Consider the following 114,815-nt stretch of genomic DNA (forward strand, 5'->3'; position numbering starts at 1 on the left):
AAATCTCCGCAAGTTTATCAAATGGGCTCATATTATTTATATATAAGGCTAAGGCCAATCCTGCAAATACGGCAATCAAGTTCGATTTAATGATGCCTGTCTTAATGGTTTCTGCCAAAATCTTGGTTAGATTCTGTTTCGGCATTGCTAGAGAGGCTTTTTGCACACTACTATCCATTTTTACATCACTCCGCATTTTTTCCCCTCTTTTCTATCTGAAAATATCTATCCTTTGTTAGTTTACCATAATTCATACGTCAAAAGTACAGTGAGCTTTGACAACTTTAGAACAAACTGTCCAGAAAGATTTTTATCGAAAGATAGCTGATAAATTAAAAAAATAGATAGGACTATCGCTTTTAAAGAGCTAATAGAAGAGTTCAATGAAAGGGAATATAATGTAGAAAAAACAAGATTCTATCTTATAAAATAACCTGAGAAGTATTACCTATGAAAATATAAATCTGTTGTCTCGAAAACTGCATATCTTATTGAGATAAATGTCATTCTTTAGTAATATCTAGTATAAAAGGGCATATATATTTCTATAGAAAATAGTCAAAAGTTTTATCATCATCACGCTGGTTAAGCGATTTTGCATATAAAAAGGCGGAGGAATAATAGTGATTCAAAATAAGGAAGAAGCAGAATGTATAAATGAATCAATAAAGTGGCTTAATGATCGGATAAAAGAAATGTTGCTAATAGTAGATAAAGAAGGGAAAATCAAGTATCTAAATTTTCCGTTTGAGCAGGCTGTACAAACTTCATTAGCTGAGCTTCTTGATCAATCATTTTTGGAGCTAGTACATCCGGAAGATCGACAAAGGGTAGAGGATCAGTTATTTTTTCAGCAAAACAATGTAAATATGCATCCGTTCATCCATCGTTGTAACTGTAAAAATGACGCTTTTTCCGTTATTCAATGGGAGACGATAGAAAGAGATGAACAAGGCTGGATTAGAATGATCGGTCATCCTATAAAGGATAAAAAATGGAAGGAAGAAACGGACAGAGGGGAAGGAGAACAGCTTCTTTTAGACGGCATTCAAAATATTAATGAAGTAATTTGTATCTATGATATAGAGAAGAAGCAGTATCTATATGCTACACCTTCTTTTAAAGAGTTTTGGGGGTTTGATATAGAACAATCTTACATGGATCCAGCGGTTGTAAGTAAGAGAATACGCAATGCTACACCAGAAGAAATCCGTGCTTGTTTCTCTACTCCAACCGATACCCCAAGAGAAATGGAATTTGAATTAAGAGGAGAAGGGGAAGAGCATTCCCGGTGGATTAAAACAAAAATTATTCCGATTGCTAATGGGGAAAAAACAGCCAGCCGGTACATTTGTGTCTCTTGTGATATCACGAAATGGAAGGAGCAGGACAGGCTTGCTGAAAAGTGGGATAAGCTAGGAATGATTGGTCAGCTAGCAGCAGGGATTGCTCATGAGATTAGAAATCCACTAACGGCCGTTAAAGGATTTGTCCAGCTCTTAGGAAAGGAAACAAATAGTCAATATAACGAGATCATCGTATCAGAGCTTGAACGGATTGAGTTTATTATGAATGAATTTTTATTCCTTGCTAAGCCGCAGCAAGACATGAAATTAGAAACAAGGAACATGAATAAATTAATAAAAGAGGTCGTGAATTTTATGAAGCCAGAAGCTTTATTAAATGACGTTACCATTCATGTTCGGTGTGATAGCTCCCTCCCGCTTGTCTGTTGCGAACCTCAGCAAATAAAGCAAGTGATGATCAACCTAATTAAAAACGCCGTAGAGGCGATGCCGAGCGGAGGAAATATATTAATCCAAACAGCGGCAAAATCAAGAGGTTATGCTTCTATCGAAGTATGTGATGAAGGAATAGGCATCCCTGAGGATAAATTGCAGAAGTTATTTGAACCTTTTTATACGAGTAAGGAAACAGGGACGGGATTAGGGTTAATGGTTAGCAAAAAAATTATCGAGGATCATAAAGGCAGCCTTACATTTTCGAGTGAGGTAGGAAAAGGAACAGCAGCGTTGATTTTGTTGCCTGGAGCGGATGATGAATGAATAAAAAGGACAGTCGATATAATGACTGTCCTTTTTAGATGGTTAAAAAATTTATCAGCTTCTATAAGATGTATCGCGAATTACGGTGTAATTTGTGAAGCGGGCAGCGTAATGATTTTTCCGCCAATTTGTATGTGAATAGTATCGTTAAAAATTGCTTTGACGATTCCTTTTAAAGAAACAGTTGAATCAACAGCGATCTTCTTTGTCTCAGAATTTGCAGCCATCTATCCCAGCCTCCAATCAGGTAATTGAAATCAAGCAGATGTAAAACATAAATTGTAAGTTAATTATCGCACGTACATAGGAAGGGTGTCAATTTAAGATCTTCCTGATAATTTCCTATAAATTTTCGAAAATGTTTTATACCTTTCGCCAACCGCTCCGACTAGTTCAGCAATCATATGAAGAACGGCTAGAAGAAGGACCATAATAGCGAGCGAAGCCCATAGAGTGGCAGATGACAAGAGAATAGCGGCTACGCTAAATAGAATGCCAAAGCCGTAAATAACGAGTACCGTATTTCTATGAGATAGCCCTAAAGCTAAAATCCTGTGGTGAAGATGGGATTTATCCGGCGCTGAAATAGGTTTCTTATTGATAATTCGGCGGATGATCGCGAAAAGAGTATCAAATACAGGAACCCCCAAAATAATAACCGGGATGATGATGCTGAATAGGGTAACACTTTTATACAGGCCGAGAAGAGATAATACGGCAATAACGTAGCCAAGAAATAAGGCTCCGGTATCTCCCATGAAAATCTTAGCTGGGTGGAAGTTGTAGCGTAAAAAGCCAAGCGTACTTCCTAGAACAATTAACGCTAACGTTAAAATTAATACTTTTCCAGAGAGAGCCGCTAAAATAGCGATAGAAGCAATCCCGATGGATGAAATACCTGCTGCTAAGCCATCTAATCCGTCAATTAAGTTGACTGCATTGGTAATCCCTACAATCCAAAAGACCGTAAATGGATAAGCTAACAATCCAAGCTGAATCTTTTCATTAATAAATGGAATGGTAATAAAATCAATTGTTAGGCCAGAACTCACAATAAGCACGGCAATAAGAATTTGGCCAATAAATTTAGTTTTAGCGGAAAGCTCATATAAATCGTCGAAAATCCCTAACACTACAATCAACAGCGCTCCGATGCTAATCGTAGCAACGCGCTCTTCGTACAAGCCTGCAGCAAAGAAACCAGCCGCCACTCCAATAAAAATGGCGAGCCCTCCTAATCTAGGCATGAGGGTTTGGTGCACTTTTCTCTCATTCGGTTTATCAACTGCTCCTATTTTTATCGCTAATTTAATGACGAAAGGCGTAATAACCAAAGCCGTAATGAACGATACTGCAAAAGCTAAAAAAAGTTGTAGGTTCAATTTAATAAAGCTCCTTTATGACTAAGTCCTATTAATATAAGACGGTCTTAAAATTCTAATCTCTCAATTTGATAATAAAAGAAAGTAGCAAATAGCACAATAACTATTACTCGTATTCGCGATAATTCAATCTTTTTGTCGAGAAAAGATGGGAAAATAGCGGTCATTTGCTTTAAAACTAGAAAATTAACACTCTTCTCCATCAATCGACTGTTTAGCTGAAACTTCTCTATTTGTATGATAACAGAAATGGGCGAGAATATTAACATATTATGTAACGAGAGTGGTATTACAAATGAAAAAAATTGATGTAATTATTGTCGGTGGTGGATTGGCATGGCTGTCTTGCGGCTTAGAGCTGTCGAGTAAGGGGAAAAGTCTTCTTTTACTTGAGCGAGAGGGTGCAGTGGGCGGAAGAACTTCTTCTTATAATTTAGACGGCATAGATGTAGAATCTGGCTTTCACCGATACATTGGATATTACACACACTTGCCTACAGTGCTCCGAAAAGCGGGGGGAGAACTGTCCGAAATCTTCATGTGGGAAGAGAAAGTACACGTTAGAGTAAATGCTGAGAAGCCGCTAGTGCTCGGCATGGCTCCTTTATTCGGAATGATTAAAACAGTTAATGGCTTGGTAGGGAACAGACGGTATTTATCATTAAAAGTCAAGCTGTCATAGCTTCCTCTTGTATGAACGGGTTGAAGGATTACGTTATGTCCTCTCGTAAGCTCGATCAACATAGTATTAAAGAGTATGCTGCAAAATACAATGTAACAAATAGAGCTTTTCATCGTCTCATTGTTCCTTTAAGTTCAAGAGTGTTCTTTTTACCTCCTGAACGCTACTCTGCTTATGTATTTTTTTCCTTATTGGCTCCGGCTATTCCTAAATTTTATAAAATGAGAGTAAGTACTTATTTAGGTGGCATGACAGAGGTGATGTGTCCTAATTGCTGATCAAATTATAAAGAACGACGGCAGCGGCCGAACACATTCTAAAATTGAGACACTGGTGATCGAAGAGGGAAAAGTAAAAGGAATCCGATTAGAGGACGGACAAGTATACAGAGCTCAACATACTGTGCAAGCTGTTACTCTACATGCCGCTAAGAAGCTGCTGAAACCGGTGGTTGAAAATCATCCGATGTTTCAGCTTCCGTTAATGCCAGCAGTCAGTTTCCAAATTGAGATGACTAAACCGGCTATTCCAATTGATGTAACAACATTTGCTCCTTTTACATGCTTATCAAGCTTTGCAGAGTATGCTCGAACGACATTTCCAGCTTCTAAGGGGAGACTATCCATTATACTCAGCCCTCCTGAAAATTTCCCCGATTTAGAGCCGGAATAGACACTAAAGTTTATAATAGGGGATGTCCGGAAGACCGGCTTAGACTTGGAAGGTAATATACTGGACTATCGCCAGGTTAACCATAAATATGATTCCCATAGTCTCGAACCAGGCTTTCAAGGTCTTCGCCAAACTCAACAAACATCCGTAGAAGGGTTGATTCTAGCCGGTGATTACACAGGACAGCCTTATTTTGCCACAATGGAAGGAGCTGTTTTGTCAGGATTGAAAGCGGTAAATTTAATAAAATGGTTCATGAGTTTATAGAGGGAGAGGTCTAACTTTTAGGACGCCTCCTAGTTTTTAATAAAAAGCATTTTGCCCGAACAACAGAAACATAAAGGGTATCCTAATAAGCAGCAAATGCAATGAAAGAAGAAAGATAAAAATGTTTATAGACAGTCGGAGGGTGAAAGAGGATGGGGAAAATTTCCACTTGGATTAGTTTACTGCTGTTTGTAATATTATCTTTAACGTATAAACAGCCTTTAGTTGAAAAATATGATACGGCGGTCATTTTATTTTTCGAGAGGGTCCGGACAGGATTTTTTAATGATTTATTTTATTTGTTTACCCAAATTGGCTCGATTAAGGTTCTTCTTCCTGTAGCCGTTGTTGTGTCTCTATTAATGGTAATACAGAAGCAATATCGCCAATCTTTCTTTGTTATGCTGGCATTTTGGGGAGCGAGATGGACGAATCAATTTTTAAAAGAGATATTTGAAAGAGAGCGCCCTTCTTTTCAGCCTCTCATTGAGGCAGGAAGCTATAGCTTTCCAAGCGGGCATACGATGAACTCTACTATTTTTCTGGGCTTTTTATTTTATTTATTCATTTATATTTTACAAATAGGCAAGAGATATTCGTTCATATGGCTGCTGGCTGTCATTGCAACGGTTACACTGATTGCCATCAGCCGAGTTTATTTGGGCGTGCATTATCTGTCAGATATTATAGCAGGCGCCTGTGCCGGTTTAGTGGTCTTATCTTTCATCATCTATCTATATAATCGTTCAGCAAGGTTGTGACCGGTAAAAATGAATAAAGACGGAGCTTAAAGACATACTAAAACCGATTACCTGAAAGGAAGGGATGCAGTATGTCATTAGAATGGTTTGACCGGGTTAGTGAAGAGCTTCAAGATCACCTTGAATCGATTTGTGAAAAGTATGATGAAGTGGGCCATATGACGATTGACAGAGCAGCGAAGCATCCCCGGATCGAGTTTTTTGTAGAAACGAGTGAGGATGAGGGCGAATACTTCTGCTCGTTATATTTCGATCCTTACAATGAGGAGTTCTATGTAAAAACGTTAGAATTAGACTTAGAACAAATGTCTAAAACCGTTCTCCCGGACATTGAAGATATCATTGACGAGGTTCATGAAAGCTTCCATGAGTTTATGGAAGGCGGAAGCGGCTGGGATGACGATGACGAATTTGAATTCGAATTCGAAGCAAATGAAGAAGTAGACGAAGTGTTTGATCAAATAGATGTGGAATGGTCTACACCGGAAGTGACGGCTTACGCTCATGAAGATGAAGTGGAAGTGACATATCAATTCGGTGTCATTGAGGAAACAGGCGATGGAGTTCTTCGGCGGGTGAATCGAATAAAAACGGTGGATGACGAATTAATAGAAGATGAAACAAATTTCATTTTCAGTAAAGAGGAAGCGAATACGATTATCGCTATGATTGCTAGTCATGCGGACTCTCTTAGCGAATTTAACTTTGACAGGTATTAACACTGCTGTCCAACCATTACTTATTTTAAAAGAACTGTTCTTAAAGTTAGTTTTTTCTAACTTAGTGAACAGTTCTTTTTTTATTGCCCTCCTTTTTGTGAAAAAAATATAAGAACACAGTCCTATTCAAAGAAAAAATAGGAACCTTAGTCTAGTTTTATTTCATGAAGACTCCTATTTCCTAGTCTATTGGTTTTGTGAAAATAGGAATAGGCGGTAATGCAAAAAGGGAGACAAAAGCTTGAAAATAGAGACAGGAAATAAGTTTAAATAAGGGGGCATTTTACTTGACGAATGACCAGCCTATTAACACAGTTCAGTTTGTTGTTTTTTCAGTAAATGGGCAATTGTGCTCGTTATCTATAGAGGAGGTAGTAGAGATCCTTCTAGTGCCAGTGATCACAAGTATTCCAGGAATCCATGAAACGATAGAAGGAGTGATCAATCTTAGAGGAAATATTATTCCTGTTATTAGCCTGCATAAGCGTTTTCAGCTTCCTCCAGCGATCAAACATAAAAAGAATCGAATTGTAATTGTACAGGGAGACAATGAGAATATTGGCCTCATTGTAGAGGAAGTAAAAATGGTCACAAAATTTGAAGAAGATAATGTGGAACCTCCTCCAGGAGTACAGCTGGAAAAAGATATTTTTAAAGGCTTTGCAAAATTTGATGGTCAAGTGATTGGGGTTTTAGATTTGAAAAAAGTTCTGTATAGCTTGGGAGCATAAAGAATTTTATGGAAAAGGGGGAGTCGGAATGGCCGATTTTGATTTGTCCGCTTATCTCGGGGTCTTCCTTGATGAAGTAGATGAACAACTGCAAATACTGGATTCGGAAATTTTAATTTTGGAAGAAAAACCGTCTGATACGCAAACGATCCAAAACATCTTTCGGGCCGCTCACACGTTGAAGGGATCATCTGCTTCGATGGGGTTTGAGAAAATGAAAGAGTTCACTCATCATTTAGAAAATGTGTTTGATCTGATTCGCAATCAGCTTCTGACTGTTACACCTGCTTTAGTGGATATTATTTTTGAAAGCATCGACTTTATAAAGAGGTTAAAAGAAGCAATTGTTAACGGCAGTCTCGATAAGATGGACATTATTCCGCATGTAGATAAGCTGCATCAACTAAAGAGAGATGGTGAGCAGCCGCCGAAAAAAGAAGAAGTAACCCCTAAGTCAACAGGCAAGGTGCCAGTTAAATTGGATGACTATCAAAAGAATGTGATTCGAAATGCTTATACATTTGGTCATAATGCCGTAGCTGTATCGGTTAGTTTAATGAAAGATACATTGATGAAAAATGTAAGAGCTTTGCTCGTTCATAACAATTTAAGGGAAGCAGGAGAGATTATTGCTGCTTTTCCTCCTGTTGAAGAAATGGAAAAAGAAACAGATTTCACAGGAGACATGACCTACATTCTTCTAACCATGCAAACAAAGCAGGAAATCATCGATATTGTAAGCCAAGTATCAGATATTGAATCGGTGGATGTTGTAGAACTGGCAGAAGCAGATACTGGCGCCCCTATAACCGAAGCAGCAAATGAGGACATAAAGGAAACGAAGGAGCCAGAAATTATCGAAACGGAGAAACGCAGTTCTATCAAACAGAAAGTCCATCCGACTGTTCGGGTTGATGTAGATAGATTAGAACATCTGATGAACTTAGTGGGAGAACTAGTGATTGATCAAACGAGGTTAGTCGATGTTAGAAGCCGGCTGACAGAAAATGAAACGAGTCGGGAGGATGATATCGATACATTAGATGAAGTGACTAACCATTTGAGCAGAGTCATTACTGAGCTTCAAGAAGGAATGATGAAGACGAGAATGCTGCCGATTGAACAGTTGTTTAATCGTTTTCCACGAATGGTCCGGGATACTGCACAAAAATCAGAAAAAGAAATTGAGTTTATTATGGAAGGAAAAGAAACCGAATTAGATCGAAGTCTAATAGAAGAAATCAGTGATCCGATTATTCATTTGTTGCGGAATTCTATTGACCACGGGATCGAGGCACCAGAGGAAAGAGAAAAAATAGGCAAACCCCGTAAAGGAAAAATTGTTTTACGAGCAGCCCATGAAGAAAATCATATTGTCATTTCCATAAAGGATGACGGTAAAGGAATTGATCCGCAAAAGGTTAAAGAATCAGCTATTAAGCGAGGGAGCATTTCAGAGGAAGAAGCTAACAAGCTGACAGATAAGGAGTTAATTTTTCTTATTTTTAAATCTGGTGTGTCCACCGCTGAGAAAATTACTGACATATCAGGCCGGGGCGTCGGGATGGATATTGTTCGTGCCCATATAGAAAATTTGAATGGCCTTATCGATATTGAATCTACTGTGGGAGAAGGCACAATTTTCACAGTTAAGCTGCCGCTCACTTTAGCGATTATTAGTTCCCTTCTCGTAAAATTTGGAGCTAAGACATTTGCTATCCCATTAGTTAATGTATTGGAGATTATTAGATTAAATACAGACGATATCCAAATCGTCAACAATAAAGAGGTAGGGCTTGTTAGGGGAAGAGTTCTTCCACTCGTAAGGATGAAGGAGAGACTTCAAATTGAGGATGATGAATCTATCCCTAAGCACAAGCATAGAGAGTTTGTCATAGTTGTGGGAATAGCAGACAAAAGAATTGGCTTAATTGCTGATAAAACATTGGGAAATCAAGAAATTGTCATTAAATCACTTGGCAAGTACGTCGGTTCTCCTCCATATATAGCGGGAGCTACAATCATGGGCGATGGGAGTGTAGCGTTAATATTGGACGTATCTTCTGTTGTTCGAGAAGAAGGAGCACAGCTTTTAGAAAATATTGAGATCAATAGAAAGAAAGAATTAAAAGAAGAACAGCAATTTGTCACATTTAAGCTGGATACGGAGGAATACGGGCTTGAAATTCAAAGAGCTAAGGATATTGTGTCAGTACCTAATATTACAAAGGTAGTGAATACATCTGACGATTTACTAGGAATTATTAATTTGCGTGGAACGATGCTTCCAGTTGTAGATTTACGAAAAAGGTTTCATTTAGAAGTAAAAGAAATCACGCAAAAATCGAGAATCATTGTAGTTGAAAATGAAGGAGAAGATGTTGGGTTCCTTGTAGATGAAGTGACTCAAGTATTAAAGACAAACCATCATCAGATTGAACACCCTCCAGCAGGCAGTCAATATAATCATTCTGATTTAATTAAGGGAATTAGCAAGGATGGAAATCGAGTAGTCATTCTGCTGGACTTTGATAAGATTATTCATTCAACGGATATACAGCCTATTCAACAGCCATTTAACAACGAAGAACCTATTTTAAAAGCCAATTAACAAATATACTAGGAGGGTTTCAACATGAGTTTTTTTAGAAAAACAAACTACCAAATGGAACAAATTTTAATGAATTCTTCAAATTTTGATCACGACTTATTGAACCTTGCTACTGCGCTTAGCCAGCTAACGGCCGGCAACCAGCAGCAGTCGGCATCTTTAGAAAAGGCCGAGGCTGTGATGGCTAACCTGTTAAAATCCATCAATGGGGTGATCATTAATGCTGACAGCCTGCGAGAATCGACGAGCAAGTCATTTGTTACCTTAGAAGGTATTTTAACGGCTATTACAGGGCTTGATCAAAATATACAAAGCAGTTCACTATCTGTAGAAGAAGTGACGGCAGCGATGGAAGAGATGGCTAGCCAAATAAGAGGAGTAGCTCAAAACTCCGATCAATTAACTGTATCTGCAAAAGGAGCAACTGATGCAATTCAGGAAATGGCGGCATCGATCCAACAAGTTTCCGGCAACGCTCACAGTACGACTAAATCAGTAGAGAGCATTTCGGCAGCGATGGAACAAATGAGCAAGTCGATTGCTGGAGTAGCAGAAAATGCTAGCAGCTTAACGATTTCTGCAAAAGAAACAAGTGATTCTATTCAAGAGTTAGCAGCATCAATTCAACAGGTTGCTGGCAATACGGAAAGGACAGCAGCATCGGTCGAACAAATTTCTGCTTCGATCGAGCAAATGGCCGTATCCATTAAGGGAGTATCCGCGAACGCTGAAAGTTTAACAGCCTCTGCTCAAGAAACGAACAGTGCGATTCAAGAAATGGCTGCTTCGATTGAGCAAGTGGCTGGCAATACGCAAAGTGCCTCAAGATCAGTGGAGGAAGTATCCGCGGCCATTGAGGAAATGGCCGCTTCGATTGAGCAAGTGGCTGGCAACGCCGAAAGCCTAACATTATCAGCAAAAGAGACAAACGATGGGGTCCAAGAAATGGCCGCTTCGATTGAGCAAGTTGCTAAGAATGCTCAAAGCACTTCGGGGGCAGTGGAGGAAGTATCTGCTGCTATCGAAGAGATGGGAAGCCAAATTAAAGGTGTTGCCCAAAACGGAGAAGTATTGGCTGTATCGGTAGAATCAACAGGATCAGCTATTCAAGAAATGGCCGCATCGATTCAGCAAGTAGCCGGCAATGCCGAGAGCACAGCTGGATCGGTTGAACAAGTGTCCTCTGCGGTTGAAGAGATCGGTAACTCTATTAAAAATGTAGCGCAAAACGCTGAAAACCTCACACATTCCGCTGTGGAAGTGAACGGTGCCGTCCAGGAGATATCCGTTTCTATTGAACAAGTAGCCGGCAATGCCCGCAGCACTTCGATGTCTGTAGAAGAAGTATCCGCTGCCATTGAAGAAATGGGCAGTCAAGTTAAGGGTGTGGCTGACAACGCGGAAAGTTTGAACCATTCGACTGGTGAAGTAGCGGCCGCGATTCAGGAAATGGCGGCATCCATTCAGCAGGTAGCAGGAAACGCCCAAAGTACAGCAAGCTCGGTAGAACAAGTATCTGCATCGATTGAGCAAATAGGTAAATCTGTTAAAGGTGTTTCCACAAATGCAACGGGCTTAACCGCTTCTGCGGAAGAGACAAGTAAAGCCATTCAGGAAATGGCGGCATCGATTGAGCAAGTGGCAGGCAATGCAGCAAATGTAAATCAATTGACGATGACAGTTGCTAAAGACGCGGAGGATGGAAAAGAGGCTGTACTTCAATCTGTCGATGGGATGAAAGAAATTGGAGAAGTCGTGCAGCAGGCTTCCACTGTTATGCAAAGCCTTGGCAAAAGTTCAAATGAGATTGGCAGTATTATTGAGGTCATTGATGATATCGCAGAACAAACGAATTTGCTGGCCTTAAATGCAGCGATCGAGGCAGCGCGGGCTGGTGAACATGGAAAAGGATTTAGTGTCGTGGCCGATGAAGTCCGGAAGCTGGCAGAAAGAACTGCTTCAGCTACAAAAGAAATTGCTGGTCTCATTAAAGGTATCCAAGCAGAAACCACTGATGCAATTAAAGCGATTGAAGTTGGTGAGCAAAAAGTAGATCAAGGATACAAGCTTTCTGATAAGGCAAATGAGGCTATCAATAAAATAGTAACAGGCGTAGAAAGCATCACCTCTGAAATTTCTCAAGTAACGACTGCCACAACGCAACAGACTGTACAAGCTAAAGATGTAGTAAAAGCAGTTGAGAATGTTACTCTCCAGGCCGAGCAGGTTGCACAGGCAACAGTTGAGCAGACGGCTGGTATTGAGGAAATTATTAAAGGAGTTATCAGCGCGAGAGAACAGGTACGACAAATTACAGAAGCTACTGCTGAACAATCAGAGCAGTCTCAACTCATCGTAAGCTCCGTAGAAAATATGACAACACAGACTGAGCTAGTAGCGCAGGCTGTGAAGGAACAGGCTGCAGGAGTAGAGGAAATTATAAAAGGTGTGACTAATGCCCGTGAACAAGCGAGACAAATTACAACAGCTACAGGAGAACAAGCAAAACAAGCTGCCGATATTGTCCAATCTGTATTGAATGTCACTAATCAAGCAGAAATGGTAACGAATGCAACGAAAGAGCAAACAGTAGCGGTAGAAGAAGTGATCTTAGGCATTCGAAATGCTCGAGAGCAAGTGAAGCAAATTACAACGGCTACAGGAGAGCAAGCGAAACAAGCACAAGGCATAATTAATGAAGTAGTCAGCATGGTGGAACAAACAAGACAAGTGACTGAATCCATGAAAGAGCAAGCGGCTGGTGTGGAAGATATTATAAAGAGTGTAATGAATGCCCGTGAACAGGTAGTCCAAATTACAAGTGGCACTCAGGAACAAACAAAGCAAATGAGCTATATCGTTAAAGCAATGGAAAATGTGACGAACCAAGCTGAACAAGTAGATGAGGCTACGGAAGAGCAAAAGGCAAGTGCCCGCGAGATTATTAAAGGTGTTGTCAATGCCCGCGAACAAGTCCGCCAGATTACAGTAGCGGCAGAAGAACAAGCGAAACAAGCCCAAGAAGTTGTCCGGGCGGTCGCCAACGTAGCGAATCAATCAAGCCAAGTAACAGAAGCTGTACGTGAGCAAGCTGTTGGTGCAGAGGAAATTATTAGTGGAGTAGCCGATGCCCGCGAACAAGTCCAGCAGGTTGCAACCGCCGTGGCAGAACAAGCGAAGCAGGCAAAAGTAATCGTGGAAGCTGTTCAAAATGTGACAAGCCAAGCGGAGTTAGTGACAAATGCGACGATCAAGCAAACAGATGGAGCAAAAAATATAGCAGATGAAGTAAGAAACGCAGGAGAACAGTTAACACAAGTAACACAAGCAATAGAAGAACAAGCAAATCAATCCAGCAGCATCATTCAGGCTGCTAGCGAGGTAACGGAGCAGGCTGCTATGGTTACTCAAGCAGCGAAAGAGCAATTAGAGGCCGTGGAAGAAGTGGTTATGAGCATTACAAATATAAGAAATCAGATGGCCAATGTAACGAGCGCAACAAAAGGCTTAACTTCTGAAACTGGGGAAGTCGTGAATCTTATCAAATCTGTAAAAACACAGACGGAGGAAGTAAAAACAGCTACATCCATCCAAGCAGATGAGTTGGAAATTATTCAAAATTCGATTAAAGAAACGGCTGGGGTTTTTGGAAGGAATGGCCTGGACCTTGAACGCATTAAAAGCGTTACAGAAAGTCTGAAAGGCCAAAAAGATCAGTTTCAGCGTCTTCTTCAACCAAGCAGATGATAGCATGGAAAGCCGTTGAACAAAGAGATCAACGGCTTCTTTTTCGCGTTGAACGTATACACAACAGTGAGAAAAATATAGGCAACAAGGGGACTGAGAATGTGGAAAACTTTGCACTTAAGCAACTGACGCAAATGGTTTATGAGTATTGCGGTCTTAATTATCAAACGAATAGTGCCTCATTAGAAACAAAAATAGCAGGAAGACTTCAACAGTTACACGTCTCTGTCTGGGAATATATCCGTCTGCTTGAACAATCGACAGCAGAGTGGGACGTTTTAGTGGAGCTGCTCACTATAAATGAAACGTATTTTTATCGGGAGGACAAGCAGCTGGCTGTCTATCAAAACGAAGTGCTTCCAGAATTGATTGCCCAAAACCCCGATCGTGCTTTAGAGGTTTGGAGTGCGGCCTGTTCATCAGGAGAGGAACCTTATTCCTTGGCGATCACTACTATAGATTCAGGGCTTTGCCCGCCACAAAAGGTTGCTATTAAGGGGACGGATATTAATAAAAAGGTATTACAGGCAGCTGCAAGCGGTATTTATAATAAACAATCATTGTCTTTTAGACGAATACCTGATCGCTGGCTGAAACATTATTTTATCGAACAATCAGATACCTTCCGCGTAATAGAGCCAGTGAAAAGCATGGTAGCTTTTGAGCAGTTAAATTTACTTGACCCATTTAAAATGGGCAATCTTCGGCAGCAATACGATGTTATTTTTTGCCGTAATGTACTAATTTATTTTGATTTAGAAACGATTAAGAAAGTCGCCAGCTATTTTTACCAGGCATTGAAGGGGGGAGGGTACCTGTTTTTAGGACATGCGGAGAATATCTCAACTATGGGGATAGGGTTCCAGACGATGAGCAAAAATGGAACTTTTTATTACAGAAAGGAGTCAGCCGATGGACAAGCGAATTGGTGTAATGATCGTTGATGATTCAGCGTTTATGAGAAAAACGATCAGTGACATGGTTGAAGCAAGCTCAGAATTATATGTAGCTGGCAAAGCAAGAAATGGCTTGGACGCGCTTGAAAAAATAAAACGGCTGAAACCAGATGTTGTCACGCTTGATATCGAGATGCCGAAATTAGACGGGCTAGATACGTTGAGAAGAATGATGGAAGAGTGCCCGACGCCTGTTATGATGATAAGCAACGGAGCAGAATCGACACTGGAAGCTTTTGATATAGGGGCCGTAGACTTCGTTGTGAAGGAAGACTTAGTGAAAGAGGTAGAAGGGGAGAAGTTAATCAATTTTCATCAAAGAATCACAGCAGCTGCCAATGCAAAGCTCCCTGTTTCTTCTGTTACGGGTGAAAGTAAAAAAGAGGAGAGGCAAGTGGAGTTGGCAAAGAAGAAGGAAGCATCCTGGCAAAAGCAAAAAATGAGCATGATTGTCATTGGAAGCTCAACAGGAGGTCCTGCTGCTCTTCAAAAAATACTTACCCGTTTCCCTGAAGATTTTCCTCTGCCTATACTCATTATTCAGCACATGCCACCAGGGTTTACAAAACCGTTAGCCGAGCGGTTCAATAGTTTATGCCATATTCGTGTGAAGGAAGCGGAGCATAATGAAATAATGGAACCTGGCACTGCTTATGTGGCGCCAGCTGGTTTGCAGACGGCCGTACAGGAAATCGAAGGACACTACCAAATTAAATTGAAAATATCCGCTCCAGTTGAAACGTTGTATAAACCGTCAGTAGATGTAGCATTGCTCTCTATTGCACCTATTGTAAAAGACAAATTGCTCGCTGTGATCTTAACTGGTATGGGGGAGGATGGGTTAAGAGGGTGCAAGAGAGTCAAGCAAGCAGGAGGCACTGTGTTATCTGAGTCAGAAGAAACGTGTATCGTGTATGGAATGCCAAAGGTAGTGTATGAAGCTGGTTTAGCAGACAAGCAAATTCCTCTGTATGACGTATACGACCGAATGATAGATTATTTATAGTCTCCTTAGAAAAGGTGGATGATATTGAAATTCATTAGTAAACGGATTAAAACGAAAGAAGATATTTATAGCGCAATGACTGTAACAGAAGAACTAGCAAACGAGCAAGAGTTTTCTATCCATGATGTGATCAAGATGAGGCTGGCAACAGAGGAAGCCTGCACTAATTCGTATGAATATTGCCGAGCGAAAGGAATGTCTTATTTTCTGATTAAATGGAGTGCCACGCCTTCTTTGATCGAAATTACCGTGAGACAAAAAGGCAAAGCATCATTTCCTCTGATTGAACAAGCAGATGTAAATACTGGTTTACGAGGCCGCGGAATTGCCTTAATGGTCCATCTCATGGATAAAGTTGAAATTAGAAGAAGAAAAAATTGTGTTGAATTATATATGAATAAATGGAAAGGTGAATAGTTATGCAGATCTATCAGAGGAGCCGAGTTACTATTTTAGACATAAAGTCTGAAGTAACCATTAAAAACAGTGACCTATTTAGAACAACTATGCAGCGTTTGCTTAATCACCCAAGCCTCCATTTAATTTTAAATTTAGAACATGTGACATACTTAAATAGCTCTGCGCTCGGTATTATTGCTGATATAGCAATAAAAGCAAAGGAAGCAGAGAAAGAATTAGTTATTACGGGTATTCAGTCTCCGATGAATGAAATTTTTGAAGTAGTGAAATTTGATACCTTCATGAAAATTTTTTCTACAGCGGAAGAGGCCATAGACTACTTTGAACAACACTAAAAGGCTATATTTTATTGAAAATGAGTAAAGTGTTTTAATAATGCTGGCTAATCAAAAAATGACGGAATGGGGAGATGGACGTTACTTTTAAGAAGTTAACGGTAAATATGAAGAGGGATTTGGAACTTGCGGCAGGCGTTGGCAGAGATACTTTTAATTCTGAGGAGATGAGCATAACGGCACAGCGCTATAAACTACTTTTTGATTGTTCTCCACATATAGCTTGTATGCTTGATAAGCATGGATTTATTGTTGATTTGAATATAAAAATGGAAGAATTGGCAAGTTCTAAAATAAAAGGACAGCATTTTAATACTATTTTATATGATGAACAATCTAGTTTGACGGCGGATCTTTTTCGCGAAGCATTAGCAGGAAATACGCTAGAAGGGTATGAGACAATCAAGGACAAACAAGGTGCCCCTGTTTATATAGAATATAGAAGTATTCCTGTTGTAGTAGACAAAGAGCTGGTTGGATTATGTGTGGCAGCTAAAGACATAACAGAAAAGAAAGAGCTTGAATGGCAAAGAGAAAAGGAGCTCCATGTAGCGGCACTTGTTCAGCAAAGTGTTCTTTGTCAAACGTTAATGACAGAATCTTTGGCAATCTCTGGTCACTATGTACCTGCTCATAATATAGGGGGAGACATGTATGCCTGGTATCAGTTAGATGAGAGTCGTTTTGGTGTATTGATTCTGGATGTGATGGGCCACGGTGTGTCTGCGGCTTTAATATCCATGTCCATTCGTTCAGTTGTAGAACAATTGATTAAGAGGCTTCAAGCCCCAGATTTAATTATGAAAGAACTTAATGAACATGTATATGCGTTATTTAATGAACGCAGTGCCTCCCTCCATTTTTTCTCCGCGCTTTACACGGTGGTGGATGTGGAGAATAAAGAAATATACTATATCAATGCTGGACATCCTCCTGGTATTTTAATACAGAAACACCAATGTATACGGCTTGTCTCTTCGAGCCCCCCTTTAGGATTTTTGCGTAATACAGAGTTTAAGACGTCAATGCTTAGCTATGAGCATCCTGCAAGGATCATCTTGTTTACGGATGGGCTTTCTGCCTGCTCAAATAATAACTCCTCAATGAATCAATCTATAACAGAAATAGAGGAGAGTTTTTTAGCGAATAAACAGCTTGGATGTGAAGAATATGTCCAACAGGTTCTTTTACAAAGAAAGAATCCGGTAGAGCCTGATGATATTTCCCTCGTAAAGGTAGAAATTTTTTAATCTGGACATAGAGAAACTCGGCAAGGAGGCAAAAGCAATGAAAGAAAAAGAGGAGCTTGGAATACCCAAAATAAAAGCTAATCAATACAAGGGACTGGTCCAGGACAATTCTATAAAAGCGAATGACAGGAGAAGAGAAAAGGTGCTTGTGTCTCCATCTTTAACATTGTCACTTGATCGATACGGGTTTGTAAAAGAGGTAAAGGCTTATGATGAAAGATTGACACTCAACGCAGCCTCTAACTTACAGAATAAGCATGCAAATGAGCTGATAGCAGATAAAAGCGGAGCTTTTTTTAGTCGGTTGAAGAACGATATGAAGGAGCCAGCTTTCTTTTTGCCTGAGTTCAGATTGTATTTAAAGGAAGACACCTATCGCTGGTTTAGAGGAATAGTCATAAAAAATGGCCAAAACGGCTATGAGCTCATTTGTCATGATATTTCAAAGGAAAAGAATGATATAGAATTTCTGGAGGATCAACAGAAAGTTTGGAATGCAATGGCTGATCAGGCTCCTTTATCGGTTATTCTTTCTCAACTAGCAAAAGCCATTGAAAGGCAAATCGATGGAGGAGTTTGTTCCGTTTTTTTGTATGATGAAGTGAAACAGCAGTTTCAGCTTGGAGCCAGCCCCCATTTGTCGTATAACTTTAACCGAGTCACTGGTTTCTTGTTGTCTGCACACCATTCTCAAGCAATGACGGCTATTCAAAAAAATGAACCGCTAATCATTACACGAATTTTAGACTATATACCTGACGACTATCGGGCGTTTCTTCAAGAATTTCAGATCAACGGCTGTCTTCTTTTTCCGCTTGTATCTGTAAGGTTCAGGGAGATACAGGGGATTATCCTAGTTTTTTGTGAAAACGTAAAAGGATTAATGGCAGGCGAGCAGCAAAACAGCATGAAACTCGTTAAGATCGCTTCCTTAGTTATTGATTACTACAACAAAGAAAAAGAGCTAAAACATACAGGCATGTACGATACTTTAACTGGTCTTCCCAACCGTTCTTCCTTGACTACAGCCATTGAAGGGGAGATTGAGCGAGATACAAACCAGCCCCTTGTTTTATTATGTATTGATTGTGATCGCTTTCAACTGATAAATGATTCTTTCGGATATGAGACGGGAGATAGAATTTTACAGCAGCTTGCGGAAAAATTAAATGAAAATCCACATAAAGAGAATATGGTTGCTCGTCTGAATGGAGATAAATTCGTTGTATTAAGTAAAAATTGTGAAGATCCAACACTATTTATTAAAAACATTCAAGCTATCTTTGATCAGCCATGGATTATTAATGGAAAAGAAATCTATCTTACTGCAGGGATTGGCATTGCGAAGTATCCAGCGGACGGACGCGATGCTGAAACATTATTAAAGAGAGTAGAAAAAGCGCTCTACACGGCTAAGACAGAGGGGAGAAGCCATGTCTGCTTTTTTCGTAAAGAATCGGAATCTTCCTTTTCAAGTAGACTAAGCTTAGAGCAGGATCTTTATCATGCGCTCGAAAAAGAGCAGTTTAGTCTTTATTATCAGCCGCAAGTAAATATGGTGACAGGAGAAATAGTTGGAGCGGAAGCACTCATGAGGTGGAAGCATCCAGTGCATGGGTACATCCCGCCTGTGAAGTTTATTCCATTGTTAGAAGACATAGGCCTGATCAAGCCCGTAGGGGAATGGGTGTTAAACACAGCTTGTCATCAGCAAACAACATGGGCCTCTAAATATTCAGCACCATTTCATATGTCTGTAAATCTGTCTCCAAAACAATTTGAAGAAGATACGCTCGTAAGTTCGGTAAAAAAAGCTTTAAATCTATCCGGTATGAATGCGGCTCATTTAAAGCTAGAGATTACGGAAAGTATGCTTTTAAACGAGGAAGGTCGTGCTTTAGGAATGTTAAACCGGCTAAATGAAATTGGGGTGGGGGTATCCATTGATGACTTCGGCACAGGATATTCATCTCTTTCCTATCTAAAGCGGTTTCCTATTCAAACAATCAAGATTGATCGTGCTTTTGTAAAAGACATTGAACAGGATAAGCGAGATCAACTGATCATCAAAGCGATTATTGATCTTAGCCGTGCTTTAAACGTTGGCATTATCGCCGAGGGTGCCGAAACTATTAATCAAATTAATTGTTTGAGAGAAGCTGAGTGTCACACCGTCCAAGGCTACTTCTTTAGCCAGCCTGTTCCACCTGAAGTATTTGAACAGAAACTACCAGAATGGATGAAACTTGCCAAAATAATTAGTAAATCACGCAAATAAAAGCTAGTAGCGAACGCATTATTAATATTTTTAGGATTATTTTACTAAAGAAATTAACAGAACATAGCCGATACTACTAGTAGAAAAATATTTGCGGGTGGAGGCTCTATGAATTACTTTAAGATATTGTTTGAAAATATTGTCAACCTAAATTCTTATATGATTAACGTACCGATTGCTGTGTTTGAGTTAGAAGGAGAAAAGTTATTTAGTACCGAACTGGATGAGGAGAGACTTCCAGAAGAAGAGGCCACCGCTTTTTTTGAAGACCTTAAACGAGTTGCCGAAAAAATTGAGAAAACAACCATTTTTACTCCTAACAGCGATCCATACTCTTCCTTTTGTTATTTTCTATCTCCGGTTTTTGAAATCGGAGATTATTCATTATTTCTTCTTGCCGGCCCTTTCCAAAACCAAGAAGTTGTGGAGGAAGCAGAAAGAGATGCCTGGCATTTGCCATTTATTCATGCGAAAGCTCAGGAAAAGAGCTTGTTATACATGGATCGTCTGGTAGAAATGATTGCAGTTTTAGAAAGACAAACACATCTAAAAACCATTAGCCAAAAAATTAATGAAATATTTTATACCGTACATGATACAGGTGAAAAACATGTGGATCAATATATAGAAATAATATCCAGGTTATTAATGCAAACAAATGAACTGGACTTTTTCGGCTACGCTAGGAAAAATGAAAATGATGTATATGAAATTCACTTAATCGAAGGAAAGAACACGGAAAGCCTTAAAGGCAAGTTTTTTCATATTGGAGAAGGGGCTTTAGGACATGCGGTCGCTTCTGAACGGGATGTCCATTGGAATCACATAAGAGACACGAACAGGGCAAAGTTTCTTAACGCCCATGGAATTTTCCCGAACCATCTACACTGTTACCCGATTAAGAAAAATGACACGATAGAGGCGCTCTTATTTATTGGCACAGTGAAGGAGAAAATGGTCGATCAAGAATTGCTGCAGCTTATTTCGTTTCTCGTAAACTATCTGCAAGAAAGAAAGCAGACGAAGGAAGGGCTTGTTCAAGCATCAAGAACCTGTTCTCTCTACAGTTCCTTAGTTGATTTTCTAGAAATATGCTTTTATACGAAAGATTTTAAAAATGTTATTTATAAAATTCTAGACTTTTTTCAATCTATTTCCGAAGATCATCCAATTTGTTTTACATTAGAGAGCAAGGAGTACTTTTCAAGGGGATTGCCGAGTGAAAAAGTATATGAACAGCATAAAGAAATAGCCGATGCTGCCCTTAATACAAGCATAAAGGAAGAATTAATAGAATCAGAAGAGCATATCAGCAAGCCTTTTATATTGCATGGAAAGGTATACGGGCTATTGACGATTGACACTGATGGTATGAACATCCCTGATTTCATGAGAGATATGCTCAATATTACAGCGGAAGCCGCCAGCCTAATTTACAAAAAGTTTTTAGATGAACAAAGTATCGCAACTCCAGCCTATATTAGCCGTCTTGAGCTTTTGCATGAAAGCATGAGGGAGCTTAATACTCAAAAATACGAGTTAACAGTGGCTGCGGTTGACATGACGAAGAAATTAGCACACAGCTTGAAAATAAAGGAAGAAAATATTGGGGTTTTACTAAGAGCGTGCAAAATGATTCCTTACAGCCATGCTTTTCTCATAGATAACTTTCAAGGAACCGACGAACTAGTGATTGTGGAGGAATATCTTAATTATACAACTGCAGAACAAAAGCCAGCTTTGAGACGAGCTGAGCCACAAATTCTTCTGCTTGTCTTCGCGGCGTTACGAAACGATGATGTAGAAAAAGAATCTGATCATATGAATCCAACGATTGCTAGTCTTTTTTTTCAACTGTATCCAGAATATAAGGGGAAAAAGGGCGAAGGTACAAACAACATCATACGTTCGAAGAAAGAGTTCGAATCAAAAGCAATCGAAAAAATAACGGATATCAAGGGAGTCATTATGAGCCTAAATTTAACAGCTCGCGAAAAGGAAATTCTTCATTTAGTGTTAGAGGGTCTTAACAACCACGAAGTGTCCGATTATTTAACTATTAGCGTACACACAGTTAAAAACCATATTACTAATATCTATAGGAAACTAAATGTAACGGACCGGGTGCAGGCAATGGCGAAAATATATAGAATCAAATATGAGGAAGAGGAATGATCGATTTACAGGCTGCCGATCATTTGCTTAGGGGATTAGCTAAGAGAAGAGGTAGGCGGTGCATTTCAGATTTGACCATTATAATTATAGGGAGTGAGCTGAAGCCCTCTTCTTCCTATCATTTTGTTTGCATAACGATATGAATAGAAATCAGAAAGAGTTCCAGCTCTTATTGATATGTAATTAGACTCTTATTTCTTCGTTTGCGAATAGGTCTTTTATAGAAAAGAAAGTTAATTATCTTTATTAATAGACTTGGGCTACAAACAGCCTCCGCTTAGCTCCCTCTTTTTAAAATTCTCTACTCCCTCATTTAACCGTAAAAACCAATAAAACAATCAAGCATCTCTAAAGAGAAGCGCATGCTGCTCCTCTTCTTTGTTAATGTTCTCTATATGAAAGAAGTGAAGCCTTGCCTTATAAAAAGCAAGGCTTTTTATTTAAATGGAAAAGATTATAATGAACGTATGATGTATATGTAAAAATATGGAGCTTAGATGGATGGTGATGTTTCATCTGTCTTAACCGATCAGCGAAACCATAGAAAAAGGAATAGATCCTATTCAATGACATAGGGTTGAAATCTTCTAGGAATCTGATTGCAAACGTTGAAATCGACAGCAGGACAGCTAAGCAGAAATAAAAAAAGAAGGAGACCATATGCAAAAACTTCTCTCGGCTATCATACTGTTTATGTTAACGATGACCGCAGGCTGTAGTAGTGACATGATTGGTTTTTCTGGGGAAAGCAACAGTTGGAAAGGAGAGTATTCAGCTGTTAAGAGCGACACAAATGAACACGGAGAATATCGATTTACTTACAAACACGCCGCAAGAGATACCTCTTTTAAGAACTTAACGATTACAATTCATAACGGTGAAATGGTAAGACAAGAAGATTTCTTTAAAGGAGCTGCCGTCATCATTTCTAAAGACGGTTCAAGCAGCAGTTTAGCGCAGGAAAGCGGCCCTATTCCAGTAACGATTAAATGGGACGAGGATCAAGAAGAAGCTTTTACGATGAAACCGAGATAACCGTTGAATTGGCTTCACGAGCAGGGAGGGAGTGAGGGCGTGAATGAAATTTGGCTAGTGATCACTAATTGTTTGATGATCTCTTTTTTTATTGGATTAGCCTTTTGGCTGCTGAATTTCCTATTTCCTAAAAAACATTATGATATTGGGCTTGGTGTAATCCTGATTGTGTTAAGTGTTGGAACTATATTTTATAGCCTGCATTATATAAAAGGATGGGAAGGAATGGGTGTAGGGATAGTGGCGGCTCTCGTTTTAGGAGGAACGATTATTGCGTTAGGAATTAGTATTCTCTTTAAAGTGCTGCTGTGGAATAAAGGAAAGCCAAAAAATAATTAGGATTTATACAGACGGTTACATGAAGAGCTTCATAAGCCTTGATCGGCATTTTTAACAGCGTATGTTATGGCATTATAGCTGCAGCAGGATAACGATCTAATGCAATAAAACTCAAAAAGCTAGTTACAGGGAGTGGGGGAACATTGGAAACATTGCTTACATATAACCAGGGATCATCCAATAAATTTTGGAAAATTCATGTGGCGGGACATTCATTTACGGTGACATATGGGAAAGTGGGCACGGTCGGCTCAGTGAAAGTAAAAGAGTTTGACTCAGAAGAGGTATGCCGGAAAGAAGCACAAAAGCTCATTCAATCAAAATTAAAGAAAGGTTATGTATGGGCCCAGTCATCCTATCATGTCATAAAAGAAAGCTCGATGACAGAAGAACTGTTTTGGGAGCTATTGGAGAAGTGCAAGGAAAAGGGAGAAGATGCAGACGGGCAAATGGAGTGGCTGGTCGCACAGTTATCGAAAAGATCGGTAAAAGATATTGTCATGTTTGATTCTATTTTCAATCAGTATTACCACAAGTCCTATACGTCCGATTTGTGGGCGGCTGCTTACATTGTGATGGGAGGATGTTCGGACGATTGCTTTGATTATTTCAGAGCTTGGCTGCTTTATCTTGGAAAAGAACGATATGAAGCGGCCATTGATAATCCTGAAACCCTTCTTCCTTATTTTAAGATCCTAGAAGAGCAAGAAGAAATCCCTCAATTAGAAGAGCTGCTGTATGTGGCAAGCCAGGCGTATGAGGAAAAAACAGGGCTCGATGATGAGGCCTATTTCAAGGTATACGATCAATTAGCAGAAGACGATAGCGACGAGCCAGAAATGGAGTTTGACTGGGAGGAAGATGATGAAGAAGGGCTGTGCAGGAAGTTCCCGCTATTATGGAGGGAGTATGGGGAGAATCCGTTAGAGTAAATCTGGTATTTTCTTTTTATAATAGGCTTACATTCTAGAGAAGAATAAAATCCAAGATAGTAAGAAAAACCGCGCTTTAAGATTCAATTTGATCTTAAAGCGCGGTTTCTGCTGTTATGGAGTTATTGAATGGATAACCTAAATAGCTGCTGTTGATCACGTATGTCAACACCATTCCAATAGGTCATGTAAAAGGCTCCATTTTGATATTCAAAATCACCATTCATTCTTCCAGGAAGCGTAGTCATTTTTTTATGATTTTTTCCGTCAAAGGTCATTTGATAAATACTTTGTTTAGAAGCAAAGCTATTCTCATTATAATAAATATATAGGGAGCCAATATAGAAATTGGACAAGTTCACGGAAGAAACTTTCTTGATTTCCTTCCCGCTTAAGTTCATTTGATATAAGTTTCTTCCATTAATTTTATCATCCCAATGAATAACACAGTAAATCGTATTATATTTTATCGTAATAGTATCGATGTTATTGATTCCTGTTAATAATAGTCTTTCTGATTTTCCTCCACTCGTTTCTATTTTAGAAAAGAATTCACTTACTTCAAAATCTGCATCCTCTTCATCGCTGTTTCCTTCATACACAACATACACAAAATAAATCCAGCCATTATGGACAATAAACTCTTGAACCCATCCTGCTGGTTTGTATAAAAATTTTGTTTCCTTTCCGTTTACATTAACACGGAAAAAACCTTTTTCAGTGAAGTAGTAAATAGTGTTGCCGCTGATCGTATACTGTGATGTGTTCACCGCTGAATAAGTATATAGCAAGCTTCCTTTTAATGAATATTTTTGAAGCTTAGAAAGATTTTCGTTAAACACATAGATTGCATCATTTTGTATACGGATATTTGAATAGTTTCCTGCCCGCATGATAGAGGTCTTTTTCAATTTGCTGTCCGTTTTATAAATTCCGGGTGTTTTTGTTGAAGAAGAGTCGATTACTACAAAGACAGCTCCTTGTTTTTCAGCAAAATGGCGCTGCGACGAATTATCGGAATCTGGCTCGTTATTGACTTTCAAGAGGGCAGCAGGGACGTAAGCAGACTTTTTATTAAAGGAGATCTCTGCCCAGCCGCCTGGTTTTATACTGAAAATAGAGACAGCTTGCCCTCTTTTTAGTGTGCCGATTGCTTTTGCTTTTGGACTTGGCTTCTCGCGGACGCTCAATGAAGCTGTGTTAACTACAGCCTTTTGGGAAGAACTTGCCGCAGTTGAAGCGGCAGGATGATAAAAACTAAGCATCATTACTGCCAGTGCTAAAATAACTATTAACTTTTTCATGTGTATCCTCCATATTATGTATATAATTCCATTATAACATTATTTTAGCGATAAATAATTTATGAGAGTAGAAAGATTTTTTTAATCAATTATTAAAATAGTTGATCCAGTGGTGAGAGAGGAAGATAAAACAAATTAAAAAACAAATAGAACCGCCCTCATATTGAACGGATTGTTTTTGTTATTGAAAGATGAAGAGATTTTTTATAAAATTTAGAAAAGCGAAAAGAATTTTATTTTGCTAGCATAATAGGTTGTAATAAGAAAGGGAAGCATATATAATGTCTACTATATAAGAACAAATGTACACTAGAAAAGAACACGGGAGTGAGGAATTGTGAGAGACAACATTAAAGTAGGTTTATTAGGGTTAGGCACAGTCGGAACAGGAGTTGTGAAGATGATTCAAAATCATCAGGAACAGCTCGTTCACCAAGTAGGGTGCCCGGTATCAATTAAAAAAGTACTAGTGAAGAATCCGGACAAAGTCCGTGATGTCGAACTCGATAGCAGCATCCTCACTACAGATCCGTATGATGTTATCAATGATTCAGAAATCGATGTAATTGTTGAAGTAATAGGCGGGATCGAGGAAACACGCCAGTACATAATCGATGCCTTGAATCTGAAAAAACAAGTAGTAACGGCTAACAAAGATTTAATCGCTCTTCATGGTTCGGAATTGCAAAAAATCGCTGTAGAAAACGGCTGCGATTTATTCTATGAAGCAAGTGTAGCTGGCGGTATCCCAATCATTAAAGGATTGGCGGATGGCCTGGCTTCTGATAAAATTCAAAAGATGATGGGGATTGTGAACGGCACAACAAACTATATTTTAACGAAGATGACGAAAGACGGCCTTTCTTATGAAACAGCGTTGAAAGATGCCCAAGACTTAGGCTTTGCAGAAGCCGATCCGACGTCTGACGTAGAAGGTTTGGATGCGGCACGTAAAATGGCCATTCTTGCTCGTCTTGCATTCTCGATGGATATTGAGCTTGATGATGTGTCCGTAAGCGGCATTTCAAGCGTAACAAAAGACGATTTAAAATATGGCAATATGCTCGGTTACACAATGAAGCTAATTGGCTATGCTGACCAGGAAAATGATCGTGCGGAAGTAAGTGTGCAGCCGACATTTTTAGAAAACAATCATCCGCTCGCTTCTGTAAATGATGAATATAACGCTGTTTATGTTTACGGGGAAGCCGTTGGCGAAACGATGTTCTATGGTCCGGGAGCAGGCAGCTTGCCGACAGCCACTTCTATTGTGAGTGATGTGCTCGCTGTTGTAAAAAACATGCGCCTCGGCGTAAATGGCCGCAGCGTATTGGCGCCGCAATTTGACCGTCAATTGAAAGAAGCAAATGAGCGCTTTGCTAAATACTTTATCCGTTTGCACGTTCGTGATGAAGTCGGTGCTTTTTCTGAACTGACAAAATTATTTTCTAACCATTCGATCAGCTTTGAAAAAATTCTTCAGCTGCCGCTTGAAGAAGAGGGGCTAGCAGAGATTGTGATCGTTACTCATAAAGCATCAATGGAAAACTATCAAAATGTATTATCACAAGTAAAAGACCTGGATGTCGTAAAAGGAGTAGAAAGCTTCTACCGGGTTGAAGGAGAGGGAGCAACAAGATGAAATGGGAAGGCTTAATCAAACAATATAGAGAATTTTTACCGGTAACAGAGAATACTCCGGAGTTATCTTTAATGGAAGGTAACACTCCGCTGATTCCACTTCATAATTTATCTAAAAAGCTTGATATTGATCTTCATGTCAAGACAGAAGGCACAAACCCGACTGGTTCTTTTAAAGACCGCGGTATGGTCATGGCGGTAGCGAAAGCGAAAGAAGAAGGCAGCAACACGGTAATCTGTGCTTCTACCGGCAACACATCGGCTGCAGCGGCTGCTTATGCCGCTCGTGCGGGAATGCGTGCCATCATCGTTATTCCTGAAGGCAAAATCGCAATGGGAAAACTAGCTCAGGCGATGATGTACGGTGCTGAAATCGTTTCAATCGAAGGAAACTTCGATGATGCGCTCAAAATGGTCCGCAATATTAGCGAGCATTCACCGATTACACTCGTTAACTCAGTTAACCCATACCGGATTGAAGGCCAAAAGACAGCTGCTTTTGAAATTTGTGATCAGCTCGGCAAAGCACCGGACGTTTTAGCGATTCCTGTAGGAAATGCCGGTAACATTACGGCTTACTGGAAAGGGTTTAAAGAATACAACGAAAAATTCGGCACAGGCCTTCCAAAAATGCACGGTTTTGAAGCGGAAGGAGCCGCAGCGATCGTGAAAAACATGGTGATTGAGCAGCCGGAAACAGTAGCTACGGCGATCCGTATCGGTAATCCGGCAAGCTGGGATAAAGCAGTTGCCGCAAGAGAAGAGTCTGGCGGTAAAATCGACCTCGTAACAGACGAGGAAATCCTTGCAGCCTTTGAATTGATTACAAAAGAAGAGGGTATTTTTGCAGAGCCGGCTTCCTGTGCATCGATTGCTGGTATTATTAAACATCGTAAATCTGGTGAAATTCCAGCCGGTGTTACTGTTGCGGCCGTCTTAACAGGAAATGGCTTGAAAGATCCGCAAACAGCTATTGACCAAATTGCGAAAAAGCCAGTTGTTCTGCCAAATGAAGAAAAAGCTGTGTTTGATTTTATCCAAGGAGTGGTTCGTGCATGAGTAAGCCGGTAACAATGAAAGTACCGGCCAGCACGGCCAACCTCGGGCCGGGGTTTGATTCCCTCGGCCTTGCTTTAAATTTATATTTAACATTGGAAATCACACCAGCTTCCGAATGGCACTTTGAACACCGGTCCCCAATGCTTGCTGGTTTGCCAAATGATAAAACGCATCTCGTGTATCAGGCGGCTGAGAAAACGGCGAATGCCTACGGTGGCACTTTACCGCCTTTACACATCGTAATGGATAGCGAAATTCCGCTTGCCCGCGGACTTGGCAGCAGTGCAGCAGCCATTGCGGCTGGCATTGAACTGGCAGATCGGTATGCGAATTTGCAGCTGTCTGATCAGGAAAAGCTAAAGATCGGCAATCAAATGGAAGGGCACCCTGATAATATTGGAGCGTCTCTGTTTGGCGGCATGGTCGCAGGTGTTTCGTTCGGTGAAGAAGCCGATATTGTGCAGCTTCCTGTTCCTGATGTAGATGTGGTCGTTCTCATCCCGTCCTATGAGGTCAAGACGAGTGATGCACGAAGCGTTCTGCCGGAAAGCTTCACGAGACAAAAAGCAGTAGAAGCGAGCGCGGTTGCCAATGTCCTGCTGGCAGCGCTATCTGCTGGCCATTATGAGCTTGCTGGAAAGCTAATGGAAAAAGATCAATTCCACGAGCCCTACCGCCTGCAACTGATTAGAGAATTGCCGGAAGCGAGAAAGCTCGCTCATGAAGCAGGCGCGTATGCCACGGTTATTAGCGGGGCAGGCCCAACAATTTTAACGTTTGCACCGAAAGGAACAGCATCTGATATCATATCGGTGTTCCGCGATCAGTTTACGGATTGCGATGTTAAGCAGCTTGATGTTCATACAGGACGAATCCAGTATACATAAAGCAAGCTCAAGGGATATACTGCTGTCTAATTAAACAATGAATCAACATGCAATAAGCCGAGCGGAAACGCTCGGCTTATTCATTTATTTGGAAAGCTAAGGGGAAGGTTCTGCATCTATCTAACAGGTGGAAGTGCTTTTCTCAGGGCTGAATAATGCTTAATGTTAGTTTTATGAGAATAATGGTTACCCTAGTGGCTGAAAACACTTCCTGCATCCTAAAAACATTTTATTACTTGGGGAAGTAACCGAATAGGAAGAAAGCTGCGCTCAATAGCCGCTTTGCCACTCTATTCAAATAATGAATAAAAAGAGGTTGACAATAAATGTGAATTGGTTATAATTGAAATTGACATTCATTCTCATTACCCCCCTCTTTTGTGAGATTGAAGCATTGCAGACTTAGAATAGAAGGATGGCGCATACAGGGCGCCATCCTTTTCTTTTTTTATAAAACGGGATTGCATCTCATGCTCTCCTATCGTAATGTTAAAAGAGGCTGCAAAGCTCCTGTAAAAGAAAGGAAGGGACATATGAATAAAAAGGTACAGGAGGACCCTCGCTTCAAAATAGCAAAGAAAGAGGCATGGATAGGGATCCTATTGGTTGTGTTTAATTTTATCTGGTGGTATGGCTTTGCCTACGGGCTTGGCAGTGGTCCGCCTGAAAACTATACGTTTATTTTTGGGCTTCCAGCCTGGTTTTTTTATAGTTGTGTAGTCGGCCTGATTGTGATGATTCTTCTCGTATTTCTAACGGTCAAATTCTTTTTTAAAGAAGTGCCGTTCGATGAGGAAGGGGAAGAAAGATGAATATGTCCGTGATTTGGCCGCTTATTGTATTTCTTGTTCTTATTTTTTTCGTGGGGATCTATGCTTCAAAACACGTGCAAAGTTCGTCCTCATTCGTCCAAGAGTATTTTTTAGGAAGCCGGGAGCTGGGCGGCTTTATTTTGGCGATGACGATGGCCGCTACATACGGAAGTGCTTCCAGCTTTTTAAGCGGTCCCGGTGCTGCTTATCATTATGGGCTTGCCTGGGTATTGTTGGCCATGAGCCAGGTAGCCACCGGATATTTTGTTCTCATGATTCTCGGTAAGAAGTTTGCCATTATGGCAAGGCACTATAAGGCAGTCACCCTTGTCGACTTTTTATTTGCCCGTTATAAAAATCAGCTCGTCGTCATCCTGGCCGCTCTTAGCATTATCATTTTTTTATTTTCGGCCATGGTAGCCCAGTGGATCGGCGGAGCAAGATTAGTTGAATCCCTCACTGGCCTTTCGTACACGACGGCGTTGATTATCTTTGCGTCCTCTGTCCTAATTTATGTCGTCATCGGCGGCTTCCGTGCTGTAGCTATTACCGATATGGTACAAGGTCTCATTATGGTAGCGGGTACAGTGATTTTGTTCGTTGCGGCTTTAAAGGCTGGCGGGGGCATGGAGAATATTATGATGAAGCTTGGGGAGGAAAATCCTAACCTGTTAAGCCCGTATGGAAATGATCGCAGCCTGACATCGCTTTACGTTTCTTCTTTCTGGATTTTAGTCGGCGTCGGTGTCGTTGGTTTGCCGCAAGTAGCAGTACGGGCGATGAGCTATAAGAATGCTAAGGCGATGCACCGTGCGTTAGTGATCGGCACGATCGTTGTTGGCGTGGTTATGCTAGGGATGCACTTGATTGGGGTCATGGCACGGGCTATTATTCCAGGTATTACGATCGGTGACAAGGTGATGCCTGAATTGGCGATGACCATTATGCCGGACTGGCTGGCCGGTATCGTGCTGGCGGCTCCGATGGCGGCGATTATGTCTACGGTAGATTCTTTGCTGCTCCTCGTTTCTAGTGCTGTAGTAAAGGACTTATATTTACACTTTATCAATAAAAAAGCAGAAGAACAGAAAGTAAAAAAACTGAGCTTTATCGTGACAACCATTATCGGTATCGTTGTTTTTATCGTAGCTCTTCAGCCGCCTGATTTAATTATTTGGCTGAACTTATTTTCATTTGGGGGGCTGGAGGCTGTATTTATTTGGCCTGTTGTATTAGGTCTTTACTGGCAGCAGGCAAATGGTGCCGGGGCGGCCTCTTCTATGGTGATTGGCATGGTCTCCTATATTCTATTAAACTCTTTTTATCCGAATGCTTTTGGTATGCACACTGTTGTTCTGCCCATTTTATTATCGCTCATTACATTCGTTGCCGTTTCCTTGTTAAGCGGACGGCAAGATTGGAAACAGGCCTAGATTTACTCTAGGCCTGTTTCTGTTTTTATCATCTTATCTGCCCATTCTAGTGCCTCCTGGTAACAGCCCCAGAGGACATGACGTTCGAGCTGCTTTCCGCCGTTCACTCGATCAGCTGCTTTCCAATTTCCTTTTTCTATTTCCTGTGTTAAAGAAAGCAGTTCAAAAAGGGTGCCTTCTTTAAACAGGAGAGCTTGCTTTATTCTTTCGTCTACCGGCAGCTCCTGGAGAAGAAGATCCATTGGTTTGTTAATCAAAACGTCAATCATCGAAAGCATCCCCAATAAGAAAAATAATGACGGCGGCTCTTCTTTAAAATAAGCTAAAGCTAGCAGCTCTAGTGCTCTGGCTCGTGTTAATGAAATGCGGACTACTTCTTCAGGGCATGTCGAACTAGGGAAGCCTATCATGATAAAGAACAGCCATTTTTTTAACTCTTCAAGTCCGATTAGTATAACGGCCTGCTGAATGGTTTTTACTTTTTTTCTTTGAATGAATGCTGTCCGGTTTAATAGCTTCAGCAATTTGTAAGAAAGAGATAAATCTGCTTCGATGTATTTGGCTATTTTAAGGATGTCAGGTTCTGGATTCAATGTCTCACGCAAAATAATAAAGTGCTGATTAGAAAATTGAGGGATTGATTCGCCACTAACGAGTGTAGGTTTAGCGAAAAAGAATCCTTGAAATAAATCAAACCCTTCATTCAATGCTTCTTCAAAATGCCCTCTCGTTTCTACCTTTTCTGCAAGCCAGACGAGAGGGAATTTCTTCAACTCTCGTTTCATGTTAATTCTTTCAGCTTTTGATGTGCAGAGAAAGTCGACTTTGATAATATCAGCATACTTGATCAGGTCTTTATTGCTGTCTTTTAGAAGAAAATCATCGAGGGCAATTGTGTAGCCTTTTGCTTTCAGCCTTTGACAAGCAGACTCTATCTCTGCACTCGCTGCGATATCCTCTAGCAGCTCGACAATTATGTTTTCAGCAGGCAGAAACTCTGGGAAGTTTTGAAGGAGGAGATTTTCTGTGAAGTTAATGAATACTTGCTTTCCTCGGGAAAGTTTGTCGAGGCCAATATGCAGCAAACTGTTTGCCAGTAATTCGATCGTTGCTTTATCGCCATTCATGTATGTTCCAGGATGTTCGCCTGCTTCATTGCGGTATAGCAGTTCATAGGCAACGGTTTGCTCTTTGCGATTTAATATTGGCTGTCTCGCCACGTGTACAAACATGATTTCACCCCCTTTAATCTTTTTTTTGATTCGCTTATAGGTAAAAAGATATAATTTTTATTTGGATTTGTCTACAAATAAATATAAAAAATGGTAAAAAGGGTCGTTCTATATCAAATATAATGAAAGATGATTTAGAGTTGATTGATAGAGGCCTGAAGAGAGCAAAGGCTTGATCTAGACCCACTTTTTCTTGTACAGTTAGATCAGCTCGCGTTAAATGGGCTGTAGAATACTGCTAATTTTCGATTTAATAAAAAAATGCTTGTTATTTTCATAGGATTGCACTACTTTAAAAACAGAATAAAGGAGGAATGTTTGGTGAAAATGCGAGTGTCCGCTGTTCAATACCATTTGCATAGTATTGCATCGTTTGAAGAATTTGCTGCTCAATGCGAACATTATATAAGGGCAGCGATGGAGTTTGATGCCGAATTTGTTTTATTTCCGGAATTTTTCACGACACAGTTAATGTCGATCGGAGATGAAGAAGGGAAGGCCCTCAAAATCACCGATCTGCCGCAGTTTACGGATCGGTACAGAGAGTTATTTAAAAAGCTCGCCCAAGAGTACAATATTCATATAATTGCCGGTACGCACGTGATCAGCAAAGGCGAACAAATTCAAAATGTGGCTCATTTGTTTTATCCAGACGGCCGCGTTGGCCAACAGGCGAAGATGCATGTAACCCCTGTGGAAGTGGAAGGCTGGAACATGGCACAAGGGGATGAATTCCAAATTTTCGACACGGAAAAAGGAAAGATTGCTATTTTAACATGCTATGATATCGAATTTCCTGAGATTGTGAGAATGGCAAAAGCTAAAGGCGCAGATGTGATCTTCTGTCCGTCTTGTACGGATGACCGCCATGGCTTCTATCGCGTTCGCTACACGAGTCATGCCCGTGCTATCGAAAATCAAGTCTATGTAGTGTTAACGGGTACAGTCGGTTCACTGCCAACGGTGGATTTGATGCGGGCAAACTTTGGGCAGGCGGCCATTATTACACCGAATGACGTGCCGTTTCCGCCTGCGGGGATTTTAGCAGAAGGCGTCATAAATGATGATATGATTATTACGGCTGATCTTGATTTAGAGTTGCTTGAAAAGGTCCGTCAGAAGGGTTCTGTGACCACATGGCGTGATCGCCGTATAGATCTTTATCCTGATTGGAAATGAGGGAGGCTTATGTACTATAGCGAGTTTCAACTTTATGATGATCGCGGTCCTGTTCAAACGGTTATTAGAAATTATACCGAAGCTGATTTTGATGGCTTGATTGAAATTCAAAAAGCGTGTTTTCCACCTCCTTTTCCTGAAGAACTATGGTGGTCAAAAGAACAATTGAAAAGCCATATTAAGCACTTTCCTGAAGGGGCAATTTGTGTAGAGTTGGATGGGGAACTCGTTGGGTCTATGACTTGTCTGATCGTTCATTTTCAAATAGATGATCCTCCTCATACGTGGGAAGAAATCACCGATAACGGGTTTATAAGAAATCATAAGTCTGATGGAAACACGCTTTACGTCGTAGACATTAGTGTGAAGCCGGAGTGTCGTAAGCTTGGGCTCGGCAAATTGATGATGCAGGCGATGTATCAGACTGTTATTCAATTGAAGCTTGATCGCCTGCTTGGCGCTGGCCGCCTGCCTGGTTTTTGCCGTTATGCTGACCACATGAGCGTGGAGGAGTATGTCGATAAGGTTGCTGCCGGAGAGTTGAGGGATCCGGTCGCCACATTTTTACTCAATTGCGGCCGGGTGCCCGTTCGTTTAGAAAAAGACTATTTGGAGGACGAGGAATCTCTTAACTGGGCAGTGTTAATGGAATGGAAAAATCCTTTTAAAAATATTCAAACAAAGGGTTGACTTTTTACGTAATAGTGGATTATGATTGATTACAACAAAATAAAGAACGACTTATAACAAGCGTTGACGAAGAAGAGTAGCTTTAATGAATGCTTCAGAGAGCTGATGGTTGGTGAGAATCAGTGCAGACATTTTAGTGAATGGCCTTCCGAGCTTCCGTACCGAACTCCTTTGGACAGTAGGCTGCGGCGAACGTCTTATCGTTACAAAAGACAGGCATTCAAGCAGTAAGCTTCGATGCTATTAGAGTGGATTGCACGAACTGCAATCAATAAAGGTGGTACCACGGCTCCCCGTCCTTTGCGATAGGGGGCTTTTTGTGTTTTTCAAATATATATGTAAACTCTATGACGAAGAAGAGTAAGCTTGTGATGCGCGCAACAGAGAGCCGGGAGGGTGAGAGCCGGTGCCGCAAATCAGACTGAATGGACTTCAGAGAGGCAGCAGGAAATGGCTGCCCGGCTTCCGCCGTTACCAGGACCCAGACGGGATAAAATTTCCATCTGGACGAAGAGGAAGCTTTAGAGCTTCAATGCGAGGTGGCACCGCGGTCAATCCGTCCTCCGCAGCAGTGATACATTCACTTGCTGCGGAGGACTTTTTTATTTTTATTAAACGCTCAAGAGGTGAAAGAGAGATGAAAACAACAGAAAAAATGAATTATAAATTGAAGGAAATGGAAGGCGATATGCTAACGCCAATCATGCTTTATCACCAAATGCAGGGAGAAAAGAAATTCCTGCTTGAAAGCTCTTATAAGCATGAACAAAGCGGGCGGTATTCTTTTCTCGGAATGAATCCAACAGCCGAATATAAAGCGATTGGTCAGGAGACAGAACGACTCAATCACCGCACTGGAACGAGTGAGTCGTCTTTCGGCCATAGTCTCCGCCAATTAAAAGAAATGCTATATAACAGAGGGACAACTGAACAGCCGTTTCCTTTCTTTGGGGGCGGGATTGGATATATCGGATACGACGTTATGTTTTTAGATGAGCAGATCGGCGAATCATTAGAGGATGAACTGGAAATGCCAGATGTTCATTTCATGTTTTACGATACGTTTATCATTTATGACCACTTGCTGCAAAAAGTAACGCTTGCCGCTGTTGACCTATTTGGCGACCGGTCAGAAGCAGAACTGGAAGCAGCGCTTATAAATTTGGAAAATTGCGTAAACGGGATCCATCAACCGTTGCAAGCTGATTCGCTGGAAACTCTTTTATTTACTGGCAACGTCGATAAGGCACAATTTAGCGAGATGGTGGAAACGGCGAAGCGGCATATTATTCGGGGAGATATTTTCCAAGTTGTTCTTTCTCAGCGATTAAAAGCAGCATTCGATGGCAATCCATTTTCACTGTACCGGCGCTTGCGAACATCCAACCCTTCGCCTTATATGTTCTACATCGATTTTAAAGAATACACCGTTTTAGGTGCTTCACCTGAAAGTTTAATTAAAATCAATGGCCGGGAAGTCACGACGAACCCGATTGCCGGCACAAGGCCACGGGGGACGGATGAAAAGGAAGACGCAGCATTAGAGCGGGAACTGTTGAATGATGAGAAGGAAATAGCCGAACATCGAATGCTTGTCGATTTGAGCCGCAATGATCTTGGCCGTGTATGTAACATTGGGACCGTTCATTTATCTAAATATCAGAAGATTGAAAAATATAAGTATGTCATGCATATCGTCTCAGAAGTAACAGGAGAGCTTAAGGAAGAAGTTCATCCGCTTGAAGCACTGTCTGCTTGTTTGCCGGCCGGGACGGTATCCGGCGCCCCAAAAATTCGGGCGATGCAAATTATTAATGACTTAGAGTCAACGAAGCGCGGCTTATACGCCGGAGCAGTCGGCTATATCTCATCGAATGGCGATCTCGATTTTGCCCTTGCCATCCGGACGATGATCGTGAAAGGCAATCAAGCCTATGTTCAGGCAGGAGCCGGTATCGTGTATGATTCCATTCCAGAAAAAGAATACGAAGAAACAATGCATAAAGCAAAAGCATTGCTGGAGGTAAAATAATGATCTTACTCATTGATAACTATGATTCCTTTACGTATAACTTGTATCAGCAAATTGGGTCTTTAGGAAAAAACGTGCGGGTCATCCGCAACGATGAAATGACACTAGCAGAGATTGAAGCTCTTGAACCAGAAGCTATCGTATTATCACCCGGACCTGGAACACCAGAGGAGGCTGGCATTTGTATCGACGTGGTTCGCAGCTTTTTCTATCGGATTCCAATCCTCGGTATTTGTCTGGGACACCAAGCGATTGCGGCTGCGTTTGGGGCAAAAATCAAGCCCGCAAAAACAATTAAGCACGGAAAAATCTCGCTCATTAAGCATGACGGCAAAGGGATGTTTCAGGCACTGGCTGGTCCAGTTCCTGTCATGCGATATCATTCGCTTTCTGTTGATCAAGAGTCGCTTCCAGAAAAGCTAGAAGTGCTCGCCACATCTGCGGATGATGAGGAAATTATGGCGATACGCCACCGGGAGTATCCCGTGTACGGTCTGCAATTTCATCCTGAATCCATCGGAACAAAAGCAGGAACGGATATTATTCAGCAATTTTTCCGTCAGTACCGAAAGGAGAAAAACATGAAACAATACTTACTGAAACTGTCCGACCACCAGTCGCTGCAGGAAAGAGAAATGGAAGCGGCCATTGGAGAAATATTGCAGGAAGATGCAACAGACAGTGAAATTGCGGCTTTTCTCGTTGCTTTAAAAGCAAAGGGAGAAACAGTCGAAGAAATTGCTGCACTTGTGAATGTACTGCGGCAAAACGCACTCGGCACAGGGAAGCAGCTGTCAGGCGTCATGGACAATTGCGGAACCGGCGGAGATGGCTCGCAAAGCTTTAATATTAGCACGACAGCAGCTTTTGTATTGGCGGGTGCGGGAGTGAAAGTAGCAAAGCACGGCAACCGCAGCGTATCAAGCAAAACAGGCAGCGCCGATGTATTAGAGCATCTCGGCATTTCCCTTGATTACTTAGAAGGGGAAACAGATGAGCTTTTAGAAGAGAACGGCATCGCCTTTTTATTCGCACCGCACGTTCATCCGAGATTAAAAAAGATTATGAAGGTCCGTCGTGATTTGAAAATTCCGACTGTGTTTAACTTAATTGGCCCATTAACCAACCCAGTTCATCTTGATACTCAGCTGCTTGGTATTTATCGCCGGGATATGCTGGAGATGATGGCCAATGTGCTGAATCGCCTTGGAAGAAAGCGGGCGGTCGTATTGAATGGTGCTGGCTTTATGGATGAAGCTTCTTTAGCGGGAGAGAATCATTTGATTTTGCTTGAATCTGGTGAGACGAAAAAAATGATCGTGACGCCAGAAGAAGTCGGACTTCCTGTGTATGACCTAGAGGCGATTCGCGGCGGCGAAGCAAAAGAAAATGCTGAAATTTTAAAAAGCATTCTAGAAGGTGAAAAAGGAGCTAGACGCGATACCGTTCTCTTAAATGCCGGTATCGGCCTCTTCGCTAACGGCAAAGCCACCACTATTCAAGAAGGCATCGAGCTAGCGAAAGAAAGCATTGATTCAGGCGCTGCCTTATCAAAATTACAGTATTTAATTGACTATTCAAAACAGCGGCAGAAAGTGAGGATCCCAGTATGAGTGCAACCATTTTAGATAAAATTCTCGCCAAGAAGCAGGAAGAAGTCGAGCATTTGAAGCAGACTTTCCAAGCGGGTACACCGAGAGAGAAGCAGGCAAAAAGATCTTTATATACTCGTTTTTACGAATCGGAAAAGATGAACATCATTTCTGAAATTAAGCGGGCATCCCCTTCTAAAGGGGATATTCATCCCGGCGTTGACCCTGTTCAGCAGGCAAAAGAATATGAACAAAGCGGCGCTGATGCTATTTCTGTTTTAACAGACGAACCCTTTTTTAAAGGCACGATGAGCGATTTGGAAGCAGTGCGCCAGAACGTGACAGTCCCAGTCTTGTGTAAAGATTTTATGATTGATGCGATCCAGATTGACCGGGCAAAAGCGGCAGGTGCGGATATTATTTTACTGATCGCGGCCGCTCTCCAGCAAGACCAGCTGGCTGGCCTCTACTCATATGCTAAGGAGCAGGATCTCGATGTATTGCTTGAAGTTCATGATGAAGAAGAGATGGAGCGAGCTCTCCGGATCGATGCGGATGTTATCGGTATTAACAACCGTGATTTGAAAAGCTTCGTGGTCGATTTAGGTGTGACGGAACAGTTACTGCAAGCTTATTGGCACCCTGAGAAGGTGTTTATTGCCGAAAGCGGTATTCGCACAGCTGCTGATGTGGAAAGGGTCAAAGCGGCGGGAGCTAAAGGCATTTTAGTCGGCGAAACCTTCATGAAGAGCGGAAATATCGGCGAAACTTTCCGTGAATTAAAAATCAGCCTGTGAGGTGACGAGCATGAAAGTGAAAATATGCGGCATTCAGGATTTAGAGACCGCCCTGTATGCCAAACAAATCGGAACCGATGCCATTGGCTTTGTGTTTGCCAAAAGCAAGCGGCAGCTGTCAGCTGAACAGGCAGAAGAAATGGCTGCCGGCCTAGGGAAAGATCTGTTAAAAGTTGGGGTCTTTGTGAATGAGGAATTAGAGAAAATAGAATCCATTGCCAGTCAGGCTTCACTCGATGTGATTCAGCTCCATGGAGATGAACCGCCTGAATTTGCAAAGAAGCTGCGATTGCCAGTGATTAAAGCGTTTAGCTTTGAAAAAGGGGCGAAGCTTTCAGACATATTGAGCTATCCGGCAGATTTTATTTTGCTTGATAGTCCGGCTGGTCCTTACCGGGGCGGCAACGGGACGTCTTTTGACTGGAAACTTTTAGAGAAAGAATCATTCGATCGTTCCCGTCTTATTTTAGCAGGAGGATTAAACAAAGAAAATGTGAAAGAAGCGATTCGAACAGTCCGGCCGTTTGCCGTAGATGTCTCAAGCGGAGTGGAAACGGACGGAAAAAAGGATCAGGAAAAAATGAACCAGTTTATTCAAACAGTGAAGGGAGTAACAAAAAATGACTACATATGTACAACCAGATGAGCGGGGACACTTCGGACCGTTTGGCGGCCGTTATGTACCGGAAACCTTAATGCAGGCGGTTCTTGAATTAGAGGAAGCCTATAAGGAAGCGATGCAGGACCCTGCGTTTTTACGAGAGCTAAATGACTATTTAACAGATTATATCGGCCGAGAAAACCCGCTTTATTTTGCCCGGAATTTAACCGAAAAGCTGGGTGGCGCGAAAATCTATTTAAAACGTGAGGATTTAAATCATACGGGCGCCCACAAAATTAATAATACGATCGGGCAGGCACTGTTAGCGGTACGCATGGGGAAAAAGAAAGTGGTCGCAGAAACGGGAGCCGGTCAGCATGGCGTGGCGACAGCAACAGTAAGTGCGCTCTTGAATCTAGACTGTGTCATCTTTATGGGAGAAGAAGATATTCGCCGTCAAAAGCTGAATGTATTCCGGATGGAGCTGTTAGGGGCGAAAGTGGTCAGTGTGAGCCAGGGAAGCGGCACGTTGAAAGATGCGGTCAATGAAGCGTTACGCTACTGGGTAGCCAATGTGGAGGATACCCACTATGTTATGGGATCAGTGCTTGGACCGCATCCATTTCCGCAGATTGTCCGCGATTTTCAAAGTGTCATTGGCAAGGAAACGAAAGAACAAATGCTGAAAAAAGAAGGAAAACTCCCGGATGCAGTCGTGGCTTGTGTTGGTGGTGGCAGCAATGCAATGGGCATGTTCTATCCATTTATTAATGATGAAAGCGTGAAGATGTATGGAGTAGAGGCTGCGGGAAGCGGTGTTGATACAGAAGAGCATGCTGCTTCGCTGACAAAAGGGAAAATCGGTGTCCTGCATGGCAGTAAAATGTATTTGCTCCAGGATGAAGCCGGACAAATCCAGGAAGCTCACTCTATTTCAGCGGGACTGGATTATCCGGGGGTCGGACCGGAACACAGCTTGCTGAAGGAAATCGGCCGGGTCGAATACACTTCGATAACCGATGAGGAAGCGTTGGAAGGGTTTAAGCTGTTGACACAAACAGAAGGCATTATTCCGGCACTGGAAAGCTCACATGCGATCGCTTACGCTGCTAAGCTCGCAAAAGAGATGGCGAAAGACGAATGTATCGCGGTTTGTCTATCTGGCAGAGGCGACAAAGATGTGGAAGCCATTCAAGCAAGACTAGGAGGCAAAGAACATGAGTAAATTCAAGCTAGAAAAAGCTTTTCAAACGGCACAAGAGAAAGAGCATAAAGCATTTGTTTCTTATATTATGGCAGGGGACGGCGGACTCGATGCGTTGAAGGACCAGCTGCTTTATTTACAGGAAGCAGGCGTCACCGCAGCGGAAATTGGCATTCCTTTTTCTGATCCGGTCGCCGATGGCCCTGTGATTCAAGAAGCGGGGAAGCGGGCGTTAGCACACGGAGTCACGCTGAAGAATGTTTTAGACTATTTAACTGTTCATCAAGACGCTTTTACAATCCCTATCATCTTGATGACATATTTGAATCCAGTCTTTCAGTATGGTATTGAAGCGTTTGCTGAAGACAGCCGCAAAGCAGGGGTATCCGGTGTGATCATTCCTGATATGCCAATTGAAGAAGAAGGAGAAGTAAGTGAAGCGTTGAAGCAGCAGGACCTTGCTTTAATTCGTTTAGTTACCTTGACGAGTCCAGAAGACAGAATCGCTAAAATCGCAGATGGAGCCGAGGGATTTATTTATGCCGTAACAGTAAAAGGAACGACAGGTGTCCGCACAAGCTACCAGGATGATGTCGCAGCTTACTTGCAGCGCATTAAATCAAAAAGTGCTGTTCCGGTACTGGCCGGATTCGGCGTATCGTCAAAAGAACAAGCGGAAGCGCTTGGCCAGCATTGCGATGGCGTCATTGTCGGCAGTAAAATCGTTGAATTATTTCATGAGGGGAAAAAAGAAGAAATCAACCAATTGATCCCTCATGCAGCAGTGAAAGCAAATTAATGAAGAAGTAAGCATAGTAAATCGAGTATAAAATGTTCATCATTTTATACTCGATTTTTTATATACGCCGGGCTTTGTCCAGTCATTGTAGAAAATAATAGAGTTGTGGCCAAATAAGTGGAACAAGATGATTAAAGTATAGGTAACAACGGCAGGGATCTATGATCAACAATTGTTGTTCTTTTTAGCCGTTCGTGGACACGCAGCAGATTAATATAAAGAAACTAAAGAAAAGCTAGTAAGATTAAACTAATCCCTAATCCACATTGCCAATAGACTTTTTGTTTATTGGCTGAACCATTGATTGTACTTAATCCTTTCACTATAAATAATAAGCCTGCAGCTGACATTAACAATGGACTAATTGATAAGTCTCTTGTAAAAGTCCAATAACAAGCTATACCTATAAAACTAATAAAAATAATTGTCTTAAGTAACTTCATACAAGTATTCCCCCTAATGATCTTCTATCATGAACGAAACAGCCAGACAATAAGTGATAATTGCCATGAAAGTCCTGAAATCTTCTGCTAGCAGGGTCCTATAAATTGATCTTTTTTTAGGTACGCATATTTACACCTGTTCATCATTTTTCCAATAATTGTTTACATTTTATCATAAGTAGCTGGATAGTTATTTGAAAATTGAATCTATTAAAGGTAAATAAATAACCGAGTATGATAGAACCGCCAGATGATAAAGCCCTATGCAAGAGACGTGACAGAGGAAATATAGTTATTGAATCGATGCATGAAGTATAAATCAGGTCATATGACCATAAAGAATACAGTCGATTCGCAGCGATACAGTGTGGAAAAATTTACAGTTATGCATGTTTTTTCTTTCATATTCATAGTAAAATGGAGTTGTAAATATTAAAGGCAAACTAATCGAAAGGTTAGGACGCAAAGCCAAGGGTCTAAGGCTTCCAATGCTAAGATAGCCAGGCTGCAGAATTGAGAAGGTACATACAGTATGAGTGACAATAAAGAGCGATCTATCTTTATGAGAGAGCTTACTCGTTTGTATGGCGAGTGGGAACGCTGCAAAGACGTACGGGTTAAAGAAGAAATCACTAAAGACATTGTTCTGTTAAAAAAAGCGATTCAGTTACTATCTCAATAGTAGGGCAGCATAAGAGTATAATGTAAATTAAAAGAAAAATAGCGGCCTTTATCTAACTTAAAAAGAACCGTGGAGGGTCTATCTACACATACGGCTCGTTTCCATCTTTAGGATCATTCACTTTATTGCGGCCGATCTTTGTTACTCTAATCGTGGCAGCATTGTTCATGTTTTTCATTGTTCTGATCCCATTATTAAGAAGAAGGGCTGCTCGTTTAGTTGTGCTGAGAGGATCGATCATTTTAGTCATCCTATCCGCTCAATTGCTGTATTATAATGGGATGATTGTGGATAAGCTCGGTTTAAGGGGAGATGAAATGTCTGCATATATATTTTTAGCGGTTTTAGTCTTCAGTGTGATGGGTTCAATTATCTTTTATGCTGGGCGTAAACATTCCGAGCGATCACAAATGAATCCTCTGCAATGATTACTTTAATAAAATAAGTATCAAAAAGCTTAGGGGCAGCTCTGAGCTTTTTTACATGGGATGCAATCAAGTATATGGTTGTATACAAAAACAGGCTAAATAAATATAAAGAGGGGAAGAAAAAATCCGATATTTGAAAACGGGGATTATGATAAATGAAGGTAAAATGTTTTTATTCTCATATTGAGCTAAAGGAACAGGTTAGTTGGAGAAATAAATTCAAAATAAAAAAGCAATGTTTCGTCACATTGCCTCCTAAATTCTTTGTTTTACTTGTTTTCCATTTGAACGGATGAATCCTTATTATATTCTATACCTAATAAATCAAGTGCAGCTTTTACAGTTGAAACAGTGGATGTGGAATTGAAATTTATACCTAGTTGTACGGCAACTAGAGCTAATTCGGGTCTTAAACCGGTGATGATAGAACGTACACCAAGTAACGATAACACGGTGCTAATTTTAAAAATATATTCCGCTACAAGAGAGTCTAAGTTATAAATAGCAGAGAAATCTATAATTAGGCACTTTATACGTTGTTTCTGTACGTTTGCTGGGACTCTTTCTAAAAGTTGTCTTGCTCGTTCTTCATCAAAAACACCCAACAAAGGAAGTACCGCAAACTCATCCAATAGTGGAACTAGCGTTGATGATAACTCGTTTATTTGACTTATCATTTCTTTTTGTTTTTTCTCAGCTGCTTTTCTTTCTGTTATATCTCTTACATATGTCTGAATAGCTTTTGTATTCCCCATTAACACAGGATGACAAAATAGTTCTACATCAACCGTTGTACCATCCATGCGATATATGGTTTCTTCAATTACATTAGCTGGCCGTTCATAAGCATTTTGTATTCTTTTGTCTATTGCTGATTTGGATGACTCTTTAAAAATATCTAAAGGGCTTGCTCCGACAATTTCTTCTTTCGAAGCCCTAAAGAATATTTCGGCTGCACGATTAACATAGATAATTTTTAGCTGTGAATGAATAATTAAAGGTTCTAAAGCATACTCAATTACTTGTTTGTAATCAATATCCGAAATGTTTTCACTCATAAAAGTCACTCCTGTTGTATGACGTCGAAAGGTATAAAATCTATTATACATTAACTTTGTGGCAGCCTGTAAAGAATTGTACTCATACTAACATGTTCTTTAGTTTGAATGCATGTGTAAAAAAAGACCATTTTTAATATTTTTTAATTAAACATCAACAGAGCTTTTTATTAAATGCACTTAATTACGCTATGCCATAAACCCATATTTGATTGTACCGCTCACTTACAGCCGGACGTCTACAAAGGAATTCTTTTTCTAATATACCTAAAGGGGTATTTGACAATAGAATCATTTTATACTAAAATGCAATTACATGATAAAGAGATCTTTTTTTATCTAAAAATATACCCCTGTATGTATCCAAAGGAGGAATAAAAGTGAGTAAAACAGTAGACGTAAAAGAAATTGATCAGCTAGTAAAGGAAGGAGCTTTGCTTATTGATGTGCGTGAGGAAGCGGAAACATTAATGGGCTATATAGAAGGAAGTAAAAATATCCCGCTTGGGGAGTTAGCAAAATACTTGGATGAACTGCCTAAAGATGAGCCTATCTATATCTCTTGCCAATCCGGTAAGCGCGGAGAAACAGCGGTTCAATTATTAATGGATAATGGATTTGATGCTTATAATGTAACCGGCGGCTATCGCGCTTATGCTGAATATCGTCAATCTGCAGATGAGACGAAAGAAGAACAGGCAGACATGGCGCAAATTAAACCTGATAGAGAATTGAATTGTTCAGGACTGCAATGCCCGGGGCCGATTAGTCAAGTATTCCAAGCTATGAATCAAATGAAAGAAGGGGAAATACTAGAAGTAAAAGTAACCGATCCAGGGTTTATCGCTGATGCTAAAGCGTGGTGTGCAAATACAGGAAACACATTTATTGGCAGTGAAAAATCAGGGAAAACAACGATCGCCTATATGCGAAAAGGGGCAGCAGGGAAACTGGAAGCTTCTGTGCAGGCAGGAGGAGAAAGTGCTAATAAAGGAGCGACCCTCGTTGTATTTAACCAGGATTTAGATAAAGCGATTGCTTCTTTTATTATCGCAACAGGCGCAGCTGCTATGGGGAAAAAGGTTACGATGTTTTTCACATTCTGGGGATTGAATATTCTGCGCCGTGACGAAGAAATTTCTCAAGATGGAAAAGACTTCATGGAAAAAATGTTTACGAAAATGATGCCAGCTGGTCCTAAGCATTTGCCTATTTCTAATATGAATATGGGCGGCATGGGAGCAAAAATGATTCGTCAAGTAATGGAAAAGAAGAACGTAGACAGTCTAGAAACGCTCATGGAAAATGCGATGAATATGGGAGTTCGGATTGTGGCTTGTGCAATGAGCATGGATGTAATGGGAATTCGCAAAGAGGAATTGATTGATGGGGTGGAAATTGGCGGGGTAGCCACTTATCTCGGTCAGGCAGAAGAGTCGAACGTGAACTTATTTATCTAATAGGTGAATAGACGGCGTCCTAATGGGACGCCGCCTTTGTTATTTAATGGCCGTTACACATACGGTTAAAATTGGTCTGACATCCTTATAATGAATAGCTGTACCGGAAAAACCGGCCTCCTCAAGCTCGCGGCTAATGCTCTGAGCTAAATCCTTTGTTTTTTCTTCGTCCGCATCTTCTTCGCGCGGTTGGACGGTAATCGCAATTTTTCCGTCTCGCTTCATCAAGTCATATAAAACAGCAAGTCCTTTTTGGCGATTGGGCCAGAGCGGGTAATTATTAACTGAAAAAACGCGGTTATATTGCTTATCAGATGTAAATTCAGCGATATCTTTAACGAATAGGCGCAGTCTTCCATCATTTATTAAGGCTTTGTTTCGATTTTCACACGTATGCTTCATTGTTTCTGACGAATCGACACCGTCTATATAAATAGAAGGAAAGCGTTTTCCTACTTCTTCGATAGCAAAGCCAGGACCAAATCCGACTTCGAGTACTTGATCTTCTGGTTGAATCGTTAAGAGGTCGAGCGTCCATTTGTTAATGCTTTGGTTTTCTATCGACATGATTTTACCTGCTACTTGTCCAAGCAGGCCTTCTGGTTTTTCAAATTGCTTAGAAAATGATGAAAACATAATAGTTTCCTCCGTTTTTTTCTATAATATATACCTCTTGCTCTCTGTTGAAACCCTTTATAGCCCTTTTAAGGTAAAAAAGCATTTTTTCATATAGCTCTGTTATACCTGGTTGTTGCTGTTCATTGCAGCCGGACGCTTTCCGCGCTAATCAACTACTCAAAAAACAGCATTCACCTTTAACAGAGCCTTTCATATAAAAATATTATTCTCCTCATGAAAAATGGCCGTCACGCAAATGGATTGAAGCAGCTATTTTTGTTCATAAAACAGCGAAGTTGCTGTCATTTGACAAATTGTATAATAAATGTGACTTTTTAATGAAAAAATGTTGGTTTTTCGGCGCAAGAGTAGTAAGATTGTACATGGAAAAAATGATGCTGCACCTTGGAGAGGTAAAATAGAGGATTTAATCAAACGGGGAAATGCTGCAAAAGTTTTTGTGTACCAGAATAATTTCCATTTGTCAAATTATACTAACGGAAAATACGTTACAGATTTGATGAATTAAGCTTTAATGCTTTCCCTTAGTACCTGGCAGTGGTAAGATGTCCTTGTAGGCAGTATAAATTTTCACACTGAGTGTATCATGGTGGATAAAGTCATAAGATAATATACCATGTGAGCTCATCAAAATAGGATTTAGCAAAAAATTAATGGGCGAAATAGTTGGAGGTTTTTCAGAATGAAAATGCAGACAGCCCAGGGGAATCCGTGGAGTCAGTTCTCCGGACCAAACCTTGGATATGTAATGGAGTTGTACGAACACTATTTAAACGATCCTGAATCAGTTGATCCAGAGATGAAGCAAATGTTTGAGGAATGGGGAGCACCTGTAGCAAATGCTCCGCAAGAAGAAAGCGGTAAGACAGCTGTACCTGCATCAGGCAATGATTTAAATGTTCTGTTTAACGCAGTAAAACTGGCTGACAGTATCCGTACGTATGGACATCTTGCAGCAGATATTAATCCACTGAGCGACAAAAATAAGGACACATACCGTATTGAGTTAAGTACTTTCAACTTAACGGAAGAAGAACTGCGGAAAGTTCCTGTTCAATATTTATGTCCTGATGCGCCAGCGCACGTTAAAGACGGATATGATGCGATCCAACATTTGAAGAAAGTCTACACAGACAAACTAGCTTTTGAATTAGCCCAAGTCCATAATTTAGAAGAAAGACAATGGTTCAGACAGCAAATTGAGTCAACCAATTATTATCCAACATTTTCAAACGAGCAAAAAGTTCAGTTGTTGAGAAGACTGACACAAGTAGAAGGCTTTGAAAAATTTATTCATAAAACATTCGTTGGTCAAAAACGCTTTTCGATCGAAGGGTTGGATGCCATGGTTCCTCTTCTTGATGAACTCGTGAAGCATTCAGCTGAAAAAGGCGCGAACACAGTCAATATCGGTATGGCGCATAGAGGCCGCTTAAATGTCTTAGCCCACATTTTAGGCAAGCCATATGAAATGATTTTTGCCGAATTCCAACACGCACCAAGCAAAAACCTGCTGCCTGAAGGGTCTATGAAGATGACAACATACGGCTGGACAGGTGACGTTAAGTACCATCTTGGAGCTGATCATAGCTTTAAAGAAGTTGCAGATGGAACTCGTGTTACACTTGCTAATAACCCGAGCCACCTTGAAATCGTGAGCCCAGTTGTAGCAGGCTATACAAGAGCAGCGCAAGAAAATCGTGCAAAATCAGGGCTTCCTGAACAAAATACAAAGGCTGCGCTAGCTATTTTGATTCATGGGGATGCCGCGTTCCCTGGTCAAGGTGTTGTCAGTGAAACATTTAACATGAGCCGGATTCCTGGCTATCAAACAGGTGGTTCCGTCCATATTATTGCGAATAATATGATCGGATTCACAACGGAAAGCTATGATTCTCGTTCTACTCGTTACGCTTCGGATCTAGCGAAAGGCTTTGAAGTGCCGATCGTTCATGTCAATGCGGATGATCCAGAAGCATGTATCGCTGCGGCTGTTATGGCGGTTGATTATCGCAACCGTTTTGGCAAAGACTTTGTTATTGATTTAGTTGGTTACCGCCGTTTCGGTCATAATGAAATGGATGAGCCAATGACGACAAATCCAATGATGTATCAAATGGTTCATCAGCATCCAACAGTTCGTGAACTTTATGCAGAGAAACTAACGAACCGTGGTGTGATCTCTAAAGAAGAAGCGGAAAAACTTTACAGTGAAAATGAGCAAAAATTAAAAGATCTGTATGAAACAGTTCCGAAGAAAGACGAAAACCCGGATATCATCATGAATCCGCCGAAATTCGTTGAAAAAGATCTTCCTTCTAGTGATACAGGAGTAGAAGCAGACGTGTTAAGCCGGATTAACAGTGAATTGTTAAACTGGCCAAAAGACTTACACGTATTTAAAAAGCTTGAACGTATTTTAAAACGCCGTGAAAATGTATTTGAAAAAGATGGACAGATCGATTGGGGTCACGCAGAAGCATTGGCATTTGCTTCTATCTTAAAAGGCGGCACACCAATCCGTTTAACAGGTCAAGATGCGCAACGGGGTACTTTCGCCCACCGCAACCTTGTTCTTCATGACGTAGAGACTGGCCAAGAGTACATTCCTCTGAATCATTTAGAGGAAACAAATGCTTCTTTTGTTGTTATTAATAGCCCATTAACAGAATTAGCAGTTGTCGGCTATGAATACGGTTATAATGTTTTCTCTCCAGAGACACTCGTTCTTTGGGAAGCTCAGTTCGGTGACTTCGCTAACATGGCGCAGCCAATGTTTGACCAATTCGTCTCTTCCGGACGAGCAAAATGGGGTCAAAAATCTGGTCTTGTTATGCTTCTGCCACATGGATATGAAGGGCAAGGACCTGAACATTCAAGCGGTCGCCTAGAACGCTTCTTGCAAAACGCAGCAGAGAATAACTGGACAGTGGCCAACCTGTCTTCAACGGCTCAATATTTCCATATCTTGCGCCGTCAAGCTTCTATCCTGCAAAAGGAAGAAGTGCGTCCATTAGTGATCATGACACCGAAGAGCTTGCTTCGCCATCCGCTTGCGGCTTCTCAAGCATCAGAATTTGCTTCCGGTTCCTTCAAACCAGTTGTTGAAGAGCCAAGACTTGGAAGCCAGCCTGAACAGGTGGAAAGAGTCGTTCTTTGCAGTGGTAAAGTGTCTGTCGATCTGGCTGAACAAATTGGTAAAGCAGAAGAAGAACTTAACTGGTTGCATGTGTTAAGAGTAGAAGAGTTATATCCATTCCCTAAAGAAGAAATTAGAGAGTTTTTAGCTCGCTTCCCGCAGTTGAAAGAAGTTATTTGGCTGCAGGAAGAACCACAAAACTTCGGTGCTTGGACTTACGTGGATGCACGTCTTCGCGATGTGGCGCCAGAAGAAGCAACTGTTCGTTATGTTGGACGCCGCCGCCGCTCCAGCCCTTCAGAGGGGGATGCAATTGTGCATAAAAAAGAGCAAGCGCGTATCCTAAAAGCAGCAATCACAAGAGATTAATTAGGTAGATAAAGAAGCGAACAGGCTGCTAATTTGGCCTGTTCCGCTTTGAATAAATTATTTATACTTGTTGATAAGATGAATGTACATTAGAGGAGGACACGAAAGTGGCTGAAATTAAAGTTCCAGAGTTAGCAGAATCTATTACAGAAGGTACAATTGCACAATGGTTGAAAAAACCAGGCGATTCAGTTGAAAAAGGCGAATACATCGTTGAGCTTGAAACAGATAAAGTAAACGTAGAAGTTATTTCTGAAGAAGCCGGTGTAATCCAAGAGCTAAAAGCTGAAGAAGGCGATACAGTAGAAGTAGGTCAAGTCATTGCTATTGTAGGAGCAGGAAACGGCGCAGCTGCCTCTGCACCTGCTGAAGCAACACCTGCACCAGCAGCTCCTCAGCAAGAAGAAGCAAAACCAGCTCAAGAGGTAGTAAAAGAAGCTCCTGCAGCTCAAGACCCGAAACAACGTCCAATTGCTTCTCCTGCAGCCCGTAAAATGGCTCGTGAAAAAGGCATTGATTTAAATGAAGTACCAACAGTAGACCCAATGGGCCGCGTACGCAAGCAAGATGTAGAATCTTACTCTGCAAACGGCTCACAACCAGCAGCTCCTCAGCAAGCGGCTAAGCCTGCCCCAGCAGCTGCACCAAAACAAGATGACAGCAAACCAGTTGTTCGTGAGAGAATGAGCCGCCGTCGCCAAACAATTGCTAACCGTCTTTTAGAAGTGAAGCAATCAACAGCTATGCTGACTACATTCAATGAAATTGATATGACAGCGGTAATGGAATTGCGTAAACGTAAAAAGGACAAATTCTTCGAAGCTCATGATGTTCGCTTAGGATTTATGTCTTTCTTCACAAAAGCAGTAGTAGCTGCATTGAAAAAGTTCCCATACGTAAACGCTGAAATCGATGGAAATGAAATCGTTTTGAAAAAATTCTATGATATCGGTGTAGCGGTTTCTACTGAAGAAGGCCTTGTTGTGCCAGTCGTTCGTGACTGTGACCGCAAAAACTTCGCTGAAATCGAAGGCGATATTTTGAACCTTGCGTTAAAAGCACGTGATAACAAATTGGCTCTTAGCGATCTTCAAGGCGGTACATTTACGATTACAAACGGTGGTGTGTTCGGCTCCTTGCTTTCTACACCAATCCTTAATGGTACACAAGTAGGTATCCTAGGAATGCATACAATTCAAACACGTCCAGTTGCTATTGATAAAGACCGCATGGAAAATCGTCCAATGATGTATGTAGCTCTTTCTTATGATCACCGAGTGATTGATGGAAAAGAAGCAGTAGGATTCTTAAAAATGGTGAAGGATTTACTTGAAAATCCTGAAGATCTTCTTCTTGAAGGTTAATAACCACAAGCCAGCCGGTTGATCGGCTGGCTTGTTCTTTTTTTGCGTATATGCACAGTGAAAGATAAATGTAGTTTTTCAATAGTTGAGTGCAGCGAACATCGGAAACTAAGTATAGCAGGGCCTCCATATAAAAAAGGTATGCCGATAGTTGGCATACCTTGCTAATTTTTAGCGTTAATTTTTCGTCACGTTAAGACCACGTTTTTGCGCTTCACTTCGAAGCATTTTAATCCAATCTGCGTCTTGACCTTTGTTTTTTGCGTCCCGATAGGCTGCTACAAGCATTTCATTACTCATGATTTTCATGAAATTACCTCCTTGAAATAGGTCAGTATAATCCGTGGCTTCCGAAACAACAAATAAAGAATTCTCTTTATTTTCTGTTATTATACAGAATCTATTTCTTTTTTTAAAGGTTAATTGTAAAAATCATTCGAAAGTCAGTAATGAAAAGGTGAAATAGCTCTTTAGGACGGGTTGCTTGCTTGTGAAAACTATAATAATATTATGTAAACAAACCCTCATTTACAAATAGTGTTTTATGAAACAGCTTTTCAGTTCAATTTTAAATATGGTATGATAATGTAGAGTATGAAAGAGATCCGTAGATACAAAACGCGATCGAAAGGAGAAAACATGAATCATCTTCAGTGGACAAAAAAAGATACAATTAAAACAGTAAAATGCCTTCATACAGATGCAAAGAAATACATGGTTAAAAATAGACTAACTCCAGGAAAACTGTATGATGTAAAAAATGAAACAGAAGAATTTTATTTCCTTGTTGATGACAAAGGGAAGGTATCTGGTTTTTATAAAGACTATTTTGAAGAATAATAAACAAATATAGTGGAAAGAATTTTCTGCTCTTTTATAACAAAACATAAGAACAGCTAGTATTTACAGGGATTTTTTGTTAAGATAATGGGCAGGGAAGAAACCGGTAATTTTGGAAAAACGGCCTTCTCCATACATAAATATAAGCGTTTGGTCCATTATAGGGGGAGTACAGGTGTTTAATGAGAGAGTTGCGTTGAAGATCAGGCTGGAACAGCTGGCTAATTCAGAAGTAAGAATTATCCAGGAGTTTCAAAAAGAAAGAGAAGCTATTTTTCGAAGATTAAAAGAGCTGGATACAATCGAAGCGGGAAAGACGGAGAGCTCTAAGGAAATCGTGGCCCTAACGAAGATTGGCGGTTTGCCTAAAGAAAGAAAGCGAAGAGGACGACGCAGTGAAAATCTTGAGGAGTTACGTGAGTTAGCCGTCACGATATTAAAAAAGCAAAATACGCCAATTCGCGGAGTTGAGCTTCAGCGCCAGATTGAAGGCGAAACCGGCAAAAAAATCGCTAACATGACAACATTCATGGTTGGCCTTGAGCGCGAGAATCACCGGGTTCGTAAATTGGGAAGAGGATTGTATATATACGAGTATGAAGACTGATTGCTGAGGCAGTCAGTTTTTTTATGTGTTACTTATTTTACGTTTAATTGATGAAAATGTATGATAAGAGAATAACGTAATGGATAGTAGAGAGGGAGATGGACTTGTTTATTCATGAGTGGCCGCCTGCTGTAAAGCAGAAGATAGAGGAAAGAAAAGAAAGATTTGAACACACAGAAGAAACTTGGTTGATTGGGAACGCAGGATATGAGCCAGAGGATGAAGCGGTCTTGTTTGATGCTGTATTAGCTCTTTCTTTAGGTAAAAATGTGCTGCTGAAAGGGCCGACTGGTTCAGGGAAAACAAAATTAGCAGAGACATTATCGTCTATCTTTTCCCAGCCGATGCATAGCATTAACTGTTCGGTAGATTTGGATGCGGAAGCGATGATTGGCTATAAGACGATTGCTGAACGAGAAGGGAAGAATACGATTGAGTTTGTGCCGGGTCCGGTTGTAAAAGCGATGAAGCAAGGGCATCTGCTTTATATCGATGAAATCAATATGGCTAAGCCGGAAACTCTGCCGCTTCTCAATGGAGTGCTGGATTACCGGCGCATGATTACAAATCCTTTCACTGGAGAAGTGATTATCGCTGAACCGTCTTTTGGAGTGATTGCGGCGATCAATGAAGGTTATGTCGGAACGGTTCCTCTAAATGAAGCATTGAAAAATCGTTTTATCGTCATTGATGTCCCCTATATTGGCGGCGAAACGTTAATTCGCGTATTGGAAGCAGAAAGCCAGCTAAAGGATGGAAAGCTGATCCGCCGTTTTGCCGACTTATCACAAGATTTAATTACTCAAGTGAAAAATGGGCAAATTTCCGAAGAAGCCGCTTCAATACGGGCGTTAATTGATACGTGTGATTTGGCTTTATATATGCCGCCCCTTAGAGCGATTCAACGGGGAATCATTGATAAGCTTGAGGATGAACGTGAACAAGCAGCAGTAAAAAACATTGCTGAAACATTTTTTGAATGAGGAGATTCCATGAAACGTTTTATTCAATTTAATGATGAAACAATCGATTCCTTTTTGTTCATGCAATTAACCGACTTAGCTAAAACGTTAACGAGAGAACCGGAAGCAGAGATTGAATACAGTCCCTATTCTTATATGAACAAACAGGAGAAAAAAATTTATATCAGCCACTTTTGGAATCATCGGCCTGAGAAGGATAAGTGGCATGGATATAAGTCGGATCTCTTTTTGCGTGCTCTTGGCAGCTGGCAGCATACAGACGAACAGGTTATAAAAGAATTTGTTCAGCGCGTTCAGCATTCCCCGGTCGCTTCATTTGCCAAACAGCTTGTTGTGCTGGCAGAAGATATGCGTTTGGAGGAAATATGTAAGAAAGAACGTCCTGGTACGAAACAAGCTTTCACGGCTAGAAGAAGAATGTACCGACAGTATTTTAATGCGCAATTAAACGTCAACCTTGTAAAAAGTCTTTTTACCGACGCTTTATTCAATTTGCACTATTTACTGATGCATGCAGAATCACCGATACAGCCGCCGCTGATGAATGAGAGTATTGATGCAGCCATGCCTTTTATTCAAAGATCGATTATGAACTTCTATGATGCTCGTTCAACGGCTGAAGTGATAAAAGTCAGTCAAGGCATCGTGGAGGTGCTAGAGGAAGTAGTCGAACGGGATATATTGAACCACTATTTCCATCTGCCGGAGTTTTCTGCAGAACAAGGGTTTACAGGTGACACTTATCATGATTTAAAGAGGAAAGATCCGCTTGCGAACGACGATCAGCTGGAGGAAGAAAAAACGGGCGAGGAAGAAATTATAGATGAAGAGTTTCGGACATGGCATCGTGAAACGAGTGAACTCGGAAGCAGCTTTTTGCAATTTGACTTAGACCAGGGATCGAAAACCAACCTTTTAGGGGAGGGGGGAAGAGAAGGAGAAGCAGGGGATCAGGCCCTTGCGATGGTGCAGGGATCTGCCCAGCAAACGAGCCGTAAAGACTTTTCTAACCTGCCGGCAGAACAAGCGCAGAAAGAAGCAAAGAGCAAGGGAGAAGCTGCTTTTGGGAAAGAAAACCGCTTTGCCGTACCAGTTTTTAAGAAAGCAGAAGTGCCGACGCGAAAAGATATCGATCACTATAAACTGCAAAAGACACAAATTGCTCCGCTTCAAAAAAAGCTGAAAAATATGATTGAAAAAACATTAGAACATAAAAAAATCCAGCCGCGCAGTGATCTTCATAGAGGAAGGCTAAATAAAAAGCTGCTTCGTTTTTTCACAGAAGATCAGCCCCGGTTGTTTTATAAAAAACAAGAGCCATCAACTGAAATTGATGCAACGTTCACGCTGCTTGTTGACTGCTCTGCTTCCATGGAAGATAAAATGGAACAAACAAAACGAGGAATCATCCTCTTTCATGAATCCTTAAAATCTGTGAAGGTTCCCCACGAGGTCATTGGTTTTTGGGAAGATACAAATGAAGCAACGGATCAGCTGCAGCCTAATTATTTTCATACTGTCATTGATTATTATTCATCTTTGCAGCCTGTAAGCGGTCCTGAAGTCTTACAGCTGAAACCAGAGGAGGATAACCGTGATGGATTCGCTATTCGTGTGGTAAAGGAAAGAATCATCAAGCGAAGTGAAAAGCAAAAATTTCTTTTGATTTTTTCCGATGGAGAACCTGCAGCCTATAGTTATGATCGTAACGGCATTATTGATACACATGAAGCGGTCCTTGAAGCTCGAAAGCTAGGGATTGAAGTGATTAACCTTTTTCTTGCCGATGGAGAAATAGGGGAGGCGGAAAAGCAAACTGTACAAAATATATATGGAAAGTACAGCATCTTTGTCACAGATGTGCATGATTTGCCAAACGTAGTCTTCCCGTTATTGAAAAAACTATTATACAAAAGTGTTTAAAAGGAGGTAACTCAAAGTTACCTCCTTTTTTTATTTTTATAGAATAATTCATACGTAATATTTAAAGAGATAATTATAAAATATTATTTTAGAAAAACAGTGAAAAATAAAAGGCTGGATGATTTGTATAATGTTTGTATAGGGTATTAGAAAACGGATCAGGCAAAGCTGCTATATAGGAAAGTTGGAAGTTTTCTTTTTTGCATAACAAAAACCCGCATGGTGTCATGCGGGTTAATTTTTTGACGGGAGGTTGCTTTTTAAATTTAGAGCAGCGTAAAAACTATTTTAAGTTTAACAATTTTTGCTTCAGTTCATTCTCCATCGAGGACAGTTCTTGCTCCGCTTGTCTGCGTTTAGCGCGGCCTTCCTGCTGGATGCGCAATGTTTCTTCTAGTGTAGAAATTAAATTGGCCTGTGTCTTCTTTAAGGTATCAATGTCCACCAGCCCGCGCTCGTTTTCTTTTGCCGTTTCAATGGTGTTTGTTTTTAGCATTTCCGCATTTTTTAGCAATAGATCATTCGTTGTTTGAGAGACTTGCTTTTGCGACTCCATCGCTTTTCTTTGTCGAACGAGTGTAAGAGCAATGGCTACTTGATTCTTCCATAAAGGAATCGCTGTTAAGATGGAAGATTGGATTTTTTCGGCTAATGCCTGGTTCATGTTTTGGATTAGACGAATTTGTGGAGCGCTTTGAATCGTAATCTGCCGGCTTAGTTTTAAATCATGCAGTCTTTTTTCAAGACGATCGGCAAATTGCATCATATCGTTTACATCTTGAAAGTCCATTTGATCACCGGACTGTTCAGCTTTCCGGCGCAGGGCAGGGATTGTTTCCTGCTCCAGCTCCTCAAGTTTTAACTCACCGGCGGCGATAAAAATATTTAAGGCTTGGAAATATTCTTTGTTCTTCTCATATAATTGCTCAAGCATTTGAATATCTTCCAAAAGAATTTTTTTAGAGTGATCCAATTTTACGCTAATCCGGTCAATTTGAGTACCGACTTTTTGGTATTTCGACATGATTTCTTGAATAGAACCAGATACTTTATTAAACAAGCGGCTGAACATATTCTTTTTCTCGGGGCTTAATTCATCCGGATTGACTTCCTGCAGCTTTTTCATTAAATCGCTTAAAATATCACCAATCGTTCCGATGTCTTTTTGCTGTACGTGGTCAAGCATAGAGTGAGAAAAGCCCGAAAGCTTCGCCTGAGCGGCTGTACCATAGCTGATAACCGCCTGATGATTGGCCGGATCGATTTGTTTGGCTAGTTCCTGAGCTTTCAGCCGATGTTCTTCAGGAAGGACATCGATTAGTTTTTTTGGCGCCGCCTGTTCTTGAAAAGAAGGTGCAGGGCTTTGCTCCATTAAGCTTTCGCCAAACGGGGAGGAAAGCAAGTCATCAAGTCCGGCTGGATCCTCTTTTAATAAAGAAGGGCGTTTATCGTTTTCTGTTGTCATAATGGTTTTTATCTCCTTTCTCGAAGACCTCTGGCAGTCTGCGCTTATCCAATGACTGCTTGGCCACATCAAGTTCAAATGTTAAATGTTCAATGTCTTTTGCCAATACTTTATGCAAATCTTTTTCTAATGTTTTCGTTAAATCACTCAAGGTTTCTTTCGTTTCTAGCAAGGACTGTTTAACGGATGCATCTTTTAGTTTTTGCGAATTTAACCAAGCGTACTTCTCTGCAAGCTCTACGACAGAGTCGAGGTGAGAGTAAAAAAAGGATTCTGCTTCATAAAAACGTTTCGGCTCTTTTTTGACGATGGAGAAAATTCTGCGCACGAGGCGGTTTAGTTCGATCATTTGCTTTAAAGAACTAATGCTGCGTATACGGACAAACACACTTTTTAGCCGGCTTAGCTTTTGCTTCGCTTCTTTCATATTTGTAAGAATAAAATTGTATTCTTTTCTTGTTAGTCCGTATTTTTTATATAAACGCGCGTCTGCATACTTTCCTAACCCGAAATAAATACCAGCTCCAATCACAACAGCTAGAACAACTGCTAGCAAGGGGGAAAGCCCGAGCTGATTTATAAGGAGCAGCGAGCAAATGATCACTGCGGGAATGGTGACCAATGCGCGAAGGATAAAAAGCAATGGATTTTTCATCGTATTCACTCCAGTTATGATTTTCCCTTTAATACGCATGATCTGTCAAAAAGTTTCAGGATTCTATAAATTTTATCAAAAATATCATGGTTTTAGCTGTACCCTTACTATTAAAAAAAAGAGCTGAAAAGTCAATTAAAAAGTAAAAAAACGAAACAGACCGAGGAAAGGTCTGTTTCGTTTTTTTTATTTTCCTTCACTTGGTGTCTTGGAAGGATAGAGCTTTTTGCTTAACCACGTTTGTCCGATTAGGAACAGGCCGCTCACTCCCCAGTACAGTGGAAGGGCTGCCGGAGCGGAAAAGGAAAATACAAGAATCATAACAGGTGAAAGCATGCCGACAATTTTCATTTGCTGCTGCTGCTGTTCCGGCATGTTCATGAGTGATACCCGGAATTGGATAAAGTACATAATGCCGGCGATGATCGCCATTCCGATATCTGGGTGGCCGAGTTTGAACCAGAGAAAGCCGGCATGACGAATATCATCTGATGTTCGGATCGCATAATATAAGCCCATCCAGATTGGCATTTGCAAGAAAATCGGCAGACAGCCCATAGCGAACGGATTAATATTATGCTGTTGATAAAGAGCCATCATTTCCTGTTGGATTTTCCGCTGCTCTTCTGGATTTTTGGCTGCTTTTAACCGTTTTTGGATTTTATCCATTTCCGGTTTGACAACCTCCATCTTCTCTTTCATAGCTTGCTGTTTCTTCATTGTGTTCAGCATTAATGGCATTAAGATCAAGCGGACAGCAAGCGTAATAACAATAATAGCAAAACCATAGCTTCCGAGAAGCTCACCCAGCGAGTGAATCAATTCAACAAAAGGCCGGACGAGATAATCATGAAAGAAGTGTCCTTCCTCTTGGGCGGCCTGGCATCCGCTTAGAAAAAGGCTGGCGCCAAGCAACGAAGATAACAATATGGATGTTTTTTTCAATGGATAGTTCCCCCTATAAGCCATTCAGTGGCAATGAAACTGTTTCTATATAAAAACTAAAATGAGTATACCTTAAATTGCCTATCAGTTCAAATGATGTATATAGGGAGAAGGCTATTATTTTTAATCGCAGGGAATTGATTTTAAGTCAACTTTTTAATGTAAATAGTTGACTTAAAAAGTGCTTATCTTTTATCCTTAAAGAGGATGAAGATAAAAGAGGGGGAGAGAGCAATGACAAAGTGGCATCAATTAGCAGAGCAAGTGTTGGAGGGGAAAGAGTTAACAGATGAACAGGCGCTGGCCGTCTTGAATAGCCCGGATGAGGAGCTTCTCGATCTATTACAGGCTGCTTATAAAGTGAGAAGCCATTATTATGGCAATAAAGTGAAATTAAATATGATCATTAATACGAAATCGGGATTGTGTCCGGAAAACTGTGGTTATTGTTCCCAATCTATTCGTTCAACGGCGCCGATTGAAAAGTACAAAATGATGGACAAAGAATCTATCTTAGAAGGGGCCAAACGTGCGTATGAATTACAAGCTGGCACCTATTGCATCGTCGCAAGCGGACGCGGTCCAAGTAATAAAGAGGTAGAGCGTGTAACCGAAGCGGTAAAGGAAATTAAAGAGAAATATCAGTTGAAAGTATGTGCTTGCCTAGGACTATTAAAACCAGAACAAGCCGCTAAGCTGAAAGAAGCAGGGGTGGATCGCTATAATCACAACCTTAATACATCAGCTGGCCATCATGAACAAATTACAACAACTCATACATACGATGACAGGGTACAAACGGTGAACACAGTAAAGGAATCCGGTATTTCTCCTTGTTCGGGTGTCATTATTGGCATGAAGGAGCAAAAAGAGGATGTTGTATCCATGGCACGCAGCCTTCGTGCGCTTGATGCGGACTCGATTCCGGTGAACTTTTTACATGCGATTGATGGTACGCCGCTTGAAGGGACAGATGAGTTAAATCCTCGTTACTGTTTGAAAGTGTTGTGTCTGTTTCGTTTTATTAATCCGACAAAAGAAATCCGGATATCAGGCGGCCGGGAAGTAAATTTAGGATCACTCCAGCCACTGGGGCTTTATCCTGCGAACTCTATTTTTGTCGGAGATTACTTAACGACTGCTGGACAGGAAACAACAGCTGATCATAAAATGATTGAAGAAATGGGCTTTGAAGTAGAGTTTGCGTCTGCCCAAGAGGAACAGCCAGTTATATAAGATAAAACATCTCTGCTCGTATTGCTAAGCTATTCAGGACCAGGCAGTAACGTGTAATGATCGTAATCCAACCGGCTATAAGCATCTAGTATACTTTGAAAAACGTTTGGAAAGTCCGTCCAAGCGTTTTTCGCCGTGCATCTAGCTTTTTATTTAATTTAATAAAGAATGAGAAAGGGGTAGGCCTTCTGCTTCACATCTGATTCGATAGAACGTTGTCACGAATGGATGAGTGTCCGGATCAAATTTCAAGTGTATTAACCTTCTTTTACCTAGTCTTTTGTCAATCATCGCTAAAGCTTGTATCACGACATTATCAGAACGGATCGCTTCTCCAATTGAAAAATGAGGATACTGAACGAATGCATCGTACACATGTTCAACGTTAAAAATATTTCGCTGCTCTAAAATAAATATGGAATAATCCATGTCATGCACGTTACCGGTGAATTCCGGAAAACATTCATACAAGCAGTCGGGAAACGGTTTGTTTGTTTTTTGTCTTATTTCTTTCCAAAGCTTGTCGTGCTCCATTAAAAACTGGGCCGACGAAGCCTGGAATACTTCTTTTTGATCGAATGTGATCCAAATCCGCCTTTGTTCTCCAAGAACAGCATTATAACTCGTTGTATAGATGTTTAAGCGCTTTTTAAGCTTTTCGCATAGTAGATGTTCGAGTAATGCTTTTGTTTTTGTCCAACGCATATGATTTTTTACTCCTGTTATCTATTCATTTTGATCAGGCATTTCTGAGAATGCTTCTACATAACTGAATTTCCTGCCAGAAGAAAGTTGTTTTACTTTTCCATCCAGCGTAGAACCGTCGTTTCATTTAATGTTACTATTATATATAAATACACGATAACGATATAGCGGGGGAAAGGATGAATCTATGAGAAACGGTTGTCTGTTTATTGCGCAATTAGCTTTTTTGTGGCTGATTTACCAGCTGGGCCAGCTCCTCTCAGAATCTTTTCATCTGCCGGTACCTGGCAATGTGTTAGGGATGATCATTTTATTTCTATTATTATCTTTTAACATCGTAAAAATAAATTGGGTGGAAAAAGGGGCTTTATTTTTGAATAAGCATCTCGCTTTTTTCTTCGTGCCGATTGCTGTCGGGCTCATGACGTATACCTCTCTTTTAAAAGAAAGCGGCTTAGCTCTTGCTGTTATCTTATTTGGCAGCTCTATCATCGGGATGGCGCTCACAGGAGGAGTGTCTCAATTTTTATCAGCTAGACAAATTCAGAAAGAAAAAGGAGAGGATGCCGGTGAGCGTCGTCACTCTATTTAGTATTGTCTTAACTCTCGGAATTTACATGCTTGCCCGCGTCCTTGCCGTCCGTTTTCCATCACCGCTTACAACGCCTGTATTTTTAAGCACCGCCGCCATTATTTTTGTCTTAGTCGGCAGTGGGATCTCTTATGAAGAATATACGCCCGCAAAAGAGATTATGACATATTTGCTTGGACCTGCCACAGTAGCACTTGCTGTTCCGCTTTATCGTAACCGGGATGTATTATGGCAAAAGGCTGTGCCTGCTTTTTTGGGGATGATAGCGGGAACTGTGGCCACTATCGCTTCCGCTGTCTGGCTGACGAAGGCGTTTCATTTAACGACAACGACGGCTGCTTCTGCCGCCGTGAAGTCCGTTACAACACCTGTAGCGGTTGAAGTAGCTCGTATAATCGGCGGAGATCCAGCGCTCTCGGCTATCTTTGTAATGGTAGCGGGAATGTTTGGAGCGATGTTTGGGCCTTGGCTGTTAACGGCAATGAAAGTGACAGACCCTTTTTCACGCGGGTTGTCAATGGGTACGGCAGCTCATGGAATCGGAACAGCTCAAATCGTAAATGAAGGGAGTCTGCAAGGGGCTGTATCTGGCGCGGCTATGGGGTTTGCAGCTATTCTTACATCGGCTATCCTGCCATGGTTTTTTCCACTATTAAAGTAAAAAGACGCCGTTTTTAACCCGGCGTCTTTTCGGTGAAGAATTATCCAATTAGAATACGTTCCTTCGGGAAGTTATAGCTGTCCTTAATTTCTTTTCCGCGAACAATAAAGAGCAAGGAGAAGACTCCAATTCTTCCGATGAACATTAACGTCATGAGCAATATCTTGGCGGAGGTGCTTAAATCACTTGTAATGCCAAGCGACGAACCGGTCGTTCCGAAAGCGGATGAGACCTCAAAGATGATTTTCACCGTGGGTAATGCCGGTTCTAAAAATGAAAGGAAAATAATTGAACCACCCCAAATGAAGAAGCCTGTTGTGATGACGACGAAGGCGCGCTGCACGTCAACGGGGTGAACCTCTCTGTTGAAAATTTTAATCGTATTCTTTCCGCGCGCGTAAAAATAAACACTTAAGATGGCAATCGCAAAAGTCGTTGTCCTTAACCCGCCTCCCACACTGCTTGGCGAAGCCCCGATAAACATCAGGGTGGAGATAAGCAGCAAGGTAGCAGTTGAAAATTCATTTAAATCGACAGACGTTAACCCGGCACTGCGGGCGGCGATAGACTGAAAGGCAGAGTAGAAGAAAGATTCGTGCCATGTCTTATTTACGAAAAAGTGGTGGCGATCAAGTAAAAAGATAAGCACTGTCCCGACTACGGCCAAGATGGCATACACAGTCGTTGTCAATTTTGTAAATAAGGAAAACTGAAATCTAACCGGTCCTCTGTAAGTTAAATAATCTTTAATTTCCACTAACACAGGAAAACCGATTGCCCCAAGCACAATCAAGATCATGTTAATAAATTGGACAAAGTAATCATTAGCAAAAACGATTAATGAGTTTCCGGTAATATCAAATCCACCGTTTGTTGTGGCGCTGATGGAAGCAAACACGCCATGTAAAAAAGCTTCTTGGACGGTTGGATAATATTGAAGAAAGTACGTGCTCAAAATAAGGGCGCCGACCGCCTCAATTCCAAGAATTAATAAAAATATTTCAATCATCAGCCTAACAAGCCCCGCTAAATCTGTTCGGTTCTGATCGGCCATGATCAGTTGGCGTTCACGCATCCCAATCCGCTTTCCAAATAAAATCCAGATGATTGAACTCAATGTCATGATGCCTACGCCGCCCACCTGTAAAATACACAAAATAAAAAAATAGCCGACTGTATTGAATGTATCGACAATAGAAACAGGGGATAATCCTGTCACACTTAGCGCGCTGACCGCAACGAATGCAGCGTCTATAACAGAAATATCGTTTCCGGGCTTATGAGCGATAGGCAGCAGCAATAAGCCGGTGGAAAACAATGCACCGGTGAAATACAGCATGACGATTAATTGAAAAGTGGATAACTTTAGTGCTTTTATTTTCCCAGGATCTTTCATAACATCTACCTCTCAATTTTCCCGATATAATCTCTATCCGGTTCTAGCTTCATGAAAACATATTCCCTATTATAGTAGAAAAGGACGCTAAATTAAAATCCTTTCGTGAAAAGAAAAAACTTCTTCTAAAATATAAATAATTATCGGGGAAATGATTTATTTTTCGACAAAAAATGAAACTAATGAAAAAAAAAAACGTATAAATAGACAGTCATAGAAAAGGAGGAAAGAGATGAAGAAAATTTGGAAACGGATAAAGTTCGTTTTTACGTTTAGACGGTCGATCCCATTCTTAAAAGATTTCTTTTTAAGCCGGGAAGTAGCGGCCTTTAGCAAGGTTCTTTCCATCGGGCTAATCATCGGTTATTTTTTATTGCCGCTTGACTTAATCCCCGATTTCATTGCTGTCTTCGGCTTGATAGATGATCTGGCCATTTTCACGTTTGTTTTGCAGCAGATCGTTAACATGGCACCTGATTCACTAAAAGAGAAACATAAAATGATTTGAAAATAGCCCTATAGCTAAGATACAGCTATAGGGCTATTGATTAGGAAATGGTTGAAAACACAGTTTGTAATCTTCTTGCTGCTTTCAGCAATTCTTCTTCGGGCTGAACGAGTGCGATGCGTACGTATCCTTCTCCGGAAGCGCCGAACGCTGCTCCAGGCACCATCACAACCCCGGCTTTTTCAATGCAATAAAAGGCAAACTCTTTAGAAGTCCAGCCCGCCGGAATTTCAGCCCAAATAAACATGCCGCCTGATGGGCGATCCACATTCCAGCCGATCTGGCTCAATTCATTGACTAGCACGTCCCGGCGCCGCTGGAACACGTTTCGAACATGCTGGCTGATCTCTTCCGCATGATCAAATGCTGCAATAGCTGCCGCTTGAATCGGCGCGAACACCCCATAGTCAAGGTTAGACTTTAATTGGGTAATAGCGGCGATGATCTCCTTGTTTCCAGCGATATAAGCAATACGAGCACCGGCAAGACTAAAGCTTTTAGAAAGTGAATTAATTTCGATGCCAACCTCTTTTGCCCCAGGAACGGCCAAAAAGCTGAGTGGCTTCTTATCATCAAAATAAAATTCCGAGTAAGCCGCATCGTGAAGGATAACAATCTCATGCTGCTTCGCAAAAGCAATGGCCTCTTTAAAAAACGCTTCATCTGCTTCACCAGCAACTGGATTACCGGGATAATTTAAAATCATGAGCTTCGCTTTGCTGGCAATTTCGTCTGGAATCGCTGTTAAGTCAGGAAGAAACCGATTTTCTTTCAGTAACGGCATATAAAAAGGTTCTGCTCCTGCTACCGCTAGGCCGGTTTCATAAGCGGTGTATCCAGGGTCCGTGACAAGGACAATATCGCCGGGATCAGCGAACACGAGCGGTAAATGAACAAGACCTTCCTGAGAGCCCATAGCATGAACAAGTTCTAACTGTGGATCTAACGAGACACCATATACACGATCGTAATAGCGGGCTGCCGCTTCATAAAAAGCTTTTGTGCCTGACAAAGTGTACCCGTATTGGGAAGGCTCCGCCGCATAAGCAGAGAGCTGTTGGCGGATGACATCAGCCGGAGGAAGATCCGGACTGCCTAAACTTAAATCGATGAGCTCTTTTCCTTCTGCTTCTTGCTTTAATTTGAACGCTTTTAACTCACTAAAAATGGATGGACCGAATTTGTCCATCCGTTTTGCAAAATAAAACCCCAAGATGAACTCCCCCCTGTAGTATGAATCAATCTTTAGTTATTATTGTAGCATACAGAATTACAGATTAATTTTAAATTTTTCCACAACAGCAGATAACAGCTTAGCTGATAGAGCTGGGCTTGCTTGCCAGTTTCCTTTCTCCAGAAAGCGGGAATAGTCCTCTAGGCAAGAGAGGGAGGAAAGTCATGGACAAAAAATTAACGAAGAAGCGGCTTCTTATCATCATTCTTTTAAGTGTTTATCTCATTACTATGCTGTTTCATGTGTACAAGCCGCTTCCAGAACATATATCTTATGAAAGTCCAGTTTATCAAGTCGGAGCAGATCAGGTAGACTTTTACTATAATGTGTCTGGGAAAGTAGGCAAGGAGAAAGTTTTTACTGAACAAATATTTAAAAGAACACAAGAGATTATTAATGAAGCAGATCAATTTATCGTGTTAGATTTTTTTCTCTTTAATTCCTATCACGAGAAAAATAAAGAGTTCCCTAACATAACCGAAAAGATCACAGAAGCTCTTATAAAGAAAAAACAGGCTAATCCACATATGGACATCATTCTTATTTCTGATGAGGTCAATACGTCCTATAATTCTCACAAGAACCCCGAATTCGAAGAAATGAAGAAGAATGGCATCAAAGTAATTGTAACGGACACTAAGCCGCTGCGTGATTCCACGCCGATCTATAGTGCGGTCTGGCGCATGTTTTTTCAGTGGTTTGGAGATAAAGGAAAGGGCTGGCTGCCAAATGGGCTTGTGGAAACGGCTCCGGATATGACAGTGCGTTCTTATTTAAAGCTGTTCAATATAAAAGCGAATCACCGAAAAACGATTGCCACAGAGAAAACAACACTTGTTACGTCAAGTAATCCTCATGATGAGAGCGCTTATTTTGCCAACACGGCTTTCGAAGTGAAGGGCGCATTAATGAACGATTTGCTCGTCTCGGAAAAAGCGGCTGCTGATACACGCCGGAACATTCCTTTTCCACAGCCGGTCAATCAGAAGACAGGAAAAGGAGACATGAACGTTCAATTATTAACAGAAGGGAAAATTGCTAAAGCGGTAAAGCAGGAAATAATAAAGGCTGAAAAAGGGGAAGAAATCTGGCTGGCGATGTTTTACTTAGCTGACCGTGATATGGTGGATGCCTTGACGGACGCGGCGAACCGAGGAGTCAAGGTGAACATGATTTTAGATACAAACAAAAACTCATTCGGCAAGAAGAAAACAGGATTGCCCAATATTCCGATGAGTGAAGAGTTACTGGAGGATTCACATGGCAAGATTAATATCCGCTGGTTTGCGCCAGAACCCGAACAATTCCATACGAAAATGATTTATATAAAGAAAAAGAGCAGCGGTACGATTATTAGCGGTTCGGCTAACTACACATCAAGGAATTTAAATAATTTTAATTTAGAAACAGATGTAAAAATAACGGGTCCTCGTTCAGCGAAGGCTATAGAAGAAACAGAGCATTATTTTGAGCGGTTATGGCAGAACGAAGGAGCAGAATATACGACGAACTATGAAGAGCATTATGAAAAAACAGCAGGAATCAAAAGAGTGATTTATACTATCCAAAAACTCTTGCATTTAACGACTTTTTAAAAAGCATGCCGATCGCATGCTTTTTTTCTTGAAAAAATTGTTAAAATATTTTTTTTTGAAAACAACCATGATAATAAGAGACTTTATTAACAGGGAGGAATATAACATGACAGTTATCAGCGATTTGAAAAAAACAATGGCAGGGTTAAAAAGCGCACAGGCAAGTCTAGAAGGATTTGCTTTAGCGACTCAGAACCAACAGGCTAAGCAGTTGTTTCAAACAGCAGCTCAACAAACACAGGCGGTCGTTGATGCGCTTCAGCCGCGTGTAACGGAAGTAGAAAACGAAGAACCGCAATACAAAAACATTTAATAAATAACAAATTGTGCAAAATTCACAAACAGAATAGAGATATTGGAGGTGAAAGTGTGGAAAAACAACGAACATGGGTTTTTGAAAACAAACCGGTTATTATATCTACTGGAGTAGTCGGAGGCCCATTTGAAAGCAACGGACAGCTAGCTGATGATTTCGATGTTTTGCATGATGATCTGTGGATAGGACAAGAAACCTATGAAAAAGCCCATAGAAAGCTGATGGAAGAGGCCACTATGCGAGCTGTTGAAAAGGCAAGGTTAAAAAAGCAGGACATTGAATATTTCTTCGCTGGGGATTTAATTAATCAAATTACTCCGACAAGCTTTACCGCCCGAACGCTTGCAGTACCGTATCTCGGGTTGTTTGGTGCTTGTTCTACTTCAATGGAAGGGCTGGCGCTTAGTTCGCTTTTAATTGACAGTAAGAAGGCGAATTTCGTTTTAACCGGCGCATCCAGCCACAATGCTGCTGTTGAAAAGCAATTCCGATATCCGACTGAATATGGAGGACAAAAACCGCCAACGGCTCAATGGACGGTCACGGGTGCCGGGGCAGCGATTGTAGCTCAACAAGGCGAAGGCCCCTATATTTTGTCTGCGACGATCGGAAGAGTGATTGACATGGGGCTGACGGATCCGTTTAATATGGGGGGAGCGATGGCGCCAGCTGCGGTTGATACGATTATTGATCATTTAATTTCCTTAAATCTTGATCCTTCCTATTATGATTTAATTGTCACAGGTGATCTCGGGTCGATTGGCCGAAATATTGCACTTGAGCTTTTAAAGAAAAGGGGTATCGGAATAAGCGATAGTCAGTTTCAAGACTGCGGTTTGATGATTTATAAAGACAGTCAGCCAGTTTTTGCAGGGGCGAGCGGCGCCGGCTGTTCAGCTGTTGTAGGATACGGCCATTTATTAAACCGTCTTAAAAAAGGAGAATTGAAAAGAATCTTGCTAGTGGCGACCGGAGCCTTATTATCCCCGCTTTCCTTTCAGCAGCAGGAATCTATTCCTTGTATCGCTCATGCTGTGGCGATTGAATCTAATCAGTAAAGGGAGAGAGCTATGACCGTTGCATCAGATGTCAAAACATGTACAGCTGGATTAAAGCAGGCAGAGGCTGTTTTCTCTAGGCTTGCTTTACTATCAAGCGACCCGGAAGCGAAGCGGCTATTTCACGAAAGTATGCTGACGATGCAGGAAATTATCGAACGAATGAACAATAGAATTTTCGAGCTGGAAAATGAAGAACCACAATATAGAGGGTCTTAGTCAGAGGTGATCAAGTGACTCAGTGGCTAGAAGTAACGATTCGGTCTGTATCCTTTTTGACTATTTTATTTATCATTACGAAAGTCATCGGCAAACGGCAAATTGCTCAATTATCTTTTTTTGAATATATCGCCGGCATTACGATCGGCAGTATTGTCGCTGAAGCTTCTTTAGCGAGGGAACGTTCCATCGCGGATGCTCTGATAGCCATTGCAGTCTGGGGATTTATCCCTTGGTTAGCCGACTACATTGCGATGAAGAGCAAGTCGGCTCGGAGGACAATAGAAGGACAAAGCACCGTATTTATTAAAGATGGGAAAATTCTTGAGGACAATTTAAAGAAAGAGAAGTATACGACGGATGAATTGCTTGCGCTATTGCGAAAAAAAGGTATTTTTTTCCTTGCTGATGTGGAATATGCCGTTTTAGAACAAGATGGCAGCTTAAATGCTCTTTTGAAAAAAGATAAACGCCCATTAACTAGAAGCGATTTGCAAATGCTGCCGATAAACGAGAAAGAGCCTTACACGATTATCATGGACGGTCGTTTGTTGGTAGACTCTCTTTCTAAGAGCGGGAAAACAAAAGAATGGTTAAATGGAGAATTAGAGGCAGCAGGAGTCACGATAGAAAATGTGTTTTTAGGGCAAGTCAACTCCTATGGGGAACTGTACCTTGACCTATTTAATGATCAGCTTCAGCCGCCTTTTCCCCAGGAACGTCTTTACTATTGGCAAATTTAAAAAAGTTTGCAGCGGATATGGAAGCTTTTGCTTTAGCGACAGACTGCAAAAAAACGAAAAAAATGTATGAACAAAACGCAACAGACATTCGGAAATTGATTCAACAGACGCAGCCTTATTTATCGAATTAAAGGTTATTTTTAGAGCCTGTAATTCGATTTTTGTTGTTTCATTGTGTGCAAAATTCAAAAAATGAATAATTATTGGTTCTTAAAGCATAAGTCTGCTAAAATAAAGGCAATCCAGTAATAAAAGTAAATGAGAAGGCAAAGGAGTGAAGAGTTTGCCAAGAGGTGAAGGGAAGTTCCTAATTAAGCAAAGAGCCTTTTTAAAGCTTTTTATGATTCGATTTGTAGAAGAAAATAAGCTATATGGAATGCAGGCAATGGACGAATTGAAAATGACGTTTAAGCAGTTCGGCTATGAACCAAACCATTCAGAGATTTACAGATCTCTTCATGAACTGATTGATGACGGTATTTTAAAAAGACAAAAGAAATTGCAAGAAGGTGCAAAATATAAAGAAGTCGTCATTTATCAATTTGCTGACTATGAAAAAGCAAAGCTCTATAAAAAACAAGTAAAAACAGATCTTGACCGCAGCATGGGGTTGTTAAGGAAAGCATTGGAGGACGTTTATTAACAATCAAGAGCAGCAGAGAGAAAAGAGGGATACCATGGGATTATTTGATGGGTTAATCGGGAATGCGACAGAAGCGGATATTGAGAAAGTTGAAAAAACACTTGAGAAAATTCTCTTTGATGGTGAACAGATTGAAAAGGCTTTTCAAATTTTAAGAGACTTGATTGTATTTAGCAATAGACGCTTAATTATGATTGACAAACAGGGTGTGACAGGAAAGAGAATTGAATATCATTCTATCCCTTATCGCAGCATTACTCATTTCAGCGTACAGACGGCTGGCACCTTTGATTTGGAAGCAGAGCTGCTCATTTGGATAGCCGGCACAGAAAATCCAATCGCTAAGCAGTTTAGAAAAGATGACAGCATATTTGATGTACAAAAAACGCTTGCTGCTTATGTATTGTAAATCACGGATATATAAGTAAAGAAAAGGGGGAACTTCTTTGGAAAGCTCCCCAGCCTATTTTTCGTTTCCTATTTATGTGATGTGTATAGCTGCGTAGCAAATACTTGTTTTTATGAATAGGAAAAGAAGTGTAGATTTTCATTGTCAAAATATATTGAGGTGCCTAGTTAATGAGAGAGACGGACAAGAAGCAGACGGCCACTAGCAGCCATAACCGCCATAGCCGCCAACAAAGCAAGCACCGATGATAATTAAGAGAATGAACAATACAACAATCAAAGCAAACGTACTACCATATCCGTATCCTCCATAGCATCCATAGCCCATATTATTTTCACCTCCTAATCAAAGGAACAATATATCATATGAAAAGTTTCAAAGAAGGGTTAGGTAAATGTACCAGGGGAAAAGCCCAATAAACGGGATTTTCTTTGAAACATCATCGTTCCCTTATCTTCATGTGAAGAAAGGACTGCCAGGCGCGTATTCCTGGCAAGAGCCATTATATTTTAGAGAGAAATTCTCAAATCATTCAAACGTTTTAAAATCCAAAAGGTCCTGGGGGACAACAAGGGTTAACTGGCATTCCACACATCATGTGCTGCTCACAGCACTCATTTACAACAGATTCAGTATGCGGAAAATAATGCTCATGGTTAATCATGTGCTTGTTAACAGTAGTAGTATGAGAAGGATGAATGTGTGGCACGACCGTATTGATTACATTAGTTTTGACAAATTGTTGTGTTGGTGACACCAACGGCGGATCATACTGAGCAGGAAATGCTTGTGGCGGACAAAGATGCGGAGGGCATGCTCCGTAGCCACCCCAACGTCTATTAAACATTTCAGCGACCTCCTTTTGTTATAGTGTATGACACTAATAGTGTATGGCAATCGAACAGTTACGTACGGGTTGTATACCCATTTATTTCAAAAAAGATAGATATAAGAGCTTGTAGGCAAAGTCTACTTTATACGTGACCAGACTTATTTAAAAACGTTCGCTTTTGAGACGCGAAACTTGGCGAGGAGCGGAATGACCATAAGGGCCATGAGTACCTCAGGCAGGAGAACAACGGAGAAAGCGAGCCTTTGTCAACAGCCTGATAAGTCTCTGCGGTTAAATAAAAGCGAAAAAGAGGACAGCTTGCTGTCCTCTCTTCGTTCTAGTCTCTAAATGAAACCTAAGTTTATGGTTAATTTTTATGATGTTTTTTATGGTGCTTTTTATGATGATGTGGCTTATGGTGCATAGCATAAGGCATCATCGGTGGCTGTGTAATAAGCACAGCCTGCTGTTGAGTGACATGCGGATATTCCATGTAATGATGATAATGATGATGATGGTGGTGGTGATAGCTTTCCATTCCACCCATCGGCATCATTTGAGTGTATTCAGGATACATCATAGGCATTGTCATAGGCATTGTCATAGGCATAGTCATAGGCATAGGTTCGTTGCAATGAGGCATGCAATCTCTCATATCAGGAACCGCATATGGATCTTGCCACATGCTATACTCTTGTTCTATGTGTTCATCTTGTCTTGCATTTTGATCTTGCCACATATTTTGATCTTGATTCATATCTGCCACCCACTCTTTCTTTTTTTAAACCTCAGCTTTTACATACTGCTAGCGTCTTTTATGAAGAAAAAACCTAATAATATCCACCATATCCGCCATATCCGCCATATCCACCGTATCCGAATCCGCCATATCCTCCAAATCCATACGGATTAAACAGTGCACTGCCTAATAATCCACCCGCTAAGCCTCCTAAAAATGGACCTCCAAACCCGCCAAACCCGCCATAAAACGGTCTGCCAAATCCTCCATAAAACGGCCTTCCGAACCCGCCGAAAAACGGTCTGCCAAATCCTCCGTAAAACGGCCTTCTAAACCCACCGTAGAAAGGTCTGAATCGCTGATCTGTGTTCATTTTTCCACCTTCTTTCTTAAAAACTACTATCAATTGCATGCTATGTTTATGACTTAGAAAAGGAGCTTGTTTTTTAGCGGAATGGGTGATGGCCCATCATCTTTCTAAAAACCAAGGTGTACAAGAAAGCTTTTTAGAGAGGGATGATTTCAGGTTTCTTTCACTTTTCATGAGAGGAAAGAGGTGCCAAAAAAGCAAGATTCTTTCATAAATTTCAAAAAAATCTTGTTTTTTAACTTTTATTATGGATATAATTAACAACGTAGATTTAATGTGTTTATCAGCCGCGCGTTCATGAACTGGTCAGCTTTCACATTAACTTCCAAGAGGCAGGAGCATAACGATGCTTTTTGAAGGGAGGTGAGACCAGATGACGATCAACTTAATATTTGTCATTATCACCATTAAAAGACGCAAAAAAAGTGTGGAAGATTATTTTCATGACGAGCGTGTTGAACAAATGTATGAACAAATGAAAATGAAACAACAAGAAAATGCGAGAAACCTGTTTTAAAAAAATGACGAATCGGAAGGAGAATGCATGATGATTTTCTTATTGCCAGCCCAAGTTAAATTATTGAATTCACTATTTGTTTTGAAGGACTCTGCCTAGCAAAGCTGACCAGAAATAAAGCAGCGCACTAATCGCTGATTCGCCCCCGCTCTGTAATTTTTTGCGGGGGTTTTTGTTATGATCAGTACATACTACTTTGTGAATAGGAATGATACAAATGCCAAATACAGCACAGCAAGCAAGCATGCACAAGACAACAGCCTATAGTATCTTGTTTGCCATTAGCGCGGGACACTTTATTAATGACTCTATCCAATCCGTTGTGCCCGCCATGTTTCCCATTATTAAAAGTTCTCTCCATTTGTCTTATGCACAGCTTGGATGGATTGCCTTCGTGCTGAATATGACATCTTCTGTCATGCAGCCGGTGTTTGGGGCAGCAGCAGATCGGAAGCCACAGCCGTATTTGCTGCCGATCGGAATGCTGTTATCTATGTTAGGGGTAATTGTTTTTGGGCTGTCACCTAACTTCTACTTTTTACTATTCGCTGTTTTATTTATTGGTTTAGGCTCCGCTGTCTTTCATCCGGAAGGTTCAAGGGTTGCGTTTATGGCAGCCGGAAGCAAGCGGGGGCTCGCCCAGTCTATCTATCAAATGGGAGGGAATGGCGGGCAATCCCTGGCCCCGATCTTTACAGCCTTCATCTTCGTGCCGCTTGGCCAAAAAGGCGCATTGCTATTTGCAGTCATTACAGCAGGTGGAGCGATCTTATTGACAAAGGTTTCTGTCTGGTATAAACGAATGCTAGCTTTTCAATTGGCAAGAAAGAATAGAAAGGGTACGGTCAGTCAAAACAAATTATCTTCCTCTGTAAAGTGGGCAATGATCCTGTTGGTCTTTTTTGTTTTTGCCCGTTCTTGGTATGCAGCGGCTATTACAAACTTTTATCAATTTTATTTAATTCAAGATTACGGTCTATCTGTTAAGCAAGCCCAGTTATACGTATTCGTCTATTTAGCTGCTGGTGTGGCTGGAACGTTTTTCGGCGGTCCGCTTGCTGATCGGTTTGGCCGCAAGAACCTGCTCGTTTTTTCGATGTTGGGAGCGGCACCGCTTGCCGTTATTCTTCCGTATGTACCTCTTGTTGCCGTTTTGCCACTCTTTTTATTAATTGGTTTTATCTTGCTGTCAAGTTTTAGTGTAGCGGTTGTATACGCACAGGAGCTAATCCCAAACAAAATCGGGATGGCTTCCGGCTTAATCGTTGGGTTGGCTTTTGGCATGGGAGCCATTGGTGCGGTTGTTTTTGGGGTTTTGGCAGATAGCTTTAGTATTAAATTTGTGATGATTCTTTCAAGTTTGCTTCCTGTTCTCGGCATCAGTGCTCTTTGGCTTCCAGGAGACAAGAAGCTGCAAAAAATGCAGGGAAAATAGGAATGAGCGTGTAGACAGCCTGTATTTTAATATCATTAGCCTAATTTTAAGGACCGCTTTATAGATTGCTTGTTACATAGCAGCTATAAGGCGGCTTTTTATTTGTAATTATATAGAGACAAATCAAACCGGAAAAACTTTTATCTTCATAGACTCATAGTGTTGCTTGTAGAAAGAAGGTGATAGAGCAGAATTTTTTACATAGTGCAAACAAGTCATAGAATGTAAAAAACTGTTGAATGGTGGGGTATTTTTATAAATGAATTCTGAATATTCAATTGACATTAACTTTACTATAGATTAGTATGTAAATTAGATTCATAATAGCGGATGAATATTGTGGGAGAGACTAAATGAAATAATTTAGCACCGAAGGAGCAAAACCAAAAAGTTGGGTACTAATCTCTCAGGTAAAAGGACTACAATAGGACGCATCTCTGGAGAGAGCCATAGGCCACCAAAGGAGTTAAACTCTCAGGTACAAAGGACAGAGAAAAATGGGGTTATTTCCTATTTTTCTCTGTCCTTTTTTATTGGGGAAAGATGGAAATAGGAAAGGAGAAAAGAGGAGGGATAAGCACGTAACGATCCTTATGAGAAAGGGATGGGGATGACTCTATTTCCAGATTGATTGAACACCCAAGAATAAATAATACTGCCCTGAAAAAGAGTTAGCAGCCTTGAATGCAATGATGATAGAACTTGGCGCCATTACCGGAACAGGAACATGTTTATTGACAAAAGTTACCACTGAAGAGTGCACGTGTCCTGTTACATAATTTATTTTTAAAATGTAAGCGCTTTTTTCTTTCGAATTAACGAATTATATATTAAACTTTTATTGGGATATTAATTTATAAATATCGAATTTAGTGTCGAAATATTTTAAATCAATAAAAAATAGTATATCCCATAAAATGGAAAGAGGGAAAACGTATGCAGGAACAAACTTTGGCCAGAGGCCTGAAAAACCGGCACGTACAACTCATCGCTATTGGTGGGGCAATCGGAACAGGATTATTTCTTGGTGCAGGGAAATCTATTCATCTAGCAGGACCATCGATCTTATTTGCTTATATGATTACGGGCGCCATTTGCTTTTTAATCATGCGCGCACTTGGGGAATTACTTTTAAGTAATTTGAATTACCATTCTTTTGTTGACTTCGTAAGAGACTATTTAGGGAATATGGCAGCATTTATGACTGGCTGGACCTATTGGTTCTGTTGGATTTCTATTGCAATGGCTGACCTGACAGCCGTTGGTCTTTACACTCAATATTGGTTCCCTTCTGTGCCTCAGTGGATGCCGGGATTAATTGCGCTCGTCATTTTACTATTTATGAACCTTGCAACTGTAAAGCTATTTGGTGAAATGGAATTTTGGTTTGCTTTAATTAAAGTCATTGCTATTTTAACTTTAATTGTCGTTGGTATTGTGATGATTATTAAAGGCTTTTCTACACCTTCAGGAGCAGCTAGCTTTACGAATTTATGGAGCCACGGCGGCCTGTTCCCGAATGGAATAAATGGTTTTATTCTTTCATTCCAAATGGTAGTGTTTGCATTCGTTGGTATCGAGCTTGTAGGTCTTACAGCAGGTGAAACAGAAGATCCGGAGAGAGTTATTCCAAAAGCGATTAACAATATTCCTATTCGGATTATCATTTTCTATATTGGTGCTCTTATCGTCATTATGAGCGTTTATCCTTGGAACGACATCGTCCCAACGGAAAGCCCATTCGTGCAAGTATTCGTAGCAGTTGGTATCGCTGCAGCTGCTGGTATTGTCAATTTTGTCGTTCTAACGTCCGCGGCTTCAGCATGTAACAGCGCCATCTTTAGTACAAGCCGGATGGTATATTCATTGGCAAAAGATAAAAATGCACCTGTACCATTAGCCAAACTGGATGCTCGTAAAGTACCTTCTAATGCCTTGTTCTTTTCGACTGTGATCATCTTGGTTTCTGTTGTATTGAACTATGTTATGCCGGAAGGAGTGTTTACACTCATTACAAGTGTTTCTACCGTATGTTTCATCTTTATTTGGGGAATCACCATTATTAGTCATTTGAAGTACCGCAAAACAAGACCAGACTTAGTGAAAGCGAACAAGTTTAAAATGCCGCTTTATCCATTTGCTAATTACTTGATCCTTGCTTTCTTGGCGTTTGTCCTTGTTGTACTTGCACTTGCGGAAGACACTCGTGTTGCTTTATTTATCACTCCTGTGTGGTTTATCTTACTAATTGCCATCTATAAAATGAGAAAAATGGATGCAAACCATGCAGATCCAGTAAACCAAGAAAATATCGTAGAAAATTAAAAAGCAACTGACGAAACTTACCAAAAAGGAAGGCTCTGCAAATATAGAAGGAGCCTCTTAGGTAAAAGAGCAGACCAGGATAGAGAATGCTACGCTGCCCTGGTCTGTTCTTTTTTATTTTAAGGATCTGTTATAAATAGATACGGTTGCAGAAGAAGTGAATGTAATCGTCCAGAAGGTGCAAAGTAACTTGAACCAATTTTCAGATCGAACTATTGAAGGGGATGAAGTGATGAAAGGGGCTCATCAAAAAGTAAAAACATATACATTATAAATAAACTAAAAAAGCAGGCTCATGAAGATCTATTCTTCAATGAATCTGCTTTTTCTAGCTATGTAAAATTTCTTAAGACTGCCATAATGACAATGCCGAAAATGACCGTAATTAAAAGGCTTTTCTTCCAAAGAGCGATCAATAGAGTAGGGATTAAGGCAAGCAAAACCTGCCAGTTAATGGTTGGCAGTGTTCCATTTCCGTTATCGATCACACTCCCCGCAACCAAAGCCGTTAAAATACAGACGGGGATGAAAGAGAGCCATTTCATCACAGCCTCCGGCAGCTGTACATTCCGGACAATGAGAAAAGGAGCAACACGGGGAATCCACGTAACGATCGAACAGCCAGCTAAGATAAGAAGAATGGTTACATTTACACTCATTTTGATGTCACCACCCCGATAGTTGCTACGATGACGGTAGAAAAGATAACCGCTAGATCAACTGAAACGAAAGCAGAAAAGATATACATAGCCGTAACCATTAAGAAAATAAGCAGTAAATAGTGCTTCAACTTTGAGGCTTTAATGCTTTCAAGCTGCAGAACCAATAGAGCGATAAACATAGCAGTTAAAGCAAAATCCAGCCCGAATTTTTCTGGATCGGCTACCCATTTGCCAAGCAGAGCACCGACAACACATGAAGCAATCCATGTCGTATAAGCGGCTAAATTCAATCCATTCATCCAGCGGTCATTTATCGGTTGACGATTAAAAATTCTTCCAGCCGCAACGCCAAATGATTCATCGGTAACGAGTGTGGCAATCCCTGCATTTTTTAGCATGGAATATTTAGAAAAATGCGGAGCTAATGTAGCGCTTAACAAAAAATGCCGCAAGTTGACGATGAACGTAGTAAATATAATGGCTGATGCTGGGCTGCCGGCCGCTAACATGCCGCAAATAATAAATTGAGCGGCACCGGCATAAACAAAAATCGACATAAATGCAATTTCCACAACGGATAACCCAGAAGCAACGCCGATCATACCGGCAGCAAATCCGATGCTTATGTACCCTAAAAGTGTAGGGACGCAGTCCTTTACTCCATCTTTAAATGATAATCTTTCTCCTTCTATTGCTTCCATCCTGTATCTCCCCTATTATGTTGTTTATGATATTATACATTTGTATGTTATAATGATCAATCACCTATAACAGGAGGGCTATAATGGATTCTCTCCAGCAATTAATTGGAAAAAACTTATTTGACATTCGCAGAAGCAGAGGGTTAAGCCTAGATAAAACAGCTGAACTAACGGGTGTCAGCAAAGCAATGCTTGGACAAATAGAAAGAGGAAAAACAAATCCAACGGTGACGACCCTTTGGAAAATAGCGAACGGGCTAAACGTCTCTTTTTCTGCTTTTATGAAAGAAGAAGCAACCCAAATTACGAAAGTAAAAAAAGAACAATTGAAAGCGCTAGTCGATGATCAAGGGAACTATTTAGTTTATCCGCTGTTTCCTTATCATCCAGAGAAAAAGTTTGAAATCTATTGTGTGGAAATGGAACCAGCCGGCGTCCACTTTTCAGATGTTCATCCTAAAAATAGCGAAGAATTTATTTTAATAAGCCAGGGCGAACTGACAATTGACATACAAGGACAACAATTTACGTTAACGGAAGGAGAGGCGTTGAGTTTTCAGGCCCATCAAGAGCACGTATATAAAAACCCAACGGATCAAAAAAATTCCTTTTTTGTTGTTATTTATTATGAGGAATAGATAAGGAAAAGGGATGGACCGCTAATATCTCTTGTGAAATGAATGACAACCAAAAGGGAGAGTTGGACTGCCGTCCATATGATGACTATTTATTTGTGATTCTTTCTAAAGAAGCAAGAGAAGAAATGGACGTTTTCCGAGAAGCCTAACTACCAATCCTTAAAAGCGGAAGCGCTTATTGCCATTTATTTGTGCGTGAAAGGCTCTATAGATGCTGTAGGACAATATTATGATGACATGTACTCGTTTGTTCAACGAGTCAAAGGAATACCGATAGATAAAAGCGAAGATAGCGGAATTACTTTATTTTTGCAGGAAAAACCTAAAAATCCTTATGAAAGTTCACTCGTACAGGAAATTTAGGTTCCCTTTGATCAATTAAATGCTATTCAATCTCCGGAAGATTTAAGAAAGTACACAGAGCCGGGTTTTCTTGAATACTATGACACGATGAAAGAGCGGCCGGAAGAGAAAATAAAAGAAACTTAAAAAATCGCCTATCATGGCGATTTTTTAAGTGGAGGGAAGCAAATAGAATACAGAGAAGAAGTGAGTGATACTGCCAGCAAGAACGAACAAATGCCAGATCATATGATGGTATTTAAAGCCTCGCCATACATAAAAAATAGCACCTAGTGTATATAAAATTCCTCCAGTCACTAAGAGGGCCAAGCTGCCAGCTGAAAGGTTCTGAACGAGTGTATCCCATGCAAACACGATCAGCCACCCCATTAATACGTAAAGCAGTGTAGAAGTATTTAAGAATCTTTTCACAAAGAAACATTTAAAAACCGTCCCAAATATAGCAAGTCCCCAGATCACCCCGAACAATGTCCAGCCAAGCGTTCCCTTTACAGCTAGAAATAAAAAGGGTGTATACGTTCCTGCAATAAAAAAATAGATAGAAGAGTGGTCGAAAATTTCGAATAAATTTTTGGCTCTGCCCGCTGGAAAGCTGTGCACGAGCGTAGAGGATACATACAGTACAAGCATCGTTGCGCCAAAAATAGTAAAGCTCACTACATGCCAGACCGTTCCATACAAAGAAGAATAAACAATGAGCAGAACGAGCGCGGCGATACTGAGCAAAGCGCCAATTCCATGGGTGATCGAATTAGCAATTTCCTCTCCTTTTGAGAACGTGTGTGTGTTAGCCATAGAAGAACACTCCTTTAAAACAAGATAATGTAAGTGTACCATATAAGTTTACTCTGAATCATTTTTCACCTTATAGTGGCTTTCTGTACGCTGAACTAAAGGAGGGGGCGGTAAGTCCTTTTAATTAAAAGATATGGGCGATCCATTGATTCATTAGTCCTTAATGTTGGCATATAAATTGCAAATTTTATTACATAGCAGAAGCTGAACATTTCCGTTACACATAGTGAATGCCAATAAGACCCATAAAAGGGTTATGCCGCCGCTTCCATTCAAACTCTGTCATATTGCAAGCTTTAAAAAAGAAATGGTAAATTTTATGCAAAAATGAATAATTAATGCTGAATGGCATAGAAGGTGTTGGGATTCAGTATGCAGTCTCTTAATAGAGGAGAAGAGATAACAGAACATGAGGGGAAAAAGAAAGGGAGGTCTGGAATGATGACAATAGCAAAGCGATTAACTTTAACAATGCTGGTAATGTTGCTCTTTATATTTGTTGCGACTATGGCGATCGCCTACATAAACACCAGTTCTTCCGTTGAGAAGACGATTGGTACGCAAGGAATTCAATCAGCTGAAAACGCTGCCAAGTTTATAGATTTGGAGCAATACGAGCAATTTTTGCTGAATCCTTCAGAAAGCGGCGACTATTGGGAGATCCGCCGCAAATTAGATCAAGTAAGGAAGCATATAGGTGCCATGTATCTTTATACTTTTACCGTGAAGAATGGCAAGCTAGAAATGCTGATTGATGGGATGCCTAAAGGAGATCAGTATTCTACTGAAATAGGGGAAGAGTTATCGATGCCTATGAAGGATGTAAATCCAGTGCTTCAAGGGAAAAATAGTTACACAGATATTATTCATGATGAACAGTACGGCAAGTATATGTCGATTATGATCCCGATTAAAAATGAAAATGGCGAAATCATCAGTATGTTAGGACTCGATATTTCAGCTAAACAAATTGATCATATTGAAGGAGAGATTTTAAAGAAAAGCTTTCCGTTGATCATCGGTCTGTTTTCAGTTGTGATCCTGCTTGCCTGTCTGACGGTTTACATGTTTATTAATCGTACGTTGAAACCATTGGCAGGCATGAATAACGGGTTGGATGAACTCGCCGCCGGTCGTATCGGGCGATCTCTCCAAAGAGTAGAAGCAATCAATACGAATCGAAAAGATGAAATTAAACAATTCACTTTAAACTTCCGGTCGGCTGTTTCTCAGTTAACGACGATGATTACATCTATCCGCTCATCATCTGATTCACTAACAGCGGCTGCTGAACAGCTAACAAAAGATAATCACTCGGCACAGGAGTCGAGCGAGGGAATTATCAGAAATATCCAAGAGATTGCTCATGGCAGCGAGCGGCAAATGCAAAATAACGGGGAAGCTGTTAAAGCAATAGAAGAAATGGCTGTAGGCATTCAAAAAATTGCGGAGTCCGCTTCATCGATTGCGGAGGCCAGCAGCGGTGTGACAGAATTAACAGAAGAGAGCTATACTCAAACGAATCAAGCTGTTTCTGAAATTGAAGAAGCTGCTAAATCAATTCTTGCGACCAATAAAGAGGTGGTGGAATTGGGCGTTATGTTTAAAGAAGTAGAGAAGATTGTAGAAGTGATTACAGCGATTACGGATCAGACGAACTTGCTGGCTCTCAACGCTGCCATTGAAGCAGCAAGAGCGGGAGAAGCAGGAAAAGGATTTGCTGTTGTGGCAGACGAAGTAAGAAAGTTAGCGGAAGAGTCAAAAGCCTCTGCTGGCCAGATTTCAGACATGCTGAATAACTTCGAGCAGGTAACTGCCAGGGTCGTAGAAAATACAGATATCAGTACGAGAAAAGCAGAAGCAAGTACCGAAGCAGTTTTAAAAGTCGAACAATCACTTGAGAAGATTAAAGAGGCGGTTAAGGAAGTAAATAAGGATATTCATGAAGTGTCAGCTGTGACGGAAGAAATGTCAGCTGGAACAGAAGAAGTGCTAGCGTCAATGGAACATGTTGCTCAAGTGTCAAAAAACAATGTGGAGCAAACCCAACAAGCTGTGTTTGCATCAGAAAAACAAGGGGAATTAATGAGGAAGATGAATCGCTCAGCCCAGCAGCTAATAGAATTGTCCCAGCAGCTCGAATCAGCTGTTCATCGATTCGATTTATAAGTGCAGACAACTTAGTGAGGAGATGATAGAGCAATGGACGTAAAACATGAAAATGGACGGTTTTTTGTTGAGAAAGACGGAGAGGTGGTAGCTGAACTCACTTACGTGCCAGCAGGTGATAAACAAATCGAAGTCAATCATACGTATGTATCAGATTCACTTCGCGGACAGGGAGTGGGAGGGAAGCTGATTGAGGAAGCCGTTCACCTTGCTCGGGAACAAAACATGAAGATTATCCCTACTTGCTCTTATGCAAAAGCAAAGCTGGAAGAAAGCCAATATAAAGATATAGTAGCTAAATAATAAAAAGGGAAGCTGTTAAAAGAGATCATTATTAGAGGATCATTCATCCGTTATGAGGATGAATGATCCCTTTTTGTTTACATAACTAATTAAATAATGAGGATTGAAGTATTCGAAGAGGGGAATAAGCTATTGCATGAAAAAATAACTAATAACTTTATAGAGCTATCACTTCAGTAATAGGATAAGGTTCTTAAAGAAGGATTTTGCTATCATACAACGAATAGTATGTAGGATAAATAGTTGTCGTTAGCTACTCATAAGGGAGGGGAAAGATCTATGATTAGTAAAGTCGGTCAGATTATGCTGTATGTTAATAATCAAGATGAAGCAGTGAGTTTTTGGACAGAGAAATTAAATTTTGCTGTCATTTCTGAAGAAAATAACGGACAAGGAATGAGATGGATTGAAATTGCTCCAAAAAAGGGCGCAGAAACAAGCATTATTTTGCACAATAAAGCAATCGTTGCTAGGATGTCTCCCGAATTAAATCTTGCTGCTCCTTCTTTAATGTTTTTCACGGAAAATCTCGAAAATTTACATAAAGAGTTGTCAAATAAACATATCAAAGTCGGAGACATTGTAAATATGCCTTCAGGGAAAGTATTTAACTTTGCAGACAATGAAGGAAATTACTTTGCTGTAATGGAAAAAATAAATAACTTTTAATTAAATGAACAGATGCAATAAGTTAAGCAGGAAATAATAAGGCCCACCCATTTAAATATATTTAAATGGGTGGGCCTTTTCACATTAACTGCTTCACTTATTTAAATTTAACTATAATGTTTATCCTTTTTATCGTTTCGGAAAATCTTTCATGGCTTCGTCTAACCGGTCAATATCGCCATCGATTGTGCCCTCTGTGTACGCATCGGTCGCTTGTTCATGGGTGATAGCAAAACCTTTCTCCGTCTCATCGGAGCTTTGGTAATGATTGAATTCGAATGTTTTACCGGCTGGTCCTTGTTCTGTTTTCTTTTTCATAATTTTTCTCCTTTCGCTTATTTCTCTGCTTAGTGTGTGGGAGCCGGTGATTAATTATTCAATAGTATAAAATAAAGAGAGGCGCTATGCCTCTCTTTATTTTATTCTTTATTGCCATCCACGTAGCGTCCATGATCAGGAACGGCAATTTCATCAAAATGATCCACTAAATAGGCAAGCCCTTCGCTTAGTTCGTCTCCGCTGCTTTCTTCTCCATGACCTGTTGCCGCAATAGCTGGCTGCAGTTCTGCTAAGCGAATAACAGAAGCTTTGGCGGCCGTCCAGTCAGTCGTTAAATAGCGTGGAGGGCCCTGGAATTCTTTTTTCTGAGTAAGTACATTGTATAGTGCATCTTGTTTCACTGTAACAAAGGCGTCACCAGCGATGAGCAAGCGATCTGCTGGACGGAATAGTGAAATATGTCCCGGTGAATGTCCTGGTGTGTGAATCCACTGCCAGCCTGGCATAGGCGGAACAGTACCATCTACGGGCAAAGCTTGTACTCTTCCGCTAATGTCAACGGCCTCTGTTGGAAACATGGGAGACATTTTAGCTACGAGGCCGCCTTCCACAGAAGCGTCAGGCTCTGGATAATTTCGTTTCCCGGTTAGATAAGGAAGTTCCATTTCATGAGCATATACTGGGACATCCCAGCGTTGAACAAGCTCTTCTAGCGCGCCGACATGGTCAAAGTGGCCATGAGTTAACACGATGGCTTTCGGTTTTGCTCCTTCACCAAATAAAATTTCAGTTTGCTGCAATATATCATCCGCAGAGCGGGGCATACCTGTATCAACGAGCACCCAGTCATTTTTATGACCAACAAAGAAAAGATTGACAATTTGTACGGTGTACATGTGAATATCTGGTTGAATGGCCACAACTCTGCCGCTGTTGACAGAAGTCGCGGGGATGAATTTATTTTCCAAATCTTCTTCCTCCTTGGTATGTGGTCACTCTTACTATATCCGGAATAGGGGGATAGAAAACTTTTATTAAAACATAACGCTTGTCTTTCCTTCATATGATTTCTTAGATGAATAATAGGGAGGGAGCAGGATGCAGTTTTATTACGGTCCTCAAATGCCGCTCCGCATTTTAGATGAGGCGGAATTTTGGAAGCATCAGGAAGAAGAACATACAGTTGTGATTAGAGAACTTTTGCCTAATTTAGAATCAAAATATGTCCAAGCATTAAAAGAGTGGGAAAATGCACTGGCAGCCACTCATCAAAAAATTGTTCAATTTATTGAAGCGGTTTCTCGTTCAGGGAGTTATATTCCTGTTGCACTTCAGCAGCAAGTATTAAAATTAACAGACTTTTGCCTTGAACAAAGCATGGACTTTATCGAATTGTGCCGGCAGATTAAAGAACGAAGCAAAACTGTTCAAGATAATCCAGTGGCTGTAGCGGTATTAAATCATATTATTCGGGAATCCGAGTATTTTATCGGCATTGCCCGTGCTTTATTGTCTGCCTAAATGATAGAAATAACAAATTGCCTGCGGGGATCAAGCCTCGCAGGCAATTTGTTTTAATAAAATTCCTTATATACTTTGCCGTATTTTAAAACATCATAAATAGCCTTGCCATCACTCGGATTTTCTTTTCCGTAATCAATCGGGATAAGAGAGAAGAAGATGAGGTATAGAGAAAAATAAACAAACTGATAAAAAAACAAATGGGTCGGTAAATACCCCATATGAATAAGACCATTTACTAGGATGATCGAAAATATGTTAAACAATGGTCCGCCTGCATAAATCAGCGCATGCTTCCAACGCCTGTCTTTCCTCAATTGATCGTAAAAGCAAGCCGCCTCTACGAAATAAAATTTTCGCACTTCAATTTTTTTAAAAGAAAAAATAATCTTCCCTCTCCCGATTGTTAACTTCGTTGAGCCGCCAAACAGCCAGGCAAAGAATGCATGTCCACCTATATGAATGATTAACGTGAGCGGGAGGGTAATAAAAAAAGCCCAGGCGAAGGTAATCATGTCATTGAATGTAAACATTTAAAAACTCCTTTATGCAAATCTCTTGTTGTCTCTACTCGTTTACCTCAAAGAACAAACCATAAACTTCACATTTGTTATGCTTTTCTCACTTTTTCCTTTTTCTGTTTATTTTCTGTTTATTCTTTTAACATTATGGAAATGATGGAACATTAAGGAAATTGACTTTTCTTATTTGCTTAATTGAAAGGAAGATCACAATGACTGATAAAGATCAAAAAGTGACGATGACGAGAAGAAGGTTCATTCGCAATTCCAGTTTGGTTGCAGGTGGTGCTGCTATTGGCGGTGGATTAATAGGTGCATTAATCGGTACAAATTTGGATAACGATGGAAAAGTAAAAACTAGTCATGAAACGGGACATAATCAACAAGAAAACAGCGAAGCAAGTACACGGGCGCTGATTTACTTTACTGATCGAGAAGATTTCCAAGTATTAAGTGCTGCGACGGAGAGAATCTTCCCAGAAGACGAAAATGGGCCAGGAGCAATCGGGCTCGGCGTTCCTTATTATATTGATCATCAGTTAGCTGGAAATTATGGGAATAGCACTCGTGAATACATGCAGGGGCCTTTTTTTCCAGGCACGGAAACGCAAGGATATCAGTCTCCATTAAAGCGAAATCAGGTGTTTAATGAAGGGATTCGCATGCTGAAAGAAACAAGCCAGAAAAACTATAATAAAAAGTTTGATGAATTAGATGGGGAACAGCAGGACGAGATTCTTTCACAGTTCGAGCAAGGAAAAGTGCCGTTAAGAGGTACGGATTCTAACGTATTCTTTAGTCTTCTTCGATCGGCTGTTCTAGAAGGGGCCTATTCTGATCCGGTATACGGAGGAAATGCCAATATGGAAGGGTGGAAAATGAAAAACTTTCCTGGCCATCAAGCGAGCTATCTTTCACAGATTGAAGCGAAAGAGTTTAAGAAAATTAAACCGCAAAGCTTACACGTATTTCATAAATAAAAGGAGGAACGTTCATGGCAAAGAAATTGCCTAAAGTAGATGTTGTCACGATTGGGGTTGGCTGGACAGGAGGCATTATTGCTGCTGAACTTGCCAAGCAAGGGTTAAAAGTAGTAGGACTTGAACGCGGCGCCTCGCGCTCAACGAAAGATTTTTTAATGGTTCATGATGAATACCGTTATGCGATCCGTTATGAATTAATGCAGGATACATCAAAGGAAACGATCACCTTTCGCAATGCACCGAATGAACGCGCGCTTCCAATGAGACAGCTCGGTTCCTTTTTGATTGGAGAAGGACTTGGCGGTGCTGGGGTACACTGGAATGGACAAAACTTCCGCTTTTTGCCTTACGACTTCCAAATTAGAACGATGACGGAGAAAAAGTACGGCAAAAACAAAATAGGGGCTGATTATTTAATACAAGACTGGGGCATTACATACGACCAGCTAGAGCCTTATTTTGATCGATTTGAAAAAACAATCGGGGTCAGCGGAGAGCCGAGTCCATTAGGCGGTCAGCGTTCGAATGCCTATCCGACGCCGCCAATGAAAGAAACGGTCATTACGAAACGTTTTAAAGAAGCTTCCAAAAAGTTAGGGCTCCATCCGTACCACATGCCATCGGCTAATTTAAGCAAGGCGTATAAAAACCCTGATGGTGAACAAATCAACGCTTGCCAATATTGTGGATTCTGTGAGCGCTTCGGTTGTGAATACGGCGCAAAAACAAGTCCAAATGTGACGGTAATCCCCACAGCTGAAAAGACAGGAAATTACGAATTGCGCACCCAATCAAACGTTACTCGGATTTTGTATGACGGTAAAAAAGCAACCGGTGTCCGGTATGTAGATGTATTAACAGGCGAAGAATTTGAGCAGCCAGCCGATATGATTGCCTTAACGAGTTATGTCATGAATAATGCGAAGCTATTGTTAACGTCTAAGATTGGCAAACCATATGACCCGAACAGTGGAACAGGTGTGATCGGCAAAAACTATTGCTATCAAATTCTTCCGGGATCTGTTGGGTTTTTTGAAAAAGAGCAATTTAACACCTTTATGGGAGCAGGTGCATTAGGAGCAACTGTCGATGATTTTAACGGCGATAATTTTGATCACTCGGATGTTGATTTTATTCATGGAGGAAGTGTATCGATTACGCAAACAGGTCTCCGGCCTATTCAAAATAACCCGGTTCCTCCTGATACACCGACATGGGGGAAAGAATTCAAAGCTAAATCGATTCATTACTATAACCGCTTTTTAAATATAGGAGCTCAAGGGGCGTCTATGCCGTTTCGCCGGAACTATATGGACTTAGACCCGACGTATAAAGATGTTTACGGGGAACCGCTTTTAAGGCTGACGTACGATTTTACCGAGCAAGATAAAAACTTATTTAAGTTTGTCGGTGAAAAAAGCAGTGAGATTATGAAAGAGATGGGAGCAGACACGGTTGTAACCATTAAGTCGGCTGAGAAATATAACATCGTTCCTTATCAAACGACCCACAATACAGGTGGTGTCATCATGGGCGCCGATCCTAATACATCGGCTGTGAACAATTACTTGCAAATGTGGGATGCAGAAAATGTATTTGTTGTTGGTGCTTCTGCTTTTCCTCACAATAGCGGCTACAATCCTACAGGGACTGTTGGGGCTTTGGCTTACCGGGCAGCAGAAGGCATGATGAAATATAGTAAACAAGGCGGCAGCCTTGTATAAAAGGAGAGAGCATAATGGGCATTGCGAATATCGGGATTCCAGGGTTGATTATTATTCTAGTCATTACCTTGATTATTTTCGGCCCGAAGAAGCTGCCGGAGATTGGTTCTGCTTTTGGGCAAACGCTGGCAGAGTTTAAACGTGGGGCGAATAAGCTGATGGAAGAAGACGGCGATAAAAACAAAAAAGAGGACCAGGCTCCAAAAGCATAACGGGAGGGGAAGAGGATGGGAGAACGAGAAACGTCGGAAGACATATCCCTAGAAGTGTTGGAAGAAGAACAAACGCTAGTCGAGCATTTAACAGATTTAAGAAAAGTAGTCCTGCATTCTGTTATTTGCGTACTTATGATATTTGGCTGTCTGCTTTTGTTTATGCATAAGATCATCCCATTCTTGTCTCGTGAGCATGAATTGGTGATGCTTGGACCGCTTGAAGTAATCAGGCTGTATGCCGGAATCGGGTTAGTATTGGCGTTAGGATTATCCGCACCATTCATCGCGGGACAGCTTTGGGTTTTTTCTCGGCCGGCGATGACAGCACAGGAAAGAAAAATGGCGTTGGTGTTTCTTCCCGCTGTTTTAGGAAGCTTTGTGACGGGGATTGCTTTTGGCTTTTATGTCATCTTCCCAACGATTTATCGTTTTTTAATGGGGCTTGGAGCAAAAAACTTTGAGATGATGATCACGGCTAAAGAGTATTTTCATTTTCTTATTATGACAACTGTCCCGATGGGAGTCTTGTTTGAAGTCCCGCTATTATTAATGTTTTTAACAGCGATACGGCTCGTCACACCAGTAAAACTAAAAAAAGTAAGGAAGTATGCTTTACTGATCTTTGCTGTCTTGTCTGCTTTAATCACACCACCTGATTTTCTGTCGCAATTAATTGTGCTAATCCCGCTTATTCTTTTATATGAGGCAGGGATTATCCTATCTAATTTTACGATGAAGTGGCTGGAGAAAAAGCAAAGGCAAGCAGATATCGCTTAAAATAGGAACAGTCGGGAGCAAATAACTCCCGACTGTTTTATTAATTTTTAAGAGACTTGATACATCGCTTTTACTTGTTTTTGTAAGTCTGTGTTTTCCAAATACTCATCATACGTCATTTGCTTGTCGATCAAGCCATTCGGTGTAAGATCCATCACTCGATTCGCGATCGTTTGGATAAATTGATGGTCATGGGAAGCAAAGATGAGCGAGCCTTTAAAATTGATCAATCCATTATTTAAAGCCGTAATAGATTCAAGGTCCAAGTGGTTTGTCGGCTCATCCATTAATAAGACATTGGCTCCTGATAACATCATTTTAGAAAGCATACAGCGGACTTTTTCTCCACCTGACAGGACGCTTGCTTTTTTGAGAGCTTCTTCCCCTGAGAAAAGCATACGGCCTAAAAATCCGCGTAAGAAACTTTCACTCTCATCTTCAGGAGAGAACTGACGAAGCCATTCAACAAGTGTCAACTCAGAGCCTTCAAAATATTGGCTGTTGTCTTTCGGGAAATATGATTGGCTTGTCGTGACGCCCCACTTATACGTTCCGCTATCCGGTTCCATTTCGCCGGCTAAAATCTTGAATAAAGTCGTTTTCGCTAATTCATTTGTGCCGACAAGAGCGATTTTATCATCTTTATTCATAATAAAGCTAATGTTATCAAGCACTTTTACACCGTCGATCGTCTTTGTTAAACCTTCCACACGCAATAAGTCATTGCCGATTTCACGCTCTGGTTTAAAATGAACGTATGGGTATTTACGAGAGGAAGGCTGGATGTCATCAAGTGTAATTTTTTCAAGTGATTTTTTCCGGGAAGTCGCCTGTTTAGATTTTGACGCATTGGCGCTAAAACGGGCAATGAACGCTTGAAGCTCCTTGATTTTTTCCTCTTTCTTTTTATTGGCATCCTGCGCCATTTTCGCTGCCAGCTGGCTAGACTCATACCAGAAATCGTAGTTGCCGACATAAATTTGAATTTTAGCGAAATCCAAATCAGCAATGTGCGTACATACTTTATTTAAAAAGTGACGGTCATGCGAAACCACGATAACTGTGTTTTCAAAATTAATAAGGAATTCTTCGAGCCATTGAATTGCTTGGATATCCAAGTGGTTTGTCGGCTCATCCAGAAGAAGAACGTCCGGCTTGCCAAAGAGAGCTTGTGCAAGCAATACTTTTACTTTTTCAGAACCTGTCAGTTCTGCCATTCTTTTTGTGTGAAGTTCTTCAGAGACACCAAGCCCTTTTAACAGGATTGCCGCTTCTGACTCTGCTTCCCAGCCATTTAATTCAGCGAATTCCCCTTCAAGCTCTGCTGCTTTCATTCCGTCTTCATCAGTAAAATCAGCTTTCATATAGATGGCGTCTTTTTCTTGCATAACCTCATACAAGCGCGCATGGCCCATGATGACGGTTTTTAGTACTTCTTCTTCTTCGTACTCAAAGTGGTTCTGTTTTAATACAGCCATACGCGCGCCAGGCGTCATGGACACGTGGCCGGTTTGAGATTCAAGATCTCCTGATAAAATCTTTAGGAAAGTAGATTTGCCGGCTCCATTTGCGCCGATTAACCCGTAGCAGTTCCCGGGAGTAAATTTAATGTTAATATCCTCGAATAATTTCTTATCGCCGAAGCGCAGGCTGACATCCTGTACAGTAATCAATAGTATTCTTCCTCCATTTATTCATAATCGTATCGATTATACCATCTTATAGAGTGAAAAGGGAGAGCCGTACCACTGCCAAACAAAAAGAAAACACAAAAAAAACACAAAAAAAGAACCTCCAGTTGTTAACCTGTCTGGTTCTTAAGATTGGGAAAGGATGGGACAGTGTTTTAAATGTTTAATGTGAGTCAGTTCTATTTGATGTGGGGGAGAGAGTCTCATAATATCACAATAGCCTGCCCGGTCAATTCGTACAATCCGATATTTTTCCTTCTCGTATAAAATGATATCCTGTTCTTTCACGCGGATAACCTCTCTTTATTTATAAGTAAACTCCTGGCTAAATTCGCTGCCGAGAGAAGGGGACTGGAAGCGATAAGCTGAATGATTCCCAAAACCGTGGCAATGCTGACACACTTTGCTGATAAGAAACCCTCTGATTAGAGGAACTCTGCCTAGTCCATTGCATTCTGTGCATACACGTCGATGAGTCATCAAATTCCTCCTTTCAAAGATGATGGACAAACATACTTTTCTGTAGTATACCCATTTGTGCTGCTACATAATCCAACTAGTATATAAATTCCAATTAGAGATAGAAGAGAAGAGGGGATTAAACAGACGAAAACCCCTTCTTGCATAAGAAGGGGCTCAGTCCTTTATAATTCCAAGACTTGAGGAGTGTCTTCTCCTTTGTTCATGTAACGAATGGTATTTGGAGTTATAGTAAGGACGATATAGTTAGGGTCATTTGGGCCATCGAACCATTTGGCGATTTCTTCGTTCCAAAGCTGCTCTTTTGTTTGTTGCGAATCATCGATTTTAGCGGTTCCTTCAATTTCAAGAAACGCATCGCCTATTCCCTCACCCGTATAACCGATCAAAATATGAACGTGCGGGTTTTGATCAATTTCTTCCACCTTATACGTATCTTTCCCCGTTGGTGTATAAAGTGTCAGCCCCTCATTATAAAATGTCATATAGCGGGTATGGGGCTTGTTGTTTTTCACTGTCGCCAATGTACCAATTTTATTTTCTTTCAGTATATCGAGGATTTCTGTTTTTAACTGCTCCATTTCTTCATCTCCTTTTTGCAATGCTTTCTTCTTTTACTATTCCTTTAGATGACAAAATTAAACACATACTTCTTTTGCTGAAAAGAAAAAGGAAATTTTTAAAAAATAAGGTTTGACTTTAGAAAATTTTCTGATAAGATTATTTATATTCATCAAATCCTATCTGTAAAGTAGGTGTTTAAAAATGGTTACATATGAACAGTGGAATGAAAAAGAAATCCCGCTTTTTCCAGCGGAAAGTGAAACAAAAGGAGCGCTTGAGACTCTTCAATGGGCTTATCAGGAGTACGGCGAGAAGCTCGTATACGCCTGCAGCTTCGGAATAGAGGGGATTGTCCTCATTGATTTAATTTCAAAAGTAAAACCGGATGCGGAAATTGTTTTTTTAGATACCGGTTATCACTTTAAAGAGACTTATGAAGTCATTGATGAAGTGAAAAAAAATTATCCGTCTCTCCGCATTCACTTGCAGCAGCCTGATTTAACGATCGAGGAGCAGAATGCTCAGTATGGAAAAGATCTTTGGAAAACCGAGCCTAACCAATGTTGTAATATAAGAAAAATTGTGCCGCTCTCCAAAGCGTTGGCACCATCTATTGCTTGGATTTCAGGATTGCGAAGAGAACAATCAGAAACAAGAAAGCATACAAACTTCTTAAATCAGGATCATAAGTTTAAAAAAATAAAGGTGTGTCCTTTAATTCATTGGACATGGAAGGACGTTTGGCGCTACGTGACAAAACACGAGCTTGCTTATAACCGGCTTCATGACCAAGGTTACCCAAGCATCGGGTGCGAAACTTGTACAAAACCGGCTTATTCTCTTGAGGATATGCGGGCCGGACGCTGGTCAGGCACTGGAAAAACAGAATGTGGGCTGCATACAAGTTAATTTTTTTACCTTTAAATCATACTATTTATATAAGATTAATTAACTTAGGAGGAGTATAAAATGACTCAAAGTATACCGCATGGCGGCAAGTTAGTTCAATTATTTCATCCTGATCTAGATATCTCTGGCATTCAGAAAGAGATTGAATTAGATCAAACAGCTTTAAGTGACCTGGAATTGATTGGTACAGGAGCTTATAGCCCGCTAATCGGTTTCTTGACGAAAGAGGATTATGATTCTGTCGTCTCTAATCTTCGTCTCGCTAATGGGACGGTTTGGAGCTTGCCGATTACGCTGCCTGTAACAGAAGAAAAGGCGGCTGTGCTTGAGGAAGAGGAGAAGGTGTTACTCGTTCACGACGGTCTTCCTTACGGTGTGTTGACGATTAAAGAGATTTATCGGCCGGATCAACAACTAGAAGCCCAAGAAGTATATAAGACAACTGATACGGCTCATCCAGGGGTGAAAAAATTATTAGACCGCGGATCTGTTTATATCGGAGGACCTATTACGTTAATTCGTCGAATTGAACGAAGCCAATTCAGCGAATTCTACTTTGACCCAATCGAGACGAGAGCTATTTTTAAAGAAAAGGGATGGGAGCGAATTGTCGGTTTCCAGACGAGAAACCCGGTTCATCGTGCTCATGAATATATTCAAAAAACAGCACTTGAAATTGTAGATGGTCTTTTGTTAAATCCGCTTGTAGGGGAAACAAAATCGGATGATATTCCAGCAGATGTGCGAATGGAAAGCTATCAAGTGTTATTGAAGGATTATTATCCGAAAGATCGGGTAAAGCTTGCTGTTTTCCCGGCTGCTATGCGTTACGCTGGTCCGAGAGAAGCGGTTTTCCATGCGATCGTCCGTAAAAATTATGGCTGCACGCACTTTATTGTGGGCCGTGACCATGCGGGAGTCGGTGACTACTACGGAACGTATGATGCTCAAAAGATTTTTGATCAGTTCTCTGCGGAAGAGATCGGCATTACATTGCTCTTTTTTGAACACAGCTTTTACTGCAAAAAATGCGAAAGCATGGCCTCAGCTAAAACATGCCCGCATGACAAAGAAGACCATGTGATTCTTTCAGGCACGAAAGTACGGGAAATGCTGCGAGCTGGAGAAGTTCCTCCATCCACATTCAGCCGTAAAGAAGTAATTGACGTATTAATCCGCGGGTTACGAGAGAAAGAAACGGTTCAATAGGAGGAAAGGCGAATGAGCACAAATATCGTTTGGCACGAGCAGGCATTAACAAAGCAAGATCAACGGACAAAAAATAAGCATCATAGCGCAGTTTTCTGGTTTACCGGTCTTTCTGGATCAGGAAAATCAACGGTGGCTAATGCGGCAGCTAAAAGATTACATGATCTTGGCGTGAACACTTATGTTCTAGATGGAGACAATATTCGCCATGGATTGAATAAAGATCTAGGATTTTCGGATGAAGCTCGAAAAGAAAATATCCGCCGAATCGGAGAAGTAGCCAAATTATTCGTTGATAGCGGTCAAATTGTATTTACCGCGTTTATTTCTCCTTTTCAAGAGGATCGGGAAACGGTTCGTCAGCTGCTTGAGAAGGATGAATTTGTTGAAGTGTTTGTCAGCTGCCCATTAGAGGAGTGTGAATCGCGTGATCCAAAAGGGCTTTATCAAAAAGCTCGCGCTGGGCAGATCCCAGAATTCACGGGTATCTCTTCCCCTTATGAAGCCCCGGCTGCGCCAGAATTAGTGTTAGAAACAAATCTTTATTCAGTTGATGAATGCGTCGATCAGCTCATCGACTTTATGAAAAGAAAACAGTGGATTTAGTGAAATAAATGAGTGAAAACAGCGGGCATCTAGTCCGCTGTGCTTTAAAGAAATAAGCGGAGGTGGCCATTATGGCGAAAGTGTGGTTAGTAGGAGCAGGTCCCGGTGATCCAGACTTAATTACAGTGAAAGGCTTAAAGGCTATTAAAGGGGCAGATGTTATTCTTTACGATCGGTTAATCAGCCCAGAGCTTTTAGAATATGCAAAGCCTGAGGCAGAATTGATTTTTTGTGGTAAACTGCCGGACCATCACCACCTACAGCAGGAAACGATTAATTATTTACTCGTTAAGCATGCCAAAAAAGGCAAAAACGTCGTACGGTTAAAAGGTGGCGATCCTTTTGTTTTTGGCCGAGGCGGTGAAGAAGCAGCTTTTCTTGCTGAACACGGAGTTTCTTTTGAAGTGATTCCAGGCATTACTTCTGGAATTGCCGCTCCTGCCTACGCCGGTATTCCTGTTACCCATAGAGAGCACAGTGCCTCTTTTGCCATTGTGACCGGCCACCGACGTGAAGGGGAAAAAGAAGAATTGAAATGGTCAGCCTTGGCCAATGGTATTGATACGTTAGCGATTTATATGGGAGTGAAAAATCTTCCTTATATACAAGGAAAATTAATTTCCCATGGCAAGTCTCCAGAAACGCCGGTTGCCCTTATTCATTGGGGCACGACGAAAGAACAAAGAACCGTGACGGGCACACTTGAAACGATTGTCGATATTGTGAAAGCGGAAGGCATTACGAACCCAAGCATGATCGTTGTTGGGGAAGTTGTCCGGCTTCGAGAACAATTACAATGGTTTGGTGATTGGGAAACAGATGCCGTCTTAGCAGCAGGTGCTGGCCAATGAAAGCCGTTTTGTATATTTGTCACGGCAGCCGCGTGAAAAAAGGACGAGATGAAGCGTTTGCTTTTATCGAACGGGCAAAGCCGTTTATCGATATTCCTATTCAAGAGGCATGCTTTTTGGAGCTCGCTGAACCGACGATTGAACAAGGAGTGTCCCGCTGCGTAGCACAAGGAGCAACAGAAATCATTGTTTTTCCATTTCTTCTGCTTGCTGCCGGGCATGCCAAGAAGGATATCCCGGTGGAGCTAGAGAAAGTACAGTTTGCCTTTCCTTCTGTCGTCTTTCATTATGCAAAGCCGCTTGGTGTCCACGAAGCCATGGTGGATATTTTAGTGGAGCGTATGAAGGAAACGGGACAGCCGATTATGCCAGATGCTTCTGTATTAATTGTCGGGCGCGGAAGCAGTGATCCCCAAACGAAAGAGGACTTCGCTGCGATCCGTGATCTATTTCGTAATAAAACCAAGTTATTAGATGTGAATATTGGATATTTAGCCGCCGCTGCTCCATCATTTAAAGAGGAGTTAGTGAGAATTCACCAGCAAATGCCGGTTCAGCTATGGGTACTGCCTTATCTATTATTCACAGGTATTCTCTCTAAAACAATGGAAAAAGAAATTCGCTCCCTTGATTCCCAAGAATCCATTATTTTAACGAAGTGCCTTGGCTATCATTCATCTATTAGGAACATTATGAAAGAACGTATAAGGGAAGCGGATCCGACAGGAGGACATCATTATGTTTCCCATCATGGTTGATTTAACAGATGAAAAAATTGTAGTGGTTGGCGGCGGGGAAGTGGCCCTTCATAAGATAAATAATTTGCTGCGATTCGGATTACACGTACATGTGGTAAGCCCAGCGATTCATCCGGAAATAGAAAGACTAGCTAGTGAAGGCTTCGTGACGATCCTGCAAAAGCCGGTTGAGGAAGAAGATTACCATGACGCTTTCTTAGTTATGACAGTGACCGATTCAAAAGCCGTAAATGATGAAGTAGCGGGAAGAGCAAAAGCAGCTGGTAAGCTCGTTGTCCATGCTGAACAGCCGGACCTTGGCAACAGTACAATTCCAGCTTCTTTACAAAGAGGCCGCCTCGTCCTTAGCGTTTCAACTGGAGGAGCAAGTCCCACTCTTGCCAAACAAATTAGAAATCAGTTAGAAGAACAATACGATGATTCTTATGAAGATTATCTTGATTTTCTATACGAAGTCAGACAAGTGATCAAAAAAGTAGAGCCGGATCGCGCTGTACGCCGTCATTTGCTGAAAATAGCGGCTGATCCTATCTTTTATAAAGACATTGAAAGAAGAGAAGCGTTTTTACATGAAATTCGGCCATTTGCCCATGTAACAACGCCGTGATGATGAGGAGGGGAGAAGGTTGGAACGATTTGTCATATTAGCACTTGTTGGACTTGCTGCGCAGCTTGTAGACGGGTCGCTTGGAATGGGGTATGGTCTTACATCTACTACACTTTTGCTTTCTGCCGGTATCGCACCAGCCATTGCCTCTGCTTCTGTTCATATGGCAGAAGTTGTGACGACTGCAGCTTCAGGAGTCTCACATATGCGATTTGGAAACGTTGATAAACAAATGGCAAAACGCCTTATTATCCCCGGTTCGATCGGCGCATTTTCAGGAGCGACGTTTTTGAGTCATTTAACGGGTGATTATGTCCGGCTATATGTGTCTATCTTTTTATTTGCATTAGGATTATACATTCTAGCGCGCTTTCTATTTTTAAAAGACGCGCGCAAGCAAGAACATAAGAAATTAACGAATCGTTTTTATTTGCCTCTTGGCTTCGTTGCTGGCTTTTTTGATGCAAGCGGCGGCGGCGGATGGGGGCCGATTGCTACACCAGCCCTGCTGTCACAAAAAGGAGTAGAGGCAAGAAAAGTAATTGGGACGGTTAGCGTCAGTGAATTTGCTGTAGCTTCTTCCGCCACAATCGGATTTATGATTTCTCTTGGCGTCGGAAATATTAACTGGCTTTGGGCAGGAGCCATCATGCTTGGCGGAGTCATCGCTGCGCCAATTGCTGCTTGGATCGTAAAAAGCCTGCCGACAAGAATACTAGCTGTCATCGTAAGCGGTATGCTGATTTTTACAAACGTGCGGTCTATTCTAAGCTACACAACCATTGACCACACTATTCACAACGTGATTTATACAGCTATTGTTATCATCTGGATATACATTGTGTTCCATGTTGCTCAAAGAGAACGCAAATTAAAAGTGGAAACATTGGAATTAAGCTTGCAGAAATCGAGAGAAACATCTTGAGGAAATGTTTATATTGGTCTAGTATCCCTTCTCTAAATCATAGAGAAGGGATTTTTTGCGGATCAATACGTAGCAAGGAATTGAGCATGTTACTAAAACTGTGGTAGTTTTGTTATTCTCGTATAGATAATTGAATTCTGTAACAATATCTATGAGCGTGTTTAATCTTTTAAATTTTGACTTAGATCCATATGTAACGTTTTAGAGGTTAGCTATTTGGATGGCAAGGGGACTTTTTACTTCTTTTCCATAAAACGATACAACTTGGCTAACGATCAGGAGCTTTATTAGGCAGGTTCTTTAGAAGTGCTCTTCCCGAAACAGTCACTGTTATAGAAAAAACAAGATATTAAACGATTTATTGTCATTTTTTAAGTTCGATGAAGTGTTTGTATCAAAATTTAAAATTAAATAACTTTGTCCTCATTCTATATTATCATTTTTACGCTTAAAACCCTTCCTTCATTTTTTAGTCATTTCCTGATCACAGATAGTGTGCTCCCAGGTCATTAGCCCTGTTTTGTTGAAGTTGTTCATTTGGACACATATCCGACATATAAACAATGTATGGTATAGCAGTGGCCGCCCTGACTAATGCTCTTCCTCACTTTGCTCAAAGTCAAGAAGTCACACGATAGGTAATGCCAAAAGAATCTCATTACGTACTAATTTTAAAAAGCTAGTTTGCTAGAAGGCAGGTTTATAAGAATGAGTAGTATGTTTCAAAAAGTTCAAGGATTTTCAAACAAATTTATCGGCTTTTTCATTACAGCAGCCTTTCTGCTATGGATCAAAACCTATGTTGTCCAATTAACGCAATTTGAATTAGGGATAGACGATGCCATGAAGAAGTTTCTGCTGTTTCTAAATCCTTTAGGTTCGTCCTTGCTGTTTTTAGGGCTAGCGTTCTTTTTTAAAGGAAGAAGAAAATATATAGCCCTGTTAATTATAGATGCGCTCTTGTCCGTTCTATTGTTTGCTAATGCTTTGTATTACAGGTCCTTCAATGACTTCATTACACTGCCAACGTTAACTCAAACTGAAAATTTTGGAGATGTAAGCACTAGTGTAGCGTACCTTTTAAAACCATATGACTTTCTATTTTTCATTGACCTTGTCCTTTTAATAGGGGTACTGGCCTTGAAATTGGTAAAGGTCGAGATGAAAGATATGAATCGCTTGAAAGCAAGTACGGTCCTATTGTTAGGGATGGGGATTTCAGGCGTTAACCTGGCGTTAGCAGAGGTGGACCGTCCTGAGTTATTGACAAGGGGATTTGACCGTAAATATATCGTAAAATATTTGGGGATGTACAATTACACTATTTACGATACGGTTCAAAGTACGAGGGCTTCTGCCCAGAGGGTATTGGCTGATAGTGATGACATCACAGAAGTGAACAATTACGTAAAAACAAATTACGCAGAACCAAATCCGAAATATTTTGGCGCGGCTAAAGGAATGAATGTCGTCTATTTGCATCTCGAATCTATTCAAAACTTTTTAATTGATTATAAGTTGCACGGGGAAGAAGTGACGCCATTTTTAAATTCGTTAACAAGGGATAAAAACACCCTTTATTTTGATAACTTTTTCCACCAAACAGCCCAAGGAAAAACGGCGGATGCAGAATTTATGATTGAAAACTCTTTATATGGACTGCCGCAAGGAGCAGCCTTTACAACAAAAGGATTAAACACATACCAGGCAGCTCCGGCTATTCTAGATCAATATGATTATACGTCGGCTGTATTTCACGGAAATTCAGGAAGTTTTTGGAACCGAAATGAGATTTATAAATCGTTTGGCTACGACAACTTTTTCGATTCCAGCTACTATGAAATGAATTCGAAGGATTTGGCGGATTACGGCTTAATGGATAAACCATTTTTTGAACAATCGATGCCTCTGCTAAAATCACTGCCACGGCCATTTTACACGAAATTTATTACGGTAAGCCATCATTATCCGTTCACAATAGCGGACGAAGAGGCAACCATTGCGCCTCATACAACTGGGGATAAATCTGTTGACCGTTATTTCCAAACGGCTCGATATGCGGACGAAGCATTAGAGCAATTTTTCACTGATTTAAAAGAAGCCGGCTTATATGAAAATACGGTGATTGTTATGTACGGTGATCATTATGGCATCTCTGAAAATCATAATAAAGCGATGAAACAAGTGCTAGGAAAAGAAATAACCTCTTTTGAAAGCGCTGGATTACAAAGAGTGCCTCTGTTTATCCATGCACCCGGCATAGAAGGGGAAGTCAGCCATGAATACAGCGGACAAATTGATCTGCTTCCAACTCTTCTCCATTTGCTCGGAATTGATTCAAAAGAATATATCCAATTCGGTACCGATATATTATCCGACAAGCATGATTCGCTGATCCCATTCCGTAATGGCGACTTTGTCAGTCCGGCTGTTACGTCCATTAACGGCAAGTTTTACGATTCGTCCACCGGAGAAAAATTAGAAGAAGCCCGGCTTTCGGAAGCTAAGGAATATCAACAAGAGACAGAGTACAAACTGGGGCTTTCAGATCGGGTCGTGAATGGTGATTTACTAAGATTTTACTCACCGCCAAACTTTACACCTGTAGACAGATCGGAATACGACTATACCAACACTAAAGAAAAAGAAATTGATAAGGAAGAGAAGTAGAAAGAGGCTACCTGTAAATTAATAAATCGCCCCGAGTAGCGGAACTTTAAAAGGTTCTTTATTCGGGGTTTTTGTGTCTGTAAGCTGAAAAGCTATATTTATATTCATTTATCCAAAGTTTCCATGAGCGTTTTCACTTTTATCCTATATTTATTGAGAATGATGTCTGTAAGTTGAATACGTTCGCCTGATCTTGCTTTCAGCCGCCACATTCCAAGAACAGGATAAACAGGATATGAGGCTTTTTACTTTTTCTGCACCTTCAGAGATATCAGTGGTAACGCCAGGTAGACGTTTAAAGCATTGATCGTGAAATTTTCAATTCTTTTCGAAGCTTTGCCTATTTTGATTTTATTGCCACAATCATTCTTCTTTCTATCCTATAAGGTTTTTAAGGTGTGATGGTTGCGATTTATTAGCTAAATCTGTAAATTTTTTATAAAAAGTAATAGTAAGAGGGTTTAAGAGAGAAGGATTGCTTATATTGCCGCATGGAAACTAAAATCACCTGAGTCTTCTATAAGGACTCAGGTGATTAGAAATATTTATATAACGATTAAGGGGGGGCCGAGCCATAAACCAATGTCCAATTTATTTATACGAGGTGAGTGAGAATGATTATTGATAATTGACCGGTTAAAAATTAAACATTTTTTTCTTATTCCAAGTTAGCATGTTTTCCGTACATAGTATGGGAATTTAAACCTTTTTTCTCCATAAATCTCAAAATCACGGCATCATAGAAAAGTAGAAGAGTCTGTTCAAATAAAGAACCCATAGGCTGTATGGTTTGGTATGCGCTTTGTGTCTGATCTTTAGGAGCACCTGGCAATTTAATGGTCACATCTGCTAATTTTCCGATCGTTGATTGAGGAGCAGTTGTAATCGCCGCTATCGTTCCGCCGATACCTTTAGCTTTTTCGACCATGGAAACTAAGCTTTTTGTTTCGCCGGAGCCGGAGCCAACAATTAAAATATCGCCTTCTTCAAAGTTGGCAGTCACGGTTTCTCCCACTACATAAGCATCCAATCCCATATGCATCATCCGCATAGCAAAAGATTTTGCCATAAATCCGGAACGACCTGCACCCGCTACGAAAACTTTTTTAGCTTGATAAATATGATTAACCAGCTTTTCAGCGTCTTCGTTAGCTATTTGGGAAGTCGTATGGCTCAACTCTTTAATGACTTCATTTAAGTATTCGGTCGTTTGCATAGTAATGGTTTCCTTTCTTATGCAAGTGATTCTTGTTTAATTAAGGATTCCATTTTAGCAGCTACAGCCTTTTTATCTTGTTGACCAGTAATTCCGCCGCCAACAATGACAAGGTCAGGCTGTGTTTCAACCACTTCTGACAGTGTATCTAATTTAATACCGCCTGCAATGGCTGTTTTTGCATTTTTTACTACGCGTTTAATTGTTTGTAACTGTTGGAAAGAGTTTTCGCCGGCAGCTTGAAGGTCGTAACCCGTGTGTACACAAATATAGTCAACGCCTAGCGCATCGATTTCTTTCGCACGCTGCTCAAGGTCTTTTACATTGATCATATCAACAAGAATTTGTGTTCCTTGTTTTTTAGCTTCTTCTACTGCACCTTTAATTGTGGCATCATCTGTTGCACCAAGTACGGTAACAATATCCGCACCTGCTTCCGACGCTTTCATTACTTCGTATGCTCCTGCATCCATAATTTTCAAGTCAGCTAATACTTTTAAATTAGGGAAGGCTTGTTTAATTTCTTTTACCGCTCTAAGGCCTTCGTTAATTACCACTGGTGTGCCAATTTCAACGATGTCAATGTGCCCTTCAACTTCTTTTACTACTTCCTTTGCTTGTGGGATGTTTACAAGATCCAATGCTAATTGTAGTTCCATTTCTACTTCACTCCTTAAATATTTTTGGTTAGTGGTGAATCTATAACTTATTCTAGTGGGTATCTTTTTAAAAAAGAAGTACGCACTTTAATATCATATAGTCACCAAAAATATACTAAAGGGGGGAGGAAGCAGTTAATAGCCGAAAAAGATGAGGGTCCTATCAGTCTACTATCAAAAAAACATGTACAAGGTTCCGTACATGTTTTTTGACCACCTAGCCTTATTTACTTTACAGCTTCATTGATTTCTATTCCTAACTCGTCTGCAATGGTTTTTTTATAATGTTTGCCCCATTCATACATAATTTCTAGAATAGGAATCAGGCTCTGGCCTTGTTCCGTCAATGAATATTCTACCTTTGGAGGAACGACAGGATAAACTTCACGATGGACAATCAGGTCTTCTTCCAGTTCGCGAAGTTGATTTACAAGCATTTTTTGTGTAATACCAGGCATGAGAGTTCTCAATTCGTTAAACCGCTTTGTGCCTTCTTTTCCAAGGTGCCACAATATAAGCATTTTCCATTTTCCTCCGATTACAGAAAGGGTTAGCTCTTTTTCACAGTTAAATATTTTGTTGCAAAGATGTCCCATTTTCTTCATCTCCTTAGAGTAATAGTATACTTTTTATAACTATATGTATAAAAAGTGCATACTTACAATTAGATATCTTACAGGCTATACTTGCATTATTACTACTAACTGTTTGAGAACGTAGGGGGTGATACAAATGAGAAAGCGATTCAAGATCGGAATGTTTGCAAAGAAAATGATTGTCGTCTCTTCGGCGTAACTAAAAACTCAGCTGCAAGAAATGCTTCCCCGCTTCATACGTTCCGTTTAAGAAAAACGAACAAACTACTTCCAGCATTGCATTGAACAGTGTGATTGGCCGGTTCTGTTACTTATACTCCATAGAAGGTCTTCAAACAAACTTTTCAAGTTGAAATTTAAGCTGATCTATCTATAACTTTATCAAATTATCTAAATATTTTAAATGTTCATACTAAAAAACTTTTAAAAGGAGGAATTCTAGATGGAAATCGGATTAATTGGATTGGGAAAAATGGGATTGAATTTAGGGCAAAATTTAATCGATCATGACTATGAAATAGTGGCTTTTGATGTCAATCCTGATGCTGTGGAAGAAATGAGAAAATACGGCGCGGAAGCTGCGTCAAATTTACAACATCTCGTTCAATCGTTGGCACAGCCAAGAGTTATTTGGATTATGGTGCCTCACGGAGTTGTTGATTCAGTAATTAATGAAATCACTCCATTTTTATCAGCCGGTGATATTGTCATCGAGGCTGGGAATTCTCATTACAAAGAGTCAATCCATCGTTACAACCAATTAAAGAAATTTGGCGTAAGCTTTATGGATGCAGGAACCTCCGGAGGAATGGCGGGGGCGAGGAATGGAGCATGCTATATGGTAGGCGGAGATCCTGAAGCATGGACTGTGGTCGAGCCTATTTTTCGTGATACTGCTGTGGAGAAAGGTTATCTATATGCAGGAAAAGCGGGCAGCGGCCACTTTTTGAAAATGGTCCATAATGGAATTGAATATGGAATGATGGCTGCAATTGGAGAAGGATTTGAAGTATTGGAGAAAAGTGAGTTTGATTATGATTATGAAAAAGTAGCTAGAGTATGGAATCACGGATCTGTTATTCGTTCATGGCTAATGGAATTAATAGAACATGCTTTTTCCAAGGATGAGAAATTAGAAGACATTAAAGGAATTATGCATTCTTCCGGCGAAGGAAGATGGACAATTGAGACAGCCCTTGATCTTCAGGCAGCTACCCCAGTCATCGCCATGTCCTTGCTAATGCGCTATCGTTCCCTTGAAGATGATACTTTCACGGGTAAAGTAGTAGCGGCTTTGCGTAATGAATTTGGGGGACATGCTGTAGAAAAAAGTGAGAAGGTCACTAGTAATTAAATTATTTATCTAGGAAACAGCCTTTCTATAGATCTTCAAATTAATCACTTTTTTGTTGCCTTTTATTATAAGATTAGGTTAAATGCGATCGCTTATTTAAAATTATTATAAAAAAGTATTGATTATTAATTTGTAACTGTGATAACATTTTTGCAAGGTTAAGTAAAATAACAAAGTAAAGGGTGAGTAAAGTGGAAAAACTTAAAGTAGGAAAGCAGGCTCCTCGTTTTGAGATGGATGCAGTCATGCCTAACAAAGAATTTAGAAAAGTTAGTTTAGAAGGGAATATAAAGAACGGCAAGTGGACCGTGCTATTTTTCTATCCAATGGATTTTACTTTTGTGTGTCCAACTGAGATTACAGCTATTTCTGACCGTTATGACGAATTCGAGGACCTGGATGCTGAGGTTATTGGGGTATCGACGGACACAGTCCATACCCACCTTGCATGGATCAATACAGATCGCAATAATAACGGACTCGGCGGATTAAATTATCCTTTAGCAGCCGATACGAATCATGTTGTTTCTGAAGAATATGGTGTGCTTATTGAAGAAGAAGGCGTTGCGCTGCGTGGATTGTTTATTATTAATCCAGAGGGAGAACTCCTGTACCAGGTTGTATTCCATAACAATATTGGCCGCGATGTTAATGAAACACTGCGTGTTCTTCAAGCGTTACAAACAGGCGGTTTATGCCCGGCAAACTGGAAGCCTGGAGAGAGAACGTTAGTTGTCGGTTAATTACTTATTGCAAACAAGAAAGCTGCCGGTGGAGCTCATATCCGGCAGCCTTTCTATGAACATATAAATTAAGGGGGAAAATCTATGTCTAACGTTGTTGCTGTTAATGAATCTAATTTTGATGAAATCACATCCTCTAATGAAGTAGCGGTTATTAAGTTTGGTGCCCCATGGTGCGGACCTTGCAAAATGATTGCACCAGTTTTAGATAATCTCTCAACAAGCATGGAGAATGTAATGTTTGGAGATGTGAATATTGACGAAAGTGGCGTGCTTGCCCAGAAGTTCAATGTTATGAGCGTTCCGACCATTTTGATTTTTAAAAATGGTTCAGTAGCCAAGCAAAGTTTAGGGTTCTCTCCGGAAGATAAGTTAAAAAACTTAATTTCCAAATATCTCTAATATGAATCAAAATTATTTATTTTCTCGAGATAGGAGATGGATGGAATATGAATGAAAATATTTATGATGTTATCATTATCGGAGCAGGTCCGGGTGGGATGACTGCTGCTGTTTATACTTCAAGAGCAAACTTGAAAACACTGCTGATTGAGCGAGGAGTACCCGGCGGGCAGCTTCAAAATACAGAAGAAATAGAAAATTTTCCGAGCTATGATCATATAGCCGGTCCAGACTTGGCGCAAAATATGTTTGTGCATGCTTTAAAGTTTGGTGCAGAATATGAACAAGATAACGTAAAAGAGATTGTAGATGAAGGCGATGTCAAAATAGTTCACAGCGATAGTCAAACATATAAAGCAAGAGCTGTTATTATAGCTACAGGCACAAAATACAAAAAATTGGGCATCCCTGGTGAGGAAGAATTTTCGGGCCGCGGTGTTTCATGGTGTGCGGTTTGTGATGGTGCCTTTTTTAGAGACAAGGAGCTTGTCGTTGTAGGTGGGGGGGATTCAGCAGTAGAAGAGTCCGTTTTCCTAACGAAGTTTGCTAAAAAAGTGACTGTCCTGCATCGGCGAGACCGCTTTAGAGCCCAGCCTATTTTAGTCGACCGCATGCTCAAAAATGAGAAAATTGATGTTGTTTATAACACAGTAGTAAATGAAATTGTTGGTGAGGGGAAAGTAAACGCTGTTCTTGTGGAAAATATCAAAACGAGCGAAGTGACTACTTTCCCGACAGATGGAGTATTTGAATATATCGGCATGAATCCTGTTTCTGATTTTGTGAGAGATTTACAAATCACAGATGAGGAAGGCTGGATTATTACCGATGATCGAATGAAAACAGCCGTTGCCGGAATTTATGCAATTGGTGATATTAGAAAAGATGCCATTCGCCAAGTTGTCACTGCTACTGGTGATGGATGTGTAGCAGCAATTGAAGTTCAGCACTTTGTAGAGAATTTAAAAGAACAGTTAGCTGGATCACTTTCATAACTGTTTTTCATAGCTGGGCGTGGAGAAATCCATGTCCAGCTAGTTTTTTATATACATAACAATAATGAATGCACCTATTTTGCCCTTTAAAGGCTTTTTAGTTTCTATTGTACTTCATGCACAATAACTGCTTTGACTCCTAAAAAATATTAAGCATGGTCATCCAATTGTTGCTGTTAATTAACCGTTGTAAGATACAGATAACAATTAAATATTCAAAATATTTTTAATTGAAAATTATTTTGAGGTTTATAGGAGGATGATTATGAGCACACATTTTGATGTAATTGTTGTTGGTGCTGGTTCAATGGGAATGGCAGCAGGCTATTATTTAGCAAAGCAAGGAGTTAAAACATTACTAGTTGATTCATTTGATCCACCGCATACAAATGGAAGCCATCATGGCGATACGCGTATTATTCGCCATGCTTATGGTGAAGGAAGAGAGTATGTACCATTCGCGTTAAGAGCGCAGGAACTGTGGTATGAGTTAGAAAATACAACCCATCATAAAATCTTTACAAAAACCGGCGTTCTGGTATTTGGGCCGAAAGGTGAATCCGCTTTCGTAGCAGAAACGATCGAAGCAGCCAAGGAGCATTCATTGACTGTTGATTTACTTGAAGGGGAAGAAATCAATAAACGCTGGCCAGGTGTTGTTGTTCCAGAAAATTATAATGCTATTTTCGAACCAAACTCAGGCGTATTGTTCAGTGAAAATTGTATTCGTGCTTATCGTGAATTAGCAGAAGCGCACGGTGCGAAGGTTTTAACCTATACACCAGTTGAGGATTTTGAAGTTTCACAGGATTTGGTTAAAATCCAAACTGCGAAAGGGTCCTATACAGCAAATAAATTAATCGTCAGTATGGGAGCCTGGAACAGCAAACTTCTCTCGAAGCTAAACATTAATGTTCCATTACAGCCATATCGCCAAGTGGTCGGCTTCTTTGAATCGGATGAATCAAAATACAGCAATGATATTGATTTCCCAGCATTTATGGTTGAAGTGCCAAAAGGCATCTACTATGGATTTCCAAGCTTCGGCGGCTGTGGATTAAAAATAGGCTATCATACTTATGGACAGCAAATTGATCCGGATACGATCAACCGTGAATTTGGTGTTTATCCAGAAGACGAAAACAACCTTCGTGAGTTTCTCAAAGAATATATGCCAGGAGCAAATGGAGAATTAAAAAGAGGCGCTGTTTGCATGTATACAAAAACACCAGATGAACATTTTGTTATAGATTTACATCCTGAATATTCCAATGTAGCAATTGCTGCTGGCTTCTCTGGGCATGGATTTAAATTCTCAAGTGTAGTTGGCGAAACGTTAAGCCAATTAGTTACAACTGGTAAAACGGATCATGATATATCAATTTTCTCACTTAACCGTCCTGCTTTGAAAGGGTCCGTCACGACTAATTAATCAGCCAGCTCCTTTTATTGGGAGCAGGAGAGTAATAGATAAAGCACATTTAAAGTGAAATAGGAGAAAGGAAAGGTGAAAAACATGGTACAAATCACAGATTTAGAAAGAACAAAAATCTTGCAAAATGGCGGGCAAAAGGTAAAGCCGACTTTTTCAAAAGAGGAAATGACCCGGCGCAATACGCTTCTGCGTGAGTATATGGCTAAGCATGATATCGGTGCCGTTGTCTTTACTTCCTATCATAACATTAACTACTACAGCGATTTCTTATACACTTCCTTTAATCGGTCCTATGCTCTCGTTGTGACTCAGGACAAGCATGTCACGGTCAGTGCCAACATTGATGCCGGTATGCCATGGCGGCGCAGCTTTGATGAAAACATTGTATATACAGACTGGAAAAGAGATAACTTCTTGTATGCAGTGAAAAAGGTGTTGACAGAAGCCGGATTCCTTCGCGGCCGGCTCGGAATCGAAGAGGACCACATGACACTCAATATGCGGCGCCAATTAGAAGATGCCCTGCCGACAGCTGTTCTAACAGATGTATCCCAGGCGGTCATGGCTCAGCGGATGATGAAGTCAGAAGAAGAAATTGATTTGATTAAAAACGGAGCCCGCATTGCTGATATTGGCGGCGCCGCTGTGGTGGAAGCGATCCGCGAAGGAGTGCCGGAATATGAAGTAGCGTTACACGGCACAGAGGCGATGGTACGTGAAATTGCCCGCACGTATCCTCATGCCGAGCTAAGAGACACATGGGTGTGGTTCCAATCGGGCATTAACACCGACGGTGCCCACAACTGGGCAACTTCCCGTAAGGTGCAGCGCGGGGATATTTTGAGCCTGAACTGCTTCCCGATGATTGCCGGCTACTATACGGCGCTTGAACGCACGTTATTCCTGGAAGAGGTATCGGACCGCCATTTAGAACTGTGGGAAATCAACTGCAAGGTGCATCGCCGCGGCTTAGAATTAATCAAGCCGGGAGTGAGATGTATGGACATTGCGGCTGAATTAAATGACATTTACCGCGAGCATAATCTGCTGGCGAACCGGACATTCGGCTATGGCCATTCGTTCGGCGTGCTCAGCCATTATTACGGCCGTGAAGCGGGCTTGGAGCTGCGTGAAGATATTGAAACAGTGCTGAAACCAGGCATGGTTATTTCCATGGAGCCGATGATTATGATTCCGGAAGGAGAGCCGGGAGCAGGGGGATACCGTGAGCATGATATTCTTGTCATCACTGAAAATGGTGCAGAAAACATCACCAAGTTCCCATTTGGCCCGGAATATAACATCATTAAGCGATAAGTTGAAAAAACCTTCTAGGATCAGCGTTGAGAAGAACAAAAACACTTTTTTAAATCTTCGATCTGAAAATATAATATAAAAAATTATTTTAGAGGTGGAAAAAATGAGTGAAAAAGTAATAGCAAAAAAAGAAGTAAAACTTTTATGTGAAAAGCCAGGTATCCAATTAATTAAGGCTGGGACTTACAATTTGAATGAATTGAGTGAACTGAGAGGAACACCTGAATTAAAAGGACAAATACTCGACTTGCCTTTAACAGATAAAAAAGAAGTATTAACGCTTGGCTACTTTGCTTTACAGCCTTCTGTAGATTATTCGGCGGAGTTTGATTTTACAGAAGTGAAAATAGTGACAAAAGGAAAAATGGTCGTCCGTGATGTAGAGGGGAATAAGTATGTAGGAGAGGTTGGCGATGTGTTGATTTTCTCTCCAAAAACAACAGTGATTTTTGATGGAGAGAGCGACGGGGAAGCCGTATATTTTAAAAATGTCCCGGCTAATCCTTCTTATTTATAAGGCGGTTATTGAAAATTTTATATCATACCCTATGGCAAAGGTAGCGAAAAAGGCTAATGGGAGGTTAGCCTGAAAATGAATAAAGAGTGAATGATTGTTATAGGAGAGTGTGAATACTTACCACCAGAGGAGCAAGCTTCCGAATGCCCTCTGGAGCTAATCTTACGGGTAGATGAACGGCAACAGACACACTTCTGAAGAGTACGTTAACAAACGACACCAACAGGGAAGACTCTGTTAACGAAGGAGTTAAACTCTCAGGCAAAAGGATAGAGAAGGGTATACAAGGCTATGTTACCCTTTTCTGTCCCTTTTCGCATGTGAAAAAACGAGATAGTCGCCTTTAAGAAACAAGAAATTGAACATGTATCCATCGCTGATGAAGCAATGGGGTTATTTGTTATGTTAACAGCCAAACAATATGCAGAAAGGAGTACCTAATGGAATTTCAAAGCTGTTTTGACATTATTGGTCCTATCATGGTAGGACCGTCCAGTTCTCATACGGCAGGTGTTGTGTCAATTGGCCGTTTTGCCTACGAGCTTTTAGGCGGTTCTCCGGGGGAGGCACATATTATTTTTTATGATTCCTTTGCAGAAACTTATCAAGGACACGGAACGGATAAAGCTTTGCTTGGCGGTCTGCTCGGCATGGATATCGATGACCCGCAAATCAAGCACGCCATTAAGCTGGCGAATGAGCATGAGCTTACTTATATATTTGAACTGGAGGACCGCTGTCTTTATTTTGACCATCCTAATACAACAGTGTTAACCGTGCGGCGCGGCAGCCAGGTGGTGCGTGTAGGAGGGGCTTCCCTTGGCGGCGGGTTATCAAAGATAGTCATGATCAATGGCAATGTAGTAGATATCCGTTTAAGTACAACGGATAATTTCTCTGCAATTGCAGCAGGTTATCACGAACAGCGGGCGTTAGAATTACTTGTGGGAGATGTATGATGGACGTTCAATTAATAAAGCAACTATTAGAATTTCGCAGGCGGGAGAAGCGAAAATATGCTGAGAATGAAAGAAAAAAGACGGGAAGGGATCGAGCAACGAGCATCAGCATGGTGGAAGAGCGCCTAATCAAAATGAAAGAAGCAGTCGATAGTGGTTTAATAGATGCTTCTGCTGTCCTGAGCGGCATTTCGGCGGGGATGCAGCGAAATAAGTAATGAGGTAAAAAAACGACAATCACTAACGAAGAGTTATATAAGCCATGCAACAGCTTTTTCAATGGCAAGATCTAAAAACAATGCGTGAATGGGGGGATTGTTGCTGCCCTAACTGCCGAAGCGACTGAGATTTTGCCGGGAGGATTGTTTTCGCTTTATAAAAATGATGGAACTGCTTTTAAAGAGTTAGTAATGAGTCTGTTTACTGTAAGTATGCTCGGCTCCGTCATTGCTAATCGTCCGTTTATTCTGGAGCAGCAAGAGGATGCCAGGCAGAAGTCAGCTCCGCTACAGCCATGGCTGCGAGAATGATTGTTGAATTTAAAGGGAGGGACACTTCAGCAAGGTATTCATGCAACAGCCATGACCTTGGAAACTCTTCTTAGTTTGGTTTGTGATCCTGTTACTGGACTCGTTGAAGTAACGTGCATCAAGCGAAATTCCATTGTGTTCGTTGTTGCCAAGAACAATTAGGGAAACGGCGCTTGGCGGTCTGGCTATAAAGGAAATGGGTCAAAGGGGAGAAGTCGTTTTGCAGAAAGTTGTAATTGGGGTGGTGCAATGAGGACAGAAACGACATTAAAGCGAACACCGCTTTTTAATATGTATATAAAATATGGGGCAAAAACTGTTGCCTTCGGGGGCTGGGAGCTTCCTGTACAGTTTTCAAGTATTTTAGAAGAGCATGCGGCCGTCCGAAAGGAAGAGGGGCTTTTCGATGTTTCTCATATGGGGGAAGTGTTGATAGAAGGAAAGGACGCAGAAAGCTATATTAATTATCTTGTCACGAATGATGTAACGAAAATGAAAAAGAACGGGGTACAGTATACAGCCATGTGTTATCCGGACGGCGGCACAATTGATGATTTGCTAGTGTATAAGCTTAATAATGACAAGTATTTACTTGTCATTAATGCTGCAAACATTGAAAAAGATATGGAATGGATGAGACTGCATATCGAAGGAGATGTAAAAATTGAGGATATATCAAATGAGATGGCTCAACTAGCTATTCAAGGTCCGAAAGCTGAACAGATTCTGCAAAAGCGCACTCGTGCTAATTTATCGGAAATCGGCTTTCTTCAATTTGCTCAGCATGTGAGCATAGCTGGTATACCGGATGTGCTCGTTTCCCGAACAGGCTATACAGGAGAAGACGGGTTTGAACTTTACTTAGCAGCTAGTAAAGCGGAAGAGCTGTGGGAAAAGCTGTTGGACACGGGAAAAGAAGCTGGTTTAAAGCCATGCGGACTTGGGGCGCGTGATATTCTAAGATTTGAGGCATGCCTCGCTTTGTATGGGCAGGAGCTTACAAATGAAATCAGCCCGCTTGAGGCCGGAATAGGCTTTGCGGTAAAAATAAACAAAGAAAGCCAATTTATCGGAAAAACAGCTTTATCCGCTCAAAAAGGAACAGGCTTAAAAAGAAAACTGACAGGCATTGAAGTAACCGGACGTGGCATTCCTCGTTATGGCTACAGGGTATTTTCTGGAGAAAAAGATATTGGCTTAATTACTTCGGGAATGCGTTCCCCATCTCTGCAAAAAAATTTGGGTCTGGCGCTTTTATCTCCAAAGTATACAGATCCAGGGACAGAGCTGCAGGTGGAAATTCGCAACAAAAAGGTGGATGCCGTTGTAATCAACACACCATTCTACAAGCGGGGTTAGAAAGAAGTTGTCTTTGGGAGGAACATTCATAAGGAAGGGAAGGAAGAACGGTGACAAAAGTAACTGCAAGCTTATTATATAGCGAGGATCATGAGTGGGTACAAAAGCTGGAGGGAAATCGTGTACGAATTGGCATCTCTGACTATGCTCAAGATCAATTGGGCGATATTGTTTTTGTAGAGCATGCAGAAGTAAATGATCAGGTAACGGCTAACGAAGCAATGGGTACCATTGAATCGGTTAAAACAGCTTCTGAGCTCTATTCTCCGGTATCAGGTACGATCGTGAACGTCAATGAAGCATTAGAACATGCACCGGAGATCATTAACGAGGAGCCATATGAAGCCGGCTGGTTGATTGAAGTAGAAATGTCTAATCCTGCAGAATTAGATGAGCTGTTAAGTGAGAGCGAGTACCAGAACTTTGTAAGCGAGGGAGAGGAATAAAACGACCATCACTTATCGTTATTTCTCGGATATAAAATAAGACAGAGAGAAAATGATCGGGTATTTAATTGCTTCACAAAACCTGAATACTAACCAATACTCTGCGTTTCTAATTATAGATAAATGTTAAGAGAGCGGTTAAACGATTAAAGCCACAATTTTTTGTGGCTTTTTTATGTAAAACTTCGCCAAAATGCTCGCAGCTGGCAGACCGGGAAGAGGGGATTTGTGTGTTGAGTTGTCCTGTCCTGTCCGATAACAAGATGACCCTCTTGATAGTAAGAAAGCTTCGTTTTTTTATTGTAAAATAGTTCTTTTACAGCAAGGAATAGTGGTCTTTCTTTAAAAATGAAATAAAGGAATGAACAACAGGGGACTTTTCGGCTTTATTCCAGGCAACTCCGATTTTGCATGTAGTAAAGCTCTTTTTCAGCTGTAAATAAACAATTTCATCATTTTTTACGAACTGAATGGACGATGGGAGCAAGGCAACGCCTATACCGGAAGCGACAAACGATAAGGCTGTATGCAGTTCTCTCGCTTCCTGTGTTTTTTTAGGACTGAACCCGGCATGCTGGCAAAGGCTGATTATAGCATCATAATAACTTTGCCCCTCATTTCTCGGAGTCATAATAAAATGCTCGTTGGCGAGGCAAGCGACATCCACAGGTTCTGTTTGGGACGCTAATGGATGAGTTTTCGGCAAGGCAACAATAAATGGTTCTTCACGTAGCATTTCTGCATGCACAGCTGCACTTTCAATCGGCATATTTAGTAATCCGGCATGAATCGTATTTTCCTGAAGTGCTTCGAGTTGTTCAGTTGTTGTCATTTGCCTCAATACAATATCTATTTTAGGATACTTTTCTTGGTAAGAGCGGAGCAGTATCGGAAGCGGATCAAAAGCCATCGATCCTGTAAAGGCAATAATTAATTGGCCGGCTTCCCCGCGGTCAATACTTTTTGCTTCCTCGCATGCAAGGTGTACACGGTTTAAAATTTCATATGTTCTTTTTAAAAAAGCTTCCCCTGCTTTTGTTAATTCGACACGCTGCTTTGTTCGTGAAAGCAAGAGAACATCTAATTCAGCTTCCAGATGTTTAATTTGCTGGCTTAAAGGCGGCTGGGCCATTTGCAGCCGCTGTGCTGCCCTGCCAAAGTGAAGTTCTTCCGCCACGGCAGCAAAGTATTTTAAATGCCGTAATTCCATGTGTATACCTCCTGATATTTTTTAAGTATTAGTTGGTAAAGAAAGAGATATTAGAAATATTTGGTGAGTAGTTGTATGATTATTTTAACAAAAATTCGAAAGGGTGTGAATATTCAGAAATATACCATTGCAGGGCTCTTTCATTCTTATACTAAGCTTGAAGCTTTCCGTTATATCTGAAAGAGCACTAAAATGATATTTATTTTTTATGAAGAAGCCATCCGCTTTTGCTGTTTTATACAACTACTGAGGCTCCAATTACTAATCAGTCTTTCACCGTACAAGCCGGCCGTGAATATGGCAGGAAAACTAATTTAGGAGTGTGGAAAATGGAAACGTTATTGTCTACTGGAGTACGCCAAAAAGTAAGAAATTATATGCAGGAGCATCGTGAAGAACTAGTGAAGGGTCTGCAAAAATTAGTTCAGATTCCTAGTGAAACCGGGTATGAAGGGCCAGTTCAAGAACATATTAAGCAAATTATGCTTGGATTAGGAATGGCGGTCGATACATTTGTAGCCGATGCAGAAAAGGTGAGACAGCATCCGGAATATACGGAGTCGGAGGTAGAACGCCTAGTTGGATTCGAAGGCCGCCCTAATGTGATCGGAAAATGGGCCGGCTCTGACAAGGAGAAATCACTGCTGTTATTTACTCACGTAGATACGGTGCCAGTAGGAGATCTAGTGCACTGGAATTACCCGCCGCACGATGGATTGATTGAAAACGGATTAATGTATGGACGAGGAACAGCGGATAATAAAGGCGGCTTCGGCTCGATTCTTGCCGCATTAGAAGTGATTAAAGGGCTGGGGCTGAAGCCAAAAGGGAACATTACAGCCATCTCAGTTGTCGATGAGGAAGTGGGCGGGGCCGGTGGTGCAGTGGCCATGACCCAATACCTCGAGGAGCAGAACTTTAAAGCCGACGCTTGCATTTATCCACATCCGCTTACGACTGGAGCGGGACCGCAAATTGCCTGTGCAGGAGGATTAATTTTTAAAATCCGGGTAACTGGCGTGGCGGCTCACAATTTAAACGGACAAGTGGGAATCAATGCAATCGGCAAGGCCATGAAAATCTATGATGCTTTGATTGAACTGGACAATGAGCGGGTGAAGACAGTCAGCTATGCGCCATTTGAGAGATATTTTGCTGCTTCGGGCATGCAGGTCCGCTCAAGCAATTTAACACCGGCGATGATTAATGCCGGCGAATGGGCTTATAAAGTACCAGCTGAATGCGAGCTGACAGGAACGATTGGCTATCCGCCAAATGAAACGCTTGAAGAAGTAAAATCGCAAATTGAGAAAGCGGTGAAGCGGGTA

118 protein-coding genes, 2 pseudogenes, 3 riboswitches and 2 other annotated features (2 of these 125 only partly in view) are annotated in these 114,815 nt (G+C 40.8%); of the genes and pseudogenes, 86 read left to right on the forward strand and 34 right to left on the reverse strand.

Translation table 11 applies throughout. The annotated features are described in order from the left end of the window. Nucleotides 1-196 carry the start of a heme o synthase gene (gene cyoE, locus AC623_RS07910; RefSeq protein WP_049661946.1) on the reverse strand. The gene continues 746 nt to the left of window position 1, outside the view, so the window shows 196 of its 942 coding nt (coding positions 1-196); it begins with the start codon at nt 194-196; its stop codon lies off the left edge, out of view. Nucleotides 197-623: 427 nt separating this feature from the next. On the opposite strand from cyoE, the gene AC623_RS20770 reads away from it, so the two are divergent. Beyond that, complete coding sequence (locus AC623_RS20770) at nt 624-2,066, forward strand: ATP-binding protein (protein WP_053104093.1); 1,443 nt, start codon at nt 624-626, stop codon at nt 2,064-2,066. 80 nt (nt 2,067-2,146) lie between these two features. Here the strand turns inward: AC623_RS20770 and AC623_RS21720 are convergent, their stop codons facing one another. Both AC623_RS21720 and AC623_RS07920 read right to left on the reverse strand, forming a co-directional pair. Then, a complete protein-coding gene (locus AC623_RS21720; protein WP_176713750.1) occupies nt 2,147-2,293 on the reverse strand; it encodes a hypothetical protein in 147 nt (48 codons plus the stop codon). A 93-nt stretch (nt 2,294-2,386) separates the two neighbouring features. Next, nucleotides 2,387-3,448: a glycosyltransferase family 4 protein gene (locus tag AC623_RS07920; protein WP_049661947.1), complete on the reverse strand. Its 1,062-nt coding sequence runs from the start codon at nt 3,446-3,448 to the stop codon at nt 2,387-2,389. 295 nt (nt 3,449-3,743) lie between these two features. Here AC623_RS07920 and AC623_RS07925 point away from each other — a divergent pair, with 295 nt between their 5' ends. Further along, nucleotides 3,744-4,130: an NAD(P)-binding protein gene (locus AC623_RS07925; RefSeq protein ID WP_049661948.1), complete on the forward strand. Its 387-nt coding sequence runs from the start codon at nt 3,744-3,746 to the stop codon at nt 4,128-4,130. 35 nt (nt 4,131-4,165) lie between these two features. Continuing rightward, on the forward strand, nt 4,166-4,408 hold the full coding sequence (locus AC623_RS07930; protein ID WP_049661949.1) for a hypothetical protein: 243 nt from the start codon (nt 4,166-4,168) through the stop codon (nt 4,406-4,408). A 192-nt stretch (nt 4,409-4,600) separates the two neighbouring features. Here AC623_RS07930 and AC623_RS21890 read toward each other — a convergent pair whose 3' ends face one another. After that, a complete protein-coding gene (locus tag AC623_RS21890) occupies nt 4,601-4,756 on the reverse strand; it encodes a hypothetical protein (RefSeq protein WP_231603413.1) in 156 nt (51 codons plus the stop codon). Nucleotides 4,757-4,847: 91 nt separating this feature from the next. On the opposite strand from AC623_RS21890, the gene AC623_RS07940 reads away from it, so the two are divergent. The 16 genes from AC623_RS07940 (at nt 4,848) to AC623_RS08015 (ending at nt 24,364) form a co-directional block, all read left to right on the forward strand. After that, entirely contained in the window at nt 4,848-5,069 is a 222-nt protein-coding gene (locus tag AC623_RS07940) for an FAD-dependent oxidoreductase (RefSeq protein ID WP_049661951.1), read from the forward strand. Nucleotides 5,070-5,221: 152 nt separating this feature from the next. Next, nucleotides 5,222-5,830, forward strand: coding sequence for a phosphatase PAP2 family protein (locus AC623_RS07945; RefSeq protein ID WP_049661952.1), 609 nt, complete (start codon nt 5,222-5,224; stop codon nt 5,828-5,830). A gap of 71 nt (nt 5,831-5,901) precedes the next feature. Next, nucleotides 5,902-6,549 (forward strand): hypothetical protein, encoded by a 648-nt coding sequence (locus tag AC623_RS07950; RefSeq protein WP_049661953.1) that lies wholly within the window; start codon nt 5,902-5,904, stop codon nt 6,547-6,549. A 287-nt stretch (nt 6,550-6,836) separates the two neighbouring features. Then, complete coding sequence (locus AC623_RS07955) at nt 6,837-7,280, forward strand: chemotaxis protein CheW (protein WP_156187008.1); 444 nt, start codon at nt 6,837-6,839, stop codon at nt 7,278-7,280. A gap of 28 nt (nt 7,281-7,308) precedes the next feature. Beyond that, nucleotides 7,309-9,891: a chemotaxis protein CheW gene (locus AC623_RS07960; RefSeq protein WP_049661954.1), complete on the forward strand. Its 2,583-nt coding sequence runs from the start codon at nt 7,309-7,311 to the stop codon at nt 9,889-9,891. A gap of 1,734 nt (nt 9,892-11,625) precedes the next feature. Then, nucleotides 11,626-13,638 carry a methyl-accepting chemotaxis protein gene (locus tag AC623_RS22260; RefSeq protein ID WP_442853562.1) on the forward strand — a complete coding sequence of 671 codons (2,013 nt, stop codon included), beginning with the start codon at nt 11,626-11,628 and terminating at the stop codon, nt 13,636-13,638. 101 nt (nt 13,639-13,739) lie between these two features. Then, nucleotides 13,740-14,582 (forward strand): CheR family methyltransferase, encoded by an 843-nt coding sequence (locus tag AC623_RS07970; RefSeq protein ID WP_082174527.1) that lies wholly within the window; start codon nt 13,740-13,742, stop codon nt 14,580-14,582. Next, the gene (locus AC623_RS07975) at nt 14,551-15,600 is read left to right on the forward strand and encodes a protein-glutamate methylesterase/protein-glutamine glutaminase (protein ID WP_049661956.1); all 1,050 of its coding nucleotides are present in this window, start codon (nt 14,551-14,553) and stop codon (nt 15,598-15,600) included. Before AC623_RS07970 ends, AC623_RS07975 begins: the two co-directional genes overlap by 32 nt. A gap of 24 nt (nt 15,601-15,624) precedes the next feature. Continuing rightward, nucleotides 15,625-16,017 (forward strand): ATP-binding protein, encoded by a 393-nt coding sequence (locus tag AC623_RS07980; RefSeq protein WP_049661957.1) that lies wholly within the window; start codon nt 15,625-15,627, stop codon nt 16,015-16,017. A 2-nt stretch (nt 16,018-16,019) separates the two neighbouring features. Then, entirely contained in the window at nt 16,020-16,355 is a 336-nt protein-coding gene (locus AC623_RS07985) for an STAS domain-containing protein (protein ID WP_049661958.1), read from the forward strand. A gap of 74 nt (nt 16,356-16,429) precedes the next feature. After that, nucleotides 16,430-17,605 carry a SpoIIE family protein phosphatase gene (locus AC623_RS07990; RefSeq protein ID WP_082174361.1) on the forward strand — a complete coding sequence of 392 codons (1,176 nt, stop codon included), beginning with the start codon at nt 16,430-16,432 and terminating at the stop codon, nt 17,603-17,605. Between the two features lie 37 nt (nt 17,606-17,642). After that, on the forward strand, nt 17,643-19,883 hold the full coding sequence (locus AC623_RS07995) for a sensor domain-containing phosphodiesterase (protein ID WP_049661960.1): 2,241 nt from the start codon (nt 17,643-17,645) through the stop codon (nt 19,881-19,883). 108 nt (nt 19,884-19,991) lie between these two features. After that, the gene (locus AC623_RS21725; protein WP_049661961.1) at nt 19,992-22,058 is read left to right on the forward strand and encodes a response regulator transcription factor; all 2,067 of its coding nucleotides are present in this window, start codon (nt 19,992-19,994) and stop codon (nt 22,056-22,058) included. A 660-nt stretch (nt 22,059-22,718) separates the two neighbouring features. Continuing rightward, nucleotides 22,719-23,093: a hypothetical protein gene (locus tag AC623_RS08005; RefSeq protein ID WP_049661962.1), complete on the forward strand. Its 375-nt coding sequence runs from the start codon at nt 22,719-22,721 to the stop codon at nt 23,091-23,093. A gap of 39 nt (nt 23,094-23,132) precedes the next feature. Continuing rightward, nucleotides 23,133-23,432, forward strand: coding sequence for a YesK family protein (locus tag AC623_RS08010; protein WP_049661963.1), 300 nt, complete (start codon nt 23,133-23,135; stop codon nt 23,430-23,432). Nucleotides 23,433-23,575: 143 nt separating this feature from the next. Continuing rightward, the gene (locus AC623_RS08015; protein WP_049661964.1) at nt 23,576-24,364 is read left to right on the forward strand and encodes a DUF4240 domain-containing protein; all 789 of its coding nucleotides are present in this window, start codon (nt 23,576-23,578) and stop codon (nt 24,362-24,364) included. Nucleotides 24,365-24,486: 122 nt separating this feature from the next. Here the strand turns inward: AC623_RS08015 and AC623_RS08020 are convergent, their stop codons facing one another. After that, nucleotides 24,487-25,668 carry a DUF5050 domain-containing protein gene (locus AC623_RS08020; protein ID WP_049661965.1) on the reverse strand — a complete coding sequence of 394 codons (1,182 nt, stop codon included), beginning with the start codon at nt 25,666-25,668 and terminating at the stop codon, nt 24,487-24,489. A 337-nt stretch (nt 25,669-26,005) separates the two neighbouring features. Here AC623_RS08020 and AC623_RS08025 point away from each other — a divergent pair, with 337 nt between their 5' ends. The 5 genes from AC623_RS08025 to panF all read left to right on the forward strand — a co-directional run bounded on the left by AC623_RS08025 (nt 26,006) and on the right by panF (nt 31,500). After that, a complete protein-coding gene (locus AC623_RS08025; RefSeq protein WP_049661966.1) occupies nt 26,006-27,310 on the forward strand; it encodes a homoserine dehydrogenase in 1,305 nt (434 codons plus the stop codon). Then, nucleotides 27,307-28,368 carry a threonine synthase gene (thrC, locus tag AC623_RS08030; protein ID WP_049661967.1) on the forward strand — a complete coding sequence of 354 codons (1,062 nt, stop codon included), beginning with the start codon at nt 27,307-27,309 and terminating at the stop codon, nt 28,366-28,368. The genes AC623_RS08025 and thrC overlap by 4 nt, the downstream gene beginning before the upstream one ends. After that, nucleotides 28,365-29,255, forward strand: coding sequence for a homoserine kinase (gene thrB, locus AC623_RS08035; protein ID WP_049661968.1), 891 nt, complete (start codon nt 28,365-28,367; stop codon nt 29,253-29,255). Before thrC ends, thrB begins: the two co-directional genes overlap by 4 nt. Before the next feature lie 533 nt (nt 29,256-29,788). Further along, nucleotides 29,789-30,067 carry a YhdT family protein gene (locus AC623_RS08040; protein ID WP_049661969.1) on the forward strand — a complete coding sequence of 93 codons (279 nt, stop codon included), beginning with the start codon at nt 29,789-29,791 and terminating at the stop codon, nt 30,065-30,067. Further along, on the forward strand, nt 30,064-31,500 hold the full coding sequence (gene panF / locus AC623_RS08045; protein ID WP_049661970.1) for a sodium/pantothenate symporter: 1,437 nt from the start codon (nt 30,064-30,066) through the stop codon (nt 31,498-31,500). The genes AC623_RS08040 and panF overlap by 4 nt, the downstream gene beginning before the upstream one ends. 2 nt (nt 31,501-31,502) lie before the next feature. On the opposite strand, the gene AC623_RS08050 is transcribed toward panF, so the two are convergent. Beyond that, nucleotides 31,503-32,732 (reverse strand): EAL and HDOD domain-containing protein, encoded by a 1,230-nt coding sequence (locus AC623_RS08050; protein WP_049661971.1) that lies wholly within the window; start codon nt 32,730-32,732, stop codon nt 31,503-31,505. Between the two features lie 321 nt (nt 32,733-33,053). On the opposite strand from AC623_RS08050, the gene AC623_RS08055 reads away from it, so the two are divergent. From AC623_RS08055 to trpA, 8 genes are all read left to right on the forward strand, one after another. After that, a complete protein-coding gene (locus AC623_RS08055; protein ID WP_049661972.1) occupies nt 33,054-33,911 on the forward strand; it encodes a carbon-nitrogen hydrolase family protein in 858 nt (285 codons plus the stop codon). A gap of 9 nt (nt 33,912-33,920) precedes the next feature. Beyond that, on the forward strand, nt 33,921-34,601 hold the full coding sequence (locus tag AC623_RS08060) for a GNAT family N-acetyltransferase (protein WP_049661973.1): 681 nt from the start codon (nt 33,921-33,923) through the stop codon (nt 34,599-34,601). A gap of 54 nt (nt 34,602-34,655) precedes the next feature. Next, nucleotides 34,656-34,905: a binding site (T-box leader), on the forward strand. A gap of 34 nt (nt 34,906-34,939) precedes the next feature. After that, nucleotides 34,940-35,168 (forward strand) — a binding site (T-box leader). A gap of 70 nt (nt 35,169-35,238) precedes the next feature. After that, the gene (gene trpE / locus AC623_RS08065; protein ID WP_049666399.1) at nt 35,239-36,633 is read left to right on the forward strand and encodes an anthranilate synthase component I; all 1,395 of its coding nucleotides are present in this window, start codon (nt 35,239-35,241) and stop codon (nt 36,631-36,633) included. Beyond that, a complete protein-coding gene (locus tag AC623_RS20985; protein ID WP_082174362.1) occupies nt 36,633-38,246 on the forward strand; it encodes a bifunctional anthranilate synthase component II/anthranilate phosphoribosyltransferase in 1,614 nt (537 codons plus the stop codon). Before trpE ends, AC623_RS20985 begins: the two co-directional genes overlap by 1 nt. Next, entirely contained in the window at nt 38,243-39,022 is a 780-nt protein-coding gene (gene trpC, locus AC623_RS08075) for an indole-3-glycerol phosphate synthase TrpC (protein ID WP_049661974.1), read from the forward strand. The genes AC623_RS20985 and trpC overlap by 4 nt, the downstream gene beginning before the upstream one ends. A gap of 10 nt (nt 39,023-39,032) precedes the next feature. Continuing rightward, a complete protein-coding gene (locus AC623_RS08080) occupies nt 39,033-39,668 on the forward strand; it encodes a phosphoribosylanthranilate isomerase (protein WP_049661975.1) in 636 nt (211 codons plus the stop codon). After that, nucleotides 39,643-40,848 carry a tryptophan synthase subunit beta gene (trpB, locus tag AC623_RS08085; RefSeq protein WP_049661976.1) on the forward strand — a complete coding sequence of 402 codons (1,206 nt, stop codon included), beginning with the start codon at nt 39,643-39,645 and terminating at the stop codon, nt 40,846-40,848. Before AC623_RS08080 ends, trpB begins: the two co-directional genes overlap by 26 nt. After that, nucleotides 40,841-41,626 (forward strand): tryptophan synthase subunit alpha, encoded by a 786-nt coding sequence (gene trpA / locus AC623_RS08090; protein WP_049661977.1) that lies wholly within the window; start codon nt 40,841-40,843, stop codon nt 41,624-41,626. Before trpB ends, trpA begins: the two co-directional genes overlap by 8 nt. A 224-nt stretch (nt 41,627-41,850) precedes the next feature. Here trpA and AC623_RS08095 read toward each other — a convergent pair whose 3' ends face one another. Next, a complete protein-coding gene (locus tag AC623_RS08095) occupies nt 41,851-42,069 on the reverse strand; it encodes a hypothetical protein (RefSeq protein ID WP_049661978.1) in 219 nt (72 codons plus the stop codon). Nucleotides 42,070-42,496: 427 nt separating this feature from the next. Then, nucleotides 42,497-42,582: riboswitch (cyclic di-GMP riboswitch) on the forward strand. A 19-nt stretch (nt 42,583-42,601) separates the two neighbouring features. Here AC623_RS08095 and AC623_RS21730 point away from each other — a divergent pair. Then, nucleotides 42,602-42,751 carry a hypothetical protein gene (locus AC623_RS21730; RefSeq protein WP_176713752.1) on the forward strand — a complete coding sequence of 50 codons (150 nt, stop codon included), beginning with the start codon at nt 42,602-42,604 and terminating at the stop codon, nt 42,749-42,751. A gap of 82 nt (nt 42,752-42,833) precedes the next feature. Here AC623_RS21730 and AC623_RS21395 read toward each other — a convergent pair whose 3' ends face one another. Continuing rightward, nucleotides 42,834-42,992, reverse strand: coding sequence for a hypothetical protein (locus AC623_RS21395; protein WP_156187009.1), 159 nt, complete (start codon nt 42,990-42,992; stop codon nt 42,834-42,836). Nucleotides 42,993-43,448: 456 nt separating this feature from the next. Further along, complete coding sequence (locus AC623_RS08100; RefSeq protein ID WP_049661979.1) at nt 43,449-44,237, reverse strand: PAS domain S-box protein; 789 nt, start codon at nt 44,235-44,237, stop codon at nt 43,449-43,451. A gap of 380 nt (nt 44,238-44,617) precedes the next feature. Between AC623_RS08100 and AC623_RS08105 the strand changes: the two genes are divergently transcribed. After that, nucleotides 44,618-45,697, forward strand: coding sequence for a DsrE/DsrF/DrsH-like family protein (locus AC623_RS08105; protein WP_053104097.1), 1,080 nt, complete (start codon nt 44,618-44,620; stop codon nt 45,695-45,697). A 39-nt stretch (nt 45,698-45,736) separates the two neighbouring features. On the opposite strand, the gene AC623_RS08110 is transcribed toward AC623_RS08105, so the two are convergent. Further along, complete coding sequence (locus tag AC623_RS08110) at nt 45,737-46,333, reverse strand: class I SAM-dependent methyltransferase (RefSeq protein WP_049661981.1); 597 nt, start codon at nt 46,331-46,333, stop codon at nt 45,737-45,739. Nucleotides 46,334-47,018: 685 nt separating this feature from the next. On the opposite strand from AC623_RS08110, the gene AC623_RS08115 reads away from it, so the two are divergent. Beyond that, nucleotides 47,019-49,844 (forward strand): 2-oxoglutarate dehydrogenase E1 component, encoded by a 2,826-nt coding sequence (locus AC623_RS08115; protein WP_049661982.1) that lies wholly within the window; start codon nt 47,019-47,021, stop codon nt 49,842-49,844. 107 nt (nt 49,845-49,951) lie between these two features. Continuing rightward, the gene (gene odhB / locus AC623_RS08120) at nt 49,952-51,208 is read left to right on the forward strand and encodes a 2-oxoglutarate dehydrogenase complex dihydrolipoyllysine-residue succinyltransferase (protein ID WP_049661983.1); all 1,257 of its coding nucleotides are present in this window, start codon (nt 49,952-49,954) and stop codon (nt 51,206-51,208) included. Nucleotides 51,209-51,385: 177 nt separating this feature from the next. Here odhB and sda read toward each other — a convergent pair whose 3' ends face one another. Continuing rightward, nucleotides 51,386-51,517 (reverse strand): sporulation histidine kinase inhibitor Sda, encoded by a 132-nt coding sequence (gene sda, locus AC623_RS08125; RefSeq protein WP_049661984.1) that lies wholly within the window; start codon nt 51,515-51,517, stop codon nt 51,386-51,388. A 330-nt stretch (nt 51,518-51,847) separates the two neighbouring features. Here sda and AC623_RS08130 point away from each other — a divergent pair, with 330 nt between their 5' ends. The 4 genes from AC623_RS08130 (at nt 51,848) to AC623_RS08145 (ending at nt 55,561) form a co-directional block, all read left to right on the forward strand. Then, nucleotides 51,848-52,048 carry a DUF6501 family protein gene (locus tag AC623_RS08130; protein WP_049661985.1) on the forward strand — a complete coding sequence of 67 codons (201 nt, stop codon included), beginning with the start codon at nt 51,848-51,850 and terminating at the stop codon, nt 52,046-52,048. A 175-nt stretch (nt 52,049-52,223) separates the two neighbouring features. After that, nucleotides 52,224-52,655 (forward strand): Rok-like winged helix domain-containing protein, encoded by a 432-nt coding sequence (locus AC623_RS08135; RefSeq protein WP_053104098.1) that lies wholly within the window; start codon nt 52,224-52,226, stop codon nt 52,653-52,655. Nucleotides 52,656-52,798: 143 nt separating this feature from the next. After that, complete coding sequence (locus AC623_RS08140; protein ID WP_442853563.1) at nt 52,799-53,638, forward strand: ATP-binding protein; 840 nt, start codon at nt 52,799-52,801, stop codon at nt 53,636-53,638. A gap of 9 nt (nt 53,639-53,647) precedes the next feature. Next, nucleotides 53,648-55,561 (forward strand): vWA domain-containing protein, encoded by a 1,914-nt coding sequence (locus AC623_RS08145; protein ID WP_049661987.1) that lies wholly within the window; start codon nt 53,648-53,650, stop codon nt 55,559-55,561. A gap of 283 nt (nt 55,562-55,844) precedes the next feature. Here the strand turns inward: AC623_RS08145 and AC623_RS08150 are convergent, their stop codons facing one another. The 3 genes from AC623_RS08150 to yidC all read right to left on the reverse strand — a co-directional run bounded on the left by AC623_RS08150 (nt 55,845) and on the right by yidC (nt 58,626). Then, complete coding sequence (locus tag AC623_RS08150; protein ID WP_049661988.1) at nt 55,845-57,026, reverse strand: toxic anion resistance protein; 1,182 nt, start codon at nt 57,024-57,026, stop codon at nt 55,845-55,847. After that, the gene (locus AC623_RS08155) at nt 57,007-57,681 is read right to left on the reverse strand and encodes a 5-bromo-4-chloroindolyl phosphate hydrolysis family protein (RefSeq protein WP_049661989.1); all 675 of its coding nucleotides are present in this window, start codon (nt 57,679-57,681) and stop codon (nt 57,007-57,009) included. Before AC623_RS08155 ends, AC623_RS08150 begins: the two co-directional genes overlap by 20 nt. Nucleotides 57,682-57,867: 186 nt before the next feature. Next, nucleotides 57,868-58,626 (reverse strand): membrane protein insertase YidC, encoded by a 759-nt coding sequence (gene yidC, locus AC623_RS08160; protein ID WP_049661990.1) that lies wholly within the window; start codon nt 58,624-58,626, stop codon nt 57,868-57,870. A 234-nt stretch (nt 58,627-58,860) separates the two neighbouring features. Here yidC and bioB point away from each other — a divergent pair, with 234 nt between their 5' ends. Then, nucleotides 58,861-59,862, forward strand: coding sequence for a biotin synthase BioB (bioB, locus tag AC623_RS08165; RefSeq protein WP_049661991.1), 1,002 nt, complete (start codon nt 58,861-58,863; stop codon nt 59,860-59,862). Nucleotides 59,863-60,015: 153 nt separating this feature from the next. On the opposite strand, the gene AC623_RS08170 is transcribed toward bioB, so the two are convergent. Further along, a complete protein-coding gene (locus AC623_RS08170; RefSeq protein ID WP_049661992.1) occupies nt 60,016-60,567 on the reverse strand; it encodes an SF0329 family protein in 552 nt (183 codons plus the stop codon). Nucleotides 60,568-60,754: 187 nt separating this feature from the next. Between AC623_RS08170 and AC623_RS08175 the strand changes: the two genes are divergently transcribed. Both AC623_RS08175 and AC623_RS08180 read left to right on the forward strand, forming a co-directional pair. Then, nucleotides 60,755-61,159 carry a CidA/LrgA family protein gene (locus AC623_RS08175; protein WP_049661993.1) on the forward strand — a complete coding sequence of 135 codons (405 nt, stop codon included), beginning with the start codon at nt 60,755-60,757 and terminating at the stop codon, nt 61,157-61,159. Beyond that, complete coding sequence (locus tag AC623_RS08180; protein ID WP_049661994.1) at nt 61,131-61,820, forward strand: LrgB family protein; 690 nt, start codon at nt 61,131-61,133, stop codon at nt 61,818-61,820. The genes AC623_RS08175 and AC623_RS08180 overlap by 29 nt, the downstream gene beginning before the upstream one ends. A gap of 40 nt (nt 61,821-61,860) precedes the next feature. Here AC623_RS08180 and AC623_RS08185 read toward each other — a convergent pair whose 3' ends face one another. Next, nucleotides 61,861-63,216, reverse strand: coding sequence for a TrkH family potassium uptake protein (locus AC623_RS08185; RefSeq protein WP_049661995.1), 1,356 nt, complete (start codon nt 63,214-63,216; stop codon nt 61,861-61,863). Between the two features lie 232 nt (nt 63,217-63,448). Between AC623_RS08185 and AC623_RS08190 the strand changes: the two genes are divergently transcribed. Further along, nucleotides 63,449-63,724, forward strand: coding sequence for a YkvA family protein (locus AC623_RS08190; protein ID WP_049661996.1), 276 nt, complete (start codon nt 63,449-63,451; stop codon nt 63,722-63,724). A gap of 40 nt (nt 63,725-63,764) precedes the next feature. Here AC623_RS08190 and AC623_RS08195 read toward each other — a convergent pair whose 3' ends face one another. Further along, complete coding sequence (locus tag AC623_RS08195) at nt 63,765-64,937, reverse strand: LL-diaminopimelate aminotransferase (RefSeq protein ID WP_049661997.1); 1,173 nt, start codon at nt 64,935-64,937, stop codon at nt 63,765-63,767. 185 nt (nt 64,938-65,122) lie between these two features. Here AC623_RS08195 and AC623_RS08200 point away from each other — a divergent pair, with 185 nt between their 5' ends. The 7 genes and pseudogenes from AC623_RS08200 to AC623_RS08230 all read left to right on the forward strand — a co-directional run bounded on the left by AC623_RS08200 (nt 65,123) and on the right by AC623_RS08230 (nt 69,941). Continuing rightward, on the forward strand, nt 65,123-66,553 hold the full coding sequence (locus AC623_RS08200; protein WP_049661998.1) for a phospholipase D family protein: 1,431 nt from the start codon (nt 65,123-65,125) through the stop codon (nt 66,551-66,553). Between the two features lie 106 nt (nt 66,554-66,659). After that, nucleotides 66,660-66,866: a DUF1657 domain-containing protein gene (locus AC623_RS08205; protein WP_049661999.1), complete on the forward strand. Its 207-nt coding sequence runs from the start codon at nt 66,660-66,662 to the stop codon at nt 66,864-66,866. Nucleotides 66,867-66,922: 56 nt separating this feature from the next. Beyond that, nucleotides 66,923-67,927, forward strand: a complete 1,005-nt coding sequence (gene spoVAD / locus AC623_RS08210) for a stage V sporulation protein AD (RefSeq protein WP_049662000.1) — start codon at nt 66,923-66,925, stop codon at nt 67,925-67,927. Nucleotides 67,928-67,939: 12 nt separating this feature from the next. Further along, nucleotides 67,940-68,146: a DUF1657 domain-containing protein gene (locus AC623_RS08215; protein WP_049662001.1), complete on the forward strand. Its 207-nt coding sequence runs from the start codon at nt 67,940-67,942 to the stop codon at nt 68,144-68,146. Between the two features lie 14 nt (nt 68,147-68,160). Continuing rightward, a pseudogene (locus AC623_RS08220) lies at nt 68,161-69,020 on the forward strand (DUF421 domain-containing protein). A gap of 152 nt (nt 69,021-69,172) precedes the next feature. Then, nucleotides 69,173-69,532, forward strand: a complete 360-nt coding sequence (locus AC623_RS08225) for a helix-turn-helix transcriptional regulator (protein WP_049662002.1) — start codon at nt 69,173-69,175, stop codon at nt 69,530-69,532. A 34-nt stretch (nt 69,533-69,566) separates the two neighbouring features. Next, nucleotides 69,567-69,941, forward strand: a complete 375-nt coding sequence (locus tag AC623_RS08230) for a PH domain-containing protein (protein WP_049662003.1) — start codon at nt 69,567-69,569, stop codon at nt 69,939-69,941. 201 nt (nt 69,942-70,142) lie between these two features. Here the strand turns inward: AC623_RS08230 and AC623_RS20990 are convergent, their stop codons facing one another. The 4 genes from AC623_RS20990 to AC623_RS22265 form a co-directional block, all read right to left on the reverse strand. Beyond that, on the reverse strand, nt 70,143-70,268 hold the full coding sequence (locus AC623_RS20990; protein WP_077247438.1) for a YjcZ family sporulation protein: 126 nt from the start codon (nt 70,266-70,268) through the stop codon (nt 70,143-70,145). A 214-nt stretch (nt 70,269-70,482) separates the two neighbouring features. Next, entirely contained in the window at nt 70,483-70,788 is a 306-nt protein-coding gene (locus tag AC623_RS08235; RefSeq protein WP_077247439.1) for a CotD family spore coat protein, read from the reverse strand. A 352-nt stretch (nt 70,789-71,140) separates the two neighbouring features. After that, nucleotides 71,141-71,530, reverse strand: a complete 390-nt coding sequence (locus tag AC623_RS08240) for a hypothetical protein (protein ID WP_049662004.1) — start codon at nt 71,528-71,530, stop codon at nt 71,141-71,143. Nucleotides 71,531-71,603: 73 nt separating this feature from the next. Beyond that, on the reverse strand, nt 71,604-71,885 hold the full coding sequence (locus tag AC623_RS22265) for a hypothetical protein (protein WP_049662005.1): 282 nt from the start codon (nt 71,883-71,885) through the stop codon (nt 71,604-71,606). A gap of 370 nt (nt 71,886-72,255) precedes the next feature. Between AC623_RS22265 and AC623_RS20995 the strand changes: the two genes are divergently transcribed. The 3 genes from AC623_RS20995 to AC623_RS08255 all read left to right on the forward strand — a co-directional run bounded on the left by AC623_RS20995 (nt 72,256) and on the right by AC623_RS08255 (nt 76,159). After that, nucleotides 72,256-72,399, forward strand: a complete 144-nt coding sequence (locus tag AC623_RS20995; protein ID WP_077247440.1) for a YrzI family small protein — start codon at nt 72,256-72,258, stop codon at nt 72,397-72,399. Nucleotides 72,400-72,616: 217 nt separating this feature from the next. Beyond that, nucleotides 72,617-73,834 carry an MFS transporter gene (locus tag AC623_RS08250; protein WP_049662006.1) on the forward strand — a complete coding sequence of 406 codons (1,218 nt, stop codon included), beginning with the start codon at nt 72,617-72,619 and terminating at the stop codon, nt 73,832-73,834. A 330-nt stretch (nt 73,835-74,164) separates the two neighbouring features. Then, a riboswitch (glycine riboswitch) is annotated at nt 74,165-74,266 on the forward strand. A 2-nt stretch (nt 74,267-74,268) separates the two neighbouring features. Further along, nucleotides 74,269-74,328, forward strand: a riboswitch (glycine riboswitch). 442 nt (nt 74,329-74,770) lie between these two features. Further along, a complete protein-coding gene (locus tag AC623_RS08255) occupies nt 74,771-76,159 on the forward strand; it encodes an amino acid permease (protein WP_049662007.1) in 1,389 nt (462 codons plus the stop codon). A 332-nt stretch (nt 76,160-76,491) separates the two neighbouring features. Here AC623_RS08255 and AC623_RS08260 read toward each other — a convergent pair whose 3' ends face one another. Together AC623_RS08260 and AC623_RS08265 are read right to left on the reverse strand one after the other, a co-directional pair. After that, nucleotides 76,492-76,818, reverse strand: coding sequence for an AzlD domain-containing protein (locus tag AC623_RS08260; protein ID WP_049662008.1), 327 nt, complete (start codon nt 76,816-76,818; stop codon nt 76,492-76,494). Further along, nucleotides 76,815-77,522, reverse strand: a complete 708-nt coding sequence (locus AC623_RS08265) for an AzlC family ABC transporter permease (protein ID WP_049662009.1) — start codon at nt 77,520-77,522, stop codon at nt 76,815-76,817. The genes AC623_RS08260 and AC623_RS08265 overlap by 4 nt, the downstream gene beginning before the upstream one ends. An 83-nt stretch (nt 77,523-77,605) precedes the next feature. On the opposite strand from AC623_RS08265, the gene AC623_RS08270 reads away from it, so the two are divergent. Further along, entirely contained in the window at nt 77,606-78,160 is a 555-nt protein-coding gene (locus AC623_RS08270; protein ID WP_049662010.1) for a helix-turn-helix domain-containing protein, read from the forward strand. A gap of 513 nt (nt 78,161-78,673) precedes the next feature. Here the strand turns inward: AC623_RS08270 and trhA are convergent. Further along, complete coding sequence (trhA, locus tag AC623_RS08275; RefSeq protein ID WP_049662011.1) at nt 78,674-79,318, reverse strand: PAQR family membrane homeostasis protein TrhA; 645 nt, start codon at nt 79,316-79,318, stop codon at nt 78,674-78,676. A gap of 1,422 nt (nt 79,319-80,740) precedes the next feature. On the opposite strand from trhA, the gene AC623_RS22270 reads away from it, so the two are divergent. The 3 genes from AC623_RS22270 to AC623_RS08290 all read left to right on the forward strand — a co-directional run bounded on the left by AC623_RS22270 (nt 80,741) and on the right by AC623_RS08290 (nt 82,459). Further along, complete coding sequence (locus AC623_RS22270) at nt 80,741-81,487, forward strand: methyl-accepting chemotaxis protein (RefSeq protein ID WP_442853564.1); 747 nt, start codon at nt 80,741-80,743, stop codon at nt 81,485-81,487. A 33-nt stretch (nt 81,488-81,520) separates the two neighbouring features. Beyond that, nucleotides 81,521-81,790, forward strand: coding sequence for a GNAT family N-acetyltransferase (locus AC623_RS08285; RefSeq protein WP_049662013.1), 270 nt, complete (start codon nt 81,521-81,523; stop codon nt 81,788-81,790). Between the two features lie 279 nt (nt 81,791-82,069). Further along, entirely contained in the window at nt 82,070-82,459 is a 390-nt protein-coding gene (locus AC623_RS08290) for a VOC family protein (protein WP_049662014.1), read from the forward strand. Between the two features lie 129 nt (nt 82,460-82,588). On the opposite strand, the gene AC623_RS08295 is transcribed toward AC623_RS08290, so the two are convergent. Together AC623_RS08295 and AC623_RS08300 are read right to left on the reverse strand one after the other, a co-directional pair. Beyond that, entirely contained in the window at nt 82,589-82,777 is a 189-nt protein-coding gene (locus AC623_RS08295) for a YozQ family protein (RefSeq protein WP_049662015.1), read from the reverse strand. A gap of 101 nt (nt 82,778-82,878) precedes the next feature. After that, complete coding sequence (locus AC623_RS08300; RefSeq protein ID WP_049662016.1) at nt 82,879-83,706, reverse strand: MBL fold metallo-hydrolase; 828 nt, start codon at nt 83,704-83,706, stop codon at nt 82,879-82,881. Nucleotides 83,707-83,836: 130 nt separating this feature from the next. On the opposite strand from AC623_RS08300, the gene AC623_RS08305 reads away from it, so the two are divergent. Further along, nucleotides 83,837-84,259, forward strand: coding sequence for a DUF2935 domain-containing protein (locus AC623_RS08305; protein ID WP_049662017.1), 423 nt, complete (start codon nt 83,837-83,839; stop codon nt 84,257-84,259). A gap of 53 nt (nt 84,260-84,312) precedes the next feature. On the opposite strand, the gene AC623_RS08310 is transcribed toward AC623_RS08305, so the two are convergent. Then, nucleotides 84,313-84,792: a hypothetical protein gene (locus tag AC623_RS08310; protein ID WP_049662018.1), complete on the reverse strand. Its 480-nt coding sequence runs from the start codon at nt 84,790-84,792 to the stop codon at nt 84,313-84,315. 200 nt (nt 84,793-84,992) lie between these two features. Between AC623_RS08310 and AC623_RS08315 the strand changes: the two genes are divergently transcribed. Genes AC623_RS08315 through tatC form a run of 4 tightly spaced genes read left to right on the forward strand, consistent with a single transcriptional unit; the run spans nt 84,993 to nt 88,479 of the window. After that, nucleotides 84,993-85,760, forward strand: coding sequence for a gluconate 2-dehydrogenase subunit 3 family protein (locus tag AC623_RS08315; protein WP_049662019.1), 768 nt, complete (start codon nt 84,993-84,995; stop codon nt 85,758-85,760). 14 nt (nt 85,761-85,774) lie between these two features. Then, entirely contained in the window at nt 85,775-87,487 is a 1,713-nt protein-coding gene (locus tag AC623_RS08320) for a GMC family oxidoreductase (protein ID WP_049662020.1), read from the forward strand. Between the two features lie 14 nt (nt 87,488-87,501). Beyond that, complete coding sequence (tatA, locus tag AC623_RS08325) at nt 87,502-87,699, forward strand: twin-arginine translocase TatA/TatE family subunit (protein ID WP_049662021.1); 198 nt, start codon at nt 87,502-87,504, stop codon at nt 87,697-87,699. 15 nt (nt 87,700-87,714) lie between these two features. After that, a complete protein-coding gene (tatC, locus tag AC623_RS08330; RefSeq protein WP_049662022.1) occupies nt 87,715-88,479 on the forward strand; it encodes a twin-arginine translocase subunit TatC in 765 nt (254 codons plus the stop codon). A 47-nt stretch (nt 88,480-88,526) separates the two neighbouring features. On the opposite strand, the gene AC623_RS08335 is transcribed toward tatC, so the two are convergent. The 3 genes from AC623_RS08335 to AC623_RS08340 form a co-directional block, all read right to left on the reverse strand. Beyond that, nucleotides 88,527-90,152 (reverse strand): ABC-F family ATP-binding cassette domain-containing protein, encoded by a 1,626-nt coding sequence (locus tag AC623_RS08335; protein ID WP_049662023.1) that lies wholly within the window; start codon nt 90,150-90,152, stop codon nt 88,527-88,529. 321 nt (nt 90,153-90,473) lie between these two features. Beyond that, nucleotides 90,474-90,650, reverse strand: coding sequence for a hypothetical protein (locus AC623_RS21400; RefSeq protein WP_156187011.1), 177 nt, complete (start codon nt 90,648-90,650; stop codon nt 90,474-90,476). Between the two features lie 164 nt (nt 90,651-90,814). Continuing rightward, on the reverse strand, nt 90,815-91,231 hold the full coding sequence (locus tag AC623_RS08340; protein ID WP_049662024.1) for a pyridoxamine 5'-phosphate oxidase family protein: 417 nt from the start codon (nt 91,229-91,231) through the stop codon (nt 90,815-90,817). A gap of 184 nt (nt 91,232-91,415) precedes the next feature. On the opposite strand from AC623_RS08340, the gene AC623_RS08345 reads away from it, so the two are divergent. The 8 genes from AC623_RS08345 to AC623_RS08380 all read left to right on the forward strand — a co-directional run bounded on the left by AC623_RS08345 (nt 91,416) and on the right by AC623_RS08380 (nt 99,749). Beyond that, nucleotides 91,416-92,123 carry a phosphoadenylyl-sulfate reductase gene (locus AC623_RS08345; protein WP_049662025.1) on the forward strand — a complete coding sequence of 236 codons (708 nt, stop codon included), beginning with the start codon at nt 91,416-91,418 and terminating at the stop codon, nt 92,121-92,123. 60 nt (nt 92,124-92,183) lie between these two features. Beyond that, a complete protein-coding gene (gene sat / locus AC623_RS08350) occupies nt 92,184-93,332 on the forward strand; it encodes a sulfate adenylyltransferase (RefSeq protein WP_049662026.1) in 1,149 nt (382 codons plus the stop codon). Nucleotides 93,333-93,344: 12 nt separating this feature from the next. Further along, nucleotides 93,345-93,938, forward strand: a complete 594-nt coding sequence (gene cysC / locus AC623_RS08355) for an adenylyl-sulfate kinase (RefSeq protein WP_049662027.1) — start codon at nt 93,345-93,347, stop codon at nt 93,936-93,938. 71 nt (nt 93,939-94,009) lie between these two features. Next, complete coding sequence (cobA, locus tag AC623_RS08360; protein WP_049662028.1) at nt 94,010-94,789, forward strand: uroporphyrinogen-III C-methyltransferase; 780 nt, start codon at nt 94,010-94,012, stop codon at nt 94,787-94,789. Then, nucleotides 94,786-95,547 carry a sirohydrochlorin chelatase gene (locus tag AC623_RS08365; protein ID WP_049662029.1) on the forward strand — a complete coding sequence of 254 codons (762 nt, stop codon included), beginning with the start codon at nt 94,786-94,788 and terminating at the stop codon, nt 95,545-95,547. The genes cobA and AC623_RS08365 overlap by 4 nt, the downstream gene beginning before the upstream one ends. Further along, nucleotides 95,528-96,154: an NAD(P)-dependent oxidoreductase gene (locus AC623_RS08370; protein ID WP_049662030.1), complete on the forward strand. Its 627-nt coding sequence runs from the start codon at nt 95,528-95,530 to the stop codon at nt 96,152-96,154. Before AC623_RS08365 ends, AC623_RS08370 begins: the two co-directional genes overlap by 20 nt. 19 nt (nt 96,155-96,173) lie before the next feature. Further along, nucleotides 96,174-97,079, forward strand: a complete 906-nt coding sequence (locus AC623_RS08375) for a sulfite exporter TauE/SafE family protein (RefSeq protein WP_049662031.1) — start codon at nt 96,174-96,176, stop codon at nt 97,077-97,079. A 708-nt stretch (nt 97,080-97,787) separates the two neighbouring features. Beyond that, nucleotides 97,788-99,749, forward strand: coding sequence for an LTA synthase family protein (locus AC623_RS08380; protein WP_197090954.1), 1,962 nt, complete (start codon nt 97,788-97,790; stop codon nt 99,747-99,749). A 658-nt stretch (nt 99,750-100,407) separates the two neighbouring features. Here AC623_RS08380 and hxlB read toward each other — a convergent pair. From hxlB to AC623_RS08395, 3 genes are all read right to left on the reverse strand, one after another. Next, nucleotides 100,408-100,965, reverse strand: coding sequence for a 6-phospho-3-hexuloisomerase (gene hxlB / locus AC623_RS08385; protein WP_049662032.1), 558 nt, complete (start codon nt 100,963-100,965; stop codon nt 100,408-100,410). Nucleotides 100,966-100,982: 17 nt separating this feature from the next. Further along, on the reverse strand, nt 100,983-101,624 hold the full coding sequence (gene hxlA, locus AC623_RS08390) for a 3-hexulose-6-phosphate synthase (protein ID WP_049662033.1): 642 nt from the start codon (nt 101,622-101,624) through the stop codon (nt 100,983-100,985). A 227-nt stretch (nt 101,625-101,851) separates the two neighbouring features. After that, entirely contained in the window at nt 101,852-102,220 is a 369-nt protein-coding gene (locus tag AC623_RS08395) for a winged helix-turn-helix transcriptional regulator (RefSeq protein ID WP_049662034.1), read from the reverse strand. 442 nt (nt 102,221-102,662) lie between these two features. On the opposite strand from AC623_RS08395, the gene gnd reads away from it, so the two are divergent. The 14 genes and pseudogenes from gnd to gcvH all read left to right on the forward strand — a co-directional run bounded on the left by gnd (nt 102,663) and on the right by gcvH (nt 112,277). After that, complete coding sequence (gene gnd, locus AC623_RS08400; RefSeq protein WP_049662035.1) at nt 102,663-103,574, forward strand: phosphogluconate dehydrogenase (NAD(+)-dependent, decarboxylating); 912 nt, start codon at nt 102,663-102,665, stop codon at nt 103,572-103,574. A 191-nt stretch (nt 103,575-103,765) separates the two neighbouring features. Continuing rightward, nucleotides 103,766-104,317 (forward strand): peroxiredoxin, encoded by a 552-nt coding sequence (locus AC623_RS08405; protein WP_049662036.1) that lies wholly within the window; start codon nt 103,766-103,768, stop codon nt 104,315-104,317. Nucleotides 104,318-104,401: 84 nt separating this feature from the next. Continuing rightward, on the forward strand, nt 104,402-104,719 hold the full coding sequence (gene trxA / locus AC623_RS08410) for a thioredoxin (protein ID WP_049662037.1): 318 nt from the start codon (nt 104,402-104,404) through the stop codon (nt 104,717-104,719). Between the two features lie 47 nt (nt 104,720-104,766). Further along, complete coding sequence (gene trxB / locus AC623_RS08415) at nt 104,767-105,714, forward strand: thioredoxin-disulfide reductase (RefSeq protein WP_049662038.1); 948 nt, start codon at nt 104,767-104,769, stop codon at nt 105,712-105,714. Between the two features lie 265 nt (nt 105,715-105,979). Continuing rightward, nucleotides 105,980-107,146: an N-methyl-L-tryptophan oxidase gene (gene solA / locus AC623_RS08420; protein ID WP_049662039.1), complete on the forward strand. Its 1,167-nt coding sequence runs from the start codon at nt 105,980-105,982 to the stop codon at nt 107,144-107,146. 84 nt (nt 107,147-107,230) lie between these two features. Further along, nucleotides 107,231-108,466 (forward strand): M24 family metallopeptidase, encoded by a 1,236-nt coding sequence (locus AC623_RS08425; protein WP_049666411.1) that lies wholly within the window; start codon nt 107,231-107,233, stop codon nt 108,464-108,466. 103 nt (nt 108,467-108,569) lie between these two features. Beyond that, nucleotides 108,570-108,983, forward strand: a complete 414-nt coding sequence (locus AC623_RS08430) for a hypothetical protein (RefSeq protein ID WP_049662040.1) — start codon at nt 108,570-108,572, stop codon at nt 108,981-108,983. 440 nt (nt 108,984-109,423) lie between these two features. After that, nucleotides 109,424-109,942: a serine dehydratase beta chain gene (locus AC623_RS08435; protein ID WP_049662041.1), complete on the forward strand. Its 519-nt coding sequence runs from the start codon at nt 109,424-109,426 to the stop codon at nt 109,940-109,942. Beyond that, nucleotides 109,942-110,160 (forward strand): hypothetical protein, encoded by a 219-nt coding sequence (locus tag AC623_RS21405; RefSeq protein ID WP_049662042.1) that lies wholly within the window; start codon nt 109,942-109,944, stop codon nt 110,158-110,160. The genes AC623_RS08435 and AC623_RS21405 overlap by 1 nt, the downstream gene beginning before the upstream one ends. 84 nt (nt 110,161-110,244) lie before the next feature. Further along, nucleotides 110,245-110,472, forward strand: a complete 228-nt coding sequence (locus AC623_RS21410) for a hypothetical protein (protein WP_049662043.1) — start codon at nt 110,245-110,247, stop codon at nt 110,470-110,472. After that, nucleotides 110,439-110,546, forward strand: a pseudogene (locus AC623_RS22275) (hypothetical protein); the annotation flags it as partial. The gene AC623_RS21410 and the pseudogene AC623_RS22275, both read left to right, overlap by 34 nt. After that, the gene (locus AC623_RS22280; protein WP_442853565.1) at nt 110,524-110,634 is read left to right on the forward strand and encodes an L-serine ammonia-lyase, iron-sulfur-dependent, subunit alpha; all 111 of its coding nucleotides are present in this window, start codon (nt 110,524-110,526) and stop codon (nt 110,632-110,634) included. The pseudogene AC623_RS22275 and the gene AC623_RS22280, both read left to right, overlap by 23 nt. Before the next feature lie 87 nt (nt 110,635-110,721). Beyond that, a complete protein-coding gene (gene gcvT / locus AC623_RS08450) occupies nt 110,722-111,831 on the forward strand; it encodes a glycine cleavage system aminomethyltransferase GcvT (RefSeq protein ID WP_049662044.1) in 1,110 nt (369 codons plus the stop codon). A 50-nt stretch (nt 111,832-111,881) separates the two neighbouring features. After that, the gene (gene gcvH, locus AC623_RS08455) at nt 111,882-112,277 is read left to right on the forward strand and encodes a glycine cleavage system protein GcvH (protein ID WP_049662045.1); all 396 of its coding nucleotides are present in this window, start codon (nt 111,882-111,884) and stop codon (nt 112,275-112,277) included. Nucleotides 112,278-112,593: 316 nt separating this feature from the next. Here gcvH and AC623_RS08460 read toward each other — a convergent pair whose 3' ends face one another. Then, nucleotides 112,594-113,487 carry a LysR family transcriptional regulator gene (locus AC623_RS08460; RefSeq protein WP_049662046.1) on the reverse strand — a complete coding sequence of 298 codons (894 nt, stop codon included), beginning with the start codon at nt 113,485-113,487 and terminating at the stop codon, nt 112,594-112,596. A 329-nt stretch (nt 113,488-113,816) separates the two neighbouring features. Between AC623_RS08460 and AC623_RS08465 the strand changes: the two genes are divergently transcribed. Next, nucleotides 113,817-114,815, forward strand: partial view of an ArgE/DapE family deacylase gene (locus AC623_RS08465; protein WP_049662047.1) — the 5' portion only. It continues 342 nt past the right edge of the window; only the first 999 of its 1,341 coding nucleotides appear in the window; the start codon lies at nt 113,817-113,819; its stop codon lies off the right edge, out of view.

It is taken from the genome of Bacillus sp. FJAT-27231 (genome assembly GCF_001183975.1).
Taxonomy (GTDB): domain Bacteria; phylum Bacillota; class Bacilli; order Bacillales; family Domibacillaceae; genus Pseudobacillus; species Pseudobacillus wudalianchiensis.

What these genes read in the sequence shown, in the direction of transcription:
- AC623_RS21720 (WP_176713750.1), bottom strand. Translation starts at nt 2,293, where the DNA reads ATGGCTGCAAATTCTGAGACAAAGAAGATCGCTGTTGATTCAACTGTT.
- AC623_RS07925 (WP_049661948.1), top strand. Translation starts at nt 3,744, where the DNA reads ATGAAAAAAATTGATGTAATTATTGTCGGTGGTGGATTGGCATGGCTG.
- AC623_RS07930 (WP_049661949.1), top strand. Translation starts at nt 4,166, where the DNA reads ATGTCCTCTCGTAAGCTCGATCAACATAGTATTAAAGAGTATGCTGCA.
- AC623_RS21890 (WP_231603413.1), bottom strand. Translation starts at nt 4,756, where the DNA reads ATGGATAGTCTCCCCTTAGAAGCTGGAAATGTCGTTCGAGCATACTCT.
- AC623_RS07945 (WP_049661952.1), top strand. Translation starts at nt 5,222, where the DNA reads ATGGGGAAAATTTCCACTTGGATTAGTTTACTGCTGTTTGTAATATTA.
- AC623_RS07950 (WP_049661953.1), top strand. Translation starts at nt 5,902, where the DNA reads ATGTCATTAGAATGGTTTGACCGGGTTAGTGAAGAGCTTCAAGATCAC.
- AC623_RS07960 (WP_049661954.1), top strand. Translation starts at nt 7,309, where the DNA reads ATGGCCGATTTTGATTTGTCCGCTTATCTCGGGGTCTTCCTTGATGAA.
- AC623_RS22260 (WP_442853562.1), top strand. Translation starts at nt 11,626, where the DNA reads ATGAAAGAAATTGGAGAAGTCGTGCAGCAGGCTTCCACTGTTATGCAA.
- AC623_RS07975 (WP_049661956.1), top strand. Translation starts at nt 14,551, where the DNA reads ATGGACAAGCGAATTGGTGTAATGATCGTTGATGATTCAGCGTTTATG.
- AC623_RS07985 (WP_049661958.1), top strand. Translation starts at nt 16,020, where the DNA reads ATGCAGATCTATCAGAGGAGCCGAGTTACTATTTTAGACATAAAGTCT.
- AC623_RS07990 (WP_082174361.1), top strand. Translation starts at nt 16,430, where the DNA reads ATGGACGTTACTTTTAAGAAGTTAACGGTAAATATGAAGAGGGATTTG.
- AC623_RS07995 (WP_049661960.1), top strand. Translation starts at nt 17,643, where the DNA reads ATGAAAGAAAAAGAGGAGCTTGGAATACCCAAAATAAAAGCTAATCAA.
- AC623_RS21725 (WP_049661961.1), top strand. Translation starts at nt 19,992, where the DNA reads ATGAATTACTTTAAGATATTGTTTGAAAATATTGTCAACCTAAATTCT.
- AC623_RS08005 (WP_049661962.1), top strand. Translation starts at nt 22,719, where the DNA reads ATGCAAAAACTTCTCTCGGCTATCATACTGTTTATGTTAACGATGACC.
- AC623_RS08020 (WP_049661965.1), bottom strand. Translation starts at nt 25,668, where the DNA reads ATGAAAAAGTTAATAGTTATTTTAGCACTGGCAGTAATGATGCTTAGT.
- thrC (WP_049661967.1), top strand. Translation starts at nt 27,307, where the DNA reads ATGAAATGGGAAGGCTTAATCAAACAATATAGAGAATTTTTACCGGTA.
- thrB (WP_049661968.1), top strand. Translation starts at nt 28,365, where the DNA reads ATGAGTAAGCCGGTAACAATGAAAGTACCGGCCAGCACGGCCAACCTC.
- AC623_RS08040 (WP_049661969.1), top strand. Translation starts at nt 29,789, where the DNA reads ATGAATAAAAAGGTACAGGAGGACCCTCGCTTCAAAATAGCAAAGAAA.
- panF (WP_049661970.1), top strand. Translation starts at nt 30,064, where the DNA reads ATGAATATGTCCGTGATTTGGCCGCTTATTGTATTTCTTGTTCTTATT.
- AC623_RS08050 (WP_049661971.1), bottom strand. Translation starts at nt 32,732, where the DNA reads ATGTTTGTACACGTGGCGAGACAGCCAATATTAAATCGCAAAGAGCAA.
- AC623_RS08060 (WP_049661973.1), top strand. Translation starts at nt 33,921, where the DNA reads ATGTACTATAGCGAGTTTCAACTTTATGATGATCGCGGTCCTGTTCAA.
- trpE (WP_049666399.1), top strand. Translation starts at nt 35,239, where the DNA reads ATGAAAACAACAGAAAAAATGAATTATAAATTGAAGGAAATGGAAGGC.
- AC623_RS20985 (WP_082174362.1), top strand. Translation starts at nt 36,633, where the DNA reads ATGATCTTACTCATTGATAACTATGATTCCTTTACGTATAACTTGTAT.
- trpC (WP_049661974.1), top strand. Translation starts at nt 38,243, where the DNA reads ATGAGTGCAACCATTTTAGATAAAATTCTCGCCAAGAAGCAGGAAGAA.
- AC623_RS08080 (WP_049661975.1), top strand. Translation starts at nt 39,033, where the DNA reads ATGAAAGTGAAAATATGCGGCATTCAGGATTTAGAGACCGCCCTGTAT.
- trpB (WP_049661976.1), top strand. Translation starts at nt 39,643, where the DNA reads ATGACTACATATGTACAACCAGATGAGCGGGGACACTTCGGACCGTTT.
- trpA (WP_049661977.1), top strand. Translation starts at nt 40,841, where the DNA reads ATGAGTAAATTCAAGCTAGAAAAAGCTTTTCAAACGGCACAAGAGAAA.
- AC623_RS08095 (WP_049661978.1), bottom strand. Translation starts at nt 42,069, where the DNA reads ATGAAGTTACTTAAGACAATTATTTTTATTAGTTTTATAGGTATAGCT.
- AC623_RS21730 (WP_176713752.1), top strand. Translation starts at nt 42,602, where the DNA reads ATGAGTGACAATAAAGAGCGATCTATCTTTATGAGAGAGCTTACTCGT.
- AC623_RS21395 (WP_156187009.1), bottom strand. Translation starts at nt 42,992, where the DNA reads ATGATCGATCCTCTCAGCACAACTAAACGAGCAGCCCTTCTTCTTAAT.
- AC623_RS08100 (WP_049661979.1), bottom strand. Translation starts at nt 44,237, where the DNA reads ATGAGTGAAAACATTTCGGATATTGATTACAAACAAGTAATTGAGTAT.
- AC623_RS08110 (WP_049661981.1), bottom strand. Translation starts at nt 46,333, where the DNA reads ATGTTTTCATCATTTTCTAAGCAATTTGAAAAACCAGAAGGCCTGCTT.
- AC623_RS08115 (WP_049661982.1), top strand. Translation starts at nt 47,019, where the DNA reads ATGAAAATGCAGACAGCCCAGGGGAATCCGTGGAGTCAGTTCTCCGGA.
- sda (WP_049661984.1), bottom strand. Translation starts at nt 51,517, where the DNA reads ATGAAAATCATGAGTAATGAAATGCTTGTAGCAGCCTATCGGGACGCA.
- AC623_RS08130 (WP_049661985.1), top strand. Translation starts at nt 51,848, where the DNA reads ATGAATCATCTTCAGTGGACAAAAAAAGATACAATTAAAACAGTAAAA.
- AC623_RS08145 (WP_049661987.1), top strand. Translation starts at nt 53,648, where the DNA reads ATGAAACGTTTTATTCAATTTAATGATGAAACAATCGATTCCTTTTTG.
- AC623_RS08150 (WP_049661988.1), bottom strand. Translation starts at nt 57,026, where the DNA reads ATGACAACAGAAAACGATAAACGCCCTTCTTTATTAAAAGAGGATCCA.
- AC623_RS08155 (WP_049661989.1), bottom strand. Translation starts at nt 57,681, where the DNA reads ATGAAAAATCCATTGCTTTTTATCCTTCGCGCATTGGTCACCATTCCC.
- bioB (WP_049661991.1), top strand. Translation starts at nt 58,861, where the DNA reads ATGACAAAGTGGCATCAATTAGCAGAGCAAGTGTTGGAGGGGAAAGAG.
- AC623_RS08170 (WP_049661992.1), bottom strand. Translation starts at nt 60,567, where the DNA reads ATGCGTTGGACAAAAACAAAAGCATTACTCGAACATCTACTATGCGAA.
- AC623_RS08175 (WP_049661993.1), top strand. Translation starts at nt 60,755, where the DNA reads ATGAGAAACGGTTGTCTGTTTATTGCGCAATTAGCTTTTTTGTGGCTG.
- AC623_RS08180 (WP_049661994.1), top strand. Translation starts at nt 61,131, where the DNA reads ATGCCGGTGAGCGTCGTCACTCTATTTAGTATTGTCTTAACTCTCGGA.
- AC623_RS08185 (WP_049661995.1), bottom strand. Translation starts at nt 63,216, where the DNA reads ATGAAAGATCCTGGGAAAATAAAAGCACTAAAGTTATCCACTTTTCAA.
- AC623_RS08190 (WP_049661996.1), top strand. Translation starts at nt 63,449, where the DNA reads ATGAAGAAAATTTGGAAACGGATAAAGTTCGTTTTTACGTTTAGACGG.
- AC623_RS08200 (WP_049661998.1), top strand. Translation starts at nt 65,123, where the DNA reads ATGGACAAAAAATTAACGAAGAAGCGGCTTCTTATCATCATTCTTTTA.
- AC623_RS08205 (WP_049661999.1), top strand. Translation starts at nt 66,660, where the DNA reads ATGACAGTTATCAGCGATTTGAAAAAAACAATGGCAGGGTTAAAAAGC.
- AC623_RS08215 (WP_049662001.1), top strand. Translation starts at nt 67,940, where the DNA reads ATGACCGTTGCATCAGATGTCAAAACATGTACAGCTGGATTAAAGCAG.
- AC623_RS08230 (WP_049662003.1), top strand. Translation starts at nt 69,567, where the DNA reads ATGGGATTATTTGATGGGTTAATCGGGAATGCGACAGAAGCGGATATT.
- AC623_RS20990 (WP_077247438.1), bottom strand. Translation starts at nt 70,268, where the DNA reads ATGGGCTATGGATGCTATGGAGGATACGGATATGGTAGTACGTTTGCT.
- AC623_RS08235 (WP_077247439.1), bottom strand. Translation starts at nt 70,788, where the DNA reads ATGTTTAATAGACGTTGGGGTGGCTACGGAGCATGCCCTCCGCATCTT.
- AC623_RS08240 (WP_049662004.1), bottom strand. Translation starts at nt 71,530, where the DNA reads ATGAATCAAGATCAAAATATGTGGCAAGATCAAAATGCAAGACAAGAT.
- AC623_RS22265 (WP_049662005.1), bottom strand. Translation starts at nt 71,885, where the DNA reads ATGAACACAGATCAGCGATTCAGACCTTTCTACGGTGGGTTTAGAAGG.
- AC623_RS20995 (WP_077247440.1), top strand. Translation starts at nt 72,256, where the DNA reads ATGACGATCAACTTAATATTTGTCATTATCACCATTAAAAGACGCAAA.
- AC623_RS08250 (WP_049662006.1), top strand. Translation starts at nt 72,617, where the DNA reads ATGCCAAATACAGCACAGCAAGCAAGCATGCACAAGACAACAGCCTAT.
- AC623_RS08255 (WP_049662007.1), top strand. Translation starts at nt 74,771, where the DNA reads ATGCAGGAACAAACTTTGGCCAGAGGCCTGAAAAACCGGCACGTACAA.
- AC623_RS08260 (WP_049662008.1), bottom strand. Translation starts at nt 76,818, where the DNA reads ATGAGTGTAAATGTAACCATTCTTCTTATCTTAGCTGGCTGTTCGATC.
- AC623_RS08265 (WP_049662009.1), bottom strand. Translation starts at nt 77,522, where the DNA reads ATGGAAGCAATAGAAGGAGAAAGATTATCATTTAAAGATGGAGTAAAG.
- AC623_RS08270 (WP_049662010.1), top strand. Translation starts at nt 77,606, where the DNA reads ATGGATTCTCTCCAGCAATTAATTGGAAAAAACTTATTTGACATTCGC.
- trhA (WP_049662011.1), bottom strand. Translation starts at nt 79,318, where the DNA reads ATGGCTAACACACACACGTTCTCAAAAGGAGAGGAAATTGCTAATTCG.
- AC623_RS22270 (WP_442853564.1), top strand. Translation starts at nt 80,741, where the DNA reads ATGGCTGTAGGCATTCAAAAAATTGCGGAGTCCGCTTCATCGATTGCG.
- AC623_RS08285 (WP_049662013.1), top strand. Translation starts at nt 81,521, where the DNA reads ATGGACGTAAAACATGAAAATGGACGGTTTTTTGTTGAGAAAGACGGA.
- AC623_RS08290 (WP_049662014.1), top strand. Translation starts at nt 82,070, where the DNA reads ATGATTAGTAAAGTCGGTCAGATTATGCTGTATGTTAATAATCAAGAT.
- AC623_RS08295 (WP_049662015.1), bottom strand. Translation starts at nt 82,777, where the DNA reads ATGAAAAAGAAAACAGAACAAGGACCAGCCGGTAAAACATTCGAATTC.
- AC623_RS08305 (WP_049662017.1), top strand. Translation starts at nt 83,837, where the DNA reads ATGCAGTTTTATTACGGTCCTCAAATGCCGCTCCGCATTTTAGATGAG.
- AC623_RS08310 (WP_049662018.1), bottom strand. Translation starts at nt 84,792, where the DNA reads ATGTTTACATTCAATGACATGATTACCTTCGCCTGGGCTTTTTTTATT.
- AC623_RS08315 (WP_049662019.1), top strand. Translation starts at nt 84,993, where the DNA reads ATGACTGATAAAGATCAAAAAGTGACGATGACGAGAAGAAGGTTCATT.
- AC623_RS08320 (WP_049662020.1), top strand. Translation starts at nt 85,775, where the DNA reads ATGGCAAAGAAATTGCCTAAAGTAGATGTTGTCACGATTGGGGTTGGC.
- tatA (WP_049662021.1), top strand. Translation starts at nt 87,502, where the DNA reads ATGGGCATTGCGAATATCGGGATTCCAGGGTTGATTATTATTCTAGTC.
- tatC (WP_049662022.1), top strand. Translation starts at nt 87,715, where the DNA reads ATGGGAGAACGAGAAACGTCGGAAGACATATCCCTAGAAGTGTTGGAA.
- AC623_RS21400 (WP_156187011.1), bottom strand. Translation starts at nt 90,650, where the DNA reads ATGACTCATCGACGTGTATGCACAGAATGCAATGGACTAGGCAGAGTT.
- AC623_RS08340 (WP_049662024.1), bottom strand. Translation starts at nt 91,231, where the DNA reads ATGGAGCAGTTAAAAACAGAAATCCTCGATATACTGAAAGAAAATAAA.
- AC623_RS08345 (WP_049662025.1), top strand. Translation starts at nt 91,416, where the DNA reads ATGGTTACATATGAACAGTGGAATGAAAAAGAAATCCCGCTTTTTCCA.
- sat (WP_049662026.1), top strand. Translation starts at nt 92,184, where the DNA reads ATGACTCAAAGTATACCGCATGGCGGCAAGTTAGTTCAATTATTTCAT.
- cysC (WP_049662027.1), top strand. Translation starts at nt 93,345, where the DNA reads ATGAGCACAAATATCGTTTGGCACGAGCAGGCATTAACAAAGCAAGAT.
- cobA (WP_049662028.1), top strand. Translation starts at nt 94,010, where the DNA reads ATGGCGAAAGTGTGGTTAGTAGGAGCAGGTCCCGGTGATCCAGACTTA.
- AC623_RS08365 (WP_049662029.1), top strand. Translation starts at nt 94,786, where the DNA reads ATGAAAGCCGTTTTGTATATTTGTCACGGCAGCCGCGTGAAAAAAGGA.
- AC623_RS08370 (WP_049662030.1), top strand. Translation starts at nt 95,528, where the DNA reads ATGTTTCCCATCATGGTTGATTTAACAGATGAAAAAATTGTAGTGGTT.
- AC623_RS08380 (WP_197090954.1), top strand. Translation starts at nt 97,788, where the DNA reads ATGAGTAGTATGTTTCAAAAAGTTCAAGGATTTTCAAACAAATTTATC.
- hxlB (WP_049662032.1), bottom strand. Translation starts at nt 100,965, where the DNA reads ATGCAAACGACCGAATACTTAAATGAAGTCATTAAAGAGTTGAGCCAT.
- hxlA (WP_049662033.1), bottom strand. Translation starts at nt 101,624, where the DNA reads ATGGAACTACAATTAGCATTGGATCTTGTAAACATCCCACAAGCAAAG.
- AC623_RS08395 (WP_049662034.1), bottom strand. Translation starts at nt 102,220, where the DNA reads ATGGGACATCTTTGCAACAAAATATTTAACTGTGAAAAAGAGCTAACC.
- gnd (WP_049662035.1), top strand. Translation starts at nt 102,663, where the DNA reads ATGGAAATCGGATTAATTGGATTGGGAAAAATGGGATTGAATTTAGGG.
- trxA (WP_049662037.1), top strand. Translation starts at nt 104,402, where the DNA reads ATGTCTAACGTTGTTGCTGTTAATGAATCTAATTTTGATGAAATCACA.
- trxB (WP_049662038.1), top strand. Translation starts at nt 104,767, where the DNA reads ATGAATGAAAATATTTATGATGTTATCATTATCGGAGCAGGTCCGGGT.
- solA (WP_049662039.1), top strand. Translation starts at nt 105,980, where the DNA reads ATGAGCACACATTTTGATGTAATTGTTGTTGGTGCTGGTTCAATGGGA.
- AC623_RS08425 (WP_049666411.1), top strand. Translation starts at nt 107,231, where the DNA reads ATGGTACAAATCACAGATTTAGAAAGAACAAAAATCTTGCAAAATGGC.
- AC623_RS08430 (WP_049662040.1), top strand. Translation starts at nt 108,570, where the DNA reads ATGAGTGAAAAAGTAATAGCAAAAAAAGAAGTAAAACTTTTATGTGAA.
- AC623_RS08435 (WP_049662041.1), top strand. Translation starts at nt 109,424, where the DNA reads ATGGAATTTCAAAGCTGTTTTGACATTATTGGTCCTATCATGGTAGGA.
- AC623_RS21405 (WP_049662042.1), top strand. Translation starts at nt 109,942, where the DNA reads ATGGACGTTCAATTAATAAAGCAACTATTAGAATTTCGCAGGCGGGAG.
- AC623_RS22280 (WP_442853565.1), top strand. Translation starts at nt 110,524, where the DNA reads ATGACCTTGGAAACTCTTCTTAGTTTGGTTTGTGATCCTGTTACTGGA.
- gcvT (WP_049662044.1), top strand. Translation starts at nt 110,722, where the DNA reads ATGAGGACAGAAACGACATTAAAGCGAACACCGCTTTTTAATATGTAT.
- AC623_RS08460 (WP_049662046.1), bottom strand. Translation starts at nt 113,487, where the DNA reads ATGGAATTACGGCATTTAAAATACTTTGCTGCCGTGGCGGAAGAACTT.